At 60.0% G+C, this 115343-nt stretch carries 87 protein-coding genes, 2 tRNA genes and 2 pseudogenes (2 of these 91 cut by a window edge); 41 read left to right on the forward strand and 50 right to left on the reverse strand.

The genetic code is table 11. The features are described from left to right. The 3 genes from BN5935_RS13635 to BN5935_RS13645 form a co-directional block, all read left to right on the forward strand. Window positions 1–1004 carry the 3' end of a DUF748 domain-containing protein gene (locus BN5935_RS13635; protein WP_064976583.1) on the forward strand. The gene continues 1417 nt to the left of window position 1, outside the view, so only the last 1004 of its 2421 coding nucleotides appear in the window; the start codon falls outside the window, past its left edge; it ends in the stop codon at window positions 1002–1004. A gap of 171 nt (window positions 1005–1175) precedes the next feature. Continuing rightward, a tRNA-Pro gene (locus BN5935_RS13640) sits at window positions 1176–1250 on the forward strand. A 195-nt stretch (window positions 1251–1445) separates the two neighbouring features. Continuing rightward, window positions 1446–1520 (forward strand) — tRNA-Pro (locus BN5935_RS13645). A 244-nt stretch (window positions 1521–1764) separates the two neighbouring features. Here BN5935_RS13645 and BN5935_RS13650 read toward each other — a convergent pair. Beyond that, on the reverse strand, window positions 1765–2841 hold the full coding sequence (locus tag BN5935_RS13650; RefSeq protein WP_064976584.1) for a TIGR04133 family radical SAM/SPASM protein: 1077 nt from the start codon (window positions 2839–2841) through the stop codon (window positions 1765–1767). Between the two features lie 3 nt (window positions 2842–2844). After that, a complete protein-coding gene (locus BN5935_RS13655; protein ID WP_064976585.1) occupies window positions 2845–3111 on the reverse strand; it encodes a hypothetical protein in 267 nt (88 codons plus the stop codon). Between the two features lie 216 nt (window positions 3112–3327). Between BN5935_RS13655 and BN5935_RS13660 the strand changes: the two genes are divergently transcribed. From BN5935_RS13660 to BN5935_RS13670, 3 genes are all read left to right on the forward strand, one after another. Further along, a complete protein-coding gene (locus BN5935_RS13660; RefSeq protein WP_010260251.1) occupies window positions 3328–3528 on the forward strand; it encodes a cold-shock protein in 201 nt (66 codons plus the stop codon). A 185-nt stretch (window positions 3529–3713) separates the two neighbouring features. Beyond that, window positions 3714–4949 (forward strand): 6-phosphofructokinase, encoded by a 1236-nt coding sequence (locus BN5935_RS13665; protein ID WP_064976586.1) that lies wholly within the window; start codon window positions 3714–3716, stop codon window positions 4947–4949. 90 nt (window positions 4950–5039) lie between these two features. Further along, a complete protein-coding gene (locus BN5935_RS13670; RefSeq protein ID WP_064976587.1) occupies window positions 5040–5930 on the forward strand; it encodes a hypothetical protein in 891 nt (296 codons plus the stop codon). 47 nt (window positions 5931–5977) lie between these two features. Here the strand turns inward: BN5935_RS13670 and BN5935_RS13675 are convergent, their stop codons facing one another. Continuing rightward, the gene (locus BN5935_RS13675) at window positions 5978–6487 is read right to left on the reverse strand and encodes an SLOG family protein (protein WP_064976588.1); all 510 of its coding nucleotides are present in this window, start codon (window positions 6485–6487) and stop codon (window positions 5978–5980) included. Window positions 6488–6556: 69 nt separating this feature from the next. Here BN5935_RS13675 and BN5935_RS13680 point away from each other — a divergent pair, with 69 nt between their 5' ends. Both BN5935_RS13680 and BN5935_RS13685 read left to right on the forward strand, forming a co-directional pair. Further along, the gene (locus BN5935_RS13680) at window positions 6557–6766 is read left to right on the forward strand and encodes a YtxH domain-containing protein (RefSeq protein WP_064976589.1); all 210 of its coding nucleotides are present in this window, start codon (window positions 6557–6559) and stop codon (window positions 6764–6766) included. Between the two features lie 13 nt (window positions 6767–6779). Continuing rightward, entirely contained in the window at window positions 6780–7115 is a 336-nt protein-coding gene (locus BN5935_RS13685; RefSeq protein ID WP_064976590.1) for a hypothetical protein, read from the forward strand. A gap of 114 nt (window positions 7116–7229) precedes the next feature. Here BN5935_RS13685 and BN5935_RS13690 read toward each other — a convergent pair whose 3' ends face one another. Both BN5935_RS13690 and BN5935_RS13695 read right to left on the reverse strand, forming a co-directional pair. Beyond that, complete coding sequence (locus BN5935_RS13690; RefSeq protein ID WP_064976591.1) at window positions 7230–7781, reverse strand: NADH peroxidase; 552 nt, start codon at window positions 7779–7781, stop codon at window positions 7230–7232. A 185-nt stretch (window positions 7782–7966) separates the two neighbouring features. Then, window positions 7967–8899, reverse strand: a complete 933-nt coding sequence (locus BN5935_RS13695; protein ID WP_064976592.1) for a DUF5106 domain-containing protein — start codon at window positions 8897–8899, stop codon at window positions 7967–7969. Between the two features lie 139 nt (window positions 8900–9038). Here BN5935_RS13695 and gadC point away from each other — a divergent pair, with 139 nt between their 5' ends. Together gadC and glsA are read left to right on the forward strand one after the other, a co-directional pair. Further along, on the forward strand, window positions 9039–10574 hold the full coding sequence (gene gadC / locus BN5935_RS13700; protein ID WP_064976593.1) for a glutamine/gamma-aminobutyrate antiporter GadC: 1536 nt from the start codon (window positions 9039–9041) through the stop codon (window positions 10572–10574). A gap of 8 nt (window positions 10575–10582) precedes the next feature. Continuing rightward, on the forward strand, window positions 10583–11566 hold the full coding sequence (gene glsA, locus BN5935_RS13705) for a glutaminase A (protein WP_064976594.1): 984 nt from the start codon (window positions 10583–10585) through the stop codon (window positions 11564–11566). Window positions 11567–11638: 72 nt separating this feature from the next. On the opposite strand, the gene BN5935_RS13710 is transcribed toward glsA, so the two are convergent. The 7 genes from BN5935_RS13710 to BN5935_RS13740 form a co-directional block, all read right to left on the reverse strand. After that, window positions 11639–12193, reverse strand: a complete 555-nt coding sequence (locus BN5935_RS13710; RefSeq protein ID WP_064976595.1) for an outer membrane beta-barrel protein — start codon at window positions 12191–12193, stop codon at window positions 11639–11641. 111 nt (window positions 12194–12304) lie between these two features. Continuing rightward, window positions 12305–14038, reverse strand: a complete 1734-nt coding sequence (locus BN5935_RS13715; protein ID WP_064976596.1) for an acyl-CoA dehydrogenase family protein — start codon at window positions 14036–14038, stop codon at window positions 12305–12307. Next, on the reverse strand, window positions 14038–15057 hold the full coding sequence (locus BN5935_RS13720) for an electron transfer flavoprotein subunit alpha/FixB family protein (RefSeq protein WP_064976597.1): 1020 nt from the start codon (window positions 15055–15057) through the stop codon (window positions 14038–14040). Before BN5935_RS13720 ends, BN5935_RS13715 begins: the two co-directional genes overlap by 1 nt. Before the next feature lie 12 nt (window positions 15058–15069). After that, the gene (locus BN5935_RS13725; protein ID WP_204244919.1) at window positions 15070–15951 is read right to left on the reverse strand and encodes an electron transfer flavoprotein subunit beta/FixA family protein; all 882 of its coding nucleotides are present in this window, start codon (window positions 15949–15951) and stop codon (window positions 15070–15072) included. A 206-nt stretch (window positions 15952–16157) separates the two neighbouring features. Then, entirely contained in the window at window positions 16158–17423 is a 1266-nt protein-coding gene (locus BN5935_RS13730) for an adenylosuccinate synthase (protein WP_064976598.1), read from the reverse strand. Window positions 17424–17753: 330 nt separating this feature from the next. Continuing rightward, window positions 17754–18374 (reverse strand): leucine-rich repeat domain-containing protein, encoded by a 621-nt coding sequence (locus BN5935_RS13735; protein WP_064976599.1) that lies wholly within the window; start codon window positions 18372–18374, stop codon window positions 17754–17756. An 8-nt stretch (window positions 18375–18382) separates the two neighbouring features. Next, a complete protein-coding gene (locus BN5935_RS13740; protein WP_064976600.1) occupies window positions 18383–18721 on the reverse strand; it encodes a hypothetical protein in 339 nt (112 codons plus the stop codon). A 310-nt stretch (window positions 18722–19031) separates the two neighbouring features. Between BN5935_RS13740 and ligA the strand changes: the two genes are divergently transcribed. Genes ligA through BN5935_RS13760 form a run of 4 tightly spaced genes read left to right on the forward strand, consistent with a single transcriptional unit; the run spans window position 19032 to window position 23975 of the window. Further along, the gene (ligA, locus tag BN5935_RS13745; protein ID WP_064976601.1) at window positions 19032–21059 is read left to right on the forward strand and encodes an NAD-dependent DNA ligase LigA; all 2028 of its coding nucleotides are present in this window, start codon (window positions 19032–19034) and stop codon (window positions 21057–21059) included. A 39-nt stretch (window positions 21060–21098) separates the two neighbouring features. Beyond that, window positions 21099–21989 (forward strand): 4-hydroxy-tetrahydrodipicolinate synthase, encoded by an 891-nt coding sequence (dapA, locus tag BN5935_RS13750; RefSeq protein ID WP_082944156.1) that lies wholly within the window; start codon window positions 21099–21101, stop codon window positions 21987–21989. A gap of 28 nt (window positions 21990–22017) precedes the next feature. Continuing rightward, window positions 22018–22755: a DUF4919 domain-containing protein gene (locus tag BN5935_RS13755; protein WP_064976603.1), complete on the forward strand. Its 738-nt coding sequence runs from the start codon at window positions 22018–22020 to the stop codon at window positions 22753–22755. Beyond that, window positions 22752–23975: a clostripain-related cysteine peptidase gene (locus tag BN5935_RS13760; protein ID WP_064976604.1), complete on the forward strand. Its 1224-nt coding sequence runs from the start codon at window positions 22752–22754 to the stop codon at window positions 23973–23975. Before BN5935_RS13755 ends, BN5935_RS13760 begins: the two co-directional genes overlap by 4 nt. Window positions 23976–24113: 138 nt before the next feature. Here the strand turns inward: BN5935_RS13760 and BN5935_RS13765 are convergent, their stop codons facing one another. Next, window positions 24114–25481 carry a pseudouridine synthase gene (locus BN5935_RS13765; RefSeq protein WP_064976605.1) on the reverse strand — a complete coding sequence of 456 codons (1368 nt, stop codon included), beginning with the start codon at window positions 25479–25481 and terminating at the stop codon, window positions 24114–24116. A 140-nt stretch (window positions 25482–25621) separates the two neighbouring features. Here BN5935_RS13765 and BN5935_RS13770 point away from each other — a divergent pair, with 140 nt between their 5' ends. Continuing rightward, window positions 25622–26947, forward strand: coding sequence for an MATE family efflux transporter (locus BN5935_RS13770; RefSeq protein WP_064976606.1), 1326 nt, complete (start codon window positions 25622–25624; stop codon window positions 26945–26947). A gap of 41 nt (window positions 26948–26988) precedes the next feature. On the opposite strand, the gene BN5935_RS13775 is transcribed toward BN5935_RS13770, so the two are convergent. The 9 genes and pseudogenes from BN5935_RS13775 to uxaC all read right to left on the reverse strand — a co-directional run bounded on the left by BN5935_RS13775 (window position 26989) and on the right by uxaC (window position 37196). Next, a complete protein-coding gene (locus BN5935_RS13775) occupies window positions 26989–28071 on the reverse strand; it encodes a DUF4932 domain-containing protein (protein ID WP_064976607.1) in 1083 nt (360 codons plus the stop codon). A gap of 72 nt (window positions 28072–28143) precedes the next feature. Continuing rightward, window positions 28144–28245, reverse strand: a pseudogene (locus BN5935_RS15350) (beta-xylosidase family glycoside hydrolase); the annotation flags it as partial. 53 nt (window positions 28246–28298) lie between these two features. Further along, on the reverse strand, window positions 28299–29303 hold the full coding sequence (locus BN5935_RS13780; protein ID WP_064976608.1) for a pectinesterase family protein: 1005 nt from the start codon (window positions 29301–29303) through the stop codon (window positions 28299–28301). Window positions 29304–29310: 7 nt separating this feature from the next. Continuing rightward, window positions 29311–30798, reverse strand: a complete 1488-nt coding sequence (locus tag BN5935_RS13785) for a UxaA family hydrolase (RefSeq protein WP_064976609.1) — start codon at window positions 30796–30798, stop codon at window positions 29311–29313. A 79-nt stretch (window positions 30799–30877) separates the two neighbouring features. Then, window positions 30878–32332, reverse strand: coding sequence for a tagaturonate reductase (locus BN5935_RS13790; RefSeq protein WP_064976610.1), 1455 nt, complete (start codon window positions 32330–32332; stop codon window positions 30878–30880). 19 nt (window positions 32333–32351) lie between these two features. Next, the gene (locus tag BN5935_RS13795; RefSeq protein ID WP_064976970.1) at window positions 32352–33782 is read right to left on the reverse strand and encodes an MFS transporter; all 1431 of its coding nucleotides are present in this window, start codon (window positions 33780–33782) and stop codon (window positions 32352–32354) included. A 140-nt stretch (window positions 33783–33922) separates the two neighbouring features. Then, the gene (locus BN5935_RS13800; RefSeq protein WP_064976611.1) at window positions 33923–34591 is read right to left on the reverse strand and encodes a bifunctional 4-hydroxy-2-oxoglutarate aldolase/2-dehydro-3-deoxy-phosphogluconate aldolase; all 669 of its coding nucleotides are present in this window, start codon (window positions 34589–34591) and stop codon (window positions 33923–33925) included. Between the two features lie 158 nt (window positions 34592–34749). Next, window positions 34750–35769 (reverse strand): sugar kinase, encoded by a 1020-nt coding sequence (locus BN5935_RS13805; protein WP_064976612.1) that lies wholly within the window; start codon window positions 35767–35769, stop codon window positions 34750–34752. A 14-nt stretch (window positions 35770–35783) separates the two neighbouring features. Then, a complete protein-coding gene (uxaC, locus tag BN5935_RS13810) occupies window positions 35784–37196 on the reverse strand; it encodes a glucuronate isomerase (protein WP_064976613.1) in 1413 nt (470 codons plus the stop codon). A gap of 209 nt (window positions 37197–37405) precedes the next feature. Here uxaC and BN5935_RS13815 point away from each other — a divergent pair, with 209 nt between their 5' ends. Continuing rightward, a complete protein-coding gene (locus BN5935_RS13815) occupies window positions 37406–38527 on the forward strand; it encodes a DUF4861 family protein (protein ID WP_064976971.1) in 1122 nt (373 codons plus the stop codon). A 176-nt stretch (window positions 38528–38703) separates the two neighbouring features. Further along, entirely contained in the window at window positions 38704–39750 is a 1047-nt protein-coding gene (locus BN5935_RS13820) for a sugar kinase (RefSeq protein ID WP_064976614.1), read from the forward strand. A gap of 73 nt (window positions 39751–39823) precedes the next feature. Here BN5935_RS13820 and BN5935_RS13825 read toward each other — a convergent pair whose 3' ends face one another. After that, the gene (locus tag BN5935_RS13825; protein ID WP_064976615.1) at window positions 39824–41167 is read right to left on the reverse strand and encodes a tetratricopeptide repeat protein; all 1344 of its coding nucleotides are present in this window, start codon (window positions 41165–41167) and stop codon (window positions 39824–39826) included. Window positions 41168–41205: 38 nt separating this feature from the next. Then, entirely contained in the window at window positions 41206–43758 is a 2553-nt protein-coding gene (gyrA, locus tag BN5935_RS13830) for a DNA gyrase subunit A (RefSeq protein WP_064976616.1), read from the reverse strand. Between the two features lie 334 nt (window positions 43759–44092). Here gyrA and BN5935_RS13835 point away from each other — a divergent pair, with 334 nt between their 5' ends. After that, complete coding sequence (locus BN5935_RS13835) at window positions 44093–44872, forward strand: formate/nitrite transporter family protein (RefSeq protein WP_064976617.1); 780 nt, start codon at window positions 44093–44095, stop codon at window positions 44870–44872. A gap of 16 nt (window positions 44873–44888) precedes the next feature. Here BN5935_RS13835 and BN5935_RS13840 read toward each other — a convergent pair whose 3' ends face one another. The 7 genes and pseudogenes from BN5935_RS13840 to BN5935_RS13865 form a co-directional block, all read right to left on the reverse strand. Next, window positions 44889–45491: a LolA family protein gene (locus BN5935_RS13840; protein ID WP_235821119.1), complete on the reverse strand. Its 603-nt coding sequence runs from the start codon at window positions 45489–45491 to the stop codon at window positions 44889–44891. A 12-nt stretch (window positions 45492–45503) separates the two neighbouring features. Further along, window positions 45504–48287: an FtsK/SpoIIIE family DNA translocase gene (locus BN5935_RS13845; protein ID WP_064976973.1), complete on the reverse strand. Its 2784-nt coding sequence runs from the start codon at window positions 48285–48287 to the stop codon at window positions 45504–45506. 321 nt (window positions 48288–48608) lie between these two features. Next, a pseudogene (locus BN5935_RS15015) lies at window positions 48609–49106 on the reverse strand (glutamate racemase); the annotation flags it as partial. A gap of 182 nt (window positions 49107–49288) precedes the next feature. Further along, window positions 49289–49816, reverse strand: a complete 528-nt coding sequence (locus tag BN5935_RS13850) for a shikimate kinase (protein WP_064976618.1) — start codon at window positions 49814–49816, stop codon at window positions 49289–49291. A 13-nt stretch (window positions 49817–49829) separates the two neighbouring features. Next, window positions 49830–52700: a DNA gyrase/topoisomerase IV subunit A gene (locus BN5935_RS13855; RefSeq protein WP_064976619.1), complete on the reverse strand. Its 2871-nt coding sequence runs from the start codon at window positions 52698–52700 to the stop codon at window positions 49830–49832. Between the two features lie 6 nt (window positions 52701–52706). Continuing rightward, a complete protein-coding gene (locus tag BN5935_RS13860) occupies window positions 52707–54578 on the reverse strand; it encodes a DNA topoisomerase IV subunit B (protein ID WP_064976620.1) in 1872 nt (623 codons plus the stop codon). Window positions 54579–54581: 3 nt separating this feature from the next. Next, window positions 54582–55259, reverse strand: a complete 678-nt coding sequence (locus BN5935_RS13865) for a lysophospholipid acyltransferase family protein (RefSeq protein ID WP_147625844.1) — start codon at window positions 55257–55259, stop codon at window positions 54582–54584. A 388-nt stretch (window positions 55260–55647) separates the two neighbouring features. On the opposite strand from BN5935_RS13865, the gene BN5935_RS13870 reads away from it, so the two are divergent. After that, window positions 55648–58008, forward strand: a complete 2361-nt coding sequence (locus BN5935_RS13870) for a TonB-dependent receptor (RefSeq protein ID WP_064976622.1) — start codon at window positions 55648–55650, stop codon at window positions 58006–58008. A 3-nt stretch (window positions 58009–58011) separates the two neighbouring features. Here BN5935_RS13870 and BN5935_RS13875 read toward each other — a convergent pair whose 3' ends face one another. The 9 genes from BN5935_RS13875 to pgmB form a co-directional block, all read right to left on the reverse strand. After that, window positions 58012–59001 carry a DMT family transporter gene (locus BN5935_RS13875; protein WP_064976623.1) on the reverse strand — a complete coding sequence of 330 codons (990 nt, stop codon included), beginning with the start codon at window positions 58999–59001 and terminating at the stop codon, window positions 58012–58014. Then, window positions 59002–59577 carry a LemA family protein gene (locus tag BN5935_RS13880; protein WP_064976624.1) on the reverse strand — a complete coding sequence of 192 codons (576 nt, stop codon included), beginning with the start codon at window positions 59575–59577 and terminating at the stop codon, window positions 59002–59004. Window positions 59578–59679: 102 nt separating this feature from the next. After that, entirely contained in the window at window positions 59680–60579 is a 900-nt protein-coding gene (locus BN5935_RS13885; protein ID WP_064976974.1) for a TPM domain-containing protein, read from the reverse strand. A gap of 200 nt (window positions 60580–60779) precedes the next feature. Continuing rightward, window positions 60780–61547, reverse strand: coding sequence for a hypothetical protein (locus BN5935_RS13890; RefSeq protein ID WP_064976625.1), 768 nt, complete (start codon window positions 61545–61547; stop codon window positions 60780–60782). 9 nt (window positions 61548–61556) lie between these two features. After that, window positions 61557–62021, reverse strand: a complete 465-nt coding sequence (locus tag BN5935_RS13895) for a hypothetical protein (RefSeq protein ID WP_147625845.1) — start codon at window positions 62019–62021, stop codon at window positions 61557–61559. Window positions 62022–62353: 332 nt separating this feature from the next. Further along, entirely contained in the window at window positions 62354–63199 is an 846-nt protein-coding gene (locus tag BN5935_RS13900; protein WP_394330950.1) for an SGNH/GDSL hydrolase family protein, read from the reverse strand. A gap of 17 nt (window positions 63200–63216) precedes the next feature. Continuing rightward, window positions 63217–64512, reverse strand: coding sequence for an alpha-amylase family glycosyl hydrolase (locus tag BN5935_RS13905; RefSeq protein ID WP_064976628.1), 1296 nt, complete (start codon window positions 64510–64512; stop codon window positions 63217–63219). Next, on the reverse strand, window positions 64509–65843 hold the full coding sequence (locus tag BN5935_RS13910; protein WP_235821120.1) for a glycosyl hydrolase family 65 domain-containing protein: 1335 nt from the start codon (window positions 65841–65843) through the stop codon (window positions 64509–64511). The genes BN5935_RS13905 and BN5935_RS13910 overlap by 4 nt, the downstream gene beginning before the upstream one ends. Before the next feature lie 98 nt (window positions 65844–65941). Further along, window positions 65942–66532 carry a beta-phosphoglucomutase gene (pgmB, locus tag BN5935_RS13915; RefSeq protein ID WP_235821121.1) on the reverse strand — a complete coding sequence of 197 codons (591 nt, stop codon included), beginning with the start codon at window positions 66530–66532 and terminating at the stop codon, window positions 65942–65944. Window positions 66533–66688: 156 nt separating this feature from the next. Between pgmB and BN5935_RS13920 the strand changes: the two genes are divergently transcribed. The 3 genes from BN5935_RS13920 to BN5935_RS13930 are packed head-to-tail and all read left to right on the forward strand — an operon-like array spanning window position 66689 to window position 70339. Beyond that, on the forward strand, window positions 66689–67486 hold the full coding sequence (locus BN5935_RS13920) for a polysaccharide biosynthesis/export family protein (RefSeq protein ID WP_064976629.1): 798 nt from the start codon (window positions 66689–66691) through the stop codon (window positions 67484–67486). A gap of 9 nt (window positions 67487–67495) precedes the next feature. Next, window positions 67496–69946 carry a GumC family protein gene (locus BN5935_RS13925; protein WP_064976630.1) on the forward strand — a complete coding sequence of 817 codons (2451 nt, stop codon included), beginning with the start codon at window positions 67496–67498 and terminating at the stop codon, window positions 69944–69946. 3 nt (window positions 69947–69949) lie between these two features. After that, entirely contained in the window at window positions 69950–70339 is a 390-nt protein-coding gene (locus BN5935_RS13930) for a hypothetical protein (RefSeq protein ID WP_064976631.1), read from the forward strand. 200 nt (window positions 70340–70539) lie between these two features. Here the strand turns inward: BN5935_RS13930 and BN5935_RS13935 are convergent, their stop codons facing one another. From BN5935_RS13935 to BN5935_RS13965, 7 genes are all read right to left on the reverse strand, one after another. Further along, a complete protein-coding gene (locus tag BN5935_RS13935; RefSeq protein ID WP_082944158.1) occupies window positions 70540–72117 on the reverse strand; it encodes a M64 family metallopeptidase in 1578 nt (525 codons plus the stop codon). 108 nt (window positions 72118–72225) lie between these two features. Next, a complete protein-coding gene (locus BN5935_RS13940; RefSeq protein ID WP_064976633.1) occupies window positions 72226–73506 on the reverse strand; it encodes a hypothetical protein in 1281 nt (426 codons plus the stop codon). A gap of 29 nt (window positions 73507–73535) precedes the next feature. Beyond that, window positions 73536–73751: a hypothetical protein gene (locus tag BN5935_RS13945; protein WP_064976634.1), complete on the reverse strand. Its 216-nt coding sequence runs from the start codon at window positions 73749–73751 to the stop codon at window positions 73536–73538. An 11-nt stretch (window positions 73752–73762) separates the two neighbouring features. Further along, window positions 73763–75181, reverse strand: a complete 1419-nt coding sequence (locus BN5935_RS13950) for a RagB/SusD family nutrient uptake outer membrane protein (RefSeq protein WP_064976635.1) — start codon at window positions 75179–75181, stop codon at window positions 73763–73765. A gap of 12 nt (window positions 75182–75193) precedes the next feature. Then, window positions 75194–78517, reverse strand: a complete 3324-nt coding sequence (locus BN5935_RS13955; protein WP_064976636.1) for a SusC/RagA family TonB-linked outer membrane protein — start codon at window positions 78515–78517, stop codon at window positions 75194–75196. 34 nt (window positions 78518–78551) lie between these two features. Continuing rightward, window positions 78552–80981, reverse strand: coding sequence for a zinc-dependent metalloprotease (locus BN5935_RS13960; RefSeq protein WP_162272080.1), 2430 nt, complete (start codon window positions 80979–80981; stop codon window positions 78552–78554). An 8-nt stretch (window positions 80982–80989) separates the two neighbouring features. Continuing rightward, on the reverse strand, window positions 80990–83569 hold the full coding sequence (locus BN5935_RS13965; RefSeq protein ID WP_064976638.1) for a zinc-dependent metalloprotease: 2580 nt from the start codon (window positions 83567–83569) through the stop codon (window positions 80990–80992). Here BN5935_RS13965 and BN5935_RS15355 point away from each other — a divergent pair. Continuing rightward, a complete protein-coding gene (locus BN5935_RS15355; RefSeq protein ID WP_162272047.1) occupies window positions 83553–83957 on the forward strand; it encodes a hypothetical protein in 405 nt (134 codons plus the stop codon). The two genes, BN5935_RS13965 and BN5935_RS15355, sit on opposite strands and share 17 nt — an antisense overlap. A 104-nt stretch (window positions 83958–84061) precedes the next feature. Here BN5935_RS15355 and BN5935_RS13970 read toward each other — a convergent pair whose 3' ends face one another. Further along, on the reverse strand, window positions 84062–84973 hold the full coding sequence (locus BN5935_RS13970; RefSeq protein WP_204244921.1) for a nucleotidyltransferase family protein: 912 nt from the start codon (window positions 84971–84973) through the stop codon (window positions 84062–84064). A gap of 132 nt (window positions 84974–85105) precedes the next feature. On the opposite strand from BN5935_RS13970, the gene BN5935_RS13975 reads away from it, so the two are divergent. From BN5935_RS13975 to radA, 18 genes are all read left to right on the forward strand, one after another. Next, window positions 85106–85975, forward strand: coding sequence for a murein hydrolase activator EnvC family protein (locus BN5935_RS13975; RefSeq protein WP_064976639.1), 870 nt, complete (start codon window positions 85106–85108; stop codon window positions 85973–85975). A gap of 7 nt (window positions 85976–85982) precedes the next feature. Further along, window positions 85983–87134: a 1-deoxy-D-xylulose-5-phosphate reductoisomerase gene (locus BN5935_RS13980; protein WP_064976640.1), complete on the forward strand. Its 1152-nt coding sequence runs from the start codon at window positions 85983–85985 to the stop codon at window positions 87132–87134. 13 nt (window positions 87135–87147) lie between these two features. After that, window positions 87148–88479, forward strand: a complete 1332-nt coding sequence (gene rseP, locus BN5935_RS13985; RefSeq protein ID WP_064976641.1) for an RIP metalloprotease RseP — start codon at window positions 87148–87150, stop codon at window positions 88477–88479. Window positions 88480–88488: 9 nt separating this feature from the next. Continuing rightward, window positions 88489–88782: a hypothetical protein gene (locus tag BN5935_RS13990; RefSeq protein ID WP_064976642.1), complete on the forward strand. Its 294-nt coding sequence runs from the start codon at window positions 88489–88491 to the stop codon at window positions 88780–88782. A 184-nt stretch (window positions 88783–88966) separates the two neighbouring features. Further along, window positions 88967–89545 carry an RNA polymerase sigma-70 factor gene (locus tag BN5935_RS13995; protein ID WP_235821122.1) on the forward strand — a complete coding sequence of 193 codons (579 nt, stop codon included), beginning with the start codon at window positions 88967–88969 and terminating at the stop codon, window positions 89543–89545. A 122-nt stretch (window positions 89546–89667) separates the two neighbouring features. After that, window positions 89668–90885 (forward strand): FecR family protein, encoded by a 1218-nt coding sequence (locus BN5935_RS14000; protein ID WP_064976643.1) that lies wholly within the window; start codon window positions 89668–89670, stop codon window positions 90883–90885. Between the two features lie 27 nt (window positions 90886–90912). Then, window positions 90913–93753 carry a TonB-dependent receptor plug domain-containing protein gene (locus tag BN5935_RS14005; RefSeq protein ID WP_064976644.1) on the forward strand — a complete coding sequence of 947 codons (2841 nt, stop codon included), beginning with the start codon at window positions 90913–90915 and terminating at the stop codon, window positions 93751–93753. A 12-nt stretch (window positions 93754–93765) separates the two neighbouring features. Then, window positions 93766–95145 (forward strand): RagB/SusD family nutrient uptake outer membrane protein, encoded by a 1380-nt coding sequence (locus BN5935_RS14010; RefSeq protein WP_064976645.1) that lies wholly within the window; start codon window positions 93766–93768, stop codon window positions 95143–95145. 15 nt (window positions 95146–95160) lie between these two features. Next, a complete protein-coding gene (locus BN5935_RS14015) occupies window positions 95161–98640 on the forward strand; it encodes a SusC/RagA family TonB-linked outer membrane protein (protein ID WP_064976646.1) in 3480 nt (1159 codons plus the stop codon). A 12-nt stretch (window positions 98641–98652) separates the two neighbouring features. Continuing rightward, entirely contained in the window at window positions 98653–100218 is a 1566-nt protein-coding gene (locus BN5935_RS14020; RefSeq protein ID WP_064976647.1) for a RagB/SusD family nutrient uptake outer membrane protein, read from the forward strand. Between the two features lie 3 nt (window positions 100219–100221). Then, window positions 100222–100974, forward strand: a complete 753-nt coding sequence (locus BN5935_RS14025; protein ID WP_064976648.1) for a DUF4843 domain-containing protein — start codon at window positions 100222–100224, stop codon at window positions 100972–100974. Window positions 100975–100986: 12 nt separating this feature from the next. Continuing rightward, on the forward strand, window positions 100987–102555 hold the full coding sequence (locus BN5935_RS14030; protein WP_064976649.1) for a hypothetical protein: 1569 nt from the start codon (window positions 100987–100989) through the stop codon (window positions 102553–102555). Window positions 102556–102648: 93 nt separating this feature from the next. Further along, window positions 102649–103287 (forward strand): YiiX/YebB-like N1pC/P60 family cysteine hydrolase, encoded by a 639-nt coding sequence (locus BN5935_RS14035; RefSeq protein WP_064976650.1) that lies wholly within the window; start codon window positions 102649–102651, stop codon window positions 103285–103287. Window positions 103288–103316: 29 nt separating this feature from the next. Then, entirely contained in the window at window positions 103317–105923 is a 2607-nt protein-coding gene (locus BN5935_RS14040) for a zinc-dependent metalloprotease (protein WP_064976651.1), read from the forward strand. An 11-nt stretch (window positions 105924–105934) separates the two neighbouring features. Continuing rightward, complete coding sequence (locus BN5935_RS14045) at window positions 105935–108463, forward strand: DUF5117 and DUF5118 domain-containing protein (protein ID WP_064976652.1); 2529 nt, start codon at window positions 105935–105937, stop codon at window positions 108461–108463. Window positions 108464–108649: 186 nt separating this feature from the next. Next, window positions 108650–109276 carry a lactate utilization protein gene (locus BN5935_RS14050; protein ID WP_394330951.1) on the forward strand — a complete coding sequence of 209 codons (627 nt, stop codon included), beginning with the start codon at window positions 108650–108652 and terminating at the stop codon, window positions 109274–109276. Continuing rightward, the gene (locus tag BN5935_RS14055; protein WP_235821123.1) at window positions 109276–109863 is read left to right on the forward strand and encodes a hypothetical protein; all 588 of its coding nucleotides are present in this window, start codon (window positions 109276–109278) and stop codon (window positions 109861–109863) included. The genes BN5935_RS14050 and BN5935_RS14055 overlap by 1 nt, the downstream gene beginning before the upstream one ends. Window position 109864: 1 nt before the next feature. Further along, window positions 109865–111232 carry a DNA repair protein RadA gene (gene radA, locus BN5935_RS14060; protein WP_064976655.1) on the forward strand — a complete coding sequence of 456 codons (1368 nt, stop codon included), beginning with the start codon at window positions 109865–109867 and terminating at the stop codon, window positions 111230–111232. A gap of 4 nt (window positions 111233–111236) precedes the next feature. On the opposite strand, the gene BN5935_RS14065 is transcribed toward radA, so the two are convergent. Beyond that, window positions 111237–112316 carry an alpha/beta hydrolase family protein gene (locus BN5935_RS14065; protein WP_082944222.1) on the reverse strand — a complete coding sequence of 360 codons (1080 nt, stop codon included), beginning with the start codon at window positions 112314–112316 and terminating at the stop codon, window positions 111237–111239. Window positions 112317–112359: 43 nt separating this feature from the next. Beyond that, window positions 112360–115343, reverse strand: partial view of a hybrid sensor histidine kinase/response regulator transcription factor gene (locus BN5935_RS14070; protein WP_064976978.1) — the 3' portion only. It continues 1102 nt past the right edge of the window; the window shows 2984 of its 4086 coding nt (coding positions 1103–4086); its start codon lies beyond the right edge, outside the window; its stop codon occupies window positions 112360–112362.

Below are 115343 nucleotides of genomic sequence, written 5' to 3' on the forward strand. Positions count from 1 at the left end.
ACCACCTCGACGCCTTCGAGCCCAAGGTGGACAAGAAACGCAAGGAGCTGAAACCCGAAATGAACATCCCGCTCAAGCTGGGGCTCTATGTGCTCCGGGACAAGAAGGGCCATGTGAAGATGGACCTCCCGGTGGGCGGCAACCTCGACTCGCCGGAGTTCTCCTACCGCAAAATCGTGCTGAAAGCCATCGGCAACGTGCTGCTCAAGGTGGTGACGGCGCCTTTCTCGTTCCTCTCGGGCGGCAACAAGGACCTCGAATACATCGCCCTCGACCCGGCGCAGTATGCCTTTACGTCGGAGCAGTACGCTTCGTTCGACCAGATCGCCCAGATGCTCAAGGACAAACCCGAGATGCAGATCGCGTTGACCCAGCGCATCAACCTCGCCCGGGCCCTGCCCGCACAGAGCGTCAACGTCCTGCGTCTGGCCTACCACAACAGCCTCGCGGCGGCCGACTCGACCGGGCAGCGGCCCCGGCTCTCGATGCTCGAATACGAAAAACTCCAGCAGATCGACATCCGCCTCCCGGCCGTCGGAGCATTCGCCGACTCGCTGCTCGCCCTGCGCGGCATCTCCCCGCAGGGGATGTCGCCCAATGCCAAGGCGCTGGCCCTCTACCGCGACGATGCCCTCCGCCTGCTGCGGCGGATGATGGCTTCGCGCGACAAGGCCCTCGGGGAGTACATGCTCACCACCCACGGCGTACAGGCCCCGGCATTCCGGCTCCAGCCGATGGATTCGGCAGCCCTGACGACCTATGCGGGCCGCGACCGTTACACCATCGCTCTGGGTCTCGACGGCGAGACCATCGAGATCGGCGACGACACGGCGGATGCGGATTCCGGGGATTCGGCCCCGGCTGCGATCCCGGCGGACAGCACGTCCGTTCCGGCACCCGCCGCCACCGCCCCGGCTGCGGACACTACGATTCCGGAAGCCCCCGCGGAAAGCCCGGCGACGGATTCCACTGCCTCCGGACCCGAAACCCCTCCGGGCGTCTGAGCGGCGGCCCGGAACAAGGATCGGCACGCCCCGCGCTTTTCGCGGCAAAAGTTTGCCGGAACGGAAAAAAGCGGTTATATTTGCACCCCGGAACCGCTGAGGTTCCCCCGACCGGAAAAGTCCGGGGATGATTCCCAAGGAATCATTCGCAGGCTTCAGGGCCGGGAACGACGGGGTGTAGCGCAGTCCGGTTAGCGCACCTGCTTTGGGAGCAGGGGGTCGTGGGTTCGAATCCCGCTACCCCGACGAAACTCGAAAATCCTTTGCCTGTCGGCAAAGGATTTTTTTGTGGGCATGACGGTTATCGCAAACGAAGGCGGGCAATCCGGTCCCCGCCGGGGCAGAAATGCCGGCAGGGGCACAAATTTTCCGGAAATAATTTTGACTTTTCGGATTTTCGGCTTATCTTTGTGCGCTCTTAAAACGATAAGAGTACTTGTTCGGGGTGTAGCGCAGTCCGGTTAGCGCGCCAGCTTCGGGAGTTGGAGGTCGCTGGTTCGAATCCAGTCTCCCCGACAAAAAGAGAAATCCTTTGCCAATTGGCAAAGGATTTTTTTGTGGACACGACGAAAGTCCGCAACTTGTTGCAGGACTGACGACGGGGAGACAAAAAGAAATCTCCGAAGGAGGATTTCGTCGATTTTTGTATACCCTATCAAGGGCCTCCACGGGAAAGCGGAGCACGGTTATCGTGAGCCAAGGCGAGCGATGCGACGCAATCCGGTCTCCCCGACAATATCTGACAGATAATCTCTTTTTATTATTTCAGCCGCTTGTAGTGGCAATAGAGCAACTCTCCGTCGTCGCCGCGCAGGTGCATGCCCCCGCCCAGACAGTAGCGGAACATCCGGCAGTCGGCGCAGGGGCCTTTGCGGGCCCATTCGCGGTCGCGGAACGGCTCGAAGCGGTTCTGCCACACATCCCAGAATTTGTCTTGATAGATATTCCCCTGATGGTAGTTGGCGCGGATCGACGTGCAGCCTGAAATGGCGCCGTCGACGCGGATCGAAGCCACCGAGATGCCCGCCGCACACTGGTAAAACTGGTCGCGGACCTCGGCTTCGTAGCCGCCCAGAAACCCTTCGCAGGCATAGCTGGCATCGATCCGGCCCTCGCGGCGGGTCCGGCGGATGAAATCCAGCATTTCTCGGAACTCGGCGTCGGTCATCCGCAGCGTCGGGTCGTCCTTGGCCCGGCCCATCGGGAAGATCGAGAAGAGCCGCCAGTGGCGCACCCCCTCGGCGATCAGCATATCGCGGAAAGCCTCCAACTGCGGGACCATCGCTCCCGTGACGCAGGTCACCACGTCGTACGACAGCGACGGTTCGCGCACGACCATCCGCACGGCGTCCAGCGCGCGGTCGTAACTGCGGGCATGGCCGCGGATGTAGTTGTGCTCGCGTTCGAAGCCGTCGAGACTCACCGAAACCGATCGCAAACCGGCATCCAACAGCCGCCGGAACCGCTCCGGGGTCAGGGCCATGCCGTTGGTCACCATGCCCCACGGATAACCGCGTCGCGTGACCTCGGCGCCCGCCTCCTCCAAATCCGCGCGGACCAGCACCTCGCCGCCCGAGAAGATGATAAGCACGTCGGCAGGATCGACGTGGGGCGTAACCTCCTCGTCGAGGACTTTCAGGAAATCGGCCAGCGGCATGTCGGCCACACCGGGGTCCACGCGGCAGTCGCTGCCGCAATGACGGCACGCGAGGTTGCAGCGCAGCGTACACTCCCAGAAAAGCGTATCGAGACGGTGTTCACGCACCGTCGAAACATAGAGATCGGAAAAAATATCGAGGGCCAGTCGTTTGCGAAGCCCCAGCCGGCAGCCGGGCATGGCCTACTCCCCGGACGGCGTTGAAGCCTCCTCGCGGGGCTGTTCCGTAACCGGGGGCAGCGAATCGGGCTGCTGGCGCTCCATGCGCTTGATGCGGACGCTGTCGGAAACCCGCACGCCGTACATCACGACGATGCGGGGATTGGACGAACCGGACTCGACCTTCACGCCGGAAGCCCCGTCCTTATCTTTGGGCGCGTTCTTCACCGACGAGCAGGCCGCGGAGAATCCCAGAAGGGCCGCCAGTGCAATTTTCAGTTTTCTGTTCATAACGCCAAGCTGTTAGACATTCAGAGGGCAAAGATAGCGCAAGCCGGGCGCAGAGCCGTCTGCGACTGTGCCGAGGCGCAGCCTATCCAAGCCGAAGTTCACCTTCGGCAAAGATAAGAAATTTCCGCCGAAGACGAAAAAACATGTCAAAAAGTTTTGAAAACCAATGTTTTTTATCTTACTTTGCTGACGTATTAACACTTAATTCTCTATTTTATGACAGGTAAGGTAAAATGGTTCGATGGCAAAAAAGGCTACGGATTCATTACGGCGGAGAACGGCAAAGAGATTTTCGTACATTTCTCGGGAATCGTGAAGGATGGTTTCAAGTCACTCAACGAAGGTCAGGCCGTCGAGTTCGAAATTGGCACGGGTGCCAAGGGCGAGCAGGCCATTAACGTAAATGTAGTTGAGTAAACTATAATTACCGGCATCAAAAGGGGGCTTCCTGCAAGAGGGAGGCCCCCTTTTTCGCGGACTGTCCCCAAGGTTCGAAATAAACCCCGTTTCTTGGACGGGTTCTTGCCTGTTTGAAAAATAAATCGTACTTTTGGGCGGCTAAAACCGAAATCAGGTTCAAAACACAATAAACCCAACACACCATGAAAGAAGCAATCGCAATTCTGACCGGCGGCGGACCGGCTCCCGGCATGAACACCGTGGTAGGCAGCGTCGCCAAAACGTTCCTGCGCAAAGGCTATCGCGTGATCGGCCTGCATGAAGGCTACACGGGACTGTTCAACCCCTCGCCCCGTACCGTGGATATCGACTACCCGATGGCCGACGGCATCTTCAATCAGGGCGGTTCGTTCCTGCAGATGAGCCGGTTCAAACCCAAGGATTCGGATTTCGAGAACAACTTCAACCTCAAGTTCTTCACCGACAACAACATCAAACTGCTCGTCACCGTCGGCGGCGACGACACCGCTTCGACGGCCAACCGCATCGCCAAGTTCCTCGAGGCCAAGAAATACCCCATCGCCAACATCCACGTCCCGAAGACCATCGACAACGACCTCCCGCTCCCGAAGGGAACGCCGACGTTCGGTTACGAGTCGGCCAAGGACAAGGGCGCCGTCATCGCCCGCGCCGTCTATGTAGACGCCCGCACGAGCGGCAACTGGTTCGTGCTGGCCGCCATGGGCCGCTCGGCAGGACATCTGGCGTTCGGTATCGGCGAGGCGTGCCACTACCCGATGATCGTCATTCCCGAGATGTTCGACAAGACGGAGATTACCGTCGAGAAGATCGTCAACCTCGTCATTTCGTCGATCATCAAGCGCAAGCTCATGGGTATGGACTACGGTGCTGCCGTGATCTCCGAGGGCGTGTTCCACGCGCTGTCGGACGAGGAGATCCGCAAGAGCGGCATCCACTTCACCTATGACGACCACGGGCATCCCGAGCTGGGCAAGGTGTCGAAAGCACACATCTTCAACGAGATGATCGAGAAGAAGCTCAAGGAGCTGGGCATCAAGGTCAAGAGCCGTCCGGTGGAGCTGGGCTACGAGATTCGCTGCCAGACCCCGATCGCCTACGACCTGACCTACTGCTCGGAGCTGGGTATCGGCGTGCACAAGCTCTTCGCCGAGGGCAAGACGGGCTGCATGGTTTATGTGGATTCGGAGGGCAACGTCTCGCCGCTCTACCTCAAGGACCTGCAGGACCCCACGACGGGCAAGATTCCGCCCCGGCTGGTGGACATCAAGTCGGACAAGTTCACCTCGGTGGTGGAGACCATTCTCAACGCCATCACCCCGGAGGACTACGAAGGCGCCAAGGCTTACGTCAAGAACCCCGAGGAGTACGATTTCCACAAGATCCTGAACTGGAAATAATCCGGCAGCGATCCGATAAAATCCCGGGAGGCTTTGAGCTTTCCGGGATTTTTCCTATATTTACAGGTCACCCAAGCACCTTGACCCATCATGAAGCAAACCCAAGAATCCGCGTTCGAGCCGATGCCCGAAACGCCTGCGGAGCCGGAATCCCCGGCCCCCAAACCCGCCGGACAGCCGGCGGCATCACTCGCTGAAGCGAAAAAGAACATCATTGCCGGCCTGCTGTGGTGTGTCGGCGGACTGGCTTTCAGTTTCATCTCCTATTACTTTACCGAAGCCGGCGGCCGCTACGTCATCGCCACGGGAGCCGTTCTCTGGGGCGCATGGCAGGCAATCACGGGATTATACCTCTGGTTGAAAATCAAATACAGCGCGGGGGAATACACAGCCTTTTGGCGCATGCTCGCGGCAGCAGTCTGCGCAGCCCTGCTCATCGGATACCTCACGGTGCTCTCCACGCAACTGGTGAGCGGAGAGGGCGAACTGCCGCTGCTCGACACCGAACAGACTTGCGACTGTCCGGATCTCGGACTGCGCATCCGGATTCCGGCCGGATACACCGCCTTCGAGGAGGCCATGGAGCCCGAAACCGATTCGACCTACGCCCGTTACACGATGTACGTCCTCGACGGCGGATGGGAATTCAATATCGACGCCCTGCAGGATGCCCTCAGCCCCGACGTGGAAAGCATCGCCGACCTCGCGGACTACTGTGCAATCCGCGATTCGTCCTACTACGACGGCGGAATCATCAAGGCCTCGCGCCCCTTCGCGTCGAACGGCATCGACATGCTGCGCAGCGAAGGCCGCCGGACGGACTATCCGGGATTCGTCTTCTCGAACTACGACCTGAAACAGGGACAATCGCTCATCACCGTCGGGATCAGCTACCCCTCGAAGGAATACGGCAAAACCGCAACGCTCCGACGAGTCGAGGAGTTGCTCCGGGGCATCGAACTGACAGAACCGGCTGAATAGGAGGATCGCACCACCGACAAAGGCGGGCCTTTTGCGGCCCGCTTTTTTTATCCGAACAGCGTCGGAGCGGGAGCGGACAGCGCGGGGGCTGCCGGATGGAGGTCGAGCACCTCCAGCCCGCGGCGCAGGGCGCGGCGGACGGTGTAGTGCGTGCCGCCGGGCGAACCGTCGTACCACGCCACCAGAACCCGGGCGTTATCGACCAGAAAATCGTTGCGGACGGCATAGCATCCCCGGTGATAGACCGGGGAGAGCACCTCGACGGCATCGGCGGCGGCCAGCACCCGGCCGTAGCATTCGCGGTCGGACTGCGGAAAGCGGACCTCCTGCCCCCGGAAAGGAACCGCGGCGACCAGCCGGATGCCGGGCATGCGGTCGCGCAGTTCCAGCACCGCTTCGGCGGCCGCGAGGTCGAAACCCACGGCCATGCCGCTCAGAAAAGTCCGGAAACCGCGTGCATACAACTCCCCCACCGTGCGGCGCAGAGCGTCGGCGGCATCACCGCAGTAGGTGCGGTGGCCGCTGAAGGCTACGGAGGTCCGGGGATCGGCGATCATGTCTCCAAAGGTAGGGTTTTGGCCCGGACTTTGCAAGCCTTCCTGCTGAATTTAAAACACTCAGCAACTATGAAAAACACAGGTATTGCCATCGTATCGCTCGTGGGCGGCATGATTATCGGTTCGGCCCTCACGATGCTTTTCACGCCCCAGTCGGGCCCCGAACTGCGCCAGAAGATCAAGGATTCGATCGACGACGAGATCGACCGCGTAAAGGACAAACTCGGCAAGGTCGAGAAGGAGATCGAGGAGGCACGCTGCAAGTGCGACGGGAAATAAACGCCGCCCGAACATGGAAAACAAACCTTCCGGCGGCCGTTTCATAGTCTCGCTTCTGTTTTTCCTGACGACGGCGGCCATCGCCATCCTGCTGCTGCTCACGGCACTGGTCGTATGGCTCTCGTCCGTGACGGGCTCGTTCATCGTTTCGGCGCTGATTCTGGGCGGATTTTTCGCCCTCCTCGCCACGATCGTCTACCTGCTCGCGATCCGGGATGCCGTGGATCATATCCGCTCGCAGGCGGAGACCGTTTACGAGGTGGCCCGGGCGGCACAGACAGGCTACGAATGGCTCGCCGGGAAGGTTTCCCTATTCCTACGGCTGCGCGAAGAACTCCACAGCAAATAAAAAACGCCGGTGCTTTCGTACATCGTGAAGAGCGGGGCGGATGGATAGTACCGGAGTACATTCCATTCGCCCCGCTCGAGGGATGTGCGGAAATAGCCGCTTATAAATCGAAAACTACTTGAAGTAGCGCTTGTAAAGGCCCTCGAAACCCTTGCCGTGACGGGCTTCGTCCTTGGCCATCTCGTGCACGGTGTCGTGTACGGCGTCGAGGTTCTGCTCCTTGGCCATGCGGGCCAGACGCATCTTGTCCTCGCAGGCGCCGCACTCGGCGTTCATGCGCTTCTCGAGGTTGGTCTTGGTGTCCCAGACGACCTCGCCGATCAGTTCGGCGAACTTCGAGGCGTGCTCGGCCTCCTCCCATGCGTAGCGCTTGTAAGCCTCGGCGATCTCGGGATAACCCTCGCGGTCGGCCTGACGGCTCATCGCCAGATACATGCCCACCTCGGTGCACTCGCCCATGAAGTGATTCTGGAGACCCTCCCACAGCTCGGGGCTGGCGCCTTTGCCGTCGCCGATCTTGTGGACCGTCACGAAATCGAGGTCGCCCTCGGCCTCTACCAGTTCAACGAATTTTTCCTTGCCTACCTTGCACATCGGGCACTGATCGGGTGCCTCGGGACCTTCGTGGATGTACCCGCAGACGGTACAACGCCATTTCTTTGCCATAATACTTTGAATGTTTTAGTGTGTGTGATTGTATTCTGTTTACAGAACAAAGGTAGCAAATCCGTCCGGAATCCGTATAGATTTCCGATTGTCTTTTCTGATGGGGCGATAGGCTGCGCTTATAGCCGCGGCGCAGAACCGGGCAGAGAGCGCATGGACCATCCTTCGCCCCTAAAACACGCCTCTTAGGCGTGGCGGTCGATTACCTCCTCGATCTGGGCCACGTCGGTCGAATCCTTCACCAGCACACGCTTGCGGCTGTCGAGCAGGTACATGGCCGGAATGGCATGGAGGTCGTAGAGGCTCTTCTCGCGGATGACGCACCCCTTGTCATAAGCGTTGATCCACGACGCGGGGATGCGGTCGCGGTAGTCGCGCCACTCCGTAAGGTCCTCGTCGGGATAAATGGCCAGCACCTTGAGCTGCCCCCGCTCGATCATCATCGACAGCATCGGCGACGAATCAATCGCCTCACGGATGTCGCGACACATCGGACAGCCGGGGTTGTTGATGAACAGCAGCACATACTCGGCCTTCAGTCCGTAGAGGGTTCCCGAGGCGCCCGAGGCGAGCGTGTAGCGGAAATCGTTGGCCGGGTGTCCTAACCGGTTCTGCATGGCCATCTCCAGATCGTACTCCGGGGCGATGCGTTCGTATTCGTCGTACCACGGGGCGCGGAGCTGCGCCTGCAATACGGGAATATAGAACTCGTCGTTGCGCAGCGGCGAATTGGGATCGTGCAGCACCCGCTCGGCAAGCATCGAGAAGTAGTCGAGCATCTTGCGCGAAGACGAAGCGCGGCGCATCAGCGAATCGATCGGGGCGCCGTCGGTCGGACGGTCGGAGATCAGCGCAATGTAGCGGGCATAGGCCTCGACCATCTGCAGGGTGTCGGCCCGGACGGTGAAGAGCGTGTCGGCGAAATCGAAGCGGTCCCAGTAATGTTCGCGCAGGTAGTCGCGCTGCTCCTCGGGTGAGAGGCCCGACGGGGCGATGGCAGGGAGGAAGACCCGCGGACGGGTGTCCGAAGCCGCCGTGTCCTGCGAGGGAGCGCTGCGGCGGCGGCCGCACGAGGCGACGCACAGGGCGGCCAGAAGGAGGATCAGGATGCGTTGCATAGGCTGAAAAGCTGTTTTACCTGCAAATATACGCATTTCGGGCAACAATCGTGCATCCGAGGGCCCCGAACCCCGGGGTTCGGCGGTTTTGCACGGTAGTTGCAACACCCCCATGCGTCAAAAACCAAATTAAACCACTATGGATGTAAAAAAAACTACCACGAGTACAGGGTTCAAATTGAGTGTCATGACACTTGCAATTATGAACGTGACGGCCGTAGTGAGTCTGCGCGGACTGCCTGCCGAGGCGGTCTACGGACTTTCGTCGGCTTTCTACTACCTGTTTGCTGCAATCGTGTTTCTCATCCCGACGGCCATGGTCGCCGCGGAGCTGGCCGCGATGTTCTCCGACAAGCAGGGCGGAGTCTTCCGCTGGGTCGGCGAGGCATACGGAGCCCGCACGGGATTCCTCGCAATCTGGCTGCAATGGATCGAATCGACGATCTGGTACCCCACGGTACTGACCTTCGGCGCCGTGTCGATCGCCTTCATCGGCATGAACGACACGCACGACGCGGCGCTGGCCTCGAACAAGGTATTCACGCTCTGCATGGTGCTGGCCATCTACTGGATCGCCACGTTCATCGCACTGAAGGGACTCGGATGGGTCGGAAAGATCAGTAAATGGGGCGGTATGATCGGCACGATCATTCCCGCGGCCCTGCTGATCCTGCTGGGTATCATCTACATCTCGACCGGAGGACACAACCACATGGACATGTCGCAGGGTTTCTTCCCCGACCTGTCGAAATTCAACAACCTCGTGCTGGCCAGCAGTATCTTCCTGTTCTATGCGGGTATGGAGATGATGGGTATACACGTCATGGACGTGAAGAACCCCTCGCGGAACTACCCCAAGGCTATCATCATCGGTTCGCTCGTCACGGTCTGCATCTTCGTGCTGGGCACCTTCTCGCTGGGCTTCATCATCCCGGCCAAGGACATCAGCCTCACGCAGTCGCTGCTGGTCGGCTTCGACAACTATTTCCACTACCTCCACATCTCGTGGGCCGGACCGATCATCGCCATCGCCCTGATGTTCGGCGTGCTGGCCGGCGTGCTGACTTGGGTGGCCGGCCCCTCGAAGGGTATCTTCGCCGTGGGCAAAGCCGGCTACCTGCCCCCGTTCTTCCAGAAGACCAACAAGAACGGCGTACAGAAGAACATCCTGCTGATTCAGGGATGCGTCGTGACGCTGCTGGCGCTGCTGTTCGTCGTGATGCCTTCGGTGCAGTCGTTCTACCAGATTCTCTCGCAGCTCACCGTGCTGCTCTACCTCATTATGTATATGCTGATGTTCTCGGCCGCCATCGTCCTGCGCTACAAGATGAAGAACACGCCGCGTCCGTTCCGTCTGGGCAAGAAGAACGGCCTGATGTGGTTCCTCGGATGCCTCGGCTTCTGCGGCGCCCTGCTGGCCTTCGTCCTGAGCTTCGTGCCGCCCAGCCAGATCGCAACGGGCAGCAACACCGTCTGGTTCTCGGTGCTCGTCATCGGATGCGTGGTCGTCGTCGGCGCACCGTTCGTGATCTACGCCCTGCGCAAGCCGTCGTGGAAAGACCCGCAGGCCGCTGCCGAGTTCGCCCCCTTCCATTGGGAAACACAGGCCAAGGCCGCAGCCCCCGCAGCCGCGCAGAGCCAGTCTTCGACAAGTAACGACCAATCAACGAAATAAGTAACGACATGATTCAGAAAATCGACAAAAAAGCGGTTCAGGAGGCCCTTCAGATGGCCTACGACCGCTGCAAGAACGAAACCGGCGGCAAGAACGCCGACTATATCCCCTATCTGGCCAACGTGCCGTCGAACCTCTTCGGCATCGCGGCCTGCCTGCCCGACGGCGACGTCGTGGCCGTGGGCGACGTGGACTACAAATTCGGCATCGAATCGGTGTCGAAGGTCCCGACGGCGATCCTCGCCATGAACCAGTACAGCGGACAGGAGATCCTCGACAAGATCGGCGCCGACGCAACGGGACTGCCCTTCAACTCGATCATGGCCATCCTGCTCGAAAACGACCACCCCTCGACGCCGCTCGTCAACGCCGGAGCCATCGCGGCCTGCTCGATGGTCAAGCCCGTGGGTGACAGCGACGGCAAGTGGAAAGCCATCATCTCGTTCATCGCCGATCTGGCCGGATCGGACGTGGAGGTGATCGACGAACTCTACCAATCGGAGACCGCGACCAACTTCAACAACAAGTCGATCGCGTGGCTGCTGAAGAATTACAACCGCATCTACGACGATCCCGACATGGCGCTGGACATCTACACGCGCCAATGCTCGATCGGCGTGACGGCCAAGCAACTGGCCACGATGGCCGCGACGATCGCCAACAGTGGTGTGAACCCCGTGACCAAAAAAGAGGTTTTCAAACCCGAACTCACGCCCAAGATCGCCTCGATGATGGCGACCGTGGGATTCTACGAGCACACGGGCGACTGGCTCTTCACGACGGGACTTCCCGCCAAGACGGGTGTCGGCGGCGGCATCATGGGCGTCGTGCCGGGCGTGATGGGCGTGGCGGCGTTCGCTCCCCCGCTGGACGAAGCCGGCAACTCGGTGAAGGCCCAGAAGGCGCTGGCGTTCATCGCCGGGCACCTCAACCTCAACCTCTTCGGCACGACGCGCTGCGTGATGGCCGAAAAGGAACCGGTAGAGGCATAACGTCCTGCCCTGCAACGAAAAAAGGTCTGCATCCATCGGGGATGCAGACCTTTTTTTCGTGTCCTGCGGCAATCAGAAGCGGTACCGCGCTCCGACCAGCAGGCTGCCCGAGGTTCCGATACCCGCTTCGGCATAAGCCGCGATACGTCCGCCGACCTCGACGCCGACGGGCGACACCTGAAAGGCGAAAAGCGTGGATTTGTCGCTCTGTCCCCCGATCTTGGCCTTGGAGAACGAAGCGCCCGCACCCACCCGCGTATAGAACGACACGATCTTCAGATTCAGCCAGTTCCACTTTACATTGGGCATCAGCGTCCAGTAGCGGTTTTTGATCTCCGAACCGGTCTTTTTGACCTCCTGCTCGTTCGAGGAGTAGGCGACCTGTGCGCCTATGCGCAGACTGCCGATCACCCGGAAGCTGTAGCCCACGGTGACGGTACCCCACCCCGTAAGGTCGGTGCCGGAGCCTGCGATGACCCCGGTCAGGATGTTGCTGTACGAATCGATCCAGTCCGTCACGGGCGCCATGCCGTAGGAGACGGAGACCTCACTGCGACGCGATCCCTGAGCAGCGGCGGGGACGGCCATCGCCAAAACGAGCGCAACCATCAGCAATTTTTTAATCATAACTTTCTGTTTTAGGGGTTTACCGCCGTAAATATAGCAAAAACCGCGCTACAAAAAAACGGGAGGACTTTTTTCGAAAGTCCTCCCGGTAGACGGATTCGCATCCGCGGTTTAGTTCTCCTGCTCGACGGCTTTGAACAGTGCGACGTCCTCCGTCGTGGAGTTCATCACATAGGTATAGGCCTCCGCGATTTTCGACTCGGCCATTTTGCAGAAGATGCGTGCCGAAGCAGCATACTCCTCCGCCTGACCGGCCTGACCGGCCTGACGGGCCAGCAGGTAGGTGATGATGATGTATCCGGCGGTCTCCACCAGTCGGCGGGCATGGAAATCCTTGAACCCGCAGACCTCCTTGTCCCCGGCCTCGACGCGGGCCTGCATCTCCGAGAACTTCACGGTCAGCTCCCTGAGCTTCGTGACCACGGGGCACATCGCCTCCGAATAGCTCTCGGCGGCATAGCGCTCGATCTGCTCCATGAACGTGCCTTTCGTCACGGCGTTGATAGCCGCCACGACCTGCAACTGCGAGGTTCCCTCGTAGATGTTCATGATGCGGGCGTCGCGGTAGAGCCGCTCGCAGGGATAGTCTTTCATGAAGCCCGAGCCGCCGTGGATCTGGACGGCGTCGTAGGCCAACTGGTTGGCATACTCCGACGAGAAGAGTTTCACCAGCGGGGTGAAGCCGTCGGCAAGGCGGTTGTAGAACTTCATCTCCTGACGCTCCTCTCCCTCGAGCGAACGCTCCTGAGCGATATGGCCGTACTGCTTGTAGACCTCGACGAAACGCGCGGTTTCATAGAGCAGCGCGCGCACGCCCTGCACCTTAGCCTTCATGTTCGAAAGCATCTCCGAAACGGCCGCGAACTGGATGATCGGCTTGCCGAACTGGGCACGCTCGTGGGCGTATTTCAGCGCCTCGCGGTAAGCGGCCTCGCAGGTACCCACCGACTGTGCGCCGATACCCAGACGGGCGGCGTTCATCAGCGACATCACATATTTGATAAGTCCCATCTTCCGGTCGCCGACCAGTTGCGCCGGGGCGTTCGTGAAGACCAGCTCGCACGTCGGCGAACCCTTGATACCGAGTTTGTTCTCGATGCGGCGCACCTTCACGCCGCCGTCGCGCTTGTCATAGACCAGCATCGAGAGGCCGCGGGCGTCGGTCGTACCCTCTTCGGTACGCGCCAGCACGAGCGAAACCTCGCCGTCGCCGTTGGTGATGAAGCGTTTCACGCCGTTCAGCAGCCATGTCTGCTTCTCCTCCGACCATGTAGCCTTCAGCATCACGGCACCGAGGTCCGAACCGGCATCGGGCTCCGTAAGGTCCATGGCGCACGTCGCGCCCGCCGAAACCCACGGCAGGTATTTCTGCTTGATCTCCTCCGAAGCGAACTCATTGAGCGTCTCGGCGCAGTCCTGCAATCCCCAGATGTTCTCGAAGCTGGCGTCGGCGCGTGCGACCATCTCGTTGGCCATCACGAAGCAGATCAGCGGGAAGTTCAGTCCGTCGTACTTGCGGGGCAGCGTCATGCCGCTCAAACCCGCATCGACGACGGCCTTCATGTTGACGACCGTGCCCGAAGCGTACTCCACATGGTCGTTGACCACGCGCGGACCCTCGTGGTCCACGCCTTCGGCGTTGGGGGCGATCACCTCGCCGCAGACCTCGCCGGCGATCTCCAGCACGCGGCGGTAGTTGTCCATCGCGTCTTCGAAATCCTGCGGCGCATAGTCGTAGAGGTCTTTCTCCGCGAAACCGCGCTCTTTCAGTTCCACGATCTTGCGCATCAGCGGATGCTGGAGCTGGAACTGCAAATCCTTATTATCTGAAAAGAAATTAGCCATTACTTGGAGTTTTGTTTGTAGTACTTAATCATCTTGGGGATAATCTCGTTGACGTCGCCCGTGATGGCGTAGTCGGCGATCTTGTTGATCGGGGCTTCGGGGTCCGAGTTGATCGAGATCACCATCGACGACTGGTCCATGCCGGCCGTATGCTGAATCTGGCCCGAAATGCCGCAGGCGATGTAGAGTTTCGGACGCACCGTGACACCCGTCTGGCCCACCTGACGCGCATGCTCCGTGAAGCCCGCGTCGACGGCGGCGCGGCTGGCGCCCACTTCGCCGCCCAGCACGTCGGCCAGTTCATGCACCAGCTTGAAGTTCTCCTTCGAGCCCATGCCGTAGCCGCCGGCAACGATAATGCCGGCACCCTTGATGTCGATCTTGCGCTCCTCGATCTGGCGGTCGATGATCTTCACCACGAGGTCCGTATCCTTGACGAATTTCTTCCAGTCGATCGGCTTCACCTCACCGGCGCCCGGTTGGGCGGCGTACTCCTTGCGCATCACGCCCTCGCGGACGGTCGCCATCTGGGGACGGTGGTCGGGGTTGACAATCGTGGCGATGATGTTGCCGCCGAACGCGGGACGGATCTGGTAAAGAAGATCCTTGTACTCCCTGCCCGTCTTGGGGTCCTTGTGGTCGCCGATCTCCAACTGCGTACAGTCGGCCGTGAGGCCGCTGTGCAGCGCCGACGATACGCGGGGTGCGAAGTCGCGGCCCACGGGCGTAGCGCCGAAGAGCGCGATCTGGGGTTTCTCCTGCTCGATCAGCCCGCACAGCACGGCCGTGTGGGGCAGCGTGCGGAACGGGGAAAATAACTGGTCATCGGCAACCCAGACCGTATCAGTTCCGTATTTGGCCAGCTCGACGGCGATGTCCGCGAGTTTGTGGCCCAGCACGACGGCCTCGAGTTTCACCCCGAGGCGGGTAGCCAGTTCCCGGCCTTTGGTCAGCAGTTCGAGACTCACATCGGCGACCTTGCCGCCCTCCGTCTCGATATATACGAATATATTGTTCATCTCCGAAGCGTATTAACCGAGCGTGTGGCTCGCAATAAGTTCAACCATCAGTGAATTGATATCCTCGTCGGCGGCCGTGAAGCGCTTGGCTTCCTTGGCTGCGAAAACCACGTTCTCGATCTTCTTGACCTTCGTGGGCGAACCCGTAAGGCCGAGCTGTTCGGGATCGGGATCGACGTCGGCGGCGGCCCACTCCACGATCTGCAGGTACTCCTTCGCCGCGGCGCGCTGTGCGGCGGGCGATTCGGGAGCCGCAGCGATCTCCGAACCGGCCAAGGCGCCCTTGTACTTCATCACGCGCTTGGCGTTGCGCGGACGGCACTCGGCGGCCGAGGCGTTGACCGTCACGACGGCCGGGATCGGGCACTCGACGACCTCGGTGCCATGCTCCAGACGGCGTTTCACGACCAGCGCGTCCGCCTTGACCTCGACGATCTCCTCGGCATAGGTCACCTGCGGGAGGCCGAGTTTCTCGGCGACCTGCGGACCCACCTGCGCGGTGTCGCCGTCGATGGCCTGACGGCCTGCGAAGATCACGTCGGGGGCGATCTTCCTCATGGCGCACGAAAGGGCGTAGGAGGTGGCCAGCGTATCCGAGCCGGCGAACTCGCGGCCCGAGAGCAGGTAACCGCCGTCAGCGCCGCGGAACATCGCGTCGCGGATGATGTCGGCGGCACGCTGCGGACCCATCGTAAGGATATGGACCGTGGAGCCCTCGACGCGGTCTTTCAGCCGCAGGGCAGCCTCCAGTGCATTGAGGTCCTCGGGATTGAAGATGGCCGGAAGCGCCGCGCGGTTGACCGTCCCTTCGGGAGTCATCGCGTCCTTGCCCACATTGCGGGTATCGGGTACCTGCTTGGCCAAAACAATGATTTTGAGGTTTTTTAGTTGCATATAAGTATGTATATTACAATGTTGTCTGTCTTTTTTCCGTCGGGCGCCGTTATCGCGGCGTTCCGCCGCGTTTATAAATCTACCCCACTCCAAACCCCCGTGGGAGGGGGCTTGTCGCGGCGCAACCGGATTGTCAGCCGGAATACGGACGGAAATTACGCAAAAACGCATCCCGAACCCGCCACGGGCAGGAGGGATGCGAATATCTACCTAACTATGGTTTCGCCGCGGTCGGGTCCCACCGAAATGATCTTCACGGGGACACCCGTCTGGTGTTCGATGAACTCCACATAGCGTTTGAACGCCTCGGGGAACTCCTCGTAGCTGCCGTACTTGCGCAGGTCGCATTTCCAGCCCTCGAACTCGGTGTAGACCGGTTTGAGGTCGCCGTCGATCTCGTAGGGGAATTCCGAGGTGGTGCGGCCGCCGATCTCGTAGGCCGTGGCCACCTTGATCGTGTCGAAATCGTTCATCACATCGGACTTCATCATGATGAGCTGCGTCACGCCGTTAATCATGATCGAGTATTTCAGGGCCACCATGTCCAGCCATCCGCAGCGGCGGCGGCGGCCCGTGACGGCGCCGAACTCGTGGCCGATGTCGCACAGCCGTTCGCCCGTCTCGTCGAACAGTTCCGTGGGGAACGGTCCGCTGCCCACGCGCGTACAATAGGCCTTGAAGATGCCGTATACCTCGCCGATGCGGTTCGGGGCGATGCCCAGCCCGGTGCAGACGCCCGCACAGACCGTATTCGAGGAGGTGACGAACGGATAGGAACCGAAATCCACGTCCAGAAGCGTTCCCTGAGCGCCTTCGGCCAGAATCGACTTGTCCTGCGCGAGGCAGTCGTTGACGAAATATTCGCTGTCGATGATGTGGAAGCGGCGGAGGTATTTCACAGCCTCGAACCACTGCTCCTCCAGCTCGGTGATGTCATATTGATAGTCGAGACTTTTGAGTATCTTCTCGTGACGCGCCTTGGCAGCGGCATAGATCCGCTCGAAATCGGGGCTCAACAGGTCGCCGACACGCATGCCGTTGCGGCTCACCTTGTCCGTATAGGTCGGGCCGATGCCCTTGCCCGTGGTGCCGATCTTGGCACTGCCCTTGGCGGCCTCGTAAGCCGCGTCGAGGATGCGGTGCGTGGGCAGGATCAGGTGGGCTTTCTTCGAAATGCAGAGCTGGCGGGTCAGGTCGTGGCCGCTGGCGGCCAGCGCTTCGGCCTCGTCACGGAAAAGAATGGCATCAATCACCACCCCGTTGCCGATGATATTGGTCTTGCCACCTTGGAAAATGCCCGAAGGTATCGAGCGGAGCACGTATTTCTCGCCGTTGAATTCCAGCGTGTGACCGGCATTGGGACCTCCCTGAAAACGGGCTACCACCTCATAGCGGGGCGTCAGCACGTCCACAACCTTCCCTTTGCCCTCGTCACCCCACTGCAGGCCGAGGATCACGTCAACTTTTTTCATTGTATCCGGTATCTATTTATACTTGCAAAAGACATTTTTTGCATCCAAAGGTACAAATTATTATCCGAAAAGCCCAAGACGTGCAGCGGACTTTTCAACAAATTATAAAGAAATCAGGCAGAAAGGAGGAAAGAAAGCGAAACTCCAGCCGAGCGCAGAACCGGCTGGAGAGTGCTATAACAGACTATCCGCCTCCTAAATCCCGCCTCTTAGGCGGGCGCAGAAGCGGACGAAGAGCGGCAGAACAATGCTTTCATCCCTTAAAACCGGCGCCTTACGCCGGGCGGGCGCAGAACCGGATGGGAGATGCTATGACAGACCGCCCGCCCCCTAAAACCCACCTCTTAGGTGGGTGAGTTCGGTCTGTCCGTCGAAGGAGATACTCTGCGAGGAGCGGCAGTAAACCGTCGTCAGGCCGGGATTGCTGCGCACGTCGGCCTGCAGGTTGGCGTCGCACGAAGCCACGTCGAGCGTCGTGAGGGCGTTCCCCCGGCAGTCGAGCATCAGCAGCGAGGCCGTCGAATGCAGGTCGAGGCGCGGCAGGTCGTTGCCGCTGCAATCCATCCGCACCAGCCCCCGCACCCCGTCGAGGTCGAGCGAGGTGAGTGCATTATCCGAACAGTCGAGTTTTTCAAGATAGGTGCAGGCCGTGAGGTCCAACTGCGTGAGCTCGTTGCCCGAGCAGTCGAGCTCCCGCAGGTTGAAGAACTCCCGGATGTCGGTCAGCGACGCGATGCCCCGCTCCGGGCACGACATGCGCCGGACACGCTGCGCCTCGTAGCGCGAGATGCGCCCGTCGCCGCTCGTGTCGAACTTTTCGAGGCAGTAGGTCTCGAACGCCTTGTCGTAAAATTTGAGGTAGACATGCTTGTTATCCTCGTCGCGGTCGTCCTCCGCAAGGCCGCAGGCCGTGCAGAACAGAAACAGCAGAACGGGGAGGGCGCGCACCATAGGCAGCGTCAGATGCTGACGTCGTCGTCATCGGCACGGTCCGTGTCCGATGCGTCGTCGTCGCCGCCCTGAATGTCGTCGGCACCCTTGATATCGTCGTCGTAATAGTCCTTGTCGTCGTCCTCGTGCGAATTGTCGTCGACCTTCACGTCGACCTTCACCATGTAGGCGATTTCGTCCGTGTCGTAAGGCACGGCGTAGAAGAAGTCGCCGTTGGGTTTGTCGACGCGGATCATGGCGTCGGTGAAGCCCAGCGGGTACTTCGCCTTGACGGCCTCCTGAAGTTCGGGAGTCAGGTTGTGGAAGCTTGTTACGATATGTTTTTTCGCGATATTCTGCTTTGCCATAAACGGAGTGCTTGGAAATTTTCTGCAATTATAAGCAAAATTTGAATATCGCGCCACATCTGCAATTTTTTTTTGCATTTTTTTTGATTTTACACCGTTTTTACCCGTTGTTAAGGACAAAATATGTAACTTTACACACGTCATTTCAGGCAAAGTTCCCCTTTTCAAAGGGGGATTCAGGAGGATTGTCGATATGGAATCGGCGTCATGGACGCCATAATCCGAACCCGGCGGGTTTCATATTGCAATCGCTCGGCAGGGGGGGGGTAGAGAACAGGAAACAAAAATCCGCCGGGTCCGGATTATAATTATGGTACGCGAACGAATTGAGGAGCTGCGCCGTCAGCTCGAACTGCATAATTTCAAATATTACGTCGAGAACGCACCCGAGATTTCGGATTTCGAGTTCGACACGATGATGCGCGAGCTTCAGGAGCTGGAACGCGCGCATCCCGAATTCGAAGACCCCAATTCCCCGTCGGTACGGGTCGGAAGCGACCTCACGGCGGAGTTCCAGACCGTGAAGCACCGCTATGCGATGCTCTCGCTGGGCAACACCTACTCGCTGGACGAACTGCACGAGTTCATCGCCCGCATCGAGCGCGAGGCCGGCCCCACGGACTACGTCTGCGAATTGAAATTCGACGGCACGGCCATCTCGCTCACCTACGAGCACGGACGCCTCCTGCGGGCCGTGACGCGCGGCGACGGCGTGGAGGGCGACGACGTGACGGCCAACGTCCGCACCGTGCGCACGGTTCCCCTGCGCCTGCGGGGCACGGGGTGGCCCGACTATTTCGAGATAAGGGGCGAGATACTGATGCCCTACGCCTCGTTCGACCGCCTCAACGCCGAGCGCGAGGCCAACGGCGAACAGCTCTTCGCCAACCCCCGCAACGCCGCAGCCGGGACGCTCAAACAGCAGTCGTCGGCCGTGGTGGCCAAGCGCGGACTGGACTGCACGCTCTACCAGATGGCGGGCGACGACCTGCCGTTCACGACCCACTGGGAGAGTCTCGAAAAAGCCCGCGAATGGGGTTTCAAGGTCTCGGACGCGGCGCGTATCTGCCGCAACGCGGCGGAGATCGACGCCTTCATCGAGCATTGGGACACGGCGCGGCGCCGCCTGCCCTTCCCGACGGACGGCGTGGTGATCAAAGTCAACGACTTCGCCGTGCGGCGCCAGTTGGGATTCACGGCCAAAGCCCCGAAATGGGCCGTGGCCTATAAATTCAAGGCCGAGCAGGCCCTGACGCGCCTCGACAGCGTGTCGTTCCAGGTGGGACGCACGGGGGCCGTGACGCCCGTGGCCAACCTCGAACCGGTGCTGCTCGCGGGAACCACCGTGCGGCGCGCCACGCTGCACAACGCCGAGCAGATGGCCCAGCTGGACATCCGTCCGGGCGACATGGTCTACGTCGAGAAGGGCGGCGAGATCATCCCGAAGATCATCGGCGTGGACCTCTCGCAGCGTCCCGCCGACAGCCGGCCGTTCGCGTACATCACCGTCTGCCCCGAGTGCGGCACGCCGCTGGTGCGCTACGAGGGCGAAGCGAAGCACTACTGCCCCAATCAGGGCGGATGCCGGCCCCAGATCATCGGCCGCATCATCCACTTCATCCGCCGCAAGGCCCTCGACATCGAGGGGCTGGGCGAGGAGACCGTGGAGCTGCTTTACGAAAACTCGCTGGTGCGCAACGTAGCGGACCTCTACGACCTGCGCGCCGAACAGTTGGCTCCCCTGCCCCGGCTGGGCGAAAAGTCGGCCGACAACATCATCCGTTCGATCGAACGGTCGAAGCAGGTGCCGTTCCAGCGCGTGCTGTTCGGACTGGGCATCCGTTTCGTGGGCGAGACGACGGCCAAGTACCTCGCCGAGCATTTCCGGTCGCTGGACGCCGTGATGCGGGCCACGCGCGAGGAGCTGGTCGAGGCCGACGAGGTGGGCGGACGCATCGCCGACGCCATCATCGAGTATTTCGCCGAGGACGAGAACCTGCAAATCATCCGCCGCCTGCGCGAGGCAGGATTGCAATTCGAAGCCGAGGCGCGCGAACTGGCTTCGGAGAGCCTCGCGGGCAGGACGTTCGTGGTGTCCGGGAAATTCTCGCGCAGCCGCGACGAGATGAAGGAGCTGATCGAACTGCACGGGGGCAAGAACCTCGCGGCGGTGTCGGGCAACGTCGATTACATCGTCGCAGGCGAGAACATGGGCCCGGCGAAGCTGAAGAAGGCCGAGAAACTGGGCGTGAAGATCATCTCCGAGGCGGAATTCTTCGACATGATCGAAGGCGGCGGCCCGGCGGAGAAGGCCGCACAACAGGAATTATTCCAATAGATATAAACAACAAAACGATATAACGATAACAGGAACATTATGCTACGACACAAACTTTCCGGCGTGGGCGCCGCGATGATCACCCCCTTCACGGCCGACGGCCGCGTCGACTACAAGGCGCTGGCCCGCATGATCGACTATGTGATCGAAGGCGGCGTGGACTACATCGTCGCCTTGGGCACCACGGCCGAGACCCCGACCCTCTATATGCCCGAGCGGGCCGTGATCGCCATGTTCATCACCAACCACATCGCCGGCCGCGTGCCGCTGGTGATGGGCTGCGGCGGCAACTCCACCTCGGAGGTGCTGGACCAGTTGCGCGAATTCGACCTGCGCGGCGCCGACGCCATCCTCAGCGTGACGCCCTATTACAACAAGCCGTCGCAAGAGGGGCTGTACCAGCATTTCCGCACCGTCTCGGAGCATTCGCCCCTGCCGGTGATCCTCTACAACATCCCGGGCCGCACGGGCGTCAACATGACCGCCGAAACCACGCTGCGCATTGCCCGCGACTTCAAGAACATCATCGGCGTCAAGGAGGCTTCGGGCGACATCGATCAGATGCAGCGCATCCTCGACAACCGTCCCGAGGGCTTCCTCGTGCTGTCGGGCGACGACGGCATCACCATTCCCCTGATGCGGCGCGGCGGCGACGGGGTGATCTCGGTGGTGGCCAACGCATTCCCCGAGTGCTTCATGCGCTGCGTGAACCACGCCAAGGCGGGCGATTTCGACACCGCCGAACGCGAGTACGCCCAACTGGACGAGGTGGTCAAAGCCTTGTTCGAAGAGGGCAATCCCGTAGGCGTAAAATGCGCCCTGTCGGTGATGGGACGCATCGGCGACACGATGCGCCTGCCGCTCGTCGCCGGGTCGGCGGCGCTGCGCGCGAAGTTCAAAGAATTGATCGCCAAATACGATTTGCGCTAAATCCGCGTTCGTACCAGAAACGACCGATATGAAACGATTGCTGCTTCTGCTGCTCCTGATCCCGGCGCTGGCCGCCGCCAAAGTCCCCGACGAGGATAACATCATCGACCGGACGATGGACTCGGAGTCGCCCTTTTACTACCCGGCGCTGATGCTGCGTTACAACGCGGGCGACGCGACGCTGACCGACGAGGATTACCACTACCTCTACTACGGGTACGCCTATCAGGACGACTACAAGCCGCTGGCCACGAATCCCGACCTCGACAAGATGCTGATGCTGGTTTCGGTCCTCGACCCCGAGAACCCTGATGTGGCGACGCTGGAGTCGATGATCTCGACGGGTACCGACGCCCTGAAGCGCAATCCGTTCAGTCCCAAAATCCTCAACCTGATGTCGTTCGCCTACGGAGGGCTGGGCGACAAGATGCGTGAGAAAGCCTACTCGGACCGCATGAACGGCGTGATCCGCGCAATCCTCGACTCGGGCGACGGATTCACGCAGAAAACCCCGCGCCATGTGCTGATGTTCGACCATGCGCTCGACGTGCTGGCCGCCGAAGGGCTCTCCTACGGCAAGGCGCGCATCATCAGCCGCACGGTGGAGTTCGTACCCCTGACGGTCCCCTACGTCGTCGAGGGGAAGAAACGCAAGGGATTCTATTTCGACTTCGGCCGCGTCTACTGGAACAAGCCCGAGGGCTACACCTACAAGCGCGACCGCACATGGCAGTTCAACAACCTCAAACCCCGCACCTATAAATGATGCGCCTGTTTCGGCATACGCTCTGCCTGCTCCTACTGGCGACGCTCGCGGCCTGCTCCGACAAGGAGCCGGGATACGATCCGCCCGCCACGGCCGACCGGACCCTTCTGCTCTATATGCCGGGCCAGAGTTTGTTCACTTATTACAAAAACAACATCCAAGGTATCCACACGGCCGTGACCGACCGGGCATTGGGCAACGGGCGCATGCTGGTATGCTGGCAGCCCGAAAAGCAGACATCGGCCGTGATGCTGGAAATCTATTACGACAGGAACAAGCGGAGCAGCCAAACGAAGACACTCAAGACCTACGACGATTTCAACGCCGGAGACCCCGCAAAGGTACGGCAGTTGTTAGCAGATGCCGCGCAACTGGCCCCGGCCCGGAGTTACGGTCTTATCATCGGCTGCCACGGCAAGGCATGGGTGCCCGCGAGCAGCGGCGCAATTCCCCGTTCGTTGTCGCTCAACACGGCTGAAGACGATGTGTGGAAGCGGGTTCCCGGCGCCAAAATGACCCGTTCGTTCGGCGATCTGGGCTACGAGCTGGACATCACGGAACTGGCCGCAGCGCTCGAAGCGCTGTCGTTCCGCTTCGACTACCTGATCTTCGACGACTGCTTCATGGCCAATATCGAGACGCTCTACGACCTGCGCCATGCGCTGGACTACATCGTGGCCTCACCCTGCGAGGTCATGGGCGACGGATTCCCCTATGAGCGGATTATCCCCCACCTGTTCGAAGCGAACGGAGTGCTGAGCGGGCTGGAAAAATCCTGCTGGGAGTTCTGGAACCTCTATGAGAACGAATGGCAGAATACCGTAGGACAGGAGCAGTCGGGGTGCATTTCGCTTGCCGTCACATCGGAACTCGATGCACTGGCTGCGGAGATGCGCCGCGTCACCGAAAGCAGTAAAAAGGAGTTCGACATCGATGAACTCCAATATTACAAAGGCGGGAAAACGAAGTTATTCTACGATCTGGAGCACTACGTCACGCTTAGTTGCGGCGATCTGGGTGTCGTGGATGATTTCAAGGCACAGATGGAACGGGCATTCCCGTCCTCCTGCCGGCACCACACGGCCTCTTTCTATTCGGACTTCGGCGGCGGAAACCATTCCGTAAACTATTATTCGGGCGTCTCGGTCAGCGAACCGGAACCGTCCCAGACATTCACCAAGGCCAACCAAGCGACAAACTGGTATCGGGACACGCATTAGACGTCCGGTCGAAATTCGAATTCCGATTTTAGAGGAGGAGATTTCGTCCTAACGAAGTAAGCCCCGGATGGGGCATACTGACGTATGTTCCATTCGGGGCGAACAAGGCAGGGCGAAAGATGCCCTATAAAATCGGAATTACTCGTATTGGCCGGACTTCAGACGCTCCACCTCCTCGCGTGCCAGGAACCGCCAGGCTCCGCGCTTGAGGTTCTTCTTCGTCAGACCCGCGTAGTAAACGCGGTCGAGCTTGGTCACGGTGTAACCCAGAAACTCGAAGATGCGGCGCACGATGCGGTTGCGGCCCGAGTGGATCTCAATGCCCACCTCCTGCTTGTTCTCTTTGACATAGGAAATCTCGTCGGCGAAAATCTCACCGTCCTCGAGCGTAATACCCTCGGCGATACGATCCATGTCGGCGCGCGTCAAGGGCTTGTCGAGCGTCACCTGATAAATCTTCTTCTTCTGGTACGAGGGGTGCGTGAGCTGCTTCGTGAGGTCGCCGTCATTGGTGAACAGCAGCAGTCCGAGGCTGTTCTTGTCCAGACGCCCCACGGGGTAGATGCGCTCCGTGCAGGCTCCCTGCACCAGCTCCATCACCGTCTTTCCGGCGTGCGGATCGTCCAGCGAAGTGACATAGCCCTTGGGCTTGTTCAGCACCAGATAAACCTTCTTCTCGCCCTGCACGCGGCTGTCGTTGAACTTCACCTCGTCGGTGGGCATCACCTTGGTTCCCAGCACGGTCACGACCTGCCCGTTGACCGATACGAGGCCCGCCGTGATGAAATCGTCGGCCTCGCGGCGCGAACAGATGCCCGACTGGGCAAGGAAACGGTTCAGGCGAATCTCGCCCGTCTGTTTCGCCGGATCGTATTTCGGATAGGAAGCCGGTTTGTCGTCCTGCTTGCGGAACCCGCCGGGCTTATAGGGTTTGTCAGTGAACTTGCGGTCGGAAAATTTCTTGTCCCCGAACTTCTTGGGACCGAATTTCTTCTCCCCGTAGGCGGGTTTGTCTCCGTAACGCGGCTTCTCGCCGAACGGACGGCGCGGGCGGTCGCCCTCCTCGCGGCGGGGACGGTCGTTATCATCGAAATTACGGCGGGGACGGTCACCGTTATCATCAAAGTTGCGGCGCGGACGCTCGTTGTCATCGAAATTGCGGCGCGGACGGTCGCTGTTATCGTAACGGGGCTTATCGCCGAACGTGCGGGGTTTGTCACCGAATGTACGGTGGGGCTTGTCTCCGTCGAATGAACGGCGCGGACGGTCGCCCTCCTCACGGCGGGGGCGTTCGAAGGCCGGACGGTTGTCGGCCGTGAAATGCGGGTTGTACGAAGCCCGGCGTTCGGGCTGGTGGTCATGGGACGGCTGCTCCGAATCGGCAGCATCTCGCTGCAAACGCGGGCGACGCTCGACACGCTCCGCCGTAGCAACTACGGTGCGCTTGCGCTTGTCGCGTCCGAAGCGTTCGAGCACCGGGGTCGAGTCGTTTTTGGGATCTTTCATCGTTTCTGTTCTACTAATAAAGTGTCGGGGGCAAAGATAGTGCAAGTTTCGGGGATAACAACACATTGCGTGCCCGAATTAAAGATAAAAGCGAAGCCGGACTGCAAATTTGCCACTTTTACCTTATCTTTGCATCCGCTATGACCATGAACCGCGAAATACTGCGCATTGCGCTCCCCAATATCGTCTCGAACATCACCGTACCCCTGATGGGCATCGTCTCGACGGCCATCGCGGGGCACTGGGGCGCCGACTCCGCGGCCACGATCGGTGCGCTGGCCATCGGCGTGTCGATCTTCAACTTCATCTACTGGAACTGCTCGTTCGTCCGCATGGGCACCAGCGGGCTCACGGCACAGGCGTTCGGCGCCGGCAACTTCCGCGAATGCACCAACATGCTGGTCCGCGCGCTGTCGGTGTCGGCCGTGATGGGCGTGCTGATGATCCTCGTGCAATATCCGCTGGGCGAACTGGCGCTGTGGGCCATGAACGGCAGCCAGATGACCCGCGATTACTTCTACGCCCGCATCTGGGCCGTACCTGCGGGCATCATCCTCTTCGGTTTCAACGGCTGGTTCACGGGAATGCAGAACGCCGTCTTCCCGATGCTGACGGCCATCACGGTCAACGTCGTGCACATCCTTTGCAGCCTGTGGTTCGCATTCGGGATGGACATGGGCATCGTGGGCATCGCCTACGCCTCGGTGATCGCCCAATGGACGGGCGTGGGGCTCTCGACGCTGCTGCTCATGGCCAAATACCGGCCGCTGCTCACCGCCGTCGACTGGTCCGAGGTGCTGGACTTCAAACCCCTGAAAACCTTCTTCGTCATCAACCGCGACATCATCCTCCGCACGTTCTGCATCGTAGCCGTCTATACGTTCTTCACTGGGGCCTCGGCTCGCATGGGCGATCCCGCGCTGCTGGCCGTGAACACCCTGCTGCTGCAGTTGTTCACGCTCTTCTCCTACATGAACGACGGCTTCGCCTACGCCGCCGAAGCGCTCACGGGCCGCTTCATCGGGGCCCGCGACGGCATATCGCTGCGCGACTGCCTGCGAAAGTGCATCTTCTGGGGAACGATGGTGTCGGTGGTCTTCGTGGGTATCTACCTCATCTGGTGGCGCGATCTGGTGGGCGTGTTCATCGACTCCTCGGCGCCCAACGCCGGGCTGATCGAGGAGCTGGCGGGGCGTTACATCGTCTGGATCATCCTCATCCCCATCGCCTCGGCCATGCCCTTCATCATGGACGGCATCATGGTCGGAGCCACCGAAACGCGCGTCATGCGCGACTCGATGTTCTGGTCCACGGCGGCCTACTTCGCCATCTACTACGCCTGCTACCCGCTGATCGGCAACAACGCCCTTTGGCTGGCCTTCACGCTCTACATGTTCCTGCGCGGGGTGATCCAGTATTTCATGACCCGCCGCCTCAAGACCATTCTCGACAAGGTCGCCGCCTGACCCGACTGAAAGACCCCTCGGAATCCCGAAGGGCGTTTCAGTCATTGCACTGCAACGTACGCTGCAAAATAGTCATCATAGAATTTCATGATCTCAGGCATGAAACTCTCCAGTGTAGGGTATTTGTCCCGGTTGCTTTCATAACGGACCAACCAGTCGCTCAGTTCCTTCGTGAAGAACACACCTTGCGATCGGTCCCAACCGACCAAAGCTGCCGGATAAGTGCCTTTCTGCTCGAAATACCGGATCGTACAAGCCCTTACCAAAGCTTCGTACAGAATATTTTCCCAACCGCCTCCCAGTTTGTCGGGACATCCTCGTTCTTCGGCCATCGTCCGATAAGCCGGAGCATATTTTACCAATTCGCCTATATATGGAGCCATCAACGGATTGCAATACGAATGGCTGAACTCGTGCACCAACAGCCAATCATAATATCCCGGAGGATAGGCCGGCATTCCCTCATCGTCCGTCCGCCACGAACCGACGACACAATACAAATCCTGCCGGTCATTGTCGTGGTAAGTCGTCTTCAACCCATAGTTGTGATACCCGGTGCATAACCCGAGTACGATATTGAAACGCTTCGGCGCCCCGAAACCAAAATAAGCGTCGAACCACGAAGGATCGACAGTCGTCTCCAGACACGTCTCCATCCGGGCGACAGCCTCGTCGTAGAACTCCCGGGAATCCCGGCAAAACTCCCGAAATTTAGCCTTTCGGTAAAAATCGTTCAGTTTGTTGAAGAATTTGCGGGAATTGACGATCTGCCACCGTGGGTCCACATTGGCCGTTTGCACATTCGGTATCCATGCGATTTTGCCTTTCGGCGAGATTTCCAGTTGCAGGGCCAGCGACACGGGAGCGTTCCAGCCGATATTGCAGTATTTCCGATATGCCGGAACCAACCGCCGAATCAGTTTATGGTCAGCATACCGGGTAAAATGTGCATCAATGCGCTTTTTGTAAGCTTCAGGAATATGGGAATACTCCTCATTGCCACCCAGATAAAAAGCGATGCTCAACAACTCCACCCGCTCGTCGACCGCAACGCCATAAGACTGAGAATAAACCCGTCCCACCGCAAAGAGCGCCAACAGAAGCCAACCAATTTTTTTACCCATATTTGGAGTGTTCATAAACAAATATAGGCATAATTAATCGATAAAGCAAGTTCAAATACCGAATTCTGTCGACTATTCCGTTACCCGGAACCAGTCGATATCCAGCCAGCCGCCGTCGTTCTTCCGGAGCTCCGCCGTGGCGAAACAGCCCACTTTGGTGCCGATCCAGCAGCCTTAAGAGAAAGCTTACGCGGGAATCAGCGCCGCAAGTATCGCAAGGCAGTTTTTCATAGCTCTTCGAGTAATTCGTACGAAAGTCTGCCGAGCGGCTCCCAGTCGTCGCGGAACTGTTCGGAGCCGGTCTTTTTGGCAAAAATCCGCTGAATGGTGTATGCCGTCACTTCGTCGTCGGTCAGCTCCCGCGACCACGCCACGCGCCCCGAACGGTCGGCGCCGGGACCCCCGCAGCGCCATTCGGCATAGTACACGTCGCCCTTGCGCGCCGCGTCGTGCCAGTCGCGCCACCCCTCGGAACGGATCGCCGCCGGAAATTCGCACTCCAGCCACACGGTGCGGGCCGTGGATTTCCACGGACGCCCGAGGTAAACCCGCGTCACCCCTTCGGCCGCCGTCACACGGCAGCAGGAGAAGACGAATCCGTATTCGTTGCGCTCGGTGGTCGAGGCCGCCGTGATGAAACTGTCGGCCTTGCAATGAATCGTCGAACACTCGAACAGCACGATCGAAGGGCCGAAGATGAAATCGGTGGTTCCCTCGATATGGCAATTCTCGACATGCACGCGCGAAACGTAGCCGCGGGCAAAAAAGGTGTCCTGATCGCCGATGAGCGCACAATGATACAGATGGATGCGGTCGCCGCGGGTTTCGAGCGCCACGGCCTGCCCTACCCTTCCGGCATCGTTCTCGATGGTCAGGCAATCCAGATAGACCTCGTCGGCCCGGACAGACATCGTATAGCTGTCGTAGGTGGTCAGCTCGCGGCCATCGACGACTTTGCCGGCATAGTCGTCCCAGACGATGCGGGTTTCAGCCATTTCATCGCCCAGAATCCGGACCTTGTCCTTGTAGACATCGAGCGTCACCTTCTCGCGATAGACACCGGGCATGATCCGCACCGTGCGCCACTCCGACGGTTTCGAAGGCAGGGCGTCGAAGCATTCCTGAATGGTCCGGAAATCCCCGCCGCCGTTGCAGTCGACGGTATAAACCGTCTCTGCCGAAGCCCAAAGGCCCCGGCAGAGCAGGATCGTCAGTATCCCAAAGCGCAGCATGGCGCCGTTATAAGGTTACGCCCGTCTTGAAGATGGCGATCTCCTTGAAACCGGTCTTTTCGTGCTTGAGGTGTTCGCCGTCGGCCGTGGCCATCACCTTGTCGATGAAGCGGTCCAGCACCGCCTGCGGCTCCTCGTCCTCGACCATCGTTCCGGCGTTGAAGTCGATCCAGTTGGCCTTGAATTCCGAGAGCTGGGTGTTGGTCGAAATCTTCATCGTCGGCACGAAAGCCCCGAACGGCGTACCGCGGCCCGTGGTGAACAGCACCATCTGACAGCCCGACAAGGCCAGCGCCGAGGCAGCCACAAGGTCGTTGCCCGGGGCCTGCAACAGATTGAGTCCCTGCCGGGTAATGGGCTGGGCATAGTTCAGCACATCGACGACGGGCTGTGCCCCGCCCTTCTGCACGCATCCCAACGACTTCTCTTCGAGCGTCGTGATGCCGCCTTTCTTGTTGCCCGGCGAGGGGTTCTCGTAGATCGGCTGGTCGAATTTGCGGAAATAATGCTTGAAATCGTTAATCAGGCAGACCGTCTCGTCGAAAATCCGGCGGTCCGTGGCCCGGTCCATCAGGATCGTCTCGGCGCCGAACATCTCGGGAACCTCCGTCAGCACGGTGGTCCCGCCCTGCGCGATCAGCCAGTCGGAGAACAGGCCCACCAGCGGATTGGCCGTGATGCCCGAAAAACCGTCCGAACCGCCGCACTTCAAGCCCACCTTGAGGTAGGAAAGCGGAAGCGGCTGACGCTTGTCGCTTTTAGTCTTTTCAACCAGTTCGCGGCAGATTTCGAATCCCGCCTCGATCTCGTCCTCGACCTCCTGCGCGATGAGGAACTTCACCCGTTCGTCGTCCCACTCGCCGATCACCTCCTTCAGCGCCGACACCTGATTGTTCTCGCACCCGAGGCCCAGCACCAGCACGGCGCCCGCATTGGGATGCTTCACCAGCGCGGCCAGCGCCCGCTGCGTATTGGCATGGTCGTCACCCAACTGTGAACAGCCGTAGTTGTGGGTGTAGACCCGCACATCGTCCAAGTGCGAACAGTCGCACTCGCGCTTCACGCGCTCGACGATGGCCTGCGCCTGCCCGTTGACACACCCCACCGAGGGCACGATCCATAACTCGTTGCGGATGCCCATCGTATCGTTGCGGCGCAGGTACCCCATCACCCGCACGTCGCGCTTCGGACACTCAATGTCGTAGACCTTGGGAGTATAGGTGTATTCGAGGTCGTCGCGGAGGTTCGTTTTCAGGTTGTGGGAGTGAATCCACCCGCCCTGCGGAACGTCTTCCGTAGCGTGGCCGATGGGATAGCCGTATTTCACGACGTTCTCGCCCGCGGCGATGTCGCGCAGGGCGAATTTGTGCCCCCGGGCGATGTCGTCCCGGAGCGTCACGCCGACACCGCCGACATCGACCCGCTCGCCTTTCGGAAGGTCTGCGAGTGCCACGGCGACATTGTCCGCGGCATTGATTTTCAGGAATCGTTTCATGGTCTGTTCAATCAATAAAGTGAGAGCGACGGACCGGACCGGAAATACCCCGGCCGGCCATCGCCCTTAAACCCGCTTTTCAGGCGAGGAATTTCTCAAGGGCACCTTTCATGCCCAGTGCCTCCATATCGCGGACATAGCCCGCAACGGCCGGGATGAATCCCGGAACCTCCGAAAAATCGACGGTGAAGATACCGCTCTCTTTCACGATTTTCGTGACGGTGGCGTCGATGTCGGCCGAATCCCAGTTCGCGCGGATGTACTCCACGAACTCCTTCGTATCGTCGGGTTCGAAGCCGCTCTTGGGGCTGTAAAGGGTCAGCAGCGCCGCAAAGGTGAAGCACTCATGTGCGGCGATGCGCTGCGCCTTGAACCAGTTGTCCCGGACGGTCGGATAGTTGCGCGCCTCCCACTTCGACAGCGAGTTGAGCGAAATGGACTTCAGCAGGTGTTTGATGAAGGGGTTGTAGAAACGCTCCAGAATCCCGGCGGCGAACTCTTTCAGCTCGGCCTGATCCTCCTCGATCATCGGAATCACCTCCTCGGCGACCATGTCGTTGATGAACTTTTCAATCGCGGGGGTGTCGAAAGCGTCCATCACCGTCTCGCAGCCCATTTGCAGGGCGATGGGCACCATACCCGTGTGCGAACCGTTCAGGATGCGGACCTTTTTGTCGCGGAACTGTTTGATCGACGGCATGAAGATTACATGCAGCCCCGCCTTGTCCAGCGGCAACTCCTTCATCACCTCCTTGTAGCCCGGACCGCCGATAGCCCACAGGTGGTACAGCTCGGCCTTCACCACGAGGTTGTCGTCATAGCCGATCTCCTCCTTGATTTCGCCGATCTGCTCGCGCGGGAATCCCGGCACGATGCGGTCCACGAGCGTGTCGCAGAAGTGACAGTTCCGCTCGACCCAGTCGATGAACTCCTGCCCGAGTTTGTGGTACTCGGCGTGTTTGATGACGTACTCGTGCAGCGTCGATCCGTTGTTCTCGATCAGTTCGCAGCAGATGATGCACAGGCCCTTCGTCGGGTCGCCGTTGAAATGCTTGAAACGCTTGTAGAGCAGCGCCGTCATCTTCGCGGGGTACGACTTCGGCGGACAGGCCGTCAGGTCGTCGCCCTCCTCGTAGCGGATGCCCGCCTCGGTCGTGTTCGAAATGGTGATCTTCAGCTCCGGCGAGAGGAAATAGCGCTCGTAAGTCGCATAGTCCACATAGGGATTGAACGAATCCATGACGCTCTTCACCAGCCGCACGTCCTTCTTGGGCTGCTTGTTCTCGATACCCTCCAGATAGACGTGATACATGTTGTCCTGCTTGTGCATCAGGTCGATCATCCCCAGCACCTTGTGTTCCGGGTCGAGGATCGGCTGGCATACGGCCACTCCGGCGTCCATGACGCCCTTCTCGTTGGCGATGTCGATCTGCCAGTCCACGAAGGCCCTCAGGAAGTTGCCTTCGCCGAACTGCAGGATGCGGACGGGGCGGCCGACCTTTTCGACGGTCGACTTGTTCAGTTGCTTAATCATTGTATGTCAGGTTTTTAAATTATTCCAATACGATAGGCTTGTATTTCGGAACCAGCGCCTTCATCACGATCCAGCCGACGAGATAAGCCACGGCGCAGATGCAGAAGACGACGAAATATCCGGCCGGTTTTCCCTCGAAACCCATGTAAGTCATGTTGGTCTCCTCGGCGTGTACGAACAGCCATCCGGCGAACCATTGCAGGATCATCGAACCCACACCTCCGGCCATGCCGCCGATACCGGTCACGGTAGCGATCGCCGACTTGGGGAACATGTCGCCCACGGTCGAGAAGATGTTGGCCGACCACGACTGGTGCGCCGCACCGCCGATACCGATCAGGATAATCGGGAACCACGGCGAAATGGTGCCCATGGGCTGTGCCAGCAGCACCAGCAGCGGGAAGAATGCGAAGATCAGCATGGCGCGCATGCGTGCCGCATAGGGGTTCAGACCCGTCTTGTTGATGATGATGGTCGGGAGTTTTCCGCCGTAGATCGAGAGCATCGTGATGGCGTAGAGCGTGAAGATCAGCGCCACGCCCAGCCCTTCGGACATCTTGATCCCGAACTGCGAATTGAGGTACGAGGGGGTCCAGAAGAGGAAGAACCACCACACGCCGTCGGTCATGAACTTACCGAAGGCGAAAGCCCAAGTCTGCTTGAACGAGAGCGTCTTCCAGAACGACATCTTGGGGCAATCCTCCTCTTTCTGCTCCTTGGCGACGGCTCCGTTGATAAGCTCGTGCTTGTCCTGCTCGATGTACTCCAGCTCGGCGGCGTTCACCTTCGGGTGATCCGACGGCTTCTTGTACATGAAGACCCAGAAACCCATCCAGATAAAGCCTAAGGCGCCGATCACGATGAAGGCCATCTCCCAGCCCCAAGCCTTTGCCAGCAGCGGAATGGTCAGCGGGGCGAACAGCGCGCCGATCGAAGCGCCGGCGTTGAAGATCGAGGTGGCATAGGCGCGGTCCTTCTTGGGGAAGTACTCGGCGGTCACCTTGATGGCTGCGGGGAAGTTGCCCGCCTCACCCAAGGCGAGGATGCAGCGCGCGGCGATGAAGAAATACATGCTGACCATGGCGATGGTCGCTGCCATGGCCGATCCGGCCTCGACGGCGCGCAGCGCGGCGGCATTGGGAAGTCCCACCCAAGCCTCGGTGGCTATGCCGCAGAGAGCGTGCATACAGGCGCCCACCGACCAGACGCCGATGGCCCACAGGTAACCTTTCTTGGTCCCCATCCAGTCGATGAAACGACCTGCGAAGAGCATGCAGACGGCGTAGACGATCGAGAAGATCGAAGTGATAAGTCCGTAGTGGTACTCGTTCCAGTGGAATTCGGGTTTGATAAACTCGTCCCATGTCAGCGAGAGCACCTGACGGTCGAGGTAATTAACGGTCGTTGCGAAGAAGAGCATCGCACAGATGACCCAGCGATACTGCGTCATCTTCCCAGCGAGAGTCGATTTGTTGTTTGTCATTATGGGATTTAATTAAGTAGTGTTCGGGGGTTGGTGAGCCGCATGAACGGCATCCGGCGGCGGATCGGGGCCGCCGCCGGACGACCGAACTTACGGAATATCGGCATCTAACGCACCTTGGCGATTACGTCCAGCGCGAAACGGCATTTTTCGGAGATGGCTTTCCAGTCTTTCGACGCGATCACCTCCTTGGGGAAGAGCTGCGAGCCCATGCCCACGCAGAAAACACCGGCTTTGAACCATGCCGTGAGGTTTTCCTCGGTGGGCTCCACAGCTCCGGTGGCCATGATGTTCGACCACGGCAGCGGCGCTTTGACGTTCTTGACGAACGACGGGCCGCCCACGTTGCCCGCGGGGAACACCTTCGTCAGATCGCAGCCCAACTCCTGTGCGAAACCGATCTCGGTGACCGATCCGCAGCCGGGGGTGTAGGGAACCAGATGACGGTTGCAGACCTTAGCGACCTCGGCGTTCAGGTAGGGACCCACGACGAAATTGGCCCCGTACTGGATGTAAAGCGCCGCGGTCGGGGCATCGACGATCGTACCGACGCCCAGCACCATTTCGGGGCACTCTTTGGCAGCGAACTTAATGACCTCGACGAATACCTCCGAAGCGAAATCGCCGCGGTTGGTGAACTCGAAAGCGCGCACGCCGCCCTCGTAGCAGGCTTTCACGACCTGCTTGGCGATCTCGGCGTCAGCGTGATAGAAAACGGGAACCATACCGGTCTTACCGATGGCTTCCAGAACTTGCATTTTTGAAAAACGTGCCATTATCTTATTGCATTTTAATTACCAATCAAATCCATTTTGTCGTCAGGGCGAGACGGATTTCGGTTTTCGCGCCGCAGGACACGGATGGGACATAATAGCCTATTTCCTATTCGGGGCCTGCAAGGGAAGGCCGAAAGGCGTCCGCCCTCACGGCAAAATCAGCGCTGGACGCGGCCGCTGGCGTTACCTCCTGCCAACGATTCCACCTCTTCGGCCGAAACGAGGTTGAAGTCACCGTTGATGGTGTGTTTCAGGGCCGATGCCGCAACGGCGAACTCAAGGGCCTCGCCCTGCGTCGGCTTGGTCAGCAGGCCGTGGATCACGCCGCCCGAGAACGAGTCGCCGCCGCCCACGCGGTCGATGATCGGGTTGATGTCGTAACGCTTCGACTCGTAGAACTCCTTGCCGTTGTAAATCATGGCTTTCCAGCCGTTGTGCGTCGCCGAGAACGACTCGCGCAGCGTCGAGATCACATACTTGAACCCGAACGTCTCGGCCATCTGGCGGAAAATGCCCTTGTAGCCCTCGGCATTGGTCTCGCCGCCCTCGACATCGGCGTCGGGCTTGAACCCGAGGCACAGCTCGGCGTCCTCCTCGTTGCCGATGCAGACATCGACATACTGCATCAGGGGCTTCATGATCGACTGGGCCTTCTCCTTGGTCCAGAGCTTCTTGCGGAAGTTCAGGTCTACCGACACCGTCACGCCGTGACGCTTGGCGGCCTCGCAGGCCAACTTCGTCAGCTCGGCAGCCTTGTCCGAGATCGCAGGCGTAATGCCCGACCAATGGAACCACTGGGCGCCCTCCATGATGGCGTCGAAATCGAAATCAGCGGCGTCGGCCTCGGCGATCGACGAGTGCGCACGGTCATAGATCACCTTCGAGGGACGCATCGAAGCGCCGGTCTCGAGGTAATAGATGCCCACGCGGTCGCCGCCGCGGGCTATGAAATCGGTCCGGACGCCGTACTTGCGCAGCGCGTTGACCGCCGACTGGCCGATCTCGTGCTTCGGGAGCTTCGAGACGAAATAGGCTTCGTGGCCGTAGTTGGCGCACGAAACGGCCACGTTGGCCTCGCCGCCGCCGTAAACGACGTCGAACGAATCGGACTGAACGAAACGCGTATTGCCGGGCGTCGAAAGACGCAGCATGATTTCACCTAATGTTACGATTTTCATGGTTCTATTGCGTGTTAAAATTTGAAGAAATTCTTAGCATTCTTGTAGCAGATGCCCTCGATGATCTCCCGTCCGATGAAGTCGATCTCCGAGGCGGGCAGCAGGCCGTTCTCGATGTCGTTGCCCACCAAGTTGCACAGCGTGCGGCGGAAATACTCGTGGCGCGGGTACGAGAGGAACGACCGCGAGTCGGTCAGCATGCCGACGAAACGGCTCAGCAGGCCCAGCGTCGAGAGGGCGTTCATCTGCTTCTCCATGCCGTCCTTCTGGTCGAGGAACCACCATCCCGAACCGAACTGGATCTTCCCGGCACCGTAACGGCCGTCCTGAAAGTTACCGATCATCGTGGCGACGAGCTCGTTGTCGCGGGGATTGAGGTTGTAAATAATGGTCTTGGTGAGTTTGTCTTCGCGGTCGAGCATGTCGAAGAATTTGGCCATCGACTTGCCGACCGTGAAGTCGCCGATCGAATCGAAGCCCGTATCGGCACCCAACTGCTTGAACATGCGGCTGTTGTTGTTGCGGATGGCGCCGTAGTGGAACTGCTGCGTCCAGCCCGTCTCCCAGTCCATGACGGCGAATTCGACCATCATGGCGGTCTTGTACTTGAGCACCTCGGCGCGGGTCAGCGCCTGACCGCCGTATACCTTATTAAAGATGGCGTCGATCTCGCTCTGGGTGTAATCCTCGGCGTAGAACTCCTCGATGCCGTGGTCCGAAAGGCGGCATCCCGCCGACTCGAAGAACTTGTGACGCACGCGCAGGGCGTCGATCACGTCGGCGAATTTCGAGATCGCAACGCCCGAAACCTCCGAAAGACGGTCGATGTAGGCGCGGAAATCGGCCGGGGACTCCACGGCCATCGCCTTGTCGGGACGCCATGTGGGGAGCATCTTGGTCGCAAAACCGTCCTCACGGACCTTAATATGGTGTTCGAGCGAGTCGATCGGGTCGTCCGTCGTGCAGACCACCTCGACATTATAGTGCTGCATCAGACCGCGGGCATGGAACTCGGGCGTCTGGAGCAAGGCCGTACAGTGGTCGTAAATCTCGCGGGCCGTCGAGGGGTTCAGCAGCTCCGTCACGCCGAAAGCGGTCTTCAGTTCGAGGTGCGTCCAGTGGTAGAGCGGGTTGCGCATCGTATAGGGCACCGTCTCGGCCCATTTCTCGAACTTCTCCCAGTCGGAGGTATCCTTGCCCGTGCAGTACTTCTCATCGACGCCGTTGGTACGCATGGCGCGCCACTTGTAGTGGTCACCCTCGAGCCATACCTTCGACAGGTTGTCGAAACGATGGTCCTCGGCGACATACGCGGGAATCAGGTGGCAATGATAGTCGATGATCGGCATCTTGGCCGCATGGTCGTGGTAAAGGCGCTCGGCCGTGGGGGTCTGCAACAGGAAGTTGTCGTCGTTAAACTGTTTCATGTTCTATACTATTCCGGTTTAAAATTTGCTCGTTTCGGGCGGGGCTTTGCAAAGCGCCCTTTTCACAACGTAAAATTACGAACTTTCCGTCACTCCCGATACGAAAAATTGCCAAATAAAGTAGATTATTTGCCAATTTGGTTGACCAATATACGGAAAAATCGTAAATTTGCCTAAAATACAACGAAAAATCTTTAAACATACCGATGATGAAAAACATGATTCTTGGGATTGCAGCCGCGCTGACGGCCGCCTGCACCCCCGGCCTGAAGGTCGATGTCGCCAACACGACCCAGATCGAACGCGACGACGAAACCGTCGAGATCGCTTGGTCCGAGGTGACCGCACTCGAGGGCGTGACCCCGGAGAACGTCGTCGTCCTGAACGACGACAACGAGCAGATTCCCTCGCAGGTGCTTTTCCGCGGCACGGCGGAGCCTCAGGCGCTGATCTTCCAGACCGACGCCGACCCGATGGAGACCAAGCGTTTCAGGATCGCCACGGGCGTGCGTGAGAACTACCCTGCCGAGGCATTCGGCCGCGCGGTTCCCGAGCGTTACGACGACTATGCGTGGGAGAACAACAAGGTGGCCTACCGTCTCTACGGCCCCGCGCTGGAAACCTCGCCCGAGAAACTCGTCACCCCGGGCATCGACGTGTGGGTGAAGTGCACCGACAAGCTGGTGATCGACGAGTGGTACGCCCGCGGCAACTACCACCACAACTACGGCGACGGCATGGACTGCTACAAGGTGGGCGTGACGCTCGGTTCGGGGGCTTCGCTGCCGTTCGCGGGCGGCAAGTTCTGGATGATGGGCCATAACTACACCACGGCCCGGACGCTGGACAACGGCCCGATCCGCACCACCGTCGAACTGACCTACGCGCCGTTCGACGTCGACGGCACCCCCGTGTCGCTCACCAAGACCATCTCGCTCGACGCCAACCAGCGTTTCAACCGCATGGACAACGTCTACGAGGGCGATTTCGCCGCAATGCCGATCGCCGCGGGCTTCGTGCGCCACGACGTGAAACGCGTGATGACGGGCGACGGCTGGATGGGGATGGTCGAGGCCGTTTCGGACTCGAAAGACCCCGTGCGCGACGGCGACATCTATCTGGGCGTGATCCTGCCCGGCGCCGAGATGCTGGCCGACACGCTGGGCCACGCCGTGGCCGTGAAGAGCGTGAAGCCGGGCCAGACGCTGACCTACTATGCCGGTTCGGGCTGGAGTCAAGGCGGCGTCGAAGACATGGGCGAATGGGTCGAGGAGATCGGCACGGCACAGGCCGCCGCCGTGAGTCCGCTCCGGGTGACGGTCCGCAAATAAACCCTTTCGTCACACTTTTTTCCGAAAAGCCCGGTCATTGGACCGGGCTTTCTCGGTGCCGTAACGGCACTTTTATAAGCCAGAAAGTTTTACCGAAGCACATGCACAATTCGGGGTTGAACCTATCCGACTTTTTTGTACCTTTGTAAGAAATCAACGCGTCACCTCGAAAAACCATGAACAACCAAAAAATCGTCACTTTCGGAGAGATCATGCTCCGCCTCACACCGCCCGACCGTCTGCGCTTCAACCAGACCGACCTGCTGCGGGTCAGCTACGGCGGCAGCGAAGCCAACGTGGCCGTCTCGCTGGCCAATTTCGGGCTCCGCAGCGAGTTCATCACCCGCCTGCCCGCAAACCGTGTAGCCGACGCCTGCCTCGACGACCTGCGGCGTTACGGCGTCGGGACCGACGGCATCCTCCGCGGCGGCAAGCGGCTGGGGCTTTATTATATGGAAGAGGCCGCGGCCATGCGCACCTCCCATGTGGTCTACGACCGCGCCGACTCGGCCTTCGACACCCTCCGGCCGGGGATGGTCGACTGGCGCAGGCTGTTCAGCGATGCCGCGTGGTTCCACTGGTCGGGCATCTCGGCCGCGGTGAGCGCCGACACGGCAGCCGTATGCGCCGAAGCGATCGCCGTCGCCCGGGAGATGGGGCTGACCGTCTCGTGCGACATCAACTACCGCAAGAACCTCTGGAAATACGGCAAGGAGCCGCAGGAGGTGCTGCCCCCGCTGATGGAGCAGTGCGACATCTTCTTCGGCACGGACGACGAATACGAGAAGATACTCGACATGCGCCTGCCGAAATTCGAGGCCCGCAACGCCTCCTACCAGCCCGACACAGCCGGTTACGAGCGCGCTTCGGCGGAGGTTGCGGCGCGTTTTCCCCGCTGCCGGGGCATCGTCTTCGGGCTCCGCAGCGTCTTGAGCGCCAACCACCATCTGATCTCCGGAACCCTCTACACCGGGGGCAGGCTGCTCTCCACGCGGGTCTACGACATCGACAATGTGGTGGACTGCGTCGGCGTGGGCGACGCCTTCGTGGGCGGCCTGATCTATGGGATGGCCGAGCACGCCGGGGACATGCAGTTCGCGCTCGACTTCGGCACGGCGGCCTGCGCCCTGAAGAACACCATTCCGGGTGACTACAACCAGTTCACGGCCGAGGAGGTCGCCCAGTTGGCCCGCGGCTCCGTCTCGGGCCGCATCGCAAGGTAAAAGCCCCCATTACAAATCCGCAAAAAAGAGAACCCCGGTCAGTTGACCGGGGTTCTCTTTTTTCCGTATAAGACTATTCGCCTTTGGCCTTCTTATAGAGGTCGTTGTAGGTGTTGTACTTCTCCATGATGCCGGGTTCGTCGCGCAGACGGAAACACAGCGACTTGAGGAACTCCAGCGTATCGAGATCCTCGGGCTTGATCTGGTGAGCCTTCTCGAACCAAGGCACGGCGGCCATGTAGACGTCGTTGACACCCTTCAGGTCGGCATCGTAGGCGGCCTGACTGCTGTACTGCTTCTCGTTCATCTCCTTGTTCAGCGCGTCGCCCTTGATCGTGTAGAACACGCCCAGATAGTAGTTGCCTTCGAACATGTCGGGCTTCAGCTCCACGACCTTCTTGAACGAGTCGATGCTCTGGTCGTAGTCCTTCAGCGCGTAGAAGATACGTCCGCGGCCGAACCACAGGTCGACGTTCTCGGGGTTGTCCTGAATGGCCTTGTCGATCAGCGCCACGAGGTCGGCGGGGTTACCCACGCCCTCCTCCGAGGTGTAGAGCTGCATCAGACCGTCGAGGATACGCTCGTTCTTCGGGAACTTCTCGATACCCGTCAGCAGGGCGTCCTTGGCCTTCATCACGTTGGCCTTGTCAGCATCCTTCTGGCCGTAGAGACAGTGGAAGAGGTAGTAGTAAACGTTGCCCTCCTCATCGGCATAGCCCTTGTCGATGGCTTGGGTCAGCAGCTTGCCGCCCTGAACGAACGACTTGGGGTTGTTGGCGCCGTCGACCGTCAGCAGGTAGCCCGCATAGTAGAGCAGCGCGGGATCGGCCTCGCCGTAAGCCGGGCTCGACTGGGCCTCGTAAGCCGTCACATAAGCCTTGGCCGCAGCCGCGTAGTCGCCCGAGTCGATACCGGTGTTACCGGCCTGCGAGCAGAAGTCGCTGACCTGCTTCAGACCCTCCTTGACCTTGTCGGCTGTCTTGGGATCCAGCTCGTAAGCCTTGTTGTAAGCCTCGATAGCTTTCTCGGGAGCGTCCTTCATCACCCACCGGGTCTGCTTCCATGTAGCGACCTTGTTGTCCTTGATGTAGGCGGTGAAATAGTTGTAAACCCACGCATCGTACTCCGCGCCGTTGAGCGTCACCTTCTCCGTCGACTTGGGTTCGCCGACAGCCAGTTTCAGCATCGTGGCTTCCATATTGACGAAAAGGCTCTTCGTCGGCTCGATAGCCACTTCGTAGAATGCCTTACCGCGGTTGATCCATGTTGCGGCCTTGGCAGCTTTCTTCTCGTTGGCGATGTCGGCATCGCTCTTTTCGATCTTGGCGAGAAGCGCTTCCTTGTTCACTTTCTGGGCCTGCACGGCGGGAACTGCTACGAGCAGCGCCGCGAGAGCCGTCAAAATCGTTTTCTTCATAGTAAACTGAAATTTTAAAGTTTTTTGATGTTTTTCCATTATTCTTCCGCAGAGGGAGCGTCGGTCGCGGGCGTCTCGGCCCCGTTCTCAGCGCCTTCCGCAGACTGCACTTCCTCCTCATCCCCGGCTGCCGGCACGGCCATCACCGAAGCAATGGCGTCGCCTTCGCGGAGGTTGATGATACGCACGCCCTGCGTAGCGCGGCCCGCAAGACGGATCTGCTCGACGGCGGTGCGTATGGTGAGTCCCGAACGGTTGATGATCATCAGGTCGTTCTCGTCGGTAACGGCCTGAATCGATATTAGTTTGCCTGTCTTTTCCGTAATGTTGATGGTCTTCACGCCCTTTCCGCCGCGGTTGGTGATGCGGTACTCGTCCAGATCGGTACGCTTTCCGTAGCCGTTCTCGCTCAGCACCAGCACATCCTGCTTCGAATCGGGTTCCACACAGATCATGCCGATCACCTCGTCCGACTCCTCGATCGAGATGCCGCGCACACCCGCGCCGACACGTCCGATCGGACGCACCGTCGACTCGTTGAAACGGATGGCCTTGCCCTCCTTGGCCGCGATCATCACCTCGGCGCTGCCGCTGGTGAGCTTGGCCTCGATCAACTGGTCGCCCTCGCGGATGACGATGGCGTTGACACCGTTCTGACGCGGACGCGAATAGGCCTCGAGCTTGGTCTTCTTGATCGTGCCGTCCTTCGTACACATGATGATGAAGTTGTTGTTCACATACTCCGCATCGGCCAGACTCTTGACGTTGATATAGGCGCGGACCTTGTCGTCCGGCTCGATCTGGATGACGTTCTGGATGGCACGTCCCTTCGACGAGCGCGCTCCCTCGGGAATCTCGTAGACCTTGAGCCAGAAGCAGCGGCCCTTCTCCGTGAAGAACAGCATTGTGTTGTGCATCGAAGCCACATAGATGTGCTCGATGAAGTCCTCGTCGCGCGTGGCGCTGCCCTTGGCCCCTACGCCGCCGCGGTTCTGCGTGCGGTATTCGGCCAGCGGCGTGCGCTTGATGTAGCCCATGTGCGAGATGGTGATGACCATGTCGTCGTCGGCGTAGAAATCCTCGGGGTTGAACTCCTCGGAAGCATAGACGATCTCCGAGCGGCGTTCGTCGCCGTATTTCTCCTTGATCTCCAGCAGTTCGTCCTTGATGACCTGCATCTGCATCGAGACGTTCTCGAGAATCTCGGTCAGGTGTTCGATCAGCTTCATCAGCTCGTCGCGCTCGGCGATCAGCTTGCCGCGCTCCAGACCGGTCAGCGCGCGCAGACGCATCTCGATGATGGCCGAAGCTTGGATGTCGCTCAGCTCGAACCGCTCGATCAGGGTCTGCTTCGCGGCGTCGGGCGTCTGCGAAGCGCGGATGATGCGCACGATCTCGTCGATGTTGTCCTGCGCGATCAGCAAACCCAGCACGATGTGCAGGCGCTCCTCGGCCTTGCGCTTGTCGTAGCGCGTGCGGCGCACCACCACGTCGTGACGGTGCTCAATGAAGTATTTGATCAGGTCGCGCATCGGGAGCATCTCGGGACGCCCCTTCACCAGCGCGATGTTGTTCACGGCAAACGACGTTTGCAGCGGGGTGTTCTTGAACAGCGTGTTCAGCACCACGCTCGCCACGGCGTCCTGCTTCAGGATGATGATGATGCGCAGGCCGTTGCGGTCCGACTCGTCGTTGATATAGGAGATGCCTTCGATCTTCTTGTCGTTGATCATGTCGGCGATCTTCTTGATCATCTCGGCCTTGTTGATCATGTAGGGGATCTCCGTGATGACGATGCACTCGCGGCCGCTCGGCGTATGCTCGATCTCGGTCTTGGCGCGCATCATCACGCGTCCGCGGCCCGTCAGCATCGCCTCCCTGACACCCTCGTAGCCGTAGATGATACCGCCCGTGGGGAAGTCGGGGCCCTTGACGTAGTGCAGGAGCTCCTCGCCCGTGATCTCGGGGTTGTCGATATAGGCGCAGCAGGCGTCCACCACCTCCGAGAGGTTGTGCGGAGCCATGTTCGTGGCCATACCGACGGCGATACCGCTGGCGCCGTTGACGATCAGCAGCGGGATTTTCGTGGGCAGGACCGTAGGTTCGGGAATCGTGTCGTCGAAGTTCAGCGTCCAGTCGACGGTCTCCTTGTCGATGTCGGCCATCACCTCGTCGGTGATCTTCTTCATGCGGGCCTCGGTATAACGCATGGCAGCCGGCGAATCGCCGTCCATCGAACCGAAGTTACCCTGTCCGTCGACCAGCGGGTAACGCATCGACCAGTCCTGCGCCAGACGGACCATCGCGTCGTAGACCGACGAGTCGCCGTGGGGGTGGAACTTACCGAGCACGTCGCCGACGATACGGGCCGACTTACGGGTGGGTTTGTCGGAGTAGAGGTTGAGCTCCGCGCTCATATCGTAGAGGATGCGCCGGTGTACGGGCTTCATACCGTCCCTGACGTCGGGCAGCGCACGCGACACGATGACCGACATCGAGTAGTCGATGTACGCCGACTTCATCTGCTCTTCGATATTGATGGGGATGATACGCCCCGTCAAACCGGCATTCTTTTCTTCTTCCGTTAGCATTATTCCGTGTTTAATCCTTTTTGCACCGACACCGCGCATCGCCGGGTCGGTACCGATCGAAAATTAGCAATCTTTTAACGAACAAAAATACGATTTATTTCCGATCTGAGCAACTTTGCAGGCAAAAATCTCTTCGCGCGCGCGATATTTTTCAGGGAGCATGCCGTTTTTGGCCCTTTTCCGGCGATCTGACGGCCTGAAAAAAAATTCCCGGCAGACTGCCGGGGAAAATGCGGATTCCGGCGTCGTCCGGCGTCGTCCGCCGTCGCCGGACGACGCGACAGTTTGTCATTTACGCAGGATTTTCTACCTTTGCGCCCACTATCGTTTTCCTATGACCCTGATCAACACCCCCAAAGAGGTCCTCGCGCTGGCCGGCCGGTCCGCGGCGGACAAACTCCGGAATCCGGCCTCCAAAACCCTGATCCTCGCATTCCTCGCCGGAGCGTATATCGCCGTCGGCGGGCTGTTCTCGCTCATCGCGGGCTTCGGATTTCCCGGAGCCGCCGAAGCGCCCGGATTCCAGCGCCTGCTGTCGGGCGCGACCTTTCCGCTGGGGCTCATTCTGGTGATCTTCACCGGCGCCGAGCTCTTCACGGGCAACAACGCCGTACTCGTCCCGGGAGCGCTCGGGCGGCAATACGGATGGAACCGGGTGCTGCGCAACTGGGGGCTCGTCTACGTCGGGAATTTCGCCGGGGCGCTCTTCTTCACCTGGTTTCTGGTCGTCGTGCCCGGCGTACTCTCATCGGAGTTGTGGCAGAAAGCGGCCTGCGGCATTGCACAGGCCAAGGTCTCGATGCCGTGGATGACGGTGTTCCTGCGCGGCGTGGGCGCCAACTGGCTGGTATGTCTGGCCGTATGGCTCGGGCTGAGCGCCAACGACGTCCCGGGCCGCATGATGGGGCTGTTCTTTCCGATCATGTGCTTCGTGGCGATCGGCTACGAGCACTGCATCGCCAACATGTTCTTCATCCCGCTGGGCATGATGCTCGGGGCGCCGGTCACCTGCGGGGAGTTCCTGATCGACAACCTCATCCCCGCCCCCCTCGGCAATATCGTGGGCGGGGGCCTCTTCGTAGGGGGCCTCTACTGGCATCTCAACCGGAAATAATCAGGAAAATCGCCCGTCAGCGGAAGTCGATGAACTCATAACCCGCATAGGCATTCCTGTCGAACACGCGGACGTGCCCCGCAAGCGGCGCGATGCCGAGAACGCTGACCTGCACCTGCTCGCCGTCGTAGTCGTAGGAGAGCGACAGGGGGCGCATCGTAGCGGTGTCGACCGTCACGGTAACGTTACCCGCCGGAGCGTCGTTCCCGGCAGTGGGCGTCAGCCGCACGACGGCACGGCCCGCGGCTTCGGAGACCAGCGTCGGGACATACTCGCTGCCGAGGAAATCGAAAGCCCGGACGGGGTTGTTCAGGATATTGCGGCTCGCGGCATCGACCTCCGTCACAGTCACCTCGCGGCGGCGGTTGTCGATCTCGTAGCGGATCACGCTGTCGGCAAAGACCTCGGCATCGGCCAGCGCGAGGTAATAGTTCCGCCCCTCGACGACATAGCTGCCGCGGCTTTTGTAGTCGCCCGAGGCCACCTCGAAATTCACGCTGTAACCGGGCATCGCGCGGAATCCCGCAGCGAGTTTTTCCAATATCTCCGTGGCGCGTCCGGCTGCCGAAACAGCCTGAATACCGGCCACGAGGGCCATAAGGAGCAAAAGTCGTTTCATCGTCGGAATCAGTTAAAATACCCCCAGTTCCTGCAACTTGGCCTCCAGCGAGGGCAGGTCGTGGTAGAGGATGTCGCGCGGCTTGGCGCCCTGCTGACGGCCGACGATGCCGGCCCGCTCGAGCTGCATCATGATGCGGCCGGCGCGGTTGAAACCCACCTCGTAGTTGCGCTGAATCATCGAGGTCGAGATCGACCCGTCCTGCACGGCGCTGCGGGCGATCTCGGCGAAGAGCGAGTCGTATTTCAGGGGCGCCGAGGAGGACTCCTCGCTGCCCATCTGCGCCCCCTCGCCGCTGTCGGGCGTGTAGTCGGGCAGCGCATAGGCCGCCGTGTAACCCTGCTGTTTGGAGATGTAATCCACGATGCGCTCGACCTCCTTGGTCTCGACCAGCGCACACTGGATACGCGTCAGTTCGCCGTCCTTCGAGATGAGCATGTCGCCGCGGCCGATCAACTGGTCGGCGCCGGGACGGTCGAGGATCGTCCGCGAGTCGATCATCTGCATCACGCGGAAAGCAACGCGGGCCGGGAAGTTGGCCTTGATCTTACCCGTGATGACGTCGACCGACGGACGCTGCGTGGCGATGATGAGGTGGATGCCGATGGCGCGGGCCTTCTGGGCCAGCCGCGTCACGGGGGTCTCGACCTCCTTGGCCGTCATGATGAGGTCGGCGAACTCGTCGATCACCACGACGATATAGGGCATGAAGCGGTGGCCGTTCATCGGGTTCAGCCGCCGCGCGGTGAATTTCTCGTTGTACTCGGAGATGTTCCGGGCGCCGGCCTTCTTGCACAGCTCCAGACGGCTGTCCATCTCCGTGCAGAGCGCGTTGAGCGTATAGACCGCCTTGCGGGGATCGGTGACGATGGCCTCGTCCTCCGACTCCATCTTGGCCAGAAAATGGCGTTCGACCTTGGAGTAGAGCGAGAACTCGACCATCTTGGGGTCGATCATCACGAACTTGAGCTGCGCGGGATGCTTGCGGTAGAGCAGCGAGGTGATGATGGCGTTCAGCCCGACGGACTTACCCTGCCCCGTGGCGCCTGCCACCAGCAGGTGGGGCATCTTGGCCAGATCGAAGACGTAGTTTTCGTTCTGGATCGTGCGGCCGATCACCACCGGCAGCTCGGCCTTCGACTCCTGAAAACGCAGCGACCGCACGGCCGAATACATCGACACGATCTGCTTGTTGCGGTTCGGAACCTCGATGCCGATGGTCCCCTTGCCCGGAATCGGGGCGATGATGCGGATGCCCGACTCGGCCTTGAGGCTCTGGGCGATATCGTTCTGGAGACCCTGAATCTTGGCGATCTTGACCCCCTGCGCCTGCACGATCTCGTAGAGCGTGACCGTAGGGCCCACGGTGGCCTTGATGCGCTGGATCGGAATGCCGAAATACTTGAGCGTCTCCTCGATCTTGGTCTTGTTCTCGAAAATCTCCTCGTCCGACACCTCCGAATCGGAAATATAGTCCTCCAGCAGCGTCACAGGCGGTTTGTGGTAATTCACCAAGTCTTTCAGCGGGTCGTAGCTCTCCGTCGGGATCGCCTTCTCGTCGACCAGCTTCGCCTCGTTGGACTCGACCGTCACCACGACGCCTTCGGCCGGAATTTCGGGTTCCGCAACCGTTTCGACCGGCGCCTCCGCGGGTGTCTCCGCAGGTGTTTGAGTCTCGTCGCCGACGATGATCTCGGTGAAAGGCCCGTCGGACACGGGAGCCGTCGGCGCGGCGGGACGGAACGTCGGACGCTCCAGCTCGATCAGCCCCCCGCGGCCCATCACCACACGCCCTTCGGGGTGCGAGAGGTCGACCTCGGTGAACTCCTCGTCTTCGGCTGGCGCCTGCGGCTCCTCCTCCGGAGCAACCTCGCCAACGGGCTTTCCGTCGGGCGTCAGTTCCACAAAGGGATCGTCCTCGTCCCGGACCGTGGCTTTCGCGGCCGCAGCGGACTCCGCCGGACGCTCGACATGTATCGGCGCGGCGGCTTTCTGCACCGGGGATTCCGGAGCGGCGGCGGCCTTGGCGACAGGAGCTGCGGATTCGGCGGCTTTCGGAGCCGGTTTCGGAACCGGTTTCGGAACCGACACGGGAGTCTCCTCCGTGATCTCTCCGTCCTCCCCGGGGGTGCGGCCGAGGGGCACGACCACCTTGTGCTTGACGATCTCGACGATCTTCTCGCCCTTGTCGGCCATGACGTTGCCGACCTCGTTGACCTTGTTGATGAAATTGCGGTTGATGAATACGCCCGTCAGAATCCATCCGCCCAGCAGCAGGATAAGCGTTCCGACGGCGCCGATATGCGTGCGCAGCAGGGTCGAGACCTCGATGCCGAACGCACCGCCCCACCCCGTCGAGCAGCAGATGCTCCAGCGGTCGGAAAAGGCGAACCCGAGGGTCAGCGACCCGAGGATCATGATGAAGAACAGCGAGAGGATCGAGTGGTTCACCAGCAGCGGCCGCTGGCGGATGATTCTTATCCCGATCAGCACCAGCATCACGGGAATCAGGATGCCGAACAGTCCGAACGAACGGTCGACCAGCAACATCCCCAGCCGCGCCCCGGCGACGCCGCACAGGTTCTCGATCTCGGCGCCGATCAGTTCGCGGTCCTCGACCGACTTTTGCAGCACGCTCTGGTCGGGAGCCCAACTGAAGAACGAGAAGAATACCGCGGCGGCGGAGAACAAGCCCGCGAACAACAGCAGCAGTCCCGCGATCCAGCGCGCGCTGTCGCGGTTGGAACGCTGCACGTTCTGTCGTCCGTTGGGGGATGTCGTATTTTTGGATGCCATTTCTGTTACGCTTGATTTATCAAGCGAAGGTACGCATTTTTTCCGACATTCCGGATTCCGGAAGCCGAAAATAGCGCGAAAGCAACAATCAGAGGGATTCCAGCCCCTTCTTTTCGAGGCGGCGGCGGTACTCCTCACCGGCGAAGGTGCGGAACGTGAAGCGGGGCTCGTGGTCTGCCGAAGCGCGCAGGCCGCAGTCGTCGAGCAACTGCGCCACCCGGCGGGCGACGGCGGGCGACGGGTCGACGATCCGCGCCCCGCGACGACGCGTTCGAGCACGGGCGTCAGGAAGGGATAGTGCGTGCATCCCAGCACGATCTGGTCCGCACCCCGGGCCAGCATCGGCTCGACGGCGGCGCGCACCGTGGCTTCGGCCTCGGGCGTATCCTCCCGGTCCCCCTCGACCAGCTCCACGAAGCCCGTGCCGGGATAGGTCAGGACTTCGATCCCGCGGCCGTACTTGGCGGCAGTACGGCGGAACAAATCGCCGTCGAGACTCCGCTCGGTAGCCAGCACCCCCACCACCCCGCTGCGGGTCGCCAGACAGGCGGGTTTCACGGCGGGTTCCATGCCCACGATCGGCAGGTCGGCATATTTTTCACGCAGGAAGTCGATGGCCGCGGCCGTGGCCGTGTTGCAGGCCACGACGACCATCTTGCAGCCCAGCTCGACCAGATGCGCAACGGCGGCATCGGCCAGCGCCTGCACCTCCTCGCGGGGCCGCGAACCGTAGGGGCAGTTGGCCCCGTCACCCAGATAGACGAGCGATTCGCCGGGCAGCATGCGCCTGATCTCGCGCCAGACGGTCAGCCCGCCCATTCCCGAGTCATAAACGCCGATCGGCGCGTTATTCGAATTCACAGCCACGTTTTCCTACTTTCAATATGCCGTTTCATGTACTTTTGATGTCAAAAGTACCAAAACCACCGGCGTAAGACGCCGGATTTAAGGGCTACAGCAGCATTTTACGCATCAGAGCCCTATTTCCGCTTCGACCTTTTCTAAATTTCGTCTCTTAGCCGGGCCAGAATATACTCCACCACCTCCTCGTCGGAAAGCCAGTCGCAGTCGACGACCAGCGAAGCCTGCGTATAGAAAGGCTCCCGGACAGCCATGTCGCGCTCCATGAACGCCACCAGCTCCTCGTCGTTCAGTCCCTGCAGGCGGGGCCGCTTGCGGCGTCCGTAAGGGCTCAGGCGGCGGGCGATCTGCTCCGCCGAGCGGCGCAGGTAGACCGTGCAGCCCACGTCGTTCATCCGCGCCATGTTGTCGCCCCATGTGGGCAGTCCCCCGCCCGTGGAGACCACCGGGACGGCGCCCTCGTCGATCACGCGGTCCAGCACCTCGCGCTCGACCTCCCGGAACCGCTGCTCGCCCTCGTAACGGAAAACGTCGGAGACCGAAGCCCCCTCCCGCTCCTCGACCAGCGCATCGGTGTCGGCATACCCGATGCCGAGACGCCGCGCCAGCTTGCGTCCGAGGGTGCTCTTGCCGCAGCCCATGTAACCGACCAGAAAGAGGGGTTTCATCGTTGCGGTCCGTTTAGAAAAGGTTCAGTTGCTCGGGGTCGATCATCTCGTCGGCATCGCCTTTGGCACGCTCGATCTCGAACTCCACGCCCCCGACGATCGTCCCGGCCGAGGGCTGGCCCGCCGGAGCCTTCTCCGGGGCGAACTTGGCCGCCGGCTTCGCTTTCGGAGCAGCCGTTTCAGTCGTTTTATCCTCTCCGGCAGCATCCTGCGCCGCATCATCTAAAGCGCCCGTCAACTGATCGTCGTCAAAATCCTCGTCGTCAGTCGGTTCCGGTTCGGGAGGCAGCTCGGGCTCGATCATCCGCAGTGCGGCTACATCGTAGGTCGTCAGGCGCTTGCCCTTGGCGCGGTGGCTCTTGACGCCCACGAATTCGTCGACGTCGACGAGGTCCGCGGGCCGCGAGGCGTGCGCCCCCTTGTAGGTAATCTCCAGTTGGGCGCCGGCACGGTCCGTCACGCAGACGAAATCGGCATCGGCATCGAGGAAATCCTGCGTCTTGTCCGACATCTCGGCCGTGAAGCGCTTCATATAGTAGTACTGCTGGTCGCGGTCGTAGTAGCACAGGCTGTAAACCCGGTCGGACTCATAGCGCTCCACGCGGACGGTGTCGTCGGGGAAGTGCTGCATCAGGTCGTAGCCGGTGATGTAGTACTGGTTCTTCGAGGTCCACACGATCAGTTTGTCGTCGCCCTTGAACTCGCCCAGCGGTTTGCCGCGGCCGTCGGCGTTCAGGCGGCGGACATCCTCGTCGAACCAGATGTCCTGACCTCCGAGCGTCGAGGTGCCGCGCTCCTTGAGCACGATCTTGTGGATGCCGTAGCGCGAGAAGAGGTTGCCCTGACTCTGGCGGCCCTTGATGGCGAGGGTCGAGAAATCGAGGTCGACGATCACCTTTTTCAGCCGCGGGCGCGGCTTGAAGTAAACCTTCAGCACCTCGGCCTCACCGTTCGGATTCACAGACATATAGAGAATCTCGCTCTTGGGCGTTCCCTTGGTGATGTCGTACTCCTTGTCACGCGTGATGCCCTTGATGGCGCAGCGCTTCATCATGATCGCACCGTTCTTGCCGTCGCGGTAGAGGACGTTGTAGATCGTGCGGTCGTCGTTGCGCTTGAAGACCCCGATATAGTAGATGTTCTTGTCGAAGAAAGCCTTGTCCGAAACCTTCGTGATGACATAGCGTCCGTCCTTCGTGAAGACGATCACGTCGTCGATGTCCGAGCAGTCGCAGACCAGTTCGGCGTCCTTCATCGACTTGCCGATGCCGAAGAAGCCCTCGGCGCGGTCGACGTACAATTTGGCGTTGGTCACGGCGACCTTCGTGGCCTCGATCGAGTCGAACTCGCGCAGCTCCGTGCGGCGCTCCTTGCCCTTGCCGTACTTGTCGCGGATGCGCTCGTAATAGGCGACGGCGTATTCGGTGAGGTGGTCGAGGTCGTACTGCGTCGATTTGATGTCCTCCTCGATCTGCCGGATCTCGTTGTCGGCCTTGTCCGAATCGTAGCGCGAAATACGGATAAACTTCAGCTCCGTCAGGCGCTGCACGTCTTCAAGCGTTACTTCACGTCGCAGCCGTTTCTTGAAGGGTTCCAGCCCCTTATCGACGGCGGCATAGGCCTCCTCGCGGCTCCTGCTCCCCTCGATCAGCTGGTAGAGCTTGTTCTCGATGAAGATACGTTCGAGCGATGCGGCGTGCCACGCCTCGTTCAGCTCCCCGAGTTTGATTTGCAGTTCGAGCCCCAGCAGCGATTTCGTATGCTCGGCCGAGCGGCGCAGAATCTCCGAGACACCCAGAAAGTGGGGTTTCTCGTCCCAGATCACGCACGAATTCGGGGAGATCGACACCTCGCAGTCGGTGAAGGCGTACAGGGCATCGATGGTCTTGTCCGACGACTCGTCGGGGGCGACCTGAATGACGATCTCGACCTTGTCGGCCGTATTGTCGTCGACCTTCTTGATCTTGATCTTGCCCTTGTCGTTGGCCTTGATGATCGAATCCTTGATCGACTCGGTGGTCGTGGTATAGGGAATCTCGGTGATGGCCAGCGTGCGCTTGTCGATCTTCGAAATCTTCGCCCGGACCTTCACCGCCCCGCCCCTCAGACCGTCGTTGTAGCGGCTCACGTCGGCCATGCCGCCCGTCGGGAAGTCGGGGTAAAGCTGGAATTCGCGGCCCTGCAAATGGGCGATGCAGGCGTTGATCAGCTCCACGAAGTTGTGGGGCAGGATTTTCGACGCCAGACCCACGGCGATGCCGTCCGAGCCCTGCGCCAGCAGCAGCGGGAACTTGATGGGCAGCGTGACGGGCTCCTCCTTGCGGCCGTCGTAGGAGAGCATCCACTCCGTCGTCTTCTTGTTGAAGACCACGTCGAGGGCGAATTTCGACAGCCGCGCCTCGATGTATCGGCCCGCGGCGGCTTCGTCGCCCGTGAGGATGTTGCCCCAGTTACCCTGACAGTCGATCAGCAGGTCTTTCTGCCCCAACTGCACCAGCGCGTCCTTGATCGACGCGTCGCCGTGCGGGTGGTACTGCATGGTCTGGCCCACGAGGTTGGCCACCTTGTTGTAGCGGCCGTCGTCGACGACCTTCATCGCGTGGAGGATACGCCGCTGGACGGGTTTCAAACCGTCTTCGACGTGCGGCACGGCGCGTTCGAGGATCACATAGGAAGCGTAGTCCAGAAACCAGTTCTTATACATGCCCGTGAGCTTGCGCACGCCGCCCTCCTCCTGCGTCAGGCGGTCGAACTTGCCCGCCTTGGCCGGGGCCTCGGCGACAGGCGTGTCGTCCGCCGCGTCGTCCGCGGTTTCGGGCGTCGAGGCGTCCTCGTTGAACTCCCCGCCGGGGATCAGTTCGTCTTTATCTTTGTTCTCTGCCATATTCCGTTAGCTGATTTTCAGGTCCTGCTCGACGATGTCCTCCTCGATGCGCAGGTTGTCGATGATGAAGCCCTGCCGTTCATAGGTGTTCTTACCCATATAGAACTCCAGCAGGTCGTGGATCGGGTCGTCCTTCGTAATGCGGACCTTGTCCAGCCGCATGTTCTCGCCGATGAACTCCTTGAACTCGTCGGGCGAAATCTCGCCCAGACCTTTGAATCGCGTGATCTCGGCGTTGACGCCGCATTTGGCGACGGCCTTCAGCCGCTCCTCCTCCGAATAGCAGTAGAGCGTCTCCTTCTTGTTGCGCACGCGGAACAGCGGCGTCTGCAACACGAACAGATGCCCCTGACGGATCACCTCGGGGAAGAACTGCAGGAAGAAGGTCATCATCAGCAGGCGGATGTGCATGCCGTCGACATCGGCATCGGTGGCGATGACGACCTTGTTGTAGCGCAGGTTGTCCATATCCTCCTCGATGTTCAGCGCCGCCTGAAGCAGGTTGAACTCCTCGTTCTCGTAGACCACCTTTTTGGTCAGCCCGTAGCAGTTCAGCGGCTTTCCGCGCAGCGAAAAGACCGCCTGCGTGCGCACGTCGCGGCTCTTGGTGATCGAACCCGACGCGGAGTTACCCTCCGTAATGAAGATCATCGACTGCTCGGCCAGCTCGTTCCTGTCCGTGCGGTGGATCTTGCAGTCGCGCAGTTTCTTATTGTTCAGGCTCACCTTCTTGGCCGTTTCGCGGGCCTTTTTCTGGATGCCCGAGATCGCCTTGCGCTCCTTCTCGTTCTCGACGATCTTTTTCTGGAGAACCTGAGCCGTCTCGGAGTGTTTGTGCAGGTAGTCGTCGAGGTGCTTCGCAAGAAAGTCGCCCACGAACGTATTGACCGACACACCCGGCTCGATCTCACGCGAACCGAACTTGGTCTTCTGCTGGTTCTCGAACACCGGATTGGAAACCTTGATCGAGATGGCCGCCATGATCGACGTGCGGATGTCCGACGGATCGTAGTCCTTGTGGTAGAACTCCTTGACGGTCTTGGCGACCGCCGCGCGCAGCGCCACCTGATGCGTACCGCCGTGGATGGTGTGCTGTCCGTTGACGAACGAGTCGTAGCTCTCGCCGTAGCCCGTGCCGTGGGTGATGACCACCTCGATATCGTCGCCCGTCAAATGGATCGGGGGATAGAGCGGCTCTTCGGTCAGGTTGTCGTTCACAAGGTCCAGCAGGCCGTTTTTCGACACATAGCTCTTGCCGTTGAAATTGAGCGTCAGTCCCAGATTCAGGTAGCTGTAATTGCGAATCTTCTGCTCGACGTATTCGAGGTTGTAGGCGTACTGGCCGAAAATCTCCTCGTCGACGCGGTACGAAATGAACGTGCCGTTCTTCTCGTGGACGCCGCTCTCCCACTTGTCGCTGACCTCCAGACCTTTGGAGAAAGTCACCGTGCGGGCTTCGCCGTCGCGCACCGAACGGGCCGTGAATTCGCTCGAAAGCATGTTCACCGCCTTGACACCCACGCCGTTCATGCCGACGGTCTTCTTGAAGGCCTCGCTGCCGTACTTGCCGCCCGTGTTCATCTGTCCGACGGCCGCCGAGAGCGACTTGAGGGGGATTCCGCGGCCGTAGTCGCGCACCGTGACCACCTTGTCGGCGATCGTGATGTCGATCTGCTTGCCCGCGCCCATGATGAACTCGTCGATCGAGTTGTCGACGACCTCCTTGATAAGCACATAAAGCGCCTCGTCAGGCTGCGAACCGTCACCCACCGTGCCGACGTACATGCCCGGACGCAGCCGGATATGCTCCCGCGGGGAGAGGGTCACAATGGCGTCGTCGCCGTAGTTGTCTGCGTTTGTATTGAGTAAATCTGCCATAATCTATTGCTGTTTCCGGATTTCGGCGAGCGCCTCGCACATGCGGTCGCGAACCGTCTGCATCAGCTCGTGGGTCTCCGCGGCGGCGACCTCCGAAGCCGGGACGGGAGGCAGCACGCGGACCGTGATCCGGTTGCCCCAGTTGAAAGCCAAATTCTTTTTAATAAGCGTTTTGGTTCCGGTCATCACCACCGGAAGGATGTCGACGCCGGCCTCCTTGGCCAGCGTGAAGGCCCCGGCCTTGAAACGGCCGATCTCGCCGTCCTTCGAGCGCGTGCCCTCGGGGAAAATCGCCACCGAAGCCCCGCGCGAAATCCACATCCTGCCGTCGCGGACCAGTTGTTCCAGCGCTTCGGCGGCACGGCCGCGGTTGATGCAGATGTCGCCGTGCAGCACGAGGTACTGCCCGAAGAAGGGCGTTTTAAAGACCTCGCGTTTCGACACCCAGCGGAAATTGAGCGGAATATAGTAGAGCGCCGGAATGTCGATCACCGTGTTGTGGTTCACGACGATGACATAGCGTTTTTTGCGGTCGATCAGCTCCCGGCCGATGATCTTCTGCCGCCAGAAGGGCGGGACGAAGAAGAAGATCCGCACCAGAATGCGCGACAGCTCGTGCACCACGCGGCGGCCCTTGTCAAAAGGATAGCAGAGGACCAGCGCAAGGGCCGACAGAATCATGAAAAAAGTGCACAGAAGCACTAAAAAAAGGTAATATAAGGCGCTCAACATAGTGTCCGGGGACAATTAGCCACATTAATTCAATCTGCAAATTTAGGAAATATTTCCCGGGATTCCTACCCCGCCAGTCGGCGATTTTTCAACAAAATATCCACGACACCTATTTTTAAGGGGCGAACAAACGGGGGCGTGAAAAAAAGTTACGCGAAAATTTGGTCCGCGGCCGGGGGGGGGTATCTTTACACCCCGAGAATACGCTCACAAGACCTTCGGGCGAGCATATACATAAGTATCGGAAATTTTCTGAAATTTTTAGTACTATGTGTTGCATAGTATAAATATTATTACATATCTTTGCGACAACAAATAAAGTGCAAAGCAGAATATTATGAAAAGACTGATCCTCCTCATCGTCATCTTGGCCTCGGCCGCAAGCCGGCTCTCGGCAGCCCGCCTCTACCCTTCGACGGGCCGCGTGGTGGACGAGCAGGGAAATGCCGTCGAATATGCAACGGTCGTACTGCTGAAAGGCTCCGAACAGGTGGCGGGCCGCACGACCGACGCCCAAGGGCGTTTCGAGCTGAAAGCCGCGCCGGGCAGCTACACGCTGCAAATCCAGTTCCTCGGGTTCGACCCCGTGACCAAGGCGGTGCGCGTGGAGCTGGATAACGATCTGGGCGACTTCGTGATGCGGGCCTCGGCGACCGGCATCGAGAGCGTGGTGGTGAAGGCCCGGCTGGTGCGGCGCGAGGCGGACCGGTTCGTGGTCGACGTGGCCAACGCCCCGGCGGCCATCGGCAAGGACGGCGTGGAACTGCTGGAACGCGCCCCCGGCGTCTGGATCGACGGCGAGAAGATCTCGATCAACGGCAAGAGCGGTTCGAAGGTCTACATCAACGACCGGGAGCTGCGCATGGAGCCCGAACAACTGCTCACCTACTTGCGGTCGCTCCGGGCCGAGGAGATTCAGAAAATAGAGGTCGTGCCCACCACGGGCGCCGACTACGACGCCGATTCGGCGGGCGGCATCATCCGCATCACGCTCAAAAAACGCCGCGAGAACGGCGTCGACGGCTCGGTATCGTTCAACACGACGCAGGCCGGGATCGTTCACAAGTACGACCCCTCGGCCAACATCAACATCCATTCGGACCGCGTGGACTTCTACGCCTCGGCATGGGGATCGTTCGCAAAAGACAAGACGACGACCGACGAGCAGACCCTCTACAACGCCGCGGACAAGGAGCTGAACGCCCATTCGGACATGAAGGGCCGCAACCGCAGCTTCGGGGCCAGCGCCGGGACGGTCTTCGAGATCGACAGCAAAAACAGCATCGGCGCGGAGTTCGAATACTGGCGCAACCGCAACAAAGAGCCGAACAACACCTACACGGATTTCCGCGACGGCGGGACGACGACACGCACGGACAGCTATTTCGACAACCTCAACACGCGCAACAACTATTCGGCGACGTTCAACTACATCCGCAAGATCGACACGCTGGGGTCGACGCTCAAACTGCTGGCCGACTACACGCGCCGCGAGACCGATTCCCGCAACGACAACGAGAGCCGCATCACGCTCCCCGGAGGCGTCCTCGACTCCATCTACCGCGACAATGCCGCGAGCCTCTACAACATCGCCACGGCGACGCTGGCCCTCGAAAAGAACTTTTCGCCCCGCTGGTCGCTGAAAGCGGGCGCCAAGTACACCTACAACGACATGCACAACGACGCGCTCTACGAGTATCTCAAGAGCGACGCATGGGTGCGCAACGAGCAGCAGAGCTTCACGATCAACTACACGGAGAACATCGCGGCGGCCTACGGCATCGCCTCGGCCCGGCTCGGGCGCTGGAGCCTCGTGGCGGGAGTGCGCGGCGAGTACACCCACACGACGGGAAAAGACGTCGGGCAGGATTACTTTTCGCTCTTTCCCAACGCCAACGTCTCCTACTCCTTTTCCAAGGAGAAGGGCTGGTCGCTGATCGCCCAGTATGCCCGGACCATCGAGCGGCCGCGGTTTTGGGCCCTCAGTCCGCAGCGGATGCAGATTTCGGACTACACCTATCAGACGGGCAACCCGTCGCTCGACCCAGCGTTCAAGCACGACGTGAGCCTGACGCTGGTGGCGCTCCACAAATACACCCTCACGGCCGGGGTGCAGATCGTAGGCGACGAGATTCAGCAGACGATGATGGCCGACCCGGAGAATCCCGACCTGCTGCAACTGGCGTGGGTCAACTACGACACCACGAAAGGCTATTATTTCTCGGCCAACCTGCCGTTCCAGCCCGCCAAGTGGTGGCAACTGAACGCCAACATCACCTACATGCGCCGCGGGCAGCGTGTCGAGCAGCACGGCGCCGAAGAGTTCTTCAACTGGGGATTCGTCAACCTCTCGACCACCTTCACCCTCCCGGCGAAATTCTACATCGACCTCTCCTACCGCTACCAGAGCCGGCTGGATCTGGGCAACTGCTGGGTGGAGCCCGACCACCGGTTGCAGGCGGGGATCAAGAAACGCTTCGGCGACCGTTTCACCGCCTCGTTCTCGGTGGAGAACCTGCTGGACCAAGGACAGTTGATCGGTGCGCGCGGCGACGGGTTCGTCCGCACGGTGAAAGCCAAACAGACGTGGAGCAACCGCTCCTACCGCATCGGAGTGACCTACAACTTCAAGTCGGGAAAAGCCTTCAAGCGCAAGGCCGTCGAGGCGGGATCGGCCGACGAGAAGAGCCGGCTGTAAAGGCTATTTTGTCCGGCGGATGCGCGGGAGCGGCAGGCGGTGAGCCCAGCGCACGGCCCAGCGCGGCAGCCGCGGGCGGGCCATCCAGCGGGCCAGATGGGTGACGGAGGTGGGGATGCGGATCGACTTGCCCGCGATGATGAGCGTCACGGCGACGAGGATCAGCGACACGCCGACGCCGATGCGCAGCGTGAACTGCTCGCCGAAGACCACGACGCCGAAAAACAACGCCGTGACGGGTTCCAACGCCCCGAGGATCGCCGTGGGCGTAGAGCCGATGCGACGGATGGCCCCGGCCATCGTCACCAGCGAGACGATCGTCGGGAAGAGCGCCAGCGAGACGGCGTTGACCCACATCAGGGGCGACGGAATGGCCTGCAAGTCCGCACCGCCGCGCAGCCGCACGACATAGACCAGCGACCCGAACAGCAGGCTGTAGAAGGTGAGTTTCTCGGTCGAAAGGTTTTTGAGCGACGAGCGGTTGACGCCGACGATATAGACGGCATAGGCGAGCGCCGAGAGGAAGACCAGCAGCACGCCCACGAGGCTCAACGTCGCGCCGTCGCCCCCTTTGTACAGCAGCCCGATGCCCCCGCACGCCAAGGCGATCGAAAAGACCGTGGCGGCGGTGACCCGTTCGTGGAAACCGACGGCCATGATGACGGCGACCATCACCGGATAGACGAACAGGATGGTCGAGGCGATGCCGGCATCCATGAGGTTGTAGCTCTGGAAAAGCAGCAGCGACGACAGCGCGAAAAGCACGCCCATCACCGCCAGAGGCAGGATGTCGTGCCGCGTGAGGGCGAACGACTGCCGCCGGAAGAGCATCAGCGCCCCCAGCATCACCACAGCCAGCACATAACGGTAGAAAAGGACCGAATCAGGGCTCATACCCACCCCGTAAAGGGGCAGCGCGAAGAGCGGATTGAGTCCGTAACTGGCCGCGGCTATGGCTCCCAGCACATAGCCGCGCGAGCGTTCGGAGATCATTTAGAAAGTCACCTGCGGAGCGGCTTCCGAGCCTTCGGCAGACTCGAAATAGGGCTTCTGTTCGAAACCGAACATCCCGGCCACCAGATTCGCCGGAAAACGGCGCACGGCGACGTTATAGGTCCGGGCCATATCGTTGAAATCCTTGCGGGCGACAGCGATCCGGTTCTCGGTGCCTTCGAGCTGGGCCTGCAGTTCGAGGAAATTCTGGTTGGCCTTCAGGTCGGGATAGCTCTCCGAGACGGCGATCAGCCGCCCCAGTGCGGAGCGCACCTGCGCCTGCGCCTGCTGGAACTGCGCGAGTTTCTCGGGCGTCAGGTCGTCGGCCGAAAGGTTGATCGACGTGGCTTTGGCGCGCGCCTCGGTCACCTCGTTCAAGGTCTGGGTCTCGTGGGCCGCATAGCCCTTCACCGTATTGACCAGATTGGGAATCAGGTCGGCACGGCGCTGGTACTGCGTCTCGACATTGGCCCAGGCGCCCTTGAGCCCCTCCTCCTTGTTCACGAAACCGTTGTACGTCGCATAAAAGAAGATCACCACCACGGCGACTACGCCGATCCAAATCCATTTTTTCATCTTTCCTATTTTTTAATCGTTACTTCTCCTTTTTAATGTCCCTTTTGATGGCAAAAGGGACCTAAAACCATCCGCAAGGCGAAACCTTTCACAACTGCAACTCTACCATTTGGAACCGGCCCCGCCGCCGCCGAAGGAACCTCCCCCGAAACCACCGCCGAAGCCGCCGCCCGAACTGCGGCCGAAACCGCCGCCGATGATCGTCCCGCCGCCGGCCCCCCCGCCGAAATTGTCGTCACGGAGGTTTTTGGCCTGCCGTTTGACCACGGCGCCGCAGTTCGAACAAACATAGGTATACTCCACCAGCCGGTAGTTCTGCGTGGTATTCACCACCCACTGCGACTGCTGTTTCAGGCCTTGTTTATGGCACACCGGACAACGGCGGGCGAAATATTGGTTCACGAGCACCAGTCCCAGCGGGACGACCACGAAGCCGAAGACGATCAGGAAGATCATCCACGCCGGAAGCTCATCGCCGGAATCGCCGCTGAGATCGACTTCGCCGCCCTCGAGGATCGTGGCCGCGGCTTCAATGCCCGCGACCATGCCCGCGCTGTAATCCCCCGCGCGGAACGCTGGGAGCATATAGGTCATCTGAATGCGTTTGCAGAGCGCGTCGGGGAGGATACCCTCCAGTCCGCCGCCCGTGACGAAGCGTATTTCGCGCAGCTCCTTCACCAGCAGGATGCCCAGTCCGTTGTTGCTTTTGGCCGAGCCTACGCCCCAGCCGCGGAACAGCCCGACGGCGAACGAAAAGGTATCGCCGCCCGCGATGTCGTCGACGGCGACGACGGCAACCTGCGCAAGTCCCCGTTCGCGCAGCGACGCACAGACGGAGTCGATACGCGCCACGGCCTCTGCGGAGAGGATGCCGTCGGGATCGGAGACATAGCGCTGCCGGTCCATACGCTGGACGTTGGGAATCTGCTCCGGGCGATAGGTTCCCGCAAAGGCGGGCAGCGCGCAGACGAGCAGCAGGCAAAGGATCGTGATCTTTTTCATAACCTCGGGAACAAAGATACGAATAAGCGAGCGCAAAAGCAAGTTCGCCTGCATTTTGCCGGGCGGAAGTATTTAAGGCGAAGCCAAAGATAGGAAAAAATGGGATTCGGCACCTCCCCGGACACGTTTCCGCCGAAGCAGAAAAACGGCGGCACACCTCCGGGGTATGCCGCCGCGCCGTCACGCCGCCGGGCCGGTTATCAGAACCGGAACCCGAGGTAGAAACGCACGGAGCTGGTTTTGAACTTGCGGTCGGGAACCTTCATCTGGTCCATCACGTCGCCGACCGACGGGGTGTCGCCGTCCGTCAGGTCGTCCTCGTCGAAAGCCGACTCGTCGAATTTCAGCCCGTCGTATTTGGCCGTGCCCCAGCGCCACTCGACTCCCACCGAAAGGACTTTCCAAGCGAGGGTGCAGCCGGCATTGCAGAACGTCACATAATGATGATGCACGGTCTCGTCCATGTAGAGGAGCGAATAGGAGGGCGTGACGCGGAAATAGCCGCCGATCTTGAGGTGATGCACGGGGTTGACCGTCAGCGACGGACCGAACTGCATGCCGATCTCGGCCTGATGGATGTCATACGACTCCTCTTCGAACTCCTTCATGGCGAACTTGGCGTAGTTGATGTCCATCCACGACCAGTCGAGGCCGAATTTCAGCATGCCGAAAAGCGGTTTCCGGTGCAGGTAGTAGGTCTTGCCCCAGCTCACCGAAGCTCCGAGATCGCTCCTGAGCTCCCCGCCGTAGGTCCGGTCGGTGAGCGTCTGCCGGACATAGCCGAGGTTGAAATACTTGGCGCGGCCCTTCCAGACGGCGCGGTTCAGTTCGGCCGTCTCCGTCTCTTCCACACGCGACGAGAGTGCGTTCACAACCTGTTGCAGGGAGTCCAGCCGCGACTGATTCTCCTGAGCGTATATCCCGGTCGAAACAAGGACCAGAAGGATGCAGACTGAAAACTTTTTCATGGCCACTAACTATTTTTTCTTCCACGTCCGCCGTTCCGTCTCGCCGTCCTCGGACTGTTCGGTGACGAGCTTCTCCTTCGTCCAAGTAAAGACTTTCAGTTGACTCCGATAGTCGCCGTAGTTCAACGTCAGCACCGGATTCGCCCACGCCCATGTACCGCGGTCGGTGTAACTCTCCGGTTCCTCCTCCCCGTCTCCCGGAATGTTCACCTCGTAGACGAACGTTTCGTCCCCGTTCAGCGTCAGGCTCACGGTTCCCAGACCCGCGGTGTCGCCGCCGTCGGTTCCCTCCTCATCCGTAATCTCGATATGGGTCATGACCCATACACCCGTGAAGGGCGCACCGCCGTCGATCCCGGCATCGTCGTCGCTGTCGTCGCACGAAACAAGTCCCGCGGCACTGACAGATGCCGCAACCAAAAGATACAAAGCTCCCGTCCGGAGCGCTCTCAAAGAAGAAAACAGTGTTTTCATTTGCATAAAAAATTTTATTGGATTAGAAAAAAGGGTGCATGAAGGTATGACACGACGATGCGCGCGGACGAAACGAATCATCCGCGGAGCGTCGGCGGCAGGGCCGACACAGTGTATATCAGTTATTTTCGGGGGGGGGAGTTACGGCGCAATGCGGCGAGGACCGGCAGACGGTCCTTATCCGGAGAATATTTTACGACAAAAAACATGCGCTGTACTACTTTGGTCCCGGCAAAGATAGAAAAAATTTCGCAAACCTGTTCAATGCGTCCGTATCCGGACATTTCCCCCGGTGCAGCCACGGCCGGAAGAGTGCCGCCGGCAGGAGCGCATCAGTCGAAATCGGCCGGGAATGCCAACAACTGGTACATCAGAGCCTTAGCCATGCGCCGGTGCCCCTCGGCATTGGGATGCAGGCGGTCGGTCTGCCCGTCGCTGAAATAACGGACGTGGGAGTCGGAAAGGGGGTAAAGGCCGCTGATGCTGTTGAGATCGATCACCGGGACGGCCCAGACACCGCCGGCCTCGCGGATTTTTGCGACATAGGCATCGACGTAAAGTCCCAGCCGGTTGGGGAACGATTCGTCGGGCTGGACGTTCCGTTCGCTGAAGCGCGCATAGCCCCGGTGGATCGGCGTAAGCAGGATGATCTGACTGGCCGGAAGATGCTCCTTCAGGTAAGCGAGCACGGCGTTGATCCGTCCGCAGAGGGTTCCCCGGTCGGCCGAGGGCGTGCGACGCATCCGCGTTCCGGTCACGGAACCCGGCATCGGGCACTCCGTCTCGGCGACGTCGTACCACTCGCCGAGCGGCACGGCGCTATTGAAATCGTTGGTCCCGGCGAAGATGACGACGGCATCGACGGCGTCGCCCCGCTCGGCGCAGAGCCGCTCGGCCTGCCCCAGCACGTCGGACCATTGGTGGCCGTTGATCCCGTAGACAAAAGGCACGATGCCCAGCATTTCGGCCAGATACTGCCAATAGTTTTTCGTCGTGCCGACATGACGCTCGTCGGTGATCGAGTCGCCGAGAAAGGCGACCCGTTTGCCCAGCCACTGGCTCTGCACGAGGGTCGTTCCGGCATCGGTCTCCTTGTTTTTCCGGGCCCTTCCGTCCGAGGCCCCCGCAGGTCCCGCCGCCAGCAGCAGGGCCGCCAGCAGGCATACTATCTTCCGCATATTCATAGGTTTGAGGTTCATCGTTTATCGGTCCGCCGCGTCAGTATCCGGTAGCTCCACGGCGCCATATCCTCCTCAACGCGGCCCCGGAGCTCGAAGGGTTCGTCCGTCATGGCGTCGGTGTACATTCCGGCATAGATGCCCGTATAGTAGTCGGCATGGATGGCGTAGGGCGAGAGGTTCATGACCGCCACGACGCGGTTGCCGTCCGTCTCGCGGACCATCGTCATCAGGCAGTCCTCGGCGTTGTTGCGGATCTCGGTCATCGCCCCGCCCCGCTCCCCCGCGGCGAGGGCCGGATTATCGTGCCGCAGCGTCGTGAGGCGGCGGTAGAATTCCGTGAAGGTGTTGGCGCCGTAGGACGGGATCGGGTCGCGGTCGAAGAAGGCGAACGAGTGGTCGTAGCCGATCTCCTGCCCGGTATAGATCAGCGGCAGGCCGCGCGGAACGACGAACGTGAAGACCGCCATGATCTCGCGGGCGTCGCCCAGACGGGTGAATTCGGAGCCGCTCCACGAATTTTCGTCGTGATTCGAGGTGAAAGCAAGCCGCATGGCCGAATCCGGGTAACGGCCACGGTCGGCCCAAATGTAGTCGCGCAGGGAGGTAACGCGCACCTGCTGCCGGGCGACGTCGTTCATCAGGTGGTGCATCTCCCAAGCGTAGCAGGCATCGAAAGCCCCCTCCTCGAAGAGATTCCGCTCCTCGGCCTCGGCCAGCATAAACAGGTCGGGTTTCACCCGCCGCAGGCGCAGCGACACATCGTTCCAGAAGCCGATGGGCACCAGCATCGCCATGTCGCAGCGGAAGCCGTCGACGGCGTGCTGCGTGATCCAGAACTCCATGGCGTCGCCCTGTGCCTGCCAGACGTCGCGGTTGGCATAGTTGAGCTTCGCGGTGTCGGACCAGTCCCACGGCACGGCGGGCTCGCCTGCGGCATCGCGCTCGTACCACGAGGCGGGCGCCTCGGCGATCCACCGGGCGTCGCGGGCCGTGTGGTTGGCCACCCAGTCGAGCAGGACCTTCAGGCCGAGGCGGTGGGCTTCGGCGACGAAGGCGTCGAAATCGGCCATCGTGCCCAGTTCGGGATTCACGGCGCAGTAGTCGCGGATCGAATAGTAGGAGCCCAGCGAACCTTTGCGCTCGGCCTCGCCGATCGGATAGATCGGCATCAGCCACACGGCGTCGACGCCGAGGTCTCGGAGAAAAGGCAGTTTCGCGGCGGCGGCACGCAGCGTGCCTTCGGGCGTGAGCTGGCGCACGTTCATTTCATACAGAACGGCCTGATAGCTCCATTCGGGGTGCAGGTTCATCGGTTGTTTTCGATTGGATGGATGATGCGGGTTTCGACGGTATGGCGTTCGCCGCAGAGGGCGATGGTGACGGGGTCGCCTTCGTTCGTGACTTCGACGGCCGTGCGCGTGACCTTCACGGTGAGCACGCGGCCCCGGAAGCCGACCTTGAACGCCAGCGACTCCCACCCCCCGGGCAGCCGGGGATCGAACGACAACACGCCGTCGCGGACACGCATGCCCCCGAAGCCCTCGACCACCGAGAGCCACGATCCGGCCATCGAGGTGACGTGGCACCCCTCGGCGACCTCGCGGTTGTAGTCGTCGAGGTCCAGCCGCGCCGTACGCAGGTACATCTCGACCGCCTTCTCCATGTCGCCGAGGCGTGCGGCGAGGACGGCGTGGACGCAGGGCGAGAGCGACGATTCGTGGACGGTGCGCGGTTCGTAGAAGTAGAAATTGCGGCGGAGGGTGTCGAGGTCGAACTCCTCGCCGAAGAAATAGAGTCCCTGCAGGACGTCGGCCTGCTTGATGAAGCACGAGCGCAGGATGCGGTCCCACGACCATTTCTGGTTGATGGGCCGCTGGGACGGGTCGAGGTCCTTCACGAGCGTCTGCTCCTTGTCCAGATAGCCGTCCTGCTGGAGAAAGATGCCCAGCTCCCGATCCTCGCCCAAGTACATATTGTCGGCGATGCGGTGCCACACGGCGGTTTCGGCGGCCTCGTCGAACGCCCGTTTCGCGCAGATGCGGGCATAGTCCGCAGGGCGGTTTTCGCGCACCCAGCGGGCCGCCTCGACAGCGTAGCGGAGGCACCAGCAGGCGATATAGGAGGTATACCAGTTGTTGTTGACGTTGTTCTCGTACTCGTTGGGGCCCGTGACGCCCAGCAGGACGTATTGCCCCCGCGCGTCGGACCATGTGATGCGCTGGGCCCAGAAACGCGCGATGCCCACGAGCACCTCCAGCCCGCAGTCGGCGAGGTACTGTTCGTCGCCCGTATAGCGGATGTAGTTGCGGATGGCATGGGCGATGGCGCCGTTGCGGTGGATCTCCTCGAAGGTGATCTCCCACTCGTTGTGGCACTCCTCGCCGTTGATCGTGACCATCGGATAGAGCGCCGCACCGTCGCGGAACCCCAGTTTGGCGGCGTTCTCGATGGCTTTGTCCAACTGGTTGTAGCGGTAGACCAGCAGTTCGCGGGCCACCTCCTGCCCCGCCGTGGCCATGTAGAACGGCAGGCAGTAAGCTTCGGTGTCCCAGTAGGTGACGCCGCCGTATTTCTCGCCCGTGAAGCCCTTGGGGCCGATATTGAGCCGGGTATCGACCCCGGTGTAGGTTTGCAGGAGCATGAAGATGCAGAAGCGGATGCCCTGCTGGGCCGCGGGGTCGCCCCCGATGGCGATGTCGCACCCGTGCCAGCGGGCCGCCCACGCCTCCTCCTGCTCTTTCAGCAGGGCGTCGAAGCCCGTCCGCAGGCCGTCGAACGCATGCCGGCGCGCGCGGCGGCCTCGATGCCCGCGGCGGCGTCCTCGAACACCACACAGTTTTCGGGCCGCACGCCGGCTGCCGATGCCCCTTTCACGAAAACCTCGGGGTCGGGCTTGGGATGCGAGACCCCGGTGCCGTCGACCACGGCGTCGAACAACGGGCGCAGTTCACAGCGGTCGAGGATCGTCGCGGCGTTCTTCGACGCCGAACCCAGCACGGTCAGCACCCCGTGCGCACGCACGTCGCGCAGGAATGCCACGGCTCCCGGAAGCACCTCGCGGGGCGTCATCGAGGCGACATACGCCAGATAACGGGCGTTCTTCTCCGCGGCGAGACGCTCCTTTTCGGCCGGGGAGAAGCGATTGTCCATTCCTCCGGCGCGCAGCACGATGTCGAGCGAGGCCATGCGGCTCACCCCCTTGGTGGCTTCGCCCGCGGCGGGCGTGAACTCAAAGCCCAACTCCCGGGCCAGCGAGGCCCACGCCAGGTAGTGGTAGCGGGCCGTGTCGACGATTACCCCGTCGAGGTCGAACAGGCAGCAAGCGATCATTTTTCGTAATTTCGGACGTTAAAGATACAATTTTTTCCCGACATCCGCCCCATTGCACACACACTTGTAAAATAACTGGGTAAAACGTCGTTTTATTTCTATAAATAATTACTATCTTTGCGTTCGTAAATTCACTAAATACGCCTTATTCAAACCATGAAGCAACTCCGTCTTCTGATCGGGAGCTCGATTCTCGCTATCCTGCTCGTTTCGTGCGCAGCACAGAAACGTGTGTGGTATCTGCAGGACGCACAGCCGTTTACTCCCGAACAAATTGCCGAAAACGGCCAGATACGCATCAAGCCCCTCGACCGTCTGACCATCGTCGTCAACAGCAAGGACCCCGAGCTGGCCGTGCCGTTCAACTCCTCGACATCGTACAATTCGCTGACGGGAAACAGCGTCAGCAACGCGGCCAGTTCGCAGGCGCTGCAAATGCGCACGGTGGATGAGAAAGGCATGCTCGACATGCCCGTGATCGGCAAGATCGAATGCGCGGGAAAGACCCGCAGCGAGCTGGCCGAGGCCATCGCCGAAAAGATCAGGGAGGGCGGCTATATCAACGACCCCACGGTCAACGTGCAGTTCGCCGACATGAAGATATCGGTGATCGGCGAGGTGCTAAGACCCGGATTCTACGACGTCACACGCGACAAGATTTCGATCTTCGATGCGCTGGCCATGGCCGGCGACATGACCGTCTACGGCGTGCGCTCGGAGGTGATCGTGACGCGCGAGGTCGACGGGGTGCGCACCATCCAAGTCCTCGACCTCACGTCGAAGGAGATCTTCGACTCCCCGGCATTCTACCTCCAGCAGAACGACGTGGTATACGTCAAGCCCAACAAGTACAAGGCGCAGGCCGGAGAGATCAGCCAGAACCGCAACTTCTACCTTTCGCTGGTGGGCACCGCCATCTCGGTGGCGACGCTCATCGTAACCCTTACCAAATAGCCGCCCGACATGACCGAACAGCAGATCAATTCCCCGCAGCAACAGGGAAACGAGGAAATGACCGGTGCCGTCACGCTGCACGACATCATCCGCATGGTCATAGCCAACTGGTACTGGTTCGTGCTCTCGGCATTCGTATGCCTCTGCATGGCTTACTACTATCTGGCAAGCACCCCCAAGATATACAGCCGCACGGCGACCATCCTCGTCAAGGACAGCCGCAAGGGCGGCGACCTCGAGCTGACGGCGTTCAGCGACCTTGCCGGATTCCAGAACCGCCGCAGCGTCGACAACGAGGTCTTCATCCTCCAGTCGCGCCGCCTGATGACCGAGGTCGTCAAGCGTCTCGACCTCACGGTCAGCTACTCCGTCCGCGAACGCCTCCGCAGGCGCGATCTCTACGCGCAGTCGCCCATCGAGGTGGCGTTCGTCAACAACAGTGACAACCTGTCGCTGGCCATGGAGGTCACCCCGCTGGACGGCGACAAGGTGCGGCTGACGGATTTCGAGGACAAGTTCGTCACCAAGCAGGAGAGCCGCAGCGTCATCACGGCCGCCTACGGCGACACGATCCCGACCCCCGTCGGGCAGATCGTCGTCAGGAAGAGTCTCTACATGAAACCCGAATACACCGGGGTGCCGATCCGCGTGGTGAAAAACTCGCTCTCGCGCACGACCAACGCCTACCGCAGCGCCGTGAAGAGCGACGTGGCCAACAAGCAGGCTTCGGTGGTGACGGTCTCGATGAACAACTCCGTGCCCCGGCGCGCCGAGGACATCCTCAACACGCTGATCGCCGTCTACAACGAGGACGCCATCGACGACAAGCGCCGCGTATCGGTGACGACGGCCGAGTTCATCAAGGCCCGTCTGGCGGTCATCGGCCGGGAGCTGGGCGACGTGGACCGCGACATCGAGGACATCAAGAAGGACAACCAGATGGTCGACATCTCGTCGGAGGCCGCGCGCACCGTCTCGGAGAGCAGCAAATACAAGGCCGAGGGGCTTTCGCTCGAGAACCAGATCAACGTCGCAGAATTCATCCGCACCTACCTGAACGATCCGAAAAACGCCGGGGAGCTGATCCCCATGATGGCGGCGGTGACCAATCAGGCCATCGCCAACCAGATCGAAGACTACAACAACGCCATCCTGCGGCGTGAAAAGCTGATGGAGAACAGTTCGGACCGCAGCCCCGTGATCCAGAACCTCGACAACCTGCTGGCATCCGTGCGCCGTTCGATCCTCGCGTCGCTCGACTCGCACATCTCGACGCTCACCATCCAGCGCGACGCCATGCGCAAGGAGGAGACACAGGCCAACCGCCGCATCTCGACCATGCCTTCGCAGGAGAAAGTCATACTGGGCATCACCCGTCAGCAGAAGATCAAGGAGGAGCTGTTCCTCTACCTGCTCAACAAGCAGGAGGAGACGCAGCTCAACTACGCCGTCGCCGAGAGCAACGCCCGCATCATCGACCTCGCATACGGCAGCACGTTCCCCGTGTCGCCGCGCCCGATGCTGATTCTGGGCATCGCCCTGATCGTAGGTCTGGCAATCCCGTTCGGACTGCTCTACCTGATCGGCATGCTCGACACGACCATCCGCGGCCGCAAGGACGTGGAGGACAACATCAGCGCCCCGTTCCTTGGCGACATCCCCTACTCCGAAAGCAGCGGCGATTCGGGAATCGTGGTGCGCGAAACGGGCCGCGACGCCCTGTCGGAGGCGTTCCGCATGCTGCGTTCGAACATGACGTTCATGAACGTCTCGGCCGGAAACGAGATACACACCATCCTCTTCACCTCGTCGGACCCCCACGCGGGCAAGACCTTCGTGGCGACGAATCTGGCGACGACGCTGGCCATGGCCGGCAAGCGGGTGCTGCTGATCGACCTCGACCTCCGGCGCCACGCCCTCTCGACCCAGTTGGGCCACGGCAACAGCAAGACGGGCATCACCAGTTACCTCGCAGGAACCACCGAACTCGACAAACTGATCACCAAGACCGGCATCCACGACAACCTCGATGTGATCTACGCCGGCATTCAGCCGCCCAACCCTACGGAGATGCTCCTCTCGGACAAGCTCGACAAACTGGTGGCGGAACTGCGCCAAAAGTACGACTACATCTTCATCGACAGCACGCCCGCCATGTCGGTGGCCGACGCCATCATCACCGACCGGCTCGCGGACCTCTGCATCTACATCGTGCGCGAGGGTGTGCTCGACCGGCGCCAACTGCCCGACATCGAACGTCTCTACCGCGAGAAGAAACTGCACAACATGGCCATCGTCCTGAACGGAACCCGCTCGCGCCGCCACGGTTACGGGTATGGATACGGTTACGGTTATGGCTACGGATATGGATACGGTTACGGCGACGAATACAAGGAGGTAAGCTACCGCAAGCGCATCAAGAGCTTCTTCCGCTCGCTGTCCCACAAAATCAAACGGTAAAAAATGGCAATCAAGGACGCGACGATAGCGATCGACTTCGACGGCACGGTGGTGACACACGCCTACCCCGAAATCGGGGAGGACGCAGGAGCCGTCCCTGTACTGAAAGAACTCTCAGGCAACGGATGCCGGCTCATCCTCTACTCGATGCGCCACGGCAAGCTGCTGGATCAGGCGGCGGAGTGGTTCCGCAAAAACGGGATTCCGCTCTATGCCGTGAACGAGAATCCGGGGCAGAAACGCTGGACCTCCTCGCCGAAGGTTCATGCCGACCTCTACATCGACGACAGCAGTCTGGGGTGTCCCCTGCGGTTCGTGGACGGGGTGAAACGCCCCGTGGCCGACTGGGTCCGCATCCGTGAACAACTGGTGAAAGAGGGGTTTCTGGACTGAGAGTCACCCCGGCAACCGAAACAGTGCGGCCTCTTTGCAGAGGCCGCACTGTTTCGGGTCGGACAGAAATTTCCGCTGTTTTCGATCGGTCGGGAGTGCTCGCGGGTCTTACGATCCTCGAAGAGTGCAAAACCTTCCGAAGATTTTCAGGCACCCTGCCGGCGGGAAATTCGCCCGCTGCGAATGGCGAACTTCGCCACTCATTTGTCCGAGGGTTCCGTGATGACCACGGGAGGCCCCGATGGCACGAAGCGTGTCAAATCCCCGATTCCCGAGCGCGCTCCGGCCGGATAAGCCGGACGCTGATCTTCGAGTAAAAATGCACCGAACGTATAATCCGGCTCGCCGGCAAGTTTCCGGATACGCCGGATCTGTGCCCATCGGCTCGGGGCATTGAAATAGGCGACATTGTCGTTCATGCAGCTGTTCTCTTCCGCACGCCAGATCCCCGAGCGGTAAGTTCCCGCTCCGGGATAGGTTCCGACCATCGGATAATCGGGCTGCGCGGCGAAATCCCGCCACGTCGTCCGGGAGATGTCGGGCGAAAAATCCGCATTGATATAGAATCCGAAATTTTTGAGACTCTCGATTTCAATCCGGGTTTTCGCCGGAATCTCGGTCTCGTAATAGACGTATTCATCGAGCAGCTTGGCGAAACCGTGTCCCCCGGCCTCGTGCACCACCAGTTTGTCGAAACTGCTTCCGACAGGAATCATGGAGATCGAAAAACCGTCGGTCCACATCAGACTGGTCCCGGCATACACCGCCCGGTTAATAGGCATAACGACCGTCAAATCCTGCATGCGGCGCCCCGTCAATGCCGTCACCCGCCTCAACCAGTCGCGGACGGCTCCGTCATCGCACGAGATCGAGGTCGATACGCCCTGCCACAGTGTCGAGAATTTCGTATCCACGGTCTCCGACGGAGAGACACAGCTCATGCCCGCCTCCTCGGAAATCGCAGTCAGCATGTAGACATCGAAATAGGACCGGTAGGCATTGTAAGGATAGACCGAAAAGAACGCTTCGGCCGCTCGCCTCATGTCGGATTCATACTTTCCCGTTCCCCGGGCCATCTCCGCAAGCGTGTAGCCGTCCCCCACGACGACCAAACACACTCCGTTTCCGGATGTGGCACGTTGCAGCGCAACGACTTCCCCGTCGCCGTAGTTTTTCACCGGATCGAAAGCCTGCTGCACGAGAACGACATCCTGTGTGAACCGTCCGGCCGTCACACGCAACGTCACGGACCTTTCCGCGCCGAGATTCGTCGAGACACGGATATGTATCCGCGCCCCCTCGACCACGGCCGTACACCACTCCGCCTGCGGGGAGAGCGCGACCTCGAGCGGTTCGGACGCCGAGGCGGCCGTCAGATATTCGGTAGTATTGAGAGCCGGCAATTCGAGCCGTCCGGGCATCACGAGGGTCGGGGCCTGCGTAATCGCGACCGTCTGCGAAAGCTCCGCCGCATCGAAATAGACCGAGGCCTCGCGTCGTTCGAAATCCGCGTTCGGTGCGACGCGCAGCAGGACCCGGTGTTTTCCGGCTCCGCCCGAGGCGGGTTCGGTCGTCAGCCACTCCCGCGCAATCGGAGGCGACACCTCCGAAGTCCAGGTTCCGTCGACCTGCAATTCGATCCATTCGTCTCCGCCCCCGTGCGGCAATACGACACTCCTGGGCGAAACCTCCAACAGCGTCGTCCGATCCTGCGAAGTCGTGCAGGCACAGCATCCGAGCAGCACGACGTTCCACAACAACCGTAAATGACTCCTCATGGCAAACTCTTTTTAGGCAAACGAAACGATCCGGACGATTCCGGTTCAAAAAAACGGGAAAGCACCTCTTCCCTTTATGTGAGGCGCTTTCCCGAATTGCGGAGACGGCTATCGCGCGCTCTTCTCGAAACGATACCCCAGACCGAAGAACGTCGGATCGAAGGGATCTTCCCACCATTCGGGCAGGAACGGCGGCTGGTCGTGATCGCGCAGGAAGAGAACCAGCGATCCGTCTTTGTCCAGCAGGAGCGCGATGGTCAGCTTGCCGAGCTTCTCTTTCGAATTGTCGAACGAGCGGTTTCCGCTGCTCAGCTGGAAATAGGTCAGATCGAACGAACCTTCGTCGACCCAGAAATATTGCTCGCCGACCGTCGTACAGGAGCCGCTCACTTTGCCTTCCAGCACATTGAACGGCGCCGTATAGGTCATGTCGCACGTCCGGAAGAGATTGGCCAGATCGCCCGTACTCGACGGCGTGAATTTCGCGCTTCCACCCTCGTCCGTGATCGAGATCGTGAAATTGTCGTTATTGCTCGGAACTTTCGAAGTGTCCAGCTCTTCGTCCATAGCGAAAAGCTCAAGCATCTCCAGACCGATCAGCTCCTTGCAGTGCCATGTGCCGGCAAGCGCTGCATAAGAAAGCAGTCCCTTGACTGTGACGGTTACACTCGCGGTCTCTCCGGCGACGAAGCGTCCGCCCTGCTCATCCACGCCGAGCTTCAGCGTCGCGGGATTGGCAAGGTCCGCATCGGGCCCCGGAAGCAGCGTCAGCGTCGCCGTGTTGCCGTCTTTCGGAACGATGAAAGAGGTGGCTTCGTCCTTCACCAGGAAGTGCTTGCCCAACTCGGCCGTAGAGCCCGAAAGGACCTTGAACGGCAATTCGAGATCCTTAGGCGCCTTGAAGTTCTCGTCGCCCACGGTCAGCGTAACATCCAGCGACTCCTGCAATTCTGCCGCCGCCGTCGTGAAGCTGTAAACATAAACGCTCGACTCGACCAGATTTACCGTCGTGGAAGCAACCCGTCCAATCACATATCCTGTACCGGTTGCAAGGGTGAGTGTCAGGGTCTTGGCCTCCTCGTAAGCCTGTTTGGGCGTTACGGTGACGGTCGCTTCGGTCTTGCCGGCTTCGAGCAGGAAACTCTGCGCGGAAAACTCGTAATCGGCCGCTGCGGCCGTACCGCCGACCGTGAATCCGATGTTCAGATTCGACGCCGCAGCCTGCGACGCCACCAACTTGATCTCGATCGGTTCGTCGTCCAGCGTATAGGACGATGCAGCAAACTGCACATTGGCAGCCGAGCCCGCTCCGGGTTCGTCGTCACCGCCGCACGCTCCCAAAGACAACGTTGCCAGGAGCGCCACGGACAAATAGAAATACTTTTTCATAATCCGTCTTTATTTAGTGAAACATAGAGTCAATTTCCAACCGCCGATTCGTACTCCGAACGAATCGCCCGCCACGCTTCGACCTCTTCGGCCGAGGCCGATTCGCCGACGATCGGCAGCAGGTCGTACGATCCGCCCGAACTCCGCGGCGGCACATCATCGTATTCGTCGCATCCTGCGGCGAAAAGTCCCAGCAGCGCCACAACCGTAAGCGCTCCGAGAAACAACCAGTTTTTCCGTTTCATAGTTCGAAGATTCAAAATTCATAACCCGGATTCTGCGCAATCTTTCCCTGACTATTCCGAATGTCCCGTACACTCACGGGCATCGTATAGAGATACTGCCGCACCACATATTTGACCGGCAGCGTGCTTCCCGACTGCTGGATCACCCACCATTCGGGACGCCCGTTGCGTTTGAGTTCGAACCAGCGGTCACCCTCCATATAGAGCTCCTTGCGCCGCTCGTCCAAAATGGCGGAAATCAACGGCGTGAGAGGCTTGCCCTCGGCATCCGCCGTAATCAGCGCCTCTGGGTCCGGACCGGGAAGCGTCCGAAGCGTGTAATCCGCAACATCCTCAATGCGTTTGCGGCGCAGTTCGTTGAGCAGCGACAGCGCCTTCGCCTCGTCCTGCTGCGCCCCCGGATGGGCATAACTCTCGGCAAGCATCAGATGCAGTTCCGAACCCCGGACCCGTGCCGTCACAGTCTTCCGGTTAACCCGTTTCGCATCGCACATGATGCTCCAACGCACATCCTTCTGCGGCTCCGAACCGAAAAGTTTCAACAGCGTGGTATTCACCGGCCGCGTGTTGAGGTATTTCTGAAAAGTCTCGTCGTAGAGTGTCTTCACGTCGTCGTCGCCCGTCGTCCGGTCGCGGATGATGACCTCCTGCAACCGCTCTCCGTAAGACTGAACCGACTCCGCATAAACGCTCCTGTCCGCAAGGGCGTAAGAAGGTACGGCCAGCAATTCCTCGCACAACGGAATTACCTCGGACCACTTTTCCGCCCAGAAATAGAGCTTGGCCAGGAAGGTCTTCGCCACCGCCTCCGTGAAAAGATACGACTCATCGGTCATGTGGCAATCGATCGCCTTGCGGAAGAGCGACACCGCATACTCGTAGCTCCGGGCAAGGGTGTTGCGATCGGGCACCGCATCGCTTTCCACTTCGAAATGTTCGACAATGGGAATGCCCGGCAGGGAGGAGGCCGTCGCCGCATCGTACGGCTCGCAGTAGATCCGAATCAGATTGTAGTAGCAGACACCCTTGATGGCATAGGCTGCGGCACACAACGCCCGGGCCTTCGCGGAGTCCTTTTCGAGCATGTATTCCAGAATCAGATTACAATCCTTGATCGCCGAATAAAGGCCTTCGTAATACCCCTTCTGAAAGTTGTTCGCCACATCGCCCGCATAGAGCGTCAGACGCCCGGCCGAGACGTTCGCATCGAGGTTGTCGGAGATCGACTCGTAGAGAATCACCCGGTCGTAACATCCCAGAATATCCTCGTCCGTTCCCTCCTCGATGGCAAACAGCATGTTGTTCAGCAAGGCTTCGAAATCCTCCTCCGTTTCAGGGATGATCTTTCCCTGCGGTGTCACGTCGAGATAACGCTTGCATCCGCCGAAAAGCAGCGATGCCAGGGCTATCATCCATATTTTCCGTTTCATAATCCGCTGTTTTTAGAATCCGAGCGTCACGCCGAACGTCACGGAGCGCGTCGTGGGATAGATCGCGCCCGGAACTTCCGGGTCCATGCCCTTGTAATCGGTGAATGTAAAGAAGTTGGCCAGACTTACGTTGAAACTCACGGCATCGAATCCACCCCGGTTGACCACCTTGCGCGGCAATGAATAGGAGAGCGTGATGTTCTTGATCCGTACATACGAAATCTTGTAGATATAGATTCCGTCGACCACGGCATTGGAGGTCGGATTCGACTGGTCGAAATGGTACTTCGCATCGAACGAGTCGTAAATCCGCGGGTATTTCGTCCCCGTAGGGTTTGCCTCCGTCCAACGGTCGGTGCGGTCTTTCCAGACATTCAGGTGGTTCGAATACAGGTCGCTGTACTCCGTCTGCGCCCGGTCCATCGTGGAAACGCTTCCCGCAGCGATCTGGCTGTAAGTCGCCGGCGACTCGTTGCGGTCATAGGCATACGATCCGAACGAAAAGACACCGTTGACCGAAAGACGCAGATTCCGGTATCCGGCCGAAAGGTTGAAACCGCCGTTCAACGGCGCCTCCCGGTTCCCCAGATAGTAAAGATAGTTGGCTTCGTCGGTGTAGTCCGCATCGCTCGAAATGACCGCATCGGGACGCAGTTTGAATTCGTAAAGCCCCGTCAACGGGTCGATCCCGACCACCTTGCCGCCGATGAGCGCCCGGGCCGGATAACCCTCGTAGTAGTTGAGTTTCATGTGCTGGAACGATACCGAACTCGCATATTCGAGCACCTTGTTCGAGTTGAAAGCGAAATTGACAGAAGCATCCAGCGTCCAGTCCCGGGTCTGAACGATCCCGCCCCTGAGCGTAAATTCGACACCCCGGTTGCGCAGGCGGGCAAAATTGGCTGCCTGATAGGAGAATCCCGTGGTCACATAAAGCGGCTTGTCGTCCACGGCTCCTTTGGTGAGGCGGCTGTAATACTCCGTTTCGAGTGAGAGCCTGCCGTCCAGGAATCCCAGGTCCAGACCTACCTTCACGTCGTTGACCTTCTCCCACCCCAGATTCGGATTGGGCGCCGAAGAGATCGTTCCGACCAAATGATTCTGACCCAGATACTCCCGGTAGGTCTGCAACGAATAGTTCATCATCAGCTGCGGCGAGGCACTCGTCACGATATTTCCCGTAAAGCCGTAAGAGGCTTTCAGCTTGGCGTAATGGAGCACTTTGCGGGCCGATGCCATGAAAGGCTCCTCGGTCAGAATCCAAGCTCCGCCCACACTCCAATTCGGATTGAACTGCGCATGCGTGCCGAAATAGGAGCTGCCGTCGGCACGCCCCGTGACACTCAGAATATAACGGTCCCGGAACGAATAGTCGGCCGAAAGGTAGAACGACGCATAGCGGGACTTGGTGAAATATTCGCCCGTCAGGCGCTCGATCTCCCGCAGCGTGCTCTCCGAGGGTTTCTCGATCGGCGGAAGGGCCGTATTCCCGGTTCTCGGATCGTAGTTGAAACGTTTGTTGAAGAACGTATGCGAATCGTTACCCCGCAATTCAACTCCTCCCACGACATTCAGCGTGTGCCCCTCGCCGTACTCCCCGACATAGGAGAGATGACCGCGCAACAGATACCCCGTACGGCGGCTCTTATTTTCCAAAATGGAGCCGTAGAGATTGCCGTTATGCGTACGGTGGATGCTCAACCGGTCCTTGAAAGCCCCGTAGGTGTCCTCCTCCCGCGTGGTCTGCGTATCGTTGTTATTGAAATTGTAGGAGGCCAGACCGATGAATTTCAGATTTTCCAGCAACTTGTATTCAAGCCCCAGACGTACTTCCGTCGAGACATAATCGGTCTTCATCTTGTTGCCCTCGATCTCCCGGAGGATGTTGAAGCCTTTTTCCGGCAGATCCTCGTATGTATCGCGGTTGTAGTTGGGCAGCGAAAGCCACGTCTGGTCATTTGCATAGCTCCCGTCTTCGTTGTAGGGTTTCTCGTAGGGATTGGCGAAGTAAGCATAGGTGAAAGGATCGACACTCGGATTCGGCGTATCGGCCTTCCGGTACGAAATGTCGGCCCCCACGTCGAACGACAGGCGCCGCGTCGGTTTGAATCCCAGATTCGCCTTGAAGGTGTAGCGGTCGGCACTGTCCTCGATGAGCATGCCCTGATCATTGGTGTAACCCAACGAAAGATAATAGTTGTAGGCCTCTTCGCCACCGCTCACCGAAACATGGCCGTTTACCGATACGGCGTTGCGAAGAATCACGTCGTACCAGTCGGTGTCGGTCCCAGCCAGGCTGTTCAGATATTCTTCCTGCGCCGCCGTGTCGCCTTTGAGATGCGAAAAGGCCAACTGTCCCGAACGCACCTGCCCAACGATTCCCACCGCAGGATAGATCACCGACGGGTTCAGAAGCGACTGCGCATATTTTTCAGCCGCAAATTCGTCCCAAAGTTCCCGCTCCCAGGCCAGCTTCTCGGCCGTATTCATCAGCGACGGCTGTCGCTGCGGCCGGAACGAAACCGTGACATTCGACGAGAAGTTGACCTTCATCTTCCCGGCCTTGCCCCGCTTGGTAGTCACCACGATGACGCCGTTCGCCGCCCGGGAACCGTAGATCGCGGCCGCCGCCGCATCCTTCAACACGACAATCGATTCGATATCGCCGGGATTCACCCCTCCGACACCGTAAATGAAAATATCGTCGAAACCGCCGGCTTTGAGTTCGCTGGAACTCAGATTCGTACTCGGGCCCTCGTTCTGCATCGGGACTCCGTCGACCACCCACAGCGGCGCCGTACTTCCCGAGAGGTTGGCAATGCCGCGGATGCGAATCCGTTGACTGGCTCCCGGACGTCCCGTCGTCGGTTTCACCGAAACGCCGGCCAGCTCGCCCTGCATCAGGGCATCCACCGAGGTCTGCGGCTTGAGTTTCAATTCGTCGGCCGTCAGGATTCCCACCGAACCGGTAACCTTCTTGACCGTGGTCTGCGAATATCCCGTCACGACGACCTGTTCGATCTCCGTGGAGGAGGGTTGCAGGACCACGTCCAAACGTGTACGCCCCGGAGCCACGACCTGCTCCTGCGCCTGATAACCGATAAATGAAAACAGAAGGGTCTTGCCGCCTTCGGGAATCCGGATTTGGTAGCGTCCGTCGGAATCCGTGATCGTCCCGCTGCCGCGCGCCTCCTTCACGACCACCGTCGCTCCGACCACGGGCATCCCGTTCACATCCGTAACCCGCCCCGTGACGGACCGCGGCTGTGCGAATGCAGCACCGCACTGCAACAGAAGCAACAGCAGAACCAAGGCTTGACGTAAAATCATCTTCATAGGCCTCAATCGTTATAGGTGTACAAACTTATCATCACTTGTTTTCAAGAAAGTGCGTCACCCGACGCAGCAACAATGCGTAATGCCCCCGCATCTGCGGCGAGGCGCTCCGATTCCGGGCGGCCGCAATCCGATCCCGACAGTCGAGCAGCACGCCGTAAAGCAGATGGCCGTCCTCGGGCCGCCTAAGGTACGAAACCCCGGTAAGCGGAGCGAAGCCTGCGGAATTCTCCGCCGTCACAGCCTCGGCGAAATAGTCCGAACGCAACTTCGATTTCCGGCCCGCGGCCTGTTCGACAAGAGCCAGCAACCGATTCAGGAATCGCTGTTGCAGCGGTTGTCTGACGAGTTCGTCCGCCGGGTCCGCATTATCCCAGAGATAGGCCGAGAGGTCGTCCAGCGCCTCCGCGCGCGTGTAAGCCTCCCCGTCGGTCAACGAAGCGCAGAGCGCGATGCGGTCCAGACTTCCCAGAATCCGGTCGAAAGTCTCCGTACGGATGAAATCCGCGATTCCGGGGTTGAGCCCCTCCCCCACGATCAGCGAACGGCTGTCGAGCCATTCCAGATCGTCGAGCCGCGACAGCAGCCACCGCATCGCCTCCCGCTGCATCCCGGCCGGAAGCGGCTCGAAACTCCGCCCCGCATCTCCGGCATAGCGTTCGTTGATCTGCACTCCGCCCAATCGGGCGATCACGGAACCGAACAGCCCATTGCAATAGAACGAAACAGACTCAGGAAAGGCCGCACGGTAGGCATAATCGACATCCTCGTCGTCGATCCACTCCGAGACATGGCGCAGAACAACGGCAAGATTCGCCAACCCTGCATCGGCCGCCCGCAGCGGATCGTCGCCCAGATCCGAGGCCTGAGCCCGGGGATCGAGCGCGAATTTTCCCGGCTGCTCCCGCAGAAAACGGCACGACGGATCGTCACTCACCGTCCCGTTCCCGTAAAGCCACTCGACGGCGCGGTAATCGTACGGTCCCAGCGACGTTTGACAGAGTTTCACGCCGTTCCGGAAATCTTCGGGACGTACCGCATAGTTCAATGGCAACTCGTCGAGAATCGACGCCGAAAGTCCGTTCATGGCCGTATAATGCACGCTGCGCAGCGAATCAAGCGGCACCACCTGCGAGGCCCCCATGTTAGGCAGCAAACCCAAGCAAAATCCCGTATATCGGGCCACCTTCGACAACAGACTCTCGCCGAAAAGCGCCTCGTCGAGTTCCAGCCGCCGCGCCCGAGGATCGGCGGCTCCCGTTTGAAGAAGCCGTTCGGTCTGAATCTGCGGTCCGATATTGTGGCTGATGTAGATGTTGGCACTCAAAATCTCTCCCGTTCGCGGGTCGGTCCAGGCGTTGAACCGCAGATCGCGGGCCGGCGAAGGAACGTAGCGTACGGCCGAATAGCGAATGTCGTTCACGTCGGGCAGCCCCTCCGCCGAAACACGCCGCACCTCGATGGCCCGCGGAAGACCGATCCGCTCGAAGGCATCGTTCCAGAGCAGTATGCCCCGTTCGATATAGGGTTTCCATGCCGCCGGAAAGCGCTCGTCGAGATAGAAGACGATGGGATGTCCGGCATCCACCCGCCATCGGGAGGCGTAATAACGAACCTCGGCGCCCTGCCGGTCAGCGCTGTACTCCACATAGCGCGACGTGGAGGTACCCACGCGCAGATCCGCTTCCCGGACCGTCGTCATCGGTTCGGGAAGCAGCAGGAACGATGTCCGAACAGCCGCCGTGAAGAGTTCGGAATCGCCTCTCGAAATCACTCCGAAGGCATAGGATGAAACTTCGTAGGAGAGCTCGCTCACCACCGAGACATTGTCGGCAAAGGCCGCTATGTCCCGTATCCAGGAGGCCTCGGAACGGTATTCGTAACTCCGCAGAACGAATCCGTCGCGGCTGCTGTAGCTCTTCGGGTCCTTGGGCGAAAGGTAACTCTCGCCGTTCCGGAAGAACGACGTTGCACGCACCACTACGGCGCAGCTGTCGGGCGTAACCGCCTCGATGGGAAACGACGCGATCACGGAGGGCTGCCGGCTCGCGGCCAGCGCACGCCCGATCGCCGGATCGTCGCTGCGCGAACGGCTGTCGAGTACGGCAATCTGCAAAAGCGAATCGGTTCGCTGAAAAACGACATGACGCGGACGCGAAGGCTGCATCCCGACGGACGATTCCTCGCCGTCGCTGACCGACAGCACCGTCACCCCCAGCAACAGGTCCCGCCCGAACAACGAATCGGGCACCTCGAAATAAATGTCTCCGTCGAGCAGATGCAGGGTGAACAATCCCTGCACCGTTCGGGGATTCTTACCGGCGAAAAGCCGCTCGTAAGCCGTCTTCCGCGGTTCGGGAGCCGTCGCATGCCGCTTGCGGGCCGCCGCAGGGGTCACGTCGCACAGCACCGACAACAGCATCAGCGCCATCACGAACCATCGCATATCGTATCTTTCTCTCATAACCGCCGTCATTTCAGATAAGATTCGATCGTATGCAACAGCGAACGGTAGTGCAGCCGGGTCTGCGGATCGGGATGGTTCCGCTGCCCTTCCAGCAAGCGTCGGATCTTCAACACACAGTCGTATGCAAGGCCCTCCATCGGCCGCTCTTCGTAAAACAGCGGCATGGGATCGTCATACCCCGCCACAGGTCCCGGACAACCTGCCGAAGCGTTCGACAGCAGGGACCGGTCCGTGCGAAACGCTTCCGGAACCTCCATCCGCCGCATGGCCGCAAGACTCTTGGAATTTCCCTCTTCACGCAATGCGGCCACCTTGCCGAGCGTTTCCAGGAAAAGACGCTGCCGTTTGATCTGCGACAGATTCAACGCCTTCCGATGCAGGGTCGGAGCCCAGATCCGGTCGTAAATCAACGACATGCACGCTTCGGGCGTGAGGGCGTCGTTCTCGGCCAGCGCCGCCGAAAGCCCCACTTTCGAGGGCGAGGCCACGACGGCCTTCATCACCGCCTCGCACACGGCGTCCGCGGCCGAGGCCACCAGCCCCAGATTGCACGTCACACGCCGGTCGTCCAGCCACTCCATGTCGTCGAGCTGTCCCAACAGGAATTCCAACGCCCGGACCTGACGCTCGCGGGGAACGCTCCGGTAATGTTCGACCGAGTCTCCGACGTGCTTCTCGTACAGATACACTCCGCCCACATCGGCATAGACATGGTTGAGATAGGTGAAATACTGATTGACGATTCCGTTGTAGATGGTCTTGCGATAGCTGTAATCCCGATCGTCGGATTCGGTCCAGGCATTGAGGTGCGAAAGCACATATTTCAGATTGGAGATACCGTATTCGGAGGCCTTGACGTGATCGTCGCCCAAATCCTCGGAAAGGGATCGTGGATCGAGCAGCTCGGAGAACTGCTGCTTGCCGTAACGCAGGGCCGGATTCGCCGATGCCTCGCGCAGCCATTGCGAGGTGATCGCGTATTCCGCTTCGGGACTCCCGGCGAAAAGCGGCGTATAGTTCCATTTCACCAGAAACCGGTCGTAAACCCCGAATCGCGGAGGCGTCATTCGCACGCCGCGTTCGAAATCGCCCGGCTGGGCGACATAGTTGAATCGGGCGTAATCCATGATCGACGGGGTCGTTCCCGCCTCGCGGGTGAAAGAGGGGCTCCGCAGCGAATCCACGGGGATCACGGACGATGCGCCCATGTTGTGCATGAAGCCCAGACAATGTCCGATCTCGTGAGAAAGCACATATCGCAGGGCGTCGCCGATGATCTCCTGAGGTATTTGCTTCCGCCGCGCGCGCGGATCGGCCGGCGAGGTCTGTATGAAAAGCCAGTTGTTGATCAGTTCGATCACATCGTGATAAAGATAGACCGAGGCGCTGACGATCTCACCGCTGCGCGGATCGGTCCACGAAGGGCCCATGGCGTTCTGAATCGTCACCGGGGCATAGCGCACGCACGAATATTTGAGGTTGTCGGGATCGAATTCGGGATCGTCCTCGGGAAAAAGCCGCGCCTGGACGGCATTGCGGAAACCGATCTGCTCGAAAAGTTCGCTCCACTGATTCACCCCTTCGATGACGTACGGAAGCCATGTACGGGGAAAATTGCGGTCGATATAAAAGACGATCGGCTTGACCGGGTCCACCAACTCTCCGCGCCGATAAGCCTCAGGGTCCGACGGTTCCAGCCGCCAGCGGTTGGCATACCATATCGGACGAGCCCCCTGGGTCGTGGGAGAATAGAGCATCTTACCCGTCGGAAAAATGGCGATGCGGCTGTCGGTGATCCGGGGGCGGGCGGGAAGGCTGTCGAGCAGCAGGATGGAACGGGTGGCGGCTATCGTAACCGGCACATCCCGCAGCCCGCGCTCCGAAATCGTCACCCGGTAGTTCAGACTGCTGCTGACTGAAACGTTATCCGAAAAGGACTTGATTCCGGTCACATAGGACTTCTCTTTTTCGAACGACTCCTTGCGTTTGAGGCGCCCCGAAAGAGTGTGCTGACTGTATTTGTCGAAAGGCGACAGCCTTTCGTCATCGCTGACAAACAGATCCGTGGCATCCACGACCACCGCCGAACTGTCGGGCGTAAAGGTCTCGATCTTGAACAACCGGTAAATGGCACCGATATTGCTCGTTGCGAGAGCACGCGCTATTTCAGCATGATCCGGGAGGGGGGGGGAAACAGTCCGTTCCGAAATCAACCGCATGGCGATCCGGTCTCCCGCGCGCGTGAATTTAAAGTGGAGAGGGTCCTTCGGCTTGGACCCCACGATTCCATGACCGTTGTCGCTGGTAGCCGAGATGGTCGTTCCGAGCAGCATGCTTCGTTCCAGCAACCGGAGAGGAATTTCGAAATAGACCCGTCCCTTCATCTCATGCAGCGTGAAAAGGCCCCGGGCTATGCGGTGTTCCTTTTTAAAGAATTTGTCGTATGTCGATTTTTTTGCGGTATCACATTGTTCGGAAGGTGTTTTGCGGCTCCGTTTCCCACAGAATCCGAACACTTGTTGTGAACCGGATAACAACAACGAACAAAAAAGAGGAAAAATTATCCGAATGCAAAATTTCATCATTCAAACAGGTTTAGCAAGCAGACTATCCAAAGGAATTGACAAATCTCAAAAAGACAGACCTTTTCCGATATCAAAAAACCTGTCTTCCGTGAGAAACCTAACCAATCTTTACAAAGATATAAAAAAAAAATTGAAAAACAAACTGAAAAAGAGTTTTTCTTCCAAGCCGTCATACAGACATCTTCATCCACGGCCGCCCGATCCGAAAAAATCCCGGTCGTCGCGGCAGGCGACGAATGTCTCGAAGAATTCGACACCCCGCCCCGCCATCCGCGAGAAGCGCAAATTTGAATACTTTGCAGAGTCGTTCGACATGGCGAACCAGAAGCAAACGGCACATACAACCGTTTTCCTGTCATTGCCTCCAATTACAGAAACAGGGTTGTAACTTTTCAAGCTACAACCCCGTCTGAAAATGAACGAAATATACCGGGATACGTCCCGTTCGGAAATTTGCAGGACATGCGGCAAATGCGCCGCAACCGTCGAAAACTATGCCCAGAGGTTGCGGGGATATTTCCCGTCGGCAATCATCTTCTCGATGGCGGCCATCAGCGCCGGTTTGTCCTCCTTGTAGGTGACGCCGTGCCACTGAGCGGCCGAACGCAGCACGCGGAGCGTCGCCGTACCGTCGCCGATCAGCTTGTTGACCATCGTCGGGATGTAGAACTCCGATTTGAGGTTCTCGTGGTTTTCGGCGTACCATTTCGCAAAGTACTCCTTCGAATAGACGAAGAAATCGGGCGTGAAGCCGAAGAGGTTCATCGAAACCGGCGTGTCCTCAGCCAGCTCTTCGTCGGCGCCGCCGTCGTGGAAGACGATCCGGCCGTCGGGCATGCGCTCGATCTGCGTGCGCTCGACCATCGACGTGAGGTCGCCCTTCGCATCGACGCCGCAGACGCCGCGCGAAACCGTGCCGTTCTCCGAAAGGGTCCGGTTCAGGTCGTAGGCGACCATGCAATAGCTGTTTTTCGAATCGCCGAGCTTCGAGAGGTACTCGCCGATGGTCTTATAGGCCTCGGCACCGTAGAAGTCGTCGGCATTGATTACGGCGAACGGCTCGCGGATGGCATCGGCAGCCATCATCACGGCGTGGTTCGTGCCCCACGGCTTTACGCGTCCTTCGGGGACCGAGAGGCCCTCGGGGAGATAGTCCAGCTCCTGAAAAACGAAATCGACGGCGATGCGTCCGCCGAAGCGGTCGGCCGAAAAGACCTCGCGGAACTCCTTTTCAAAAGAGTGGCGGATGACGAAAACCACCTTGCCGAAACCGGCGCGAATGGCGTCGTAGACCGAATAATCGATGATAGCCTCGTTGTTGGGGCCGACGCCGTCCATCTGTTTGAGCGATCCGTAGCGGGAGCCCATGCCCGCAGCCAAGACCAGTAATGTAGGTTTAACCATACTTTTTTATGTGTATTTGACGTTTAGGTTCAAAGCAATTGCAAAGGTAAAAATTTTAAAGGCGATGCCAAAGGTTTTTTGGAATTTTGGCTACCTTTGTCGAACGTAACCCCGAAAAAACGTTCCCGGAAAATGAAATTTCTGAAGAGAATACGGGCGTGGTGGCGCGGACTGTTCCGCAAACGCCGCTTCAACATGCTCAACGCCACCGACAACTCCGAGGAGTGGCACATACACCTCTCGCCCGCGAGCATCTTCGCCGGGCTGGTGGCGTTCGTGCTGCTGCTGTTCATCCTCACGCTGTCGCTGGTGGCGTACAGCCCCGTGCTGGAGTTCCTGCCCGGATACCGCACCGAGGCCGACCGTTCGCGCGAAAGCCTCCTGCAAAACATCATCCGCCTCGACTCGATGGAGCGCATGATGAACGACATGATGACCTACAACCGCAACATCGCCCTCATCATGGAGGGGCGCACCCCCGTGGCGCGGACGCTGGCCACGTCGGACTCGTCGCGCATCAGCAAGGTGCTGGTGATGCCCTCGGCCGAGGATTCGCTTCTCAGGGCCCAGATGGAGGGCGACGGGGAGTATGCCATAGCGCCCCGCAACGAGGGGTCGCGCCGCAAGGTGCGCGAAGCCATCGAGCTGGTGACGCCCGTCGAGGGGATCATCACCGGGCATTTCGACATCAAGCAGGGGAATTTCGGCGTGAAGATCGCCGCAGCAGCCAGCGACCGCATCGCGGCCATCGACAACGGCACGGTCGTGCAGAGCCTCTGGGCTCCGGAGACGGGTTACACGGTGGTCATGCAGCATGCCGGGAACCTCATCTCTATTTACAAAAACCTCTCGCAGTCGCTCGTGTCGATCGGACAGACCATCCGCGCGGGCGAACTGATCGGATACAACGCCGAAGCCGAGAACGGCGAGGTGAAACTCTTCGAATTCGAACTCTGGAACAACGGCAAGCCCGTGGACCCTGAGGGATACATCGTCTTCTGACAAACGCATGAAACAACGACTTGCCATACTGGGTTCGACCGGTTCGATCGGCGTGCAGACGCTCGATATCGTCCGCGAGAACCCCGACCGGTTCGAAGCCTGCGTCCTCACGGCCAACCGGAACTGGGAGCGGCTGGCGCAGCAGGCCCGGGAGTTCGACGCCGACACGGTGGTGATCGCCGACAAGAGCCATTACGCGGCACTGAGCGACGCGCTGGCCAACACCGACACGAAAGTTTACGCCGGGGAGGAAGCCGTGGCGCAGGTCGCCGGCAGCGGCGGCACCGAGGTGGTGGTCAACGCACTGGTGGGCTACGCGGGGCTGGCGCCCACGGTGGCGGCCATCGAAGCGGGCAAGAAGCTCGCGCTGGCCAACAAGGAGTCGCTCGTGGTGGGCGGCGCCTATGTGATGCCGCTGGCCCGGGAGCGGAAAGCCCCGGTGATTCCGATCGACTCGGAGCATTCGGCCATCTTCCAGTGCCTCGTGGGTGAACGCGCCCCGGTCAGAAGGCTGATCGTCACATGCAGCGGCGGCGCGTTCCGCGACCTCGCGGCCGAAGAGCTGGCGAACGTCACGGTGGAACAGGCGCTGCGCCATCCCCAGTGGGACATGGGCGCGAAGATCACGATCGATTCGTCGACGCTCGTGAACAAGGGATTCGAGGTGATCGAGGCCCACTGGCTGTTCGGAACTCCGGCCGAGCGGATTTCGGTACTGATGCACCCCCAGTCGATCGTACACTCGATGGTCGAATTCGAGGACGGGGCGATCAAGGCCCAGTTGGGAACCCCCGACATGCGCATGCCGATCAGTTTCGCGCTGATGTTCCCCGACCGGGCGCACCGTCCGGGCGAGCGGTTCAATTTCTTGAACCATCCGCAGTTGACCTTCGCCGAGGTGGACCGCGCGAAATATCCGGCACTGGAGATCGCCTACGACTGCCTGCGGCGCGGCGGCACGGCGGCCTGCACGATGAACGGGGCGAACGAAGTGGCCGTGGCGGCGTTTCTCGCCCACAGGTGCGCGTGGCTCGATATCGTGCGCGCCATCCGCCATGCGCTGGAACACGCCGCATTCGCGGCCTCGCCCACTCTGGCCGATTACGCCGAAGCAAACGCCGAAGCCCGTGCGCTGGCGGCGGAATTCCTGAAACTGTAACCACATTCCGACAATGGATATTTTAGTCAAAATCATTCAGTTCTTCCTCTGTTTCACCATTCTCGTGGGCATTCACGAACTGGGGCACTACATCATGGCGCGGGTCTTCAAAATCCGCGTCGACAAGTTCTACATCTTCTTCGACCTTGGATTCTCGCTGTTCAAGTTCCGGCGCGGCCACACCGAATACGGACTGGGCTGGCTGCCGCTGGGCGGCTACTGCAAAATCGCCGGCATGATCGACGAGTCGATGGACAAGGAGTATCAGAAGCAGGCCCCGCAGCCGTGGGAATTCCGGTCGAAACCCGCATGGAAACGCTTTCTGGTGATGATTGCCGGCGTGGTGATGAACGTCGTGCTGGCGGTGGCCATCTACATCGGCGTCTGCTATACATGGGGCGACACCTATTTCTCGAACGACGACGCCAAGTGGGGTTACAACTTCAACGAAACCGGGCACAGCTTCGGATTCCGCGACGGGGACAAGCTGGTGACCGTCGACGGCCAGAAAATCGAGAACCCGATGGTGTTCCTCAACACGCTGCTGATCACCGAGGGCGACCGCCGGGTGGTCGTGGAGCGCGACGGAGAGCAGGTCGAGCTGACGCTCCCGCTCGAAGAGCTGATCGCCATGCGGCAGAACAAAGGGTATGAAAAACTCCTCGTCCAACGCATGCCTTTCCTGATCGACAGCGTCGTGGCGCCGACCGCCGCACAGTTGCAGAAAGGCGACGAGGTCGTCGCCATCAAGAGCCGGCGCACGGCAGACCGCTACGAAAAGATGGATTACCGCGATTACAGATCCTATCTGCAACTCCATGCCGGCGATACGGTGCAGTTGACCGTCCTGCGCGACGGCGGGACGCTGGAACTCCCCGTCCCCGTCTCCGCCGAGGGAACGATCGGCGTAATCGTGCAAAACCCCTACACGCTCCGCACGCAGACGTATACATTCTGGGAGTCGATTCCGGCGGGTTTCCACCGCGCGGGCGACATGATCGCCTCCTACTGGGACCAGTTGAAGATGATCGTACAGCCCAAAACCAAGATGTACGAGGAGCTGGGCGGGTTCATCGCCATCGGCAGCATCTTCCCCTCGTCGTGGGACTGGCAGGATTTCTGGCTCAAGACCGCCTTCCTGTCGATCATCCTTGCGATCATGAACATCCTGCCCATCCCGGGACTCGACGGCGGGCACGCGATATTCACCTTCTGGGAGATGATAACGGGCCGCAAGGTGAGCGACAAGGTGCTGGAGGGCGCGCAGTATGTCGGGCTCATCCTCATCCTGTTCCTGCTGCTCTACGCCAACGGAAACGACATATACCGGTTCTTCATCAAATAATATAACAATATGAGTTTCGCAGGGCATGTATTCGACATGATCAAACGCAACGAGGCCAACCGGGCCCAGTTGCGCAAACACCGCGAGCAGGCCGCGACATTGCGCGGGATGTACGTCGGAGATTCCCACGGGCACCCGACGGCCGAAAAGGCTTTTCCGCCCGAGCAGGTAGCCGCAACCAAACGGGAAATCCGCGAGCAGGCCCGGCGCGAACGGCGCAAGAATATCATCGTAATCGCCGTTTTGACGGCGGCGGGGATCGGCGCAGTGGTCGGTATGGTCTTTCTGTACCTGAGCCTATAAATAGTTGACAACGATCAAAACGGCCCGAATCAAAAGATTCGGGCCGTTTTTGCGTATCCGAGCGGACCGAAAAACAGAGAGTTTTGCAATTTTTTTTGTAATTTATCCAAAAAGCAAGTATATTTGACCGCAAGAGGAAGCTGCGTCCGCAGCAAAGGTTAGTTTAACGAGAGAAGAAGAAACCATGGATAAGGACGGAACATACGACGGCCCGCAGGCCCCTGTATTCCGCAGTTCGGAGGGGGGGGGAAATATCCCCGAGTTCTTCCGAAGCTATTATCCCATGTTCGTCTCCTTCGCCCGCAACTTCGTCCAGAGCCGCGACGTATGTGAAGACCTCGTACAAGAGGCGTTCGTGGCCCTGCTCGAACAGGGATGCACGTTCGACAATGAATACATGGCCAAGGGATTCCTCTACAAAACCCTCCGCAACAAATGCCTTAACCACCTGCGCCACGAGCAGATACGCAGCCGCTACGCCGAAATGCAGGCGGCGCATTACAAACACGAACGCAGCGAGAAAAAGAGCGAGGAGTTCTTCATCGACGCCATCATGCGCGAAGAGTCGTCGCTGATTATCTCGCAGGCCATCGAGGGGCTGCCGGAGATGGGCCGGCAGGTGCTCAACATGTCCATCGAAGGGCTCACCAATCAGGAAATCGCCGACGTGCTGGGCATCTCGGTCAACACCGTGCGCACGCACAAATCCCGCGCTTACAAAGTTTTGCGCATCGTGCTTTCAAACCAGTGGATGCTCTTCTGAGCCGCTGAAAACCTCCCCCGAAGTTACAGTTTTACATCCTCCTAACCGATGCTGGAATAAGTTTTTACACTTTTTTCGCATCGCGTGTCATCCACTCCCGCTTCCGAAGTGTTATACTAATAGTGTTAGTCGGGAATATCATATCATTCATCAAGGCAGGCAGGCTGCTGGGACGTTTTTTCGTGTCGAAAACATCCCCGCACGAGCGTGAACAGCTCAAACTGCGCCTCCGGGAGCTGGAACACGAGGACAAAGTCCGCATCGTCGGGAAAATCCTCAATGCCGAAGAGCTGGAAAGCCGCCGGGTGATTCGCGCCGAATGCGACGTAGAGCGGGCATGGGAACAGGTTCAGCGCCGGATGGAGGAGCGCAAGGGACAGCGCCGGCTGAAGCGTTATTCGCTGATGCTGCAAAGCGCCGTGAGCCTTGCGGCAGCCGTACTGATCGCCTGCGGCGTCATCTACTACACGCACGTCGGACGCCAGAAGCGGGTGATGGCGCAGATCGCGCAGATCAAGCCCGAAGGACAGCATGCGGTACTTTATCTTGCGGACGGCGCGAGCGTCGACCTCGGGCTGCGGGATTCGATAGCGGTCCGGACCGAGACGGGCGTCGAGGTGGAGATGACCGGAGAGAACAGCCTCGCCTACAAACCCCGGAAAACACAGTCCCAAAAGCAGGAGGAGGTTCCCGAAGAGTACAACACGCTGGTCACGCCCCGCGGCAGCGAATACAGCCTCACGCTGGCCGACGGCACGCAGGTGTGGCTGAACGCCGCATCGCGCCTGCGTTTCTTCACCTCGGACCGGGGCCGGGAGCGCCGCGTATGGCTCGAAGGCGAAGCCTATTTCGAGGTGGCGCACGACGCCCGGCGGCCGTTCATCGTCGAATCGGGCGGCCAGAGCATCCGGGTGTTGGGAACACGCTTCAATATCAACTCCTACGAGGGCGACCGCGCCATATACACCACGCTGGTGGAGGGTTCGGTGGCCATAGCCCCGCTCACGGGCGGCGACGCCGTGACGCTCGAACCCGGCCAGCAGGCCGAATACAGCCGACGAAACGGCGGCGCGATCGCCGTGAAGGCGGTCGACACGTCGCTGGCGACGGCTTGGATGAACGGGACCTTCATCTTCGCGCACGCCTCCGTGACCGAGATCATGGAGAACCTTTCGCGCTGGTACAGCTTCGAATTCGAGGTTTCGCCCCTGCTCGACGGACTCCGCTTCAGCGGACAGTTCCCGCGGTGCGAAAACCTCGACAAGATACTCTCGATCATCGCATCGACCGGAACGGGCATGCAGATAGACTACGACGGAACGAAGATCACGCTGAGATAAAAAATACCCATTTAAACCACACAAATTATGACGAAACCTTTACAAACAAAAGAACGGAGACTTCCGGGAGGGATTTCCGCGGTACGCCTGCTGCGGCCGCTGGCATTCCCGGCAGTCGTTTCGGTCATGTTATCCATGAGCCCCTCGCCGGTGTTTGGACAAGGTAACACCCCCGGACACGAAGAGTTTGTCCGCGACAACTGCCGCACGGGTTCCGCAACGGCAGCCGAAGCCGGCTATTCGGGCGAAGAGCTGCGCAGGCTCCACCCCACCGACCTCCTGAGGGCCCTGCAACTGATCGACCCGTCGATCTGCGGCACCGACCCCGATGAACGATACGGTTCCGATCCCAATGCGGTCCCCGCCGCGATGAGCCTTCAGGGCGTAAGGTCGCTGATCTGGGGGATGAGCGACGCCGACGCACGGCCGCTGGTGATCGTCGACGGCCACAGCGAGTCGTTCGACCGGCTGAAGGATTTCGACATGCAGCGCATAGCGAGCGTCGCACTGCTCAAGAACGCCACGGCGACGGCCCTCTACGGCGTGAGGGCCGGGCAGGGTGTAATCGTCATCACGACGAAAGTCCCGGAGACCCATCCCCTGCGGCTGACCTATAATTTCGACGGCACGTTCCAGCGCGCCGGCATGCGGGCGTTCGATATGATGGACGCCGGGCAGAAGCTCGACTGGGAGAAGCGCATGGGCGCCTACGAGGGCAACGACGCGCTCTATCAGCAGCGCATGGCGGACGTGAAGGCCAACGGCTCGACCGACTGGCTCGACATGCCCCTCCGGACCTCGTTCTCGCACCGTCACCGCGTCTCGGTCTACGGCGGCGACAGCAGCCTGCGCTACCGCGGAGTGCTCTACATGAACCCCGTGAAGGGCGTGATGAAGGGTTCGAAGCGCACGATGTACGGCGCATCGGCCTTCATCGGCTACACGACGCGCAAACTGGAGATTTCGAACGAACTGGGCGTGGACATGACCGACGCTTCGGAGTCGACCTACGGCCCGATGAGCGCTTGGGCGCAGATGAATCCCTACTATGCGCCGGCCGACGAGCGCGGCGTGCCCTACGACATTCTGGGCGAAGGGACCTTCAGCGAGCAGGGGTCGCCGCTCTACGAAACCTCGCTCAACAGCTTCGCCGAGAACAAGATCGCACGGGTGAACAACAACCTCACCCTGCGCTGGAAAATCGACGAGCATTTCAGCGTGGCAGGCCAGTTCAACCTCACGCACGACTACGACAAGCGTTCGGAGTTCACCTCCCCGCAGTCGCTCGTCTACAAGGATTACGGCATCGACGAGATCGACCAGAAGGGCAGTTACCGCATCCTCCGCAACCGGCTGGAAAGCTATCAGGAGAAGGTGTGGGCCGACTACCGCCTCGAACGCGAGCGCCACACCCTGCGCGCCACGCTCGGCATGGAGGTCTACTCGGCGACGATGACCGACGACGCATTCCGCGGCGTGGGCATGTCGAGCGACCACATGGACTACATCTCCTTCGCACAGCGCTACGCGGCGGAGCGTCCCGAGGGCACCAAGACCTACGAGCGTGTGCTGAGCGGCTACGGCATGGTGTCGTGGAGCCTTGACCAAACGCTGTTCGTCGACCTCGCGGGCCGCGTGGACAAATCCTCGATGCTCGCCCCCGAAAAGCGCACGGCGGGTTCCTACTCCCTGACGGCGGCTTACGACCTGAAAAAAGCCCTGCTGCCCAATTCGGGGCTTATCGGACGGCTGATGCTGACGGCCGGGTACGGCAGCACGGCGGGTTACCAGTTCGACTACGGATTCGTCAACCCGATCTACGCCTACGACATCGACAACCCCTACCTCAACGGCATGGGTGAGAACAAAAGCGGGATCGATTACAGCAAGGGCCTCGTGTCGTTCTACAACATGAACGTCTACAACCCGGCCCTGAAATGGAAGACGACGCGCAACGTGAACGTCGGCGTCGGCGGCCGCATCAGCACGGTAGACATCGCCGTGAAATACTACAATTCGCTGTCGAAAGACCTGCTGACGCTCGAAGAGCAGAACGTCGCCTTCGGTTCGGGATTCCGCTATGCCAACAGCGGCGCGATCCGCAACTCGGGGCTGGAATTCTCGGTGGCGGCAGGCATCCTGCGCGACCGCAGCGGCCTCGACCTGACGCTCTTCGCAAAAGGCGTCGTCAACCGGAGCAAGATCACCGAACTGCCCGACTATTCGGCAACGACGTTCAATTCCACGATGTTCGAATACGGATACCATTACGGCATGGCCGAGGGCGATGCCGCCGACGGCATCTACGCCCTGCGCTCGGCAGGGATCGACCCGGCGACCGGGAAAGAGCAGTTCTACCTGCGCGACGGTTCGAAATCGTTCACCCCGACCGCCGAGGACATGGAGTATCAGGGCAGCATGACCCCGAAGCTGCGCGGCACGTTCGGCCTGACGGCCGCGTACCGCAACTTCGACTTCGCGGCGGTATTCTCCTACTCGCTGGGCGGCAAGTTCTATGACCTCTACACCCAGCAGGCGGTGGATCTGGCCGGATACGGGAACAACGTCCCGGCAGCAGCCGAAGGTAAATGGAATGCGTCGAACACGGACGCGGTTTACCAAGGTCTCGACAATTCGGGCGGATATGCCTCGACGCGGTTCGTGTCGAAGCGCAACACCCTCTCGCTCTCGTCGCTGCGCATCGGGTATGCATTCCCCAAAAAGATCGCTTCGGCGATGCGCATGCAGGGGCTGAAGGTGAGCCTCACCTGCGACGACCTCTGGTACACGTCGTCGGTCAAGAGCCCCCGCAGCCTCTACTATCCCTATGCATCAAGCTTCATCCTCTCGCTTCAGGCAACCTTTTAAACACGCGAACACATGAAAAAAATAATATACACCGCACTCCTGCTCCTCGTTACCGTGTCGTGCGACAAGTGGTTCGAGGCAGAACCCCAAGGAGGAGGAGAGTCCGGGGCCAAGGTCTTCGACAACGAAGCCTCCTTCCGCGACTACATGAACGGCATCTATACCGGGCTTCGCTCCACGGAACTCTACGGCTCGAACCTCACGCTGGGCGGCGTGGAATTCCTCGCCCAGAGCTTCGATCCCTATGCCGGGGCCGAGGCATGGGCCAAGATGGATTTCGGCAGTGAAATGGGACAGCATGTCTCCCGGGAGGCATACACCAAGCTCTATGCCGCCATCTACCAGTGCAACGACATCCTCAGGCTCTTCGCTGAAAAGAAGGATGTGGATTTCATCGCCGGATCGCGCGAAATGATGGTCGCCGAAGCCCGGGGCCTGCGGGCGTTCCTGCACTTCGAGCTCCTGAAGCTCTACAGCCCCGCCTACACGGTGGACAGCGGCGCGTCGAACATCCTCTGGATGGAGAGCACGCAGGCCAAAGGCGTACAGATGACCACGGCGCAGTTGACCGACAAGGTTATCTCGGAACTGAGCGCCGCAGCCGCGGAGCTCGCCAAATACGACCCCATCGTCACCGGCGTGGGATACGACGAGCTGTCGCTGCTCGGAACCGCGCCCATCGACCGCGTCTGGAAGCTCAACTACTACGGCTGTCTGGCCGCCGAAGCCCGTGCGCTGATGAGCCGCGGAACGGCCGAGGATTTCGGTAAGGCATACGGACTGCTGACGGAGATTATCGGCGAAGGCGGGTACGCTTTCGTGCGGACCGTCTCGGGAACCGACTACGAGTTCTCGGCGGAGTTCATCTTCGCGCTGCCCTCCCCCGAAAAGGGATTCTGCGCCCTCTCGGAAGAGCTCTTCGCGCCCGCGCCCGACGGCAGGGGCATGACTCTCTCGGCACAACTCCCCATCGACGGTCTGCATGCCGACGACCGTCGCCGCAACTGGTTCGACGCGGACAACACGATGCGCACGAAGTTCGCCCCGACGAGCAAGATCGACAAGTGGAAGACCACACCGGCTATCCCGGTGATCAAGATCGGCGAGGTATACCTCATGGCCGCGGAGGCCGCCGCCAAGTCGAACCAGCTCCCGGCGGGTATCGGGCAGTTCAACGACTTCATGACCCAGCGCAACAGCGAATCGATGAAGCTGCCCAACACGGCCACGCAGGCGCAACTGATGGATGCCGTCGACAAGCAGTACCGGTACGAATTCATGGGAGAAGGCGTGCGCTACCACTTCTGCAAGCGCCTCAACCAGACCGTTACGGCCTACGACGGCTCGCAGATAACCGATGTCGGCAAAAAGGCATTCCCCATTGTAAAATAACCTAAGATCAAGCAGATGAACAACATCACAAAATATACCGCCCCGGCACCGCGCAGCGCACGGCCTTTCAGGTTGCTGCGGATGTGCCTGCTGCTGGCCCTCCTGACTTGTATCCCCGCCGGCGTACTCCGTGCGCAGGAGGCCAAAGTCACGTTCCAACTCCGGGAAAAGCCGCTCTCGGCCCTGCTGGCCGAAATCCAGAAGCAGACCGGATACAAAATATTCTACAGCGACAACAACGTCGACGTTTCCCGCAAGGTGAACGTTTCGGCACGGCTGGTGCCCGTCAACAAGGTGCTCGAAAGCATCCTGCCCAAGCTGGGCCTCACCTACCAGTTCATCAACAACACCATCGTGCTGTCGCAGGACCCCAAGGCCGCAGCGACGCAGGGGACCTCGGTAATGGCCAAAGCCGTTCCGGTGCGCACGGTATCGGGCGTGGTCAAAGACGAGGCCGGAAAGCCGATGGTCGGCGTCTCGGTCATCTCGGTCAAGGACAAGCAGCGCGGAACCTCGACGGCCGCCGACGGAACGTTCTCGTTCCGCGTCCCGGCCGATGAGACGCAGCTCACCTTCTCGATGATCGGTATGAAGACCCAGACGCTGCCCGTCGGCAGCGGGACGCTCAACGTCACGATGAAATCCGACGTCATCGAATCCGAAGCGCTCGTGATCACGGGTTTCGTGCCCAAGGCCAAGAACAGTTTCACGGGTACGGCGACGCAGGTGAAGGGTGCCGATCTGGTGAAGGTCAACCCGACCAACGTGCTGCAGGCGCTGCAGGTGTACGACCCGTCGTTCGTGATCTCGGACATCACCGGCGAATTCGGATCGAACCCCAACCACATTCCCGACCGCATCGAAATCCGCGGCGCGAACAGCATGCCCGACATCTCGGAGAACACGCTCCAGACCTACACCTCGCTGCCGATCTTCATCCTCGACGGATTCCAAGTGGAGGTGGAGAAGGTCTACAACCTCGATATCAACCGCGTCGAAAACGTCACCATCCTCAAGGATGCCGCGGCTTCGTCGATCTACGGTTCGCGCGCCGCCAACGGCGTGGTGGTCATCACGACCAAGATGCCCAAGAAAGGCAGCATACAGATCTCTTACACGCTCAACACCAGTATCCAGACCCCCGACCTCTCGTCGTACAACCTGATGAACTCGAAAGAACTGGTGCAGTACTACGAAAAGATGGATATTTTTTCGAAAGGAGCGACCACGGCCGGTGTGGACCCCGAGCGGCGTAACCTGCTGACCATGCTCAGGATGGAGGCCGCCAACGGCGTAGACACCTATTGGCTGGCACAACCGCTGCGTACCGCGTTCATGCACAACCACTCGCTCTTCCTCGAAGGCGGAACGGACGTCGGCAGGCCGGGTACGGACCGCACGCTGCGCTATCAGATCAACCTCAACGGCAACTTCTCGGACGGCGTGATGCTCGGATCGCTGCGCAACACCTACGGCGGCGGCGCGAAGCTGATCTACGACACCCGCAAACTACAGTTGACCAGCGACCTGCAGGTGGGATTCACCGACACGAAGGATTCGCCCTACGGCGACTTCTCGACCTACACCCAACTGCTCCCGGTGTTCCGCATCAAGGACAGCAACGGGGAGTATTTCCCGACCCTCTCGGCGAACAACATCCCGCTCTACGAGAACTATCCTTGGACCAGCATCGGATCGTCGGTGCTCGGCACCCAGATCAACCCGCTCTACGAGGCGAACAACCTGAACAACTTCTCGCGCGGCAACAACCTCAGCCTGACCTATCAACTGGGCGCCAACTGGGAGATCGTCAAAGACCTGCGCCTGCGGGGAGAGTTCAGCTACAACCGGCAGGAGAAGATCAGCGAAAAGTACGTTTCGCCGTTCAGTTCGGCCATCACCGACGGACTCGAAAACAACTCCATCGAGCAGCTCTACCGCCGCGGAAGCTATAACAAGAGCAACGCCACGCAGACAAGTTACTATGGCAAGGTGAACCTCTCCTACCTGAAGAGTTTCGGCCGCCACACCGTGCAGGCCGTGCTGGGCGGTGAGATCAAGGAGGACAACGCCGAAAGCGACAGCTATTCGGTGACGGGATTCCTCAACGACTCGCAGACCTACCCCTCCGACGGTGCGCAGTACCCGCTTTCGGGACGCCCCTCCGGTTCAAGCAGCATCGTCCGCATGGCGGGCGCCTTCGCGACGGTCAACTACTCGTTCGACAACCGCTACATGATCGACGGAAGCTACCGCGTGGACGGCTCGTCGAACTTCGCCAGCAAGCAGCGCGTATCGTCGTTCTGGGCCGTGGGCGTGCGGTGGAACGTGATGAACGAGAAGTTCATGAACCGCAGAATCTTCGACAGCTTCGCCCTGAAAGCCAACATCGGCACCACCGGTAACTCGAACTTCGCGCTGAGCCAGATCCTCAACATGTACAAGTACCTGACGATGTACGACGGAATCACGGGCGCGGAGCTCATGTCGCTGGCCAACCCCGACCTCAAATGGCAGACGACGCTCAAACGCAATATCGGCCTCGAGCTGGGATTCCTCCAGAACCGCATCAACTTGGAGTTCAACTACTACTCGAACACCACGGACAACAACATCACCCGGGTGGATATCCTGCCCTCGACGGGATTCTCGTCCTACACGGCCAACCAAGGCGACGTCAGCAACAAGGGTTTCGACTTCAACCTCTCGGTAACGCCCGTCCGCACCAAGAACTGGCAGTTCAACTTCTTCGTGAACGGACAGCACAACCGCAACAAGCTGACCAACCTCTCGGAGGCCCTCAAGGACTACAACAAGCAGATCATGGAAGGGCAGACGACGACCGACAAGACCAAGATCGAAAACGTCTTCCTGTTCGAAGAAGGCAAGTCGCTCACGGCGATCTACGCCGTGCCGTCGGCCGGCATCGACCCCGGAACGGGACAGGAGATATTCATCACCAGAGACGGCAAGCGCACCTTCACATGGAATTCGGCGGACCAAGTGGTCGTAGGCGACACGGAGCCCGATCTCCGGGGTTACTTCGGCGTGAACCTCAGCTACAAGCGCTGGTCGCTAAACACCAGCTTCGAGTATTCGTTCGGCGGCGAGCTGAACAATGAAACGCTCAGGGACCGCATCGAGAATACCTCGATGAACAACTCGGCCAACCGGGTGGCCTACAACATGGACCGCCGGGCCCTCTACGACCGCTGGTCGGAGCCGGGGCAGAGCGCCAAGTACCGCGGCATCAACGTCTCGGGAAAGACCTATGCCAGCTCGCGTTTCGTGCAGAAGAACAACTACCTGCGGATGAACTCGATACGCATCATGTACAACCTCAACAATCCCGACAGGCGGCTGCTGGGCATGTCGATGCTCCGCATCGCAATCTCGGCCAACGATCTGTTCTACTCCTCCACCATCCGGCAGGAGCGCGGACTCTCGTACCCCTATGCCCGCACGTTCACACTCAGTCTTCAGGCTAACTTCTAAAAACAGATTCCTATGAAAATAAGATATATCGCAACCCTGCTGCTGTTGGCCGTCGGCACCGTATCGTGCAAAAACTGGCTCGACGTATATCCCCGCTCGGAGATCACCTCGAACAAGGTCTTCGAGAACGAAGACGGCTTCTACTCCGCGCTCGCGGGCCTTTACATCAAGATGGCCGACGACAAACTCTACGGATTCGACCTCACATGCGGATACCTCGATATGATGGGAGGAGCCGTGTACATGGGCAGCGGCAACATGGTAACCTACCATGCCAACAACTTCTACAACGACCCGACCTACGCTTCCGCAGTGGAGGCGCTGCAATTCCCCGCATTCAACTACACGCGCGGAGGAATACGCACCACAGCCACCGACACCACGCTGGAGACGATCTGGACGAAGATGTACAACACCATCACCAACGCCAACCTGCTGCTCCAAGAACTCAATACGACCGATGTAACGTTTGAAACGGGTGTCAAAGAGCTGCTGACGGGCGAGGCGCTGGCCGTGAGAGCCTATCTGCACCTCGACCTCGTGCGCCTCTTCCAGCCGCCCTACCTCTCGGAGCAGGGCAAGACGGCCAAACGCATCCCCTACATGGAGTCGCTCGACGCGCTGAAGTTCGTTCCCTCGTCGACAACCGACGAGATACTGGACAAGGTGGACGCCGACTTGGCCTACGCCGCGGAGATCATGAAGGACAACGACCCCATCAGTTCGAACAAGAGCTACCACACACTGATGTTCACCACCAACCGCCAGTACAAGTTGAACTACTACGCCGTGAAACTGCTTCAGGCGCGGTCGTTTCTCTACCGCGGCAAGGACAAGGCAGCGTATGACGCCGCTATGGAAGTCATCAACAATGCCTCGGGAGCCGGAGTTCATTTCATCACCGAAGCCGAACGAACCAAGTTCGACAGTTACGGAACCCCCGTGGACCGCAGCTGCCCGATGGAAAATCTCTTTGCCGTGCTGACGGACGATCTGGACGAAAACATGCGTGATGCCCTCAGCACGACCGGCAAAAGGCTCAAAATGTTCGGCCGCTTCATGTCGAACAAATGGCTGAGTGCAACTTCCGGACTGGTGCCCGCAGCTTTCTTTTCGGCAGCGAGCGATATCCGCATCAATCTCTGGAAGAAAAGCAGCTACCCATCGGGAATGATCGGAAAATATATCCGCGAGTCGAGTACGGACGAAGACGTAGCGCTCTACCCGAAGCAGGCGGTGACGCTGCTCAAACTGGGTGAGGCCTATCTGATCGCCGCCGAAGCGGCCATCGAGGCTGTCAGTCCGAGCGAAGGCCTGAGCATCCTCCAGCAGCTCCAGACTGCACGGCAGGGCGGCGTATACAACCAGACCGACGGTCTGAAAGAGGAAATCCTGTTGGAATACCGCCGCGAGACGCTCGGCGACGGACAGCTCTTCTACGCCTACAAGCGGCGCAACGAGGAGCGGCTGCACACGCTGTTCCAAGTCCCGGAACTGACCTATTACTTTACGATGAACGACAACAGATATACGCCCGATATTCCCGACAAGGAGTTCAACGCGGGCCGAACCTATTAAGAGATGAAAGCCATGAAAAAATACATCATATCCATTCTGGCGGTAGCCATCGCTTTCGTAGCCTGCAAAAAAGAGGATATCCCGGTGTACGACGCCGAGCATCCCTCGCTGAATTTCGTCAAGAGCTATTTCTTGCCCGGATTGAATCTGGACGGCAGTGCCCTCGACACGCTGAAACTCGTCGCCGTGTTCTACGCCGGTCAGGAGCAGGCCGATTTCAAACTCCCGGTATATCTGTCCGGACCCACTGTGGACCACGACCGGAAATACACCGTGCGCGTATCGACCGAGAAAAGCTACGGCGATCTGGTGGAAGGCGTACACTTCACGCTCCCGGAGAGCCAGATTCTCCACGCAGGACAATATGCCGATTCGGCCGTCGTTCATGCAAACATCTCCAAGCTGCGCGCCGACAAGGCTTCGGGGACGCTGGTTCTCGAACTGGTCCCGGGAGATGTTTTCACCACCGGACTGGAGCACTACCAGAGCATCGGACTGGAAATATCGGGCGAGGGATTCACCAGCCAGCCGGTATTCTGGAACAAGAACGACCTGAACACCTACGGCGGCAACTTCACCTCGATCAAAGCCGAGAAATACGTCGAACTGAACGGAGTGACCTCCGACAGTTGGCAGGAGAGCAACAAAGCCAAGCTCTACGCTTACGGAAAGCGCACCTACGAATGGTTCCGCGACAACCCCACTTACGACAACGGGGTGCTGGTGGAGTTCAAGGGAACGATCAATTACGAATAAAGACGAACGACCATGAAAATACTCAAATACCTGACGGTTATTCTGGCAGCCGCCCTCGCGGCGACGGGCTGCTACGACGACAAGGGCAGCTACTACACCGGTTCGTGGACCAGCATCGCCGCGGTGGAAGGCATGAGCATACCCGGTACCGAAACGAAAGCCAACATCGAACTGATCGAGGATGAAACGCTGAGCCTCAACCCCACGGTCCGGTTCAATCCGGGTGTGGACGCATCGCAGTTCACCTACGACTGGATTATGGGCGGCGACACCATCGCCTCGGGACTCAAACTTGACTGGACGGTAACCCGTACCGAGAAGATGGAGTTCAACAACCAAGGGCAAACCTCGTTCTGGCTGGCCATCAACAACAAAAAATCGGGCGAAAACTGGTGCTATTACATCCAAAACACAAGCGGCTCCATTCAAAAGGTAACGATTTCCCAAACGGTAACGCCGAAGATCGGTGTCTTCGTCTATGAAAAGGAGGACGGAACCATCGAATGGGGTTCGGTCAAAGGCTCGAACGCCGAAACTCCGGAGGCATTTACGACGCTCTACACCGACCTTTACACCCGTTACAACACGTCGCGCAAGATCGACGGCACCGTAGCCGGAGCTACCTACACCGGACCGAAACTTATTGTCTACACCAATCATGCACCGGATTACGGCGTGATCGTGGAAACGTCGGAATCGGGCGATTACCCGATGGGCTTCCACATGGGTACGATCAGCGACGAGGTATTCCAGGGTGCCCCCGACGGCGAGATCAAGGGGCAGGGATTCTACAAAGGAGGCATGCAGGAGATGCTGATCGGCAGTTCGCTCTTCATCGCTCCGAGCAATAATGCCTATCAGGTGATTCTTCCCGGGGCCGATCCCACACAAGGCAATGTGGTGCAGACCATGGGTGCAAATCCCTATGCGAACCGGATGCATTTCTCGGTACAGCGCATGACCTCGGACGAACTCTGGTATTACCGCTACGACGCCAGCCGGGGTTACCTGCGCCAGATACTGCCGGACGAGAACGGTGCGGTGCTCAAAGCCGACCGGATCATCGGCGTATGCCGCCAGCCGACATTCACCGACAAGCAAATCAAGATGTTCGTGGCGGTGAAATCGGGCTCCTCCTATCTGCTCTACACCTACACCTATGAGCAGAAGACCAGCGGCAGCGACATTATCACCTATGTCGGCAAGAAGGACATCACCTCATGGGCCGGAGGCATGAGCGACGACTGCACGATGTTCACCAACGGCGTCGAAGTACCGCTCAACTACCTCTACATCGCCAAGGGACGCGATCTCTGGCGTACGAGCTACGAGTCGCAGGACGCCCCGCAGGTGGCAAAGAGTTTCCCGGCGCCGATCACGGCCGCTGAAGTGGTCATAACCGCCCCGAACAGCATCAGCGTCAACACCAAAGAGGTATATACGGCGGTATTCACCTACGACAGCAGCGCCAAAACGGCGAAAATGTACGTTCTGGATGCCAAGGCCGACGACCTGAGGGCCTACTCCGAGGTGGAAACCGCGATCCCGGGCAAGGTGGTTCGCTACCGGGCCAACCAATAGACAACCCAAAACGAAGGGATTATTTCCGGCAGTCCCGCATGGGACTGCCGGAAATAATGCTTATCTTTCGAAGACAATCCGCACATGCAAACCATGAAAAGAATCCTATTCGTCCTGCTGCTCTTCGCCGCCGCGACCGGGTTCGCCCAAGAGCCGTTCCGGCTCCAGACGGGCGACCTGCTCTTTCAGGTCAACGGCCGGAGCGCCTACACCGAAGCCATCATGAACGTGACATCGGGCATCGAGCAACTGGAATTTTCGCATGTGGGCGTGGCCTATGTCGAAGACGGGGAGACCTATGTGCTCGAAGCCGTGCCCTACGGGGTCGTCAAGAGCAGGCTGGACAAGTTTTTCCGCAACTCCCAACTGGTCGACGGCAAGCCGGTCGTGGTGGTCGGCAGGCTGAAGCCCCGGTTGCAGAAGAACATCCCGGCGGCCATCGACCGGATCGAAAAGCTGTTGGGAAAACGTTACGACTATCTCTTCAACCCCGACGACGACACCTACTATTGCAGTGAACTAATCTATGTCTCCTACCTCCGTCCCAACGGAAAGCCGATCTTTCGGATGAAGCCCATGACCTTCCGCGATAAGACGACAGGCGAGACGAGCCCCCTGTGGATCGAACATTTCAAGCGCCACAAATGCGATATTCCCGAGGGCGTGCCGGGCACCAACCCGGGCGACATGTCCCGTTCGAAGGCTATCCGCATCGTCCATCGCTATTTCTGAAACTCCTACAAACTATCAACACACAATTTATGTTCAAACAAGTTCTTACGCTTTCGCTCTGCGCCCTGATCGCCGCCGCGCCCCTCGAGGCCAAAAGCAAGAAAAGCAGCCGGAAAAAAGTCCAGACGTCGCAAACCGCGGAAAAACCCAAGGAGAGCGCCTACGACAAGCTCTTCAAGAAAAAGCACGAAGTGGCCGATGGCATGGTCAAGCTGCACAAGATCGACAACAAACTCTATTTCGAATTCCCGCAGGAGCTCTTCGGACGTGAAATGCTGCTGGGATCGGTGATCTCGGAGACCTCGGACAACCTCACGGGAGTCCCCGGCTCGAAATCCTACACGCCGCTCCACATCACCTTCACCAAGACGGGCGAGAACGTGCAGATCCGCGAAATCAACGCCGACAACTATACGCTGGGCGTGGCCGGGAACATCCTCCGCTCGCTCGACCGGAACAACATCCCCACGATCTTCCGCAACTTCAAGATCGACGCCTACAACGCCGACTCGACGGCCGTGGTGTTCAACGTCACGGACCTCTTCGTGAGCCACGTCAAGGAGCTGTCGCCCTTCTCGTACCTCGGGGCCTACGGCGGTTCGGGGTCGCCGAGCCTCAGCGAGTCGTTCAAAAAGGAGCTCTCGTCGCTGGGCGGCATCAAGTCCTTCGCCGACAACCTCACGGTGAAGAGCACCCTGAGCTACACCTACTCGGTAACGCACCCCGTGACGAAACAGAAGATCGTGGACAACGAGCCGCTGACGGCTGTCATGACCCGCACGCTGGTGCTGCTCGACGAGGAGCCCTACCGCCCCCGCATCACCGACAGCCGCATGTCGGTATTCCCCACCGGAAAATACCTGTACAGCGACAAGGAGCAGCGCGTGAAGGCCGTCTATCTGGCCAACCGCTGGCGACTGGAGCCGTCGGACACGGAGGCATGGAAGCGCGGCGAGTTGGTCGAGCCCGTGAAGCCGGTCGTCTTCTACATCGACCCGGATTTCCCCGAGAAGTGGCAGCCCGCAGTCTATGAGGGCGTCATGCAGTGGAACGAGCTCTTCGCCAAGATCGGGTTCAAGAACGCCGTGAAGGCGCTGCCCTACCCCGAAGACGATCCGGAGTTCGATCCCGACAACATCAAATACTCCTGCCTGCGCTACGCCCCGGTGCCCATCGCCAACGCCATGGGTCCCTCGTGGGTCGATCCGCGCAGCGGCGAGATACTCAACGCCTCGGTCTACGTCTTCCATGACGTCGTGAAGATGCTCAACCGGATGATCTTCGTGCAGACCTCGCAGGCCGACGAGCGCGTCCGCCGGGTCAACCTCCCCGACGAGGTGATGCTCGACGGGCTCCGCTATGTACTGGCGCACGAGGTGGGACACTGTCTGGGATTCATGCACAACATGAGCTCGTCGTCGGTGATTCCCGTCGATTCGCTCCGCTCGCCGTCGTTCACCCAAAAATACGGCACGACGACCTCGATCATGGACTACGCCCGTTTCAACTATGTGGCCCAGCCCGGTGACCGGGAGCGCGGCGTGAAGCTCACCCCGCCCCGTTTCGGCATCTACGACGAATATGCCGTGAAGTGGCTCTACACCCCGGTTCCCGACGCCAAGACCCCCGAGGAGGAGTATGCCGTGACCTCGAAATGGATCACCGAGGCTTCGGCCGACCCGACCTACCGCTACGGCAAGCAGCAGTTCGGCGGCATCGTCGATCCCAAGTCGCAGACCGAGGACCTCGGCGACGACGCCGTGGCCGCTTCGGAGTACGGCATCAAGAACCTGCGCTACATCCTCGCCAATCTCGACGCATGGCTGGCGGCCGGGGACGACGACTATTCGCAGCGCAACAGCATGTACACCAACATCGTGAACCAGTACATGAACTACATCCAGCACGTCTACGCCAACATCGGCGGCATCTACCTCAACGAGAAGATGGAGGGCGACCCCGTGGAGGCCGTGGTGTGCGTACCGCGCGAGAAGCAGCGCCGGGCGCTGAAATTCATCCTCGCGGAGCTCAAGCAGATGCAGTGGCTCGACAATGCGCCGCTGCTGGAGAAGGTGACCATCCTCGGTTCACCGAAGGAGGCCGTGCGCGAAGCCGTCATCAAGGCCGTAGTCAACGCCCCGGCCAAGAAGACTCTGGCGATCAACGCCCAGTTGTCGAAGGACCCCTACACCCCCGAAGCCTGCTACAAGGACGTTTCGGACTTCGTGTGGGAGCCGACCGTGCGCAACCGCCGCCTGACCGAGGATGAAATGGCCATCCAGCGCGAATTCCTCAAGGCCGCAACCGCCAAGGCCGGGCTGAAGAACTACACCGCCGGAGGCAGCACGGCATTCGCCGCGGACGACGCCGAACGGGAGGCTTTCGGAGCATTCACCCAGCCGGCACCGCTGTGCAGTTGTGCAGGGTGCGAGCACGGAATCGCGGCCGACGCCGTGTCGGGATTCGGGGCTCCCCGGTTCCAATACTTCACGCAGAAGGACATCTCGATGATCTACTACAACGACATCCTGCGCATCCGCAACCTGCTGCGCGGCAAGGCGGCATCGGCGTCGGGCGAGACCCGCATGCACTACCAGTACCTGCTGCACAACCTCGACAAAGCGCTCAACAAATAATGTCTTCAGCCATGAGAACATCCCTGAACAAGATCGGCGCGCTGCTGCTTGCCGCACTTCTGGCCACGACCGTGCTGCCCGGCGGGGCGCACGCGGCGGCAAAGGGCCGCAAGGACAAGAAGAAGAGCGAGGCCCCGGCGCCCAAGAAGCTGTCGGCCTATGAAAAACTCTTCAAGGACAAGAAGGCCAAGACGTCCGACGGACTTTTCAAACTCCATATCATCGACGGAAAACTCTACACGGAGATTCCGCTCGACATCCTCGAACGCGAGTTCGTCATCAACACCTCGATCGAGGAGTCGTCGCTGGCCGACTACGGACTGGCGGGTCAGCAGCCGCTGCCGCCCTACCACATCACGTTCTCGCGCCGGGATTCGGTGGTGAGGATGCACGAGGTGCCGCGCCGCACGCTCTCCGACGGCGACGCCGGCATCGCCCGGGCGCTGGAGATCAGCACGGCGATGCCCATCGTCGCCAGCTACCCGATCAAGGCCTACAACGCCGATTCGACGGCCGTGGTGATCGAGAATACGGCGCTGTTCATGAGCGACAACGAACACCTCAAGGCGTTCGAAGCCCGCGGCATGAGCCCGCTGCACATCTCCCGGGCCAGCTACAAGTCGGACCGTTCGCTGCTCCGCGACGTGGAGGGCGGAAAGGAGTATGCGTCGGTCATCAGCGACATGACCTACGGCGTGACGACGCAGTATTTCATCTTCACCATCTGCAAGGACAAGCCCTTCACGGCCCGCGCACGCCGCACGATCACGATGCTCCCCGAGGAGTGCGCCCCGGCGCGCATCGCCGACCCGCGGATCGGCGTGCTGCCCGTACCCTTCACCCGCTTCACCGCGGAGCAGGGCGCGCGTCCGGCCTACTTCGCCTCGCGGATCAACTTCCGGCACGGGGATGAGATTCGTCCCGTGACCTTCTACATCGACACCCTGTTCGCCCCGGCATGGCAGCAGGGCATCCGCCGCGGCATCGGGCTGTGGAACGAAGCCTTCCGCCGCATCGGCATGGGCGACGTGCTGAAAGCCGAAACCTACCCCGCCGGCGGGTTCGACAGCAACAATCCCGGAGGGTTCTATGTGAAATACGTCGCATCGACCAATCCGAAGATGACGGTCAACCTCTCGACCGACCCCCGCAGCGGCGAGATCACGGGCGGACGCATCCACCTGACGGAGAGCCTGCTCGACGAGATCCGCCTGCGCCGCTTCATCGACCTCTCGGCCGCAGACCCCGCGGCACGCGACATGGTGCTCGACGACGAGGAGCTCGCCTCGTCGCTGGCCGCTCACACGGCGCGCGGCGTGGCTCAGGTGCTCGGCCTTGCGACCAACTACGCGGCGGCAGCGGCCTACCCGACCGATTCGCTGCGCTCGGCGTCGTTCACCCGCGAGAACGGCATCTGCTCGTCGGTCACGGCGCTGAACGACTACAACTACCTCGCACAGCCCGGGGACAAGGGCGTGCGGCTGGTGAACGACTGTCTGGGCAAATACGACTACTTCGCCATCCGCTGGCTCTACGGCGACATCGCAGGGGCCAAGACCCCCGACGAGGAGCAGAAAGCCCTTTCGGAGATGCTGCGCGAGAAAGCCGGCGACCCGGCCTACTACTACGGCAATTACTGGTACGACTACTATTTCGGCGACGTACGGCTGGCCTACTACAATCTGGGCGACGATCCCGTGAAGCGGACCCTTTACCGGTTCGAGAACCTGCGCACCGTTGCACGGCATGCGGCGGAGTGGCTCGAAGGACGCGATGCGGACGGGAGCTACCGCGCAGAGGCTATCGCGGCACTATCGCGGGGCGTCCGGGAGGTGGTCTCCTACATGGCGGCCTACATCGGCGGCGTCTACTACACCGAGGTCACGGAGGGCGACGGGCAGACGATGCTCCGCGTCGTGCCCAAGGAGGAGCAGCGGCGCTATGTGAAGGAGACGCTGAAGGCCATCGAGGACCTTTCGTGGCTCGACACGAAGCTCACCGAAGGCCAGTTGGCCAACCTTTCGCAGTCCGTGCAGACGGATTGTCTGGGGACGCTGGTGAAGCGGCTGGAGACCCTGCCCCGTTACCAGAACGGGCTGGCGGGGGCTTACACCCCGGGCGAAATGGCCGCGGACATGGCCGACTACATCTTCCGCGACGTGAAGGCCGGACGCAAACTGTCGGACTACAACCGGCTGCTCCAGCAGGCGTTCACGGGCGTGGTCATCGGCGGCTCGAAAGTCCTCGCCGAGCCCAAGGCCGCCAAGGGCCGGGCCGCGGCGTTTGCGGCGACGGACGAAGAGGCCATGCAGCCCGCATTCCCCTACGAAGCCACGGCGACGCTGGAACCGATCAGCGCATACGGCAAATACCGGATGATGTACTACGCCAAGGATTTCTCGGAACACATCTACTACGGCATGCTGCTGCAGCTCCGCGACATCTACCGGCAGGGCGTCACAGCGGCGTCGGACGCTTCGTCGCGCGACTTCTGCCGCTACATGCTCCGCCGAATCGAGAACTCGCTGAAAACAGACTGACCCCCGGGGCGACCCGACTGAAACGAAGGCGCGGAATGTTCCGCGCCTTCGTTTCGTATCCGGGTGCAAAAGACGACGGAGAGCGCCGCAACACCCTGCACCGCCGATAGAACCCGCTTTTAAGCGGGAAAGGCGTTTTGCAGAAACCGGAAAATAAATTACCTTTGTGTGATGGCAAAAGAGAGCATGGAAAAACTGGAAGCCTGCGCCGCAGCGCTGCGCAGACATCATTTCGAAGCGGCAGTCGTCGGCGGCACGGCCGAGGCTTTCGCCGTGATGAAAGCCGTCGCGGAGGCCGAACGCCCGCGGCTGGCGTCGTTCGGCGATTCGATGACGATGCGCGCAACGGGCATCATCGAATGGCTGGCCGGCAACGAAGAAGTAACCCTGCTCGACGGATTCGACGCCTCGATGCCCTACGGGGAGCGGCTCGAAATACGCCGGCAAGCCCTGATGTCGGACCTCTTCGTGACGGGCGTGAACGCCGTGACCGAAGCGGGAACGCTCCTCTGGCTCGACAAAGTCGGCAACCGCATCGCTCCGGTGGCGTTCGGGCCCCGCAAAGTCATCATCGTGGCGGGCCGCAACAAGGTGGTGGCCGACCGCAACGAGGCCGAGGAGCGCATCCGCCGCATCGCGGCGCCGCAGAACATCGCCCGCCACCCCGGATTCCGCACGCCCTGCGCCGTAACGGGCGTCTGCTCGGACTGCAACTCACCGGACCGGGTATGCAACACGCGGATGGAGATGCTGCGCTGCTGGCCCGACAAGCGGGTGCTGGTGGTATTGATCGACGAAGATTTGGGATTATGATGAAAGGACTGAAATACTGCGCCGCAGCGCTGCTGACGCTCGTGCTGGCGGCCTGCAACGAATCGGAAGTGTTCTACACGGTGGCTTATCCCGTCGTGCGCGTCGAGGCCGAAGTAACCGTTCCGAGCCCCGAACCCGAACCCGAACCTGAGCCGGAACCTGAGCCCGAGCCGGAACCGGAACCCGATCCGACGCCGGAAAGCCGGGCGGACGAGGGTGAAACGACAGACCCGGTGATCGAGCGGATCAAGGCCGAGATCGTCGCGTCGGCACATGTGCAGGCGGGCGGGCGTTATGTGCTCAACTTCTCGAAATACAACGGCGGGCGGGCGCAGATCGAGACCGCAACGGAGACCGGAACGGTGGCGGCGGCATTCTTCAAGACCCCGGGCACGAGCGACATCCTGTTCTACTGTCCGGAGCCCGAAGCGGAGTACACCTGTACCCTCTCGACCTACAAGGATACGGACGGGCAGACCAAGACGATGCTCGTCACCGACCTGACCGAGGAATACAAAGCCCTCTACCCCGATGCGGGAATCACGAAGGCCGAACGCCGGTCGTACACCTCGACAAACGCGAATTGAGATGGCTAAAGTCAAAAAGGCATATTTCTGCAAGAACTGCGGGTTCGAAGCCCCCAAATGGCTGGGGCGCTGTCCGTCGTGCGGCGAATGGAATACCTTCACCGAGGAGATCATCGCCCGCGAAAGCGGCTCGGTGGCAGCGACCGTGGCGGGACCCCTGCCCACGGCGAAGCCCCAGCGGGTGAAGGACATCCGCGAAAGCGAGCATGTGCGCATCGACCTCGGGAATGCCGAGGTCAACCGGGTGCTGGGCGGCGGCATGGTCCCCGGATCGCTGGTGTTGGTGGGCGGCGAGCCGGGAATCGGCAAATCGACCCTCTCGCTGCAGATCGCGCTGGCGGCCAACGGGCTGAAAACCCTCTACGTCTCGGGCGAGGAGTCGGCCGAGCAGATCAAGATGCGCGCGGCACGCATAGGAATCGGCAACGACGAGTGTCTGATCTATCCCGAAACGCTGTTGGAGAACATCGTAGCGCAGATCGCCGAGCACCGTCCCGACTTAGTGGTGATCGACTCGATACAGACCATCTACACCGACCTGCTGGATTCGTCGGCGGGAAGCGTATCGCAGATCCGCGAATGCGCGGCGACGCTGCTGAAATACGCCAAGTCGACCGGAACGTCGATCTTCATCATCGGACACATCACCAAGGACGGTTCGATAGCCGGTCCCAAGATATTAGAACACATCGTCGACGTGGTCCTGCAGTTCGAGGGCGACAGCAACAACATCTACCGCATCCTGCGGGGCATCAAGAACCGCTTCGGCGCCACGTTCGAAATCGGCGTGTTCGAGATGCTCGACGCCGGGCTGCGGGGGGTCGACAATCCGTCGGAAATCCTGCTGACCCACTACGAAGAGCCCCTTTCGGGCATCGCCGTGGGGGCTTCGGCCGACGGCGTGAGGCCCTATCTGATCGAAGTGCAGGCGCTGGTGAGCGGCGCGGCCTACGGCACGCCCCAGCGTTCGACGACGGGTTACGACGGGCGGCGCATGAACATGCTGCTGGCCGTACTGGAAAAGCGCGTGGGGATGAAGATGTTCCAGAAGGACGTCTTCCTGAACTTCGCGGGCGGATTCAAGGTCGCCGACCCGGGGCTGGACCTCGCGGTGGTGGCGGCCGTCATTTCGTCCTACTACGACCGGCCCGTGGCCGAAGGGGTCTGCTGCGCGGGCGAAATCGGACTCTCGGGCGAAGTGCGCCCCGCACCCCGCACCGAACAGCGCATCAGCGAGGCGGCGCGGCTGGGATTCAAACGCATCATCGTCTCGGGCTATCTGGCCAAAGGCGCCAAACGCCCCAGAGGAATCGAGGTCGTGCCGATAAACAGCATCGACCAGCTCCCCCGGGCGCTCTTTCTGGAATAAGCTTCTAATTGAACCGATACCCCGCCTTGCGCAGGTCGTCCGACGAACGGAAAGGCTTGGGAGGCGTCAGGTAACGGGCGAGAAACTCGTAAGCCTTATAACGGATGTCGGTCGCTTCGCGGGTGTCGATGCGGTCGAACAGGTGTGCCCCGGGCATCGGCGGATAGACCTTATATTCGAAATCCTTTTTATAGAAATTCAGCGAGTCGATCATGCGCCGGACCTCGCGGACGCTCACGTCGTCGTCGTTCTCCGCAGTAGTGATCATCAACGGAATCCGCAGCTCTTTGGCATAGTTCACCGGTGAACGGCGGGCATACTCCTCGGGAGCCTCTTGCGGGGTCTTGCCGATATGGTACGAAGCGGTGAAGTTATCGGTATACCCCGGCTTCTGATATTCGAGACGGTAGGTCACGTCGGAGACCGGGACCCCCGCATAACCGCAGGCATAGACCTCGGGATATTTACAGGCGTTCATCAGCGTAATCATCCCGCCGTGGCTCCATCCCAGCAGCCCCACCCGCCGGGAATCGACCATGCGGTAATTCTCCACCATGTAACGGGCAGCCGCCAGCACGTCCTCGTTCTCCAGTCCGCCGTAGTCGATGCTCCGGTAGAAACCCTTGCCGTAGCCCGTGCTGCCGCGGTAGTCGGGCGCCACGACAAGGTATCCCTGAGCCACGAGTTCACGGATGACATGCGCATAGACCGTGGAGAAAGTGCCGTGGATGCCCCCGTGGGAGAAAACGACCAACGGATATTTCCTGTTCTGCTTCGCCTTTTTGGGAATGAAGACATAGGCGTAGAAGACGAGGTCGTTGTCCAGCAGGGCGTCGTGGAAAGCATTGCCCGTTGGGATTTGCCGGAAACGCGGCGGACCGGTCAGGCGGACCTTATCGACATAGGCCACGTCGTCCATCTTGTCGTACCACAGCACATCCTCGAGTTTCTTGACCACCACGTCAAAATCATGTCCCTGATCTGCGATGCGAGCGGCGAGCGCCGTATGGCTCACCTCCTTTTTCTCCTGCGCCCCGGCTGCTGCGACGAACAGCAGGAAGAGCGCAACGATCGTTTTTTTCATAGTTCCGAGCGATTTAATCATTCATTGTATTGACTGTCGTTTTTCAGAATTCGGCCCCGTCACCGGGCGCAGCCCGTTCGAGACTCTTGATATAGTCGTTGGGACGCATCCCGAACTGCTTGAAAAAGCACTTGGCAAAATAGGACGACGAGTTGAACCCCACCAGAAAACCCACCTCCGTGGCCCGGTAATGCCCCTCGGCCATCAGTTTGCAGGCCACTTTGAGTCGGATGAGTTTGATAAAATCGTTGGGGGTCGTCCCGGTGATGGCTTTCAGTTTGACGAACACCGAGGTGCGGCTCATCCCCATCTCTTGTGCCAACATTTCAATGGAGAAGTCCGGCACGGTGATGTTCTCCGTAATGATGGCCGTACAGCGGTCTACAAACTCCTGATCCAGCCGGTTGTAGGCCTCGATGCGCGTCGCAGGCTGGGGCGTGGAAACAAAGACCTCGCGGAGCCGGTTGCGGCCGGCAATGAGGTTTGTGAGCTGTGCATTGAGGTGGGCAATGGAGAAGGGTTTTTCGATGTAGGCGTCGGCGCCGTACTCCAACCCCTGAATCTTGGTTTCGAGGTTGGTCTTGGCGGTCAGCAGCACCACCGGGATATGCGAAGTGTCGATGTCGGTCTTGATGCGGCGACACAGCTCGAGGCCGTCCATTCCGTCCATCATCACGTCGCTTATCACCAGATCGACCCGGTTTTTGGCCAGCATAAGCAACGCCTCCTCGCTGCTCGCCACAGCGATACAGAAGTAGCGTTCGCCCAATACCCGGGTGAGAAAATCCAGTATTTCGGCATTATCGTCGACCAGCATGACAGTATAGCGCCGCACCGGGGCTCCGGCCTCCTCAACGGCCTCCGGATCGGAGTCGGCAGGGCTCTCCGAGATGAGATCGTCGATGATGAACTCATGGAGCCGGCTCTCCGTCCCGGTGTCGGCCGCCGACGTCCCGCGGACGGGCAGTTCCACACGGAAGGAGGCGCCCGAAAGCCCATCGTCCCGGTCGGAAACGGAGATCGTCCCTCCGAGTAATTCAACCAATTGCCGGGTCATGTGCAGCCCGATGCCGCTGCCTTTGGTCGCCGAACGGTCGGAAGCGACCTGATAGAAAGGCCGGAATATCTTCTCGCGCTCAGCAGGGGCAACGCCCGGCCCGTCGTCTCCGACAACGAATGTCACCAGCTCCCCGCATTGCCGCACTTCGAGCCAGATATACCCGGAGGCATGTTTGATGGCATTGGAAAGGAGGTTGCTGAGAATCTTGGTCAGCGCCTCACGATCGGTGATCAGCGTCAGGTCCTGCGGCTCGACCGCCACATTCAACCGGATGCCCCGCTGCCGGGCCGTCGGGCCGAACAGCGGCACGATCCCGTCGACGAGCTCCTTCACGCCGCAGGGAGCATAGCTGAGACGGTAATTGCCCGAATCGACCTTGCGGAAGTCGAGCAGTTGTGTCACCAGCGCAAAGAGACGTTTGTAGTTCATCTCGATAATATCGAGGTATTCGCCGTATCTGTCGTTCATCGGCCGCGACTTGCGAATGTATTCCAGCGGCCCGATGATGAGGCTCAGCGGCGTCCGTATCTCGTGCGTAATGTGGGTGAAGAAGTTGATCTTGGCGTCGTAGACCTCCTGCCGGGTCTTCGCTTCAAGCTGCCGGAGTTTCTCGCTGTGCTTCCTGTCCGAACGCCGGAGCAGGTAACGGATCAGGACGGTCAGCCCCAGCAGCAGGATAAGCGCATAGAGCGTCAGCGCCACGGGCGATTTGAGCGCATGCGGACGGACGACGATATCGAGCACGGTCTGTCCGCCACCCCACACCCTGTTGTTGCCTGCACTCTCGATACGCAACGTATAGCGGCCGGAAGGAAGGTTGTTGTAGTTGACGATACGGTTGCGGCCGTCGGTGACATACCATTTGTCGTCGAAGCCATCCAGTTTGTAACGGTAGAGCATCTCGGCCGGATTGACGTAACTCAATGCCGCGAATTCGATACTGAGCATCCGCTGGTCGTGAGCCAGCACAACCTCACGCGTCGTCTCGATGGAACGCACCAGCGGCGATCCGTCGCTCCGGGGAGTGACAGGGCGGTTGTAAATGGAAAGCGACGTGAGTACCACCGGCGGAACCGCGCGGTTATTGTCCGTGAGACGATGGGGCGAGAAAGTACAAAGGCCGTCGGTGGTGCCCAGAACAAACAGACCGCTATAGTCAACCAAGCAGGCGTGCCCGGAGAACTGCTCGTTGTAAAGCCCGTCCGAGCGGGAAAAAAGCCGCGTCACATTCGTTGCCGTGTTCCAGCGCACGAGCCCCTTATTGGTTGCGATCCAAAGCGTTTCGCCGCTGGGAACGATACCCGAAATGATGCGGTTGGGAAGCGGCAGATCGTCGTAACGGACAAAAGCGTCCGTAGCGGCATCGTAACGGCAGACGCCGTAACCGTCGGAACCGATCCACAGACGGCCGTCGTGATCGACGGTCAGCACCGTAAGCACGTTGCGCACCAACGAGTGAGGATTGTCCGGATCAGCCAGATAGTGACGGCAAGCCCCTGTCCGAACGTCGTAGCGATAGAGTCCGTCCTCTTTGGTTGCGATCCAGAGATTGTGGTCGCCATCCTCGGCGATGGCCGCGATACGGACGGGAATACCCAGCCGGACGAAGCAATCCTGCTCACGGTCATAACGGCACAACCCGTTGGCCGTTCCCAGATAGATACGCCCGGTAGCGCTCTTGAAAAGGACGAAGACACGCGACGAGGGAAGCGAATGTTCGTCGTCCGGATCGTGGGAATAGCTCTTCACGCGGCCGGTCCGCAGGTCGAACACCTCCAGTCCCCGTTCATAGGTGGCGACAAAGAGCTGGTTGCCGTCGTACAGCAGGTCCGAAACAATGTATTGGGACGCCCCGATATCCGCCGCCGTGCGGAAAGGCTTGACTTCCCCGGTCAGCGTATTGACGGTATAGACGCCGTCGTCGTCGGTACCCACCCAGATAATCCCTTTTTCACCCTCGCTCAGGG

The sequence above is a fragment of the Alistipes provencensis genome (assembly GCF_900083545.1).
GTDB lineage: Bacteria > Bacteroidota > Bacteroidia > Bacteroidales > Rikenellaceae > Alistipes > Alistipes provencensis.

Excerpts from the sequence above, each read along its gene's own strand:
- BN5935_RS14055 (WP_235821123.1), top strand. The coding sequence starts at position 109,276 with ATGAAAGGACTGAAATACTGCGCCGCAGCGCTGCTGACGCTCGTGCTG.
- BN5935_RS13710 (WP_064976595.1), bottom strand. The coding sequence starts at position 12,193 with ATGATTAAAAAATTGCTGATGGTTGCGCTCGTTTTGGCGATGGCCGTC.
- BN5935_RS13870 (WP_064976622.1), top strand. The coding sequence starts at position 55,648 with ATGAAAAGACTGATCCTCCTCATCGTCATCTTGGCCTCGGCCGCAAGC.
- BN5935_RS14045 (WP_064976652.1), top strand. The coding sequence starts at position 105,935 with ATGAGAACATCCCTGAACAAGATCGGCGCGCTGCTGCTTGCCGCACTT.
- BN5935_RS13665 (WP_064976586.1), top strand. The coding sequence starts at position 3,714 with ATGAAAGAAGCAATCGCAATTCTGACCGGCGGCGGACCGGCTCCCGGC.
- BN5935_RS14015 (WP_064976646.1), top strand. The coding sequence starts at position 95,161 with ATGAACAACATCACAAAATATACCGCCCCGGCACCGCGCAGCGCACGG.
- BN5935_RS13685 (WP_064976590.1), top strand. The coding sequence starts at position 6,780 with ATGGAAAACAAACCTTCCGGCGGCCGTTTCATAGTCTCGCTTCTGTTT.
- gyrA (WP_064976616.1), bottom strand. The coding sequence starts at position 43,758 with ATGCTAACGGAAGAAGAAAAGAATGCCGGTTTGACGGGGCGTATCATC.
- BN5935_RS13690 (WP_064976591.1), bottom strand. The coding sequence starts at position 7,781 with ATGGCAAAGAAATGGCGTTGTACCGTCTGCGGGTACATCCACGAAGGT.
- BN5935_RS13945 (WP_064976634.1), bottom strand. The coding sequence starts at position 73,751 with ATGAAACGGAAAAACTGGTTGTTTCTCGGAGCGCTTACGGTTGTGGCG.
- BN5935_RS13770 (WP_064976606.1), top strand. The coding sequence starts at position 25,622 with ATGACCATGAACCGCGAAATACTGCGCATTGCGCTCCCCAATATCGTC.
- BN5935_RS13730 (WP_064976598.1), bottom strand. The coding sequence starts at position 17,423 with ATGAAAAAAGTTGACGTGATCCTCGGCCTGCAGTGGGGTGACGAGGGC.
- ligA (WP_064976601.1), top strand. The coding sequence starts at position 19,032 with ATGGTACGCGAACGAATTGAGGAGCTGCGCCGTCAGCTCGAACTGCAT.
- BN5935_RS13655 (WP_064976585.1), bottom strand. The coding sequence starts at position 3,111 with ATGAACAGAAAACTGAAAATTGCACTGGCGGCCCTTCTGGGATTCTCC.
- BN5935_RS13980 (WP_064976640.1), top strand. The coding sequence starts at position 85,983 with ATGAAACAACGACTTGCCATACTGGGTTCGACCGGTTCGATCGGCGTG.
- BN5935_RS14020 (WP_064976647.1), top strand. The coding sequence starts at position 98,653 with ATGAAAATAAGATATATCGCAACCCTGCTGCTGTTGGCCGTCGGCACC.
- rseP (WP_064976641.1), top strand. The coding sequence starts at position 87,148 with ATGGATATTTTAGTCAAAATCATTCAGTTCTTCCTCTGTTTCACCATT.
- BN5935_RS14040 (WP_064976651.1), top strand. The coding sequence starts at position 103,317 with ATGTTCAAACAAGTTCTTACGCTTTCGCTCTGCGCCCTGATCGCCGCC.
- pgmB (WP_235821121.1), bottom strand. The coding sequence starts at position 66,532 with ATGATCGCTTGCTGCCTGTTCGACCTCGACGGGGTAATCGTCGACACG.
- BN5935_RS13855 (WP_064976619.1), bottom strand. The coding sequence starts at position 52,700 with ATGGCAGAGAACAAAGATAAAGACGAACTGATCCCCGGCGGGGAGTTC.
- BN5935_RS13765 (WP_064976605.1), bottom strand. The coding sequence starts at position 25,481 with ATGAAAGATCCCAAAAACGACTCGACCCCGGTGCTCGAACGCTTCGGA.
- BN5935_RS13955 (WP_064976636.1), bottom strand. The coding sequence starts at position 78,517 with ATGAAGATGATTTTACGTCAAGCCTTGGTTCTGCTGTTGCTTCTGTTG.
- BN5935_RS14030 (WP_064976649.1), top strand. The coding sequence starts at position 100,987 with ATGAAAATACTCAAATACCTGACGGTTATTCTGGCAGCCGCCCTCGCG.
- BN5935_RS13715 (WP_064976596.1), bottom strand. The coding sequence starts at position 14,038 with ATGGCTAATTTCTTTTCAGATAATAAGGATTTGCAGTTCCAGCTCCAG.
- BN5935_RS13975 (WP_064976639.1), top strand. The coding sequence starts at position 85,106 with ATGAAATTTCTGAAGAGAATACGGGCGTGGTGGCGCGGACTGTTCCGC.
- BN5935_RS13805 (WP_064976612.1), bottom strand. The coding sequence starts at position 35,769 with ATGAAAATCGTAACATTAGGTGAAATCATGCTGCGTCTTTCGACGCCC.
- BN5935_RS13720 (WP_064976597.1), bottom strand. The coding sequence starts at position 15,057 with ATGAACAATATATTCGTATATATCGAGACGGAGGGCGGCAAGGTCGCC.
- BN5935_RS13905 (WP_064976628.1), bottom strand. The coding sequence starts at position 64,512 with ATGAACCTGCACCCCGAATGGAGCTATCAGGCCGTTCTGTATGAAATG.
- BN5935_RS13885 (WP_064976974.1), bottom strand. The coding sequence starts at position 60,579 with ATGAAAAAGATCACGATCCTTTGCCTGCTGCTCGTCTGCGCGCTGCCC.
- BN5935_RS13875 (WP_064976623.1), bottom strand. The coding sequence starts at position 59,001 with ATGATCTCCGAACGCTCGCGCGGCTATGTGCTGGGAGCCATAGCCGCG.
- BN5935_RS13795 (WP_064976970.1), bottom strand. The coding sequence starts at position 33,782 with ATGACGCAGTATCGCTGGGTCATCTGTGCGATGCTCTTCTTCGCAACG.
- BN5935_RS13880 (WP_064976624.1), bottom strand. The coding sequence starts at position 59,577 with ATGAAAAAATGGATTTGGATCGGCGTAGTCGCCGTGGTGGTGATCTTC.
- BN5935_RS13910 (WP_235821120.1), bottom strand. The coding sequence starts at position 65,843 with ATGCTCCTGCAAACCTACACCGGGGTCGATACCCGGCTCAATATCGGC.
- BN5935_RS13815 (WP_064976971.1), top strand. The coding sequence starts at position 37,406 with ATGAAAAACATGATTCTTGGGATTGCAGCCGCGCTGACGGCCGCCTGC.
- dapA (WP_082944156.1), top strand. The coding sequence starts at position 21,099 with ATGCTACGACACAAACTTTCCGGCGTGGGCGCCGCGATGATCACCCCC.
- BN5935_RS13800 (WP_064976611.1), bottom strand. The coding sequence starts at position 34,591 with ATGGCACGTTTTTCAAAAATGCAAGTTCTGGAAGCCATCGGTAAGACC.
- BN5935_RS13925 (WP_064976630.1), top strand. The coding sequence starts at position 67,496 with ATGACCGAACAGCAGATCAATTCCCCGCAGCAACAGGGAAACGAGGAA.
- BN5935_RS13900 (WP_394330950.1), bottom strand. The coding sequence starts at position 63,199 with ATGCGGAAGATAGTATGCCTGCTGGCGGCCCTGCTGCTGGCGGCGGGA.
- BN5935_RS13780 (WP_064976608.1), bottom strand. The coding sequence starts at position 29,303 with ATGCTGCGCTTTGGGATACTGACGATCCTGCTCTGCCGGGGCCTTTGG.
- BN5935_RS13920 (WP_064976629.1), top strand. The coding sequence starts at position 66,689 with ATGAAGCAACTCCGTCTTCTGATCGGGAGCTCGATTCTCGCTATCCTG.
- BN5935_RS13650 (WP_064976584.1), bottom strand. The coding sequence starts at position 2,841 with ATGCCCGGCTGCCGGCTGGGGCTTCGCAAACGACTGGCCCTCGATATT.
- BN5935_RS13785 (WP_064976609.1), bottom strand. The coding sequence starts at position 30,798 with ATGAAACGATTCCTGAAAATCAATGCCGCGGACAATGTCGCCGTGGCA.
- BN5935_RS14005 (WP_064976644.1), top strand. The coding sequence starts at position 90,913 with ATGACGAAACCTTTACAAACAAAAGAACGGAGACTTCCGGGAGGGATT.
- BN5935_RS13950 (WP_064976635.1), bottom strand. The coding sequence starts at position 75,181 with ATGAAACGGAAAATATGGATGATAGCCCTGGCATCGCTGCTTTTCGGC.
- BN5935_RS13680 (WP_064976589.1), top strand. The coding sequence starts at position 6,557 with ATGAAAAACACAGGTATTGCCATCGTATCGCTCGTGGGCGGCATGATT.
- BN5935_RS14035 (WP_064976650.1), top strand. The coding sequence starts at position 102,649 with ATGAAAAGAATCCTATTCGTCCTGCTGCTCTTCGCCGCCGCGACCGGG.
- BN5935_RS13820 (WP_064976614.1), top strand. The coding sequence starts at position 38,704 with ATGAACAACCAAAAAATCGTCACTTTCGGAGAGATCATGCTCCGCCTC.
- BN5935_RS13760 (WP_064976604.1), top strand. The coding sequence starts at position 22,752 with ATGATGCGCCTGTTTCGGCATACGCTCTGCCTGCTCCTACTGGCGACG.
- BN5935_RS13990 (WP_064976642.1), top strand. The coding sequence starts at position 88,489 with ATGAGTTTCGCAGGGCATGTATTCGACATGATCAAACGCAACGAGGCC.
- BN5935_RS13965 (WP_064976638.1), bottom strand. The coding sequence starts at position 83,569 with ATGATGAAATTTTGCATTCGGATAATTTTTCCTCTTTTTTGTTCGTTG.
- BN5935_RS13930 (WP_064976631.1), top strand. The coding sequence starts at position 69,950 with ATGGCAATCAAGGACGCGACGATAGCGATCGACTTCGACGGCACGGTG.
- BN5935_RS14025 (WP_064976648.1), top strand. The coding sequence starts at position 100,222 with ATGAAAGCCATGAAAAAATACATCATATCCATTCTGGCGGTAGCCATC.
- BN5935_RS13960 (WP_162272080.1), bottom strand. The coding sequence starts at position 80,981 with ATGAGAGAAAGATACGATATGCGATGGTTCGTGATGGCGCTGATGCTG.
- glsA (WP_064976594.1), top strand. The coding sequence starts at position 10,583 with ATGATTCAGAAAATCGACAAAAAAGCGGTTCAGGAGGCCCTTCAGATG.
- BN5935_RS13890 (WP_064976625.1), bottom strand. The coding sequence starts at position 61,547 with ATGAAAAAGTTTTCAGTCTGCATCCTTCTGGTCCTTGTTTCGACCGGG.
- uxaC (WP_064976613.1), bottom strand. The coding sequence starts at position 37,196 with ATGAAACAGTTTAACGACGACAACTTCCTGTTGCAGACCCCCACGGCC.
- BN5935_RS14065 (WP_082944222.1), bottom strand. The coding sequence starts at position 112,316 with ATGAAAAAAACGATCGTTGCGCTCTTCCTGCTGTTCGTCGCAGCAGCC.
- BN5935_RS13845 (WP_064976973.1), bottom strand. The coding sequence starts at position 48,287 with ATGGCATCCAAAAATACGACATCCCCCAACGGACGACAGAACGTGCAG.
- BN5935_RS13850 (WP_064976618.1), bottom strand. The coding sequence starts at position 49,816 with ATGAAACCCCTCTTTCTGGTCGGTTACATGGGCTGCGGCAAGAGCACC.
- BN5935_RS13835 (WP_064976617.1), top strand. The coding sequence starts at position 44,093 with ATGACCCTGATCAACACCCCCAAAGAGGTCCTCGCGCTGGCCGGCCGG.
- BN5935_RS13935 (WP_082944158.1), bottom strand. The coding sequence starts at position 72,117 with ATGAGGAGTCATTTACGGTTGTTGTGGAACGTCGTGCTGCTCGGATGC.
- BN5935_RS13695 (WP_064976592.1), bottom strand. The coding sequence starts at position 8,899 with ATGCAACGCATCCTGATCCTCCTTCTGGCCGCCCTGTGCGTCGCCTCG.
- BN5935_RS13675 (WP_064976588.1), bottom strand. The coding sequence starts at position 6,487 with ATGATCGCCGATCCCCGGACCTCCGTAGCCTTCAGCGGCCACCGCACC.
- BN5935_RS14010 (WP_064976645.1), top strand. The coding sequence starts at position 93,766 with ATGAAAAAAATAATATACACCGCACTCCTGCTCCTCGTTACCGTGTCG.
- radA (WP_064976655.1), top strand. The coding sequence starts at position 109,865 with ATGGCTAAAGTCAAAAAGGCATATTTCTGCAAGAACTGCGGGTTCGAA.
- BN5935_RS13865 (WP_147625844.1), bottom strand. The coding sequence starts at position 55,259 with ATGATTCTGTCGGCCCTTGCGCTGGTCCTCTGCTATCCTTTTGACAAG.
- BN5935_RS13970 (WP_204244921.1), bottom strand. The coding sequence starts at position 84,973 with ATGGTTAAACCTACATTACTGGTCTTGGCTGCGGGCATGGGCTCCCGC.
- BN5935_RS13775 (WP_064976607.1), bottom strand. The coding sequence starts at position 28,071 with ATGGGTAAAAAAATTGGTTGGCTTCTGTTGGCGCTCTTTGCGGTGGGA.
- BN5935_RS13670 (WP_064976587.1), top strand. The coding sequence starts at position 5,040 with ATGAAGCAAACCCAAGAATCCGCGTTCGAGCCGATGCCCGAAACGCCT.
- BN5935_RS13790 (WP_064976610.1), bottom strand. The coding sequence starts at position 32,332 with ATGATTAAGCAACTGAACAAGTCGACCGTCGAAAAGGTCGGCCGCCCC.
- BN5935_RS13940 (WP_064976633.1), bottom strand. The coding sequence starts at position 73,506 with ATGAAAAAGTATTTCTATTTGTCCGTGGCGCTCCTGGCAACGTTGTCT.
- BN5935_RS13840 (WP_235821119.1), bottom strand. The coding sequence starts at position 45,491 with ATGAAACGACTTTTGCTCCTTATGGCCCTCGTGGCCGGTATTCAGGCT.
- BN5935_RS15355 (WP_162272047.1), top strand. The coding sequence starts at position 83,553 with ATGCAAAATTTCATCATTCAAACAGGTTTAGCAAGCAGACTATCCAAA.
- BN5935_RS13825 (WP_064976615.1), bottom strand. The coding sequence starts at position 41,167 with ATGAAGAAAACGATTTTGACGGCTCTCGCGGCGCTGCTCGTAGCAGTT.
- BN5935_RS13735 (WP_064976599.1), bottom strand. The coding sequence starts at position 18,374 with ATGGTGCGCGCCCTCCCCGTTCTGCTGTTTCTGTTCTGCACGGCCTGC.
- BN5935_RS13895 (WP_147625845.1), bottom strand. The coding sequence starts at position 62,021 with ATGAAAACACTGTTTTCTTCTTTGAGAGCGCTCCGGACGGGAGCTTTG.
- BN5935_RS13660 (WP_010260251.1), top strand. The coding sequence starts at position 3,328 with ATGACAGGTAAGGTAAAATGGTTCGATGGCAAAAAAGGCTACGGATTC.
- BN5935_RS13755 (WP_064976603.1), top strand. The coding sequence starts at position 22,018 with ATGAAACGATTGCTGCTTCTGCTGCTCCTGATCCCGGCGCTGGCCGCC.
- BN5935_RS14050 (WP_394330951.1), top strand. The coding sequence starts at position 108,650 with ATGGAAAAACTGGAAGCCTGCGCCGCAGCGCTGCGCAGACATCATTTC.
- BN5935_RS13860 (WP_064976620.1), bottom strand. The coding sequence starts at position 54,578 with ATGGCAGATTTACTCAATACAAACGCAGACAACTACGGCGACGACGCC.
- BN5935_RS13995 (WP_235821122.1), top strand. The coding sequence starts at position 88,967 with ATGGATAAGGACGGAACATACGACGGCCCGCAGGCCCCTGTATTCCGC.
- gadC (WP_064976593.1), top strand. The coding sequence starts at position 9,039 with ATGGATGTAAAAAAAACTACCACGAGTACAGGGTTCAAATTGAGTGTC.
- BN5935_RS13725 (WP_204244919.1), bottom strand. The coding sequence starts at position 15,951 with ATGCAACTAAAAAACCTCAAAATCATTGTTTTGGCCAAGCAGGTACCC.
- BN5935_RS13740 (WP_064976600.1), bottom strand. The coding sequence starts at position 18,721 with ATGGCAAAGCAGAATATCGCGAAAAAACATATCGTAACAAGCTTCCAC.